113 protein-coding genes (2 of these 113 running past the window's edge) are annotated in these 112013 nt (G+C 69.1%); 61 read left to right on the forward strand and 52 right to left on the reverse strand.

The window, feature by feature from the left end; translation table 11 throughout:
* The 3 genes from EV647_RS31225 to EV647_RS31235 all read right to left on the reverse strand — a co-directional run.
* Window positions 1-2053 carry the 5' portion of a DUF4132 domain-containing protein gene (locus tag EV647_RS31225; RefSeq protein ID WP_134009373.1) on the reverse strand. Its footprint begins 359 nt before the window's first position, so 2053 of the gene's 2412 nt are visible here — the first part of the coding sequence; its start codon is at window positions 2051-2053; the stop codon falls past the left edge of the window.
* Window positions 2054-2055: 2 nt separating this feature from the next.
* Window positions 2056-2385, reverse strand: a complete 330-nt coding sequence (locus EV647_RS31230) for a hypothetical protein (protein WP_202876369.1) — start codon at window positions 2383-2385, stop codon at window positions 2056-2058.
* 184 nt (window positions 2386-2569) lie between these two features.
* A complete protein-coding gene (locus tag EV647_RS31235) occupies window positions 2570-3070 on the reverse strand; it encodes a DUF402 domain-containing protein (RefSeq protein WP_134009375.1) in 501 nt (166 codons plus the stop codon).
* A 119-nt stretch (window positions 3071-3189) separates the two neighbouring features.
* Here EV647_RS31235 and dxs point away from each other — a divergent pair, with 119 nt between their 5' ends.
* From dxs to EV647_RS31260, 5 genes are all read left to right on the forward strand, one after another.
* Window positions 3190-5076 (forward strand): 1-deoxy-D-xylulose-5-phosphate synthase, encoded by a 1887-nt coding sequence (gene dxs / locus EV647_RS31240; protein ID WP_134009377.1) that lies wholly within the window; start codon window positions 3190-3192, stop codon window positions 5074-5076.
* Window positions 5077-5085: 9 nt separating this feature from the next.
* Window positions 5086-6420 carry a hypothetical protein gene (locus tag EV647_RS31245; RefSeq protein ID WP_134009379.1) on the forward strand — a complete coding sequence of 445 codons (1335 nt, stop codon included), beginning with the start codon at window positions 5086-5088 and terminating at the stop codon, window positions 6418-6420.
* A gap of 66 nt (window positions 6421-6486) precedes the next feature.
* The gene (locus tag EV647_RS31250) at window positions 6487-7842 is read left to right on the forward strand and encodes a hypothetical protein (protein ID WP_238177485.1); all 1356 of its coding nucleotides are present in this window, start codon (window positions 6487-6489) and stop codon (window positions 7840-7842) included.
* A gap of 70 nt (window positions 7843-7912) precedes the next feature.
* Window positions 7913-9394, forward strand: coding sequence for an amino acid permease (locus tag EV647_RS31255; RefSeq protein WP_134009381.1), 1482 nt, complete (start codon window positions 7913-7915; stop codon window positions 9392-9394).
* 61 nt (window positions 9395-9455) lie between these two features.
* Window positions 9456-10757 (forward strand): hypothetical protein, encoded by a 1302-nt coding sequence (locus tag EV647_RS31260; RefSeq protein WP_134009383.1) that lies wholly within the window; start codon window positions 9456-9458, stop codon window positions 10755-10757.
* Window positions 10758-10811: 54 nt separating this feature from the next.
* Here the strand turns inward: EV647_RS31260 and EV647_RS31265 are convergent, their stop codons facing one another.
* Window positions 10812-12923 (reverse strand): 3-hydroxyacyl-CoA dehydrogenase NAD-binding domain-containing protein, encoded by a 2112-nt coding sequence (locus EV647_RS31265; protein WP_134009385.1) that lies wholly within the window; start codon window positions 12921-12923, stop codon window positions 10812-10814.
* Window positions 12920-14119, reverse strand: a complete 1200-nt coding sequence (locus EV647_RS31270; protein WP_134009387.1) for an acetyl-CoA C-acyltransferase — start codon at window positions 14117-14119, stop codon at window positions 12920-12922. Before EV647_RS31270 ends, EV647_RS31265 begins: the two co-directional genes overlap by 4 nt.
* Before the next feature lie 168 nt (window positions 14120-14287).
* Here EV647_RS31270 and EV647_RS31275 point away from each other — a divergent pair, with 168 nt between their 5' ends.
* The 5 genes from EV647_RS31275 (at window position 14288) to EV647_RS31295 (ending at window position 18038) form a co-directional block, all read left to right on the forward strand.
* A complete protein-coding gene (locus tag EV647_RS31275; protein ID WP_134009389.1) occupies window positions 14288-14962 on the forward strand; it encodes a hypothetical protein in 675 nt (224 codons plus the stop codon).
* Window positions 14959-15645 carry a dienelactone hydrolase family protein gene (locus EV647_RS31280; protein ID WP_134009391.1) on the forward strand — a complete coding sequence of 229 codons (687 nt, stop codon included), beginning with the start codon at window positions 14959-14961 and terminating at the stop codon, window positions 15643-15645. Before EV647_RS31275 ends, EV647_RS31280 begins: the two co-directional genes overlap by 4 nt.
* Window positions 15642-16130 (forward strand): glutathione peroxidase, encoded by a 489-nt coding sequence (locus EV647_RS31285; protein ID WP_134009393.1) that lies wholly within the window; start codon window positions 15642-15644, stop codon window positions 16128-16130. The genes EV647_RS31280 and EV647_RS31285 overlap by 4 nt, the downstream gene beginning before the upstream one ends.
* A 97-nt stretch (window positions 16131-16227) precedes the next feature.
* Entirely contained in the window at window positions 16228-16818 is a 591-nt protein-coding gene (locus tag EV647_RS31290) for a helix-turn-helix domain-containing protein (protein WP_134009395.1), read from the forward strand.
* Window positions 16815-18038: an MFS transporter gene (locus EV647_RS31295; protein WP_166680472.1), complete on the forward strand. Its 1224-nt coding sequence runs from the start codon at window positions 16815-16817 to the stop codon at window positions 18036-18038. The genes EV647_RS31290 and EV647_RS31295 overlap by 4 nt, the downstream gene beginning before the upstream one ends.
* On the opposite strand, the gene EV647_RS31300 is transcribed toward EV647_RS31295, so the two are convergent.
* Both EV647_RS31300 and EV647_RS31305 read right to left on the reverse strand, forming a co-directional pair.
* Entirely contained in the window at window positions 17995-19254 is a 1260-nt protein-coding gene (locus EV647_RS31300; RefSeq protein ID WP_134009399.1) for an HRDC domain-containing protein, read from the reverse strand. The genes EV647_RS31295 and EV647_RS31300 overlap by 44 nt on opposite strands.
* Window positions 19251-19853, reverse strand: coding sequence for a DUF3000 domain-containing protein (locus tag EV647_RS31305; protein WP_134009401.1), 603 nt, complete (start codon window positions 19851-19853; stop codon window positions 19251-19253). The genes EV647_RS31300 and EV647_RS31305 overlap by 4 nt, the downstream gene beginning before the upstream one ends.
* 122 nt (window positions 19854-19975) lie before the next feature.
* On the opposite strand from EV647_RS31305, the gene hemE reads away from it, so the two are divergent.
* The 5 genes from hemE to EV647_RS31330 are packed head-to-tail and all read left to right on the forward strand — an operon-like array spanning window position 19976 to window position 24017.
* Window positions 19976-21040: a uroporphyrinogen decarboxylase gene (hemE, locus tag EV647_RS31310; RefSeq protein ID WP_202876395.1), complete on the forward strand. Its 1065-nt coding sequence runs from the start codon at window positions 19976-19978 to the stop codon at window positions 21038-21040.
* Window positions 21027-21533: a GNAT family N-acetyltransferase gene (locus EV647_RS31315; protein ID WP_134009406.1), complete on the forward strand. Its 507-nt coding sequence runs from the start codon at window positions 21027-21029 to the stop codon at window positions 21531-21533. Before hemE ends, EV647_RS31315 begins: the two co-directional genes overlap by 14 nt.
* Complete coding sequence (gene hemG, locus EV647_RS31320; RefSeq protein WP_238177486.1) at window positions 21530-22948, forward strand: protoporphyrinogen oxidase; 1419 nt, start codon at window positions 21530-21532, stop codon at window positions 22946-22948. Before EV647_RS31315 ends, hemG begins: the two co-directional genes overlap by 4 nt.
* Window positions 22945-23640 carry a hydrogen peroxide-dependent heme synthase gene (hemQ, locus tag EV647_RS31325; protein ID WP_238177487.1) on the forward strand — a complete coding sequence of 232 codons (696 nt, stop codon included), beginning with the start codon at window positions 22945-22947 and terminating at the stop codon, window positions 23638-23640. Before hemG ends, hemQ begins: the two co-directional genes overlap by 4 nt.
* Complete coding sequence (locus EV647_RS31330; protein WP_134009408.1) at window positions 23640-24017, forward strand: glyoxalase/bleomycin resistance/extradiol dioxygenase family protein; 378 nt, start codon at window positions 23640-23642, stop codon at window positions 24015-24017. The genes hemQ and EV647_RS31330 overlap by 1 nt, the downstream gene beginning before the upstream one ends.
* Here EV647_RS31330 and EV647_RS31335 read toward each other — a convergent pair.
* The 6 genes from EV647_RS31335 to EV647_RS31360 form a co-directional block, all read right to left on the reverse strand.
* A complete protein-coding gene (locus tag EV647_RS31335; RefSeq protein ID WP_134009411.1) occupies window positions 24014-26050 on the reverse strand; it encodes an AAA family ATPase in 2037 nt (678 codons plus the stop codon). The genes EV647_RS31330 and EV647_RS31335 overlap by 4 nt on opposite strands.
* A 73-nt stretch (window positions 26051-26123) precedes the next feature.
* Window positions 26124-26540, reverse strand: coding sequence for a peptide-methionine (R)-S-oxide reductase MsrB (gene msrB / locus EV647_RS31340; protein WP_134009413.1), 417 nt, complete (start codon window positions 26538-26540; stop codon window positions 26124-26126).
* A gap of 75 nt (window positions 26541-26615) precedes the next feature.
* Window positions 26616-29003, reverse strand: coding sequence for a lamin tail domain-containing protein (locus tag EV647_RS31345; RefSeq protein WP_134009415.1), 2388 nt, complete (start codon window positions 29001-29003; stop codon window positions 26616-26618).
* A gap of 72 nt (window positions 29004-29075) precedes the next feature.
* A complete protein-coding gene (locus EV647_RS31350) occupies window positions 29076-30437 on the reverse strand; it encodes an adenylate/guanylate cyclase domain-containing protein (RefSeq protein ID WP_134009417.1) in 1362 nt (453 codons plus the stop codon).
* Window positions 30430-32157: an FAD-dependent oxidoreductase gene (locus EV647_RS31355; protein WP_134009418.1), complete on the reverse strand. Its 1728-nt coding sequence runs from the start codon at window positions 32155-32157 to the stop codon at window positions 30430-30432. The genes EV647_RS31350 and EV647_RS31355 overlap by 8 nt, the downstream gene beginning before the upstream one ends.
* Before the next feature lie 103 nt (window positions 32158-32260).
* Complete coding sequence (locus tag EV647_RS31360) at window positions 32261-33868, reverse strand: M4 family metallopeptidase (protein ID WP_134009420.1); 1608 nt, start codon at window positions 33866-33868, stop codon at window positions 32261-32263.
* A 168-nt stretch (window positions 33869-34036) separates the two neighbouring features.
* Between EV647_RS31360 and EV647_RS31365 the strand changes: the two genes are divergently transcribed.
* Together EV647_RS31365 and EV647_RS31370 are read left to right on the forward strand one after the other, a co-directional pair.
* The gene (locus tag EV647_RS31365) at window positions 34037-35128 is read left to right on the forward strand and encodes a DNA polymerase domain-containing protein (protein ID WP_134009422.1); all 1092 of its coding nucleotides are present in this window, start codon (window positions 34037-34039) and stop codon (window positions 35126-35128) included.
* Between the two features lie 64 nt (window positions 35129-35192).
* Window positions 35193-35666: a carboxymuconolactone decarboxylase family protein gene (locus EV647_RS31370; protein ID WP_134009424.1), complete on the forward strand. Its 474-nt coding sequence runs from the start codon at window positions 35193-35195 to the stop codon at window positions 35664-35666.
* 72 nt (window positions 35667-35738) lie between these two features.
* On the opposite strand, the gene EV647_RS31375 is transcribed toward EV647_RS31370, so the two are convergent.
* Both EV647_RS31375 and EV647_RS31380 read right to left on the reverse strand, forming a co-directional pair.
* Complete coding sequence (locus tag EV647_RS31375) at window positions 35739-36512, reverse strand: SDR family oxidoreductase (protein ID WP_134009426.1); 774 nt, start codon at window positions 36510-36512, stop codon at window positions 35739-35741.
* 92 nt (window positions 36513-36604) lie between these two features.
* Window positions 36605-37390 (reverse strand): SURF1 family protein, encoded by a 786-nt coding sequence (locus tag EV647_RS31380; protein ID WP_238177488.1) that lies wholly within the window; start codon window positions 37388-37390, stop codon window positions 36605-36607.
* Window positions 37391-37468: 78 nt separating this feature from the next.
* Here EV647_RS31380 and moaA point away from each other — a divergent pair, with 78 nt between their 5' ends.
* The gene (gene moaA / locus EV647_RS31385; protein WP_134010324.1) at window positions 37469-38482 is read left to right on the forward strand and encodes a GTP 3',8-cyclase MoaA; all 1014 of its coding nucleotides are present in this window, start codon (window positions 37469-37471) and stop codon (window positions 38480-38482) included.
* Between the two features lie 71 nt (window positions 38483-38553).
* On the opposite strand, the gene EV647_RS31390 is transcribed toward moaA, so the two are convergent.
* A complete protein-coding gene (locus tag EV647_RS31390) occupies window positions 38554-38775 on the reverse strand; it encodes a hypothetical protein (RefSeq protein ID WP_134009428.1) in 222 nt (73 codons plus the stop codon).
* A gap of 190 nt (window positions 38776-38965) precedes the next feature.
* Entirely contained in the window at window positions 38966-39337 is a 372-nt protein-coding gene (locus EV647_RS31395; RefSeq protein WP_134009430.1) for a DUF3099 domain-containing protein, read from the reverse strand.
* A 73-nt stretch (window positions 39338-39410) separates the two neighbouring features.
* On the opposite strand from EV647_RS31395, the gene EV647_RS31400 reads away from it, so the two are divergent.
* Genes EV647_RS31400 through EV647_RS31420 form a run of 5 tightly spaced genes read left to right on the forward strand, consistent with a single transcriptional unit; the run spans window position 39411 to window position 43791 of the window.
* A complete protein-coding gene (locus EV647_RS31400) occupies window positions 39411-39623 on the forward strand; it encodes a dodecin (RefSeq protein ID WP_133788218.1) in 213 nt (70 codons plus the stop codon).
* Between the two features lie 59 nt (window positions 39624-39682).
* Complete coding sequence (fabG, locus tag EV647_RS31405; protein ID WP_134009433.1) at window positions 39683-40387, forward strand: 3-oxoacyl-[acyl-carrier-protein] reductase; 705 nt, start codon at window positions 39683-39685, stop codon at window positions 40385-40387.
* A gap of 24 nt (window positions 40388-40411) precedes the next feature.
* The gene (fabI, locus tag EV647_RS31410; RefSeq protein ID WP_134009435.1) at window positions 40412-41188 is read left to right on the forward strand and encodes an enoyl-ACP reductase FabI; all 777 of its coding nucleotides are present in this window, start codon (window positions 40412-40414) and stop codon (window positions 41186-41188) included.
* Entirely contained in the window at window positions 41188-42882 is a 1695-nt protein-coding gene (locus EV647_RS31415) for a Mur ligase family protein (RefSeq protein ID WP_134009437.1), read from the forward strand. Before fabI ends, EV647_RS31415 begins: the two co-directional genes overlap by 1 nt.
* Window positions 42883-42933: 51 nt before the next feature.
* Window positions 42934-43791 carry a hypothetical protein gene (locus EV647_RS31420; protein WP_134009439.1) on the forward strand — a complete coding sequence of 286 codons (858 nt, stop codon included), beginning with the start codon at window positions 42934-42936 and terminating at the stop codon, window positions 43789-43791.
* On the opposite strand, the gene EV647_RS31425 is transcribed toward EV647_RS31420, so the two are convergent.
* The 4 genes from EV647_RS31425 to EV647_RS31440 all read right to left on the reverse strand — a co-directional run bounded on the left by EV647_RS31425 (window position 43777) and on the right by EV647_RS31440 (window position 49346).
* Window positions 43777-44943, reverse strand: a complete 1167-nt coding sequence (locus tag EV647_RS31425; RefSeq protein ID WP_134009441.1) for a Dyp-type peroxidase — start codon at window positions 44941-44943, stop codon at window positions 43777-43779. The genes EV647_RS31420 and EV647_RS31425 overlap by 15 nt on opposite strands.
* Window positions 44940-45362, reverse strand: coding sequence for a copper chaperone PCu(A)C (locus EV647_RS31430; RefSeq protein WP_238177489.1), 423 nt, complete (start codon window positions 45360-45362; stop codon window positions 44940-44942). The genes EV647_RS31425 and EV647_RS31430 overlap by 4 nt, the downstream gene beginning before the upstream one ends.
* A gap of 115 nt (window positions 45363-45477) precedes the next feature.
* The gene (cphA, locus tag EV647_RS31435) at window positions 45478-48282 is read right to left on the reverse strand and encodes a cyanophycin synthetase (RefSeq protein WP_134009443.1); all 2805 of its coding nucleotides are present in this window, start codon (window positions 48280-48282) and stop codon (window positions 45478-45480) included.
* Complete coding sequence (locus tag EV647_RS31440; RefSeq protein WP_134009445.1) at window positions 48279-49346, reverse strand: cyanophycinase; 1068 nt, start codon at window positions 49344-49346, stop codon at window positions 48279-48281. Before EV647_RS31440 ends, cphA begins: the two co-directional genes overlap by 4 nt.
* Window positions 49347-49627: 281 nt before the next feature.
* On the opposite strand from EV647_RS31440, the gene EV647_RS31445 reads away from it, so the two are divergent.
* Window positions 49628-50569 (forward strand): hypothetical protein, encoded by a 942-nt coding sequence (locus EV647_RS31445; RefSeq protein WP_134009446.1) that lies wholly within the window; start codon window positions 49628-49630, stop codon window positions 50567-50569.
* Window positions 50570-50695: 126 nt separating this feature from the next.
* On the opposite strand, the gene EV647_RS43540 is transcribed toward EV647_RS31445, so the two are convergent.
* The 4 genes from EV647_RS43540 to EV647_RS31465 form a co-directional block, all read right to left on the reverse strand.
* Entirely contained in the window at window positions 50696-52084 is a 1389-nt protein-coding gene (locus EV647_RS43540; RefSeq protein WP_134009448.1) for a glycoside hydrolase family 16 protein, read from the reverse strand.
* A 66-nt stretch (window positions 52085-52150) separates the two neighbouring features.
* Window positions 52151-53029 (reverse strand): GNAT family N-acetyltransferase, encoded by an 879-nt coding sequence (locus EV647_RS31455; protein WP_134009450.1) that lies wholly within the window; start codon window positions 53027-53029, stop codon window positions 52151-52153.
* A 26-nt stretch (window positions 53030-53055) separates the two neighbouring features.
* The gene (gene serB, locus EV647_RS31460; RefSeq protein WP_134009452.1) at window positions 53056-54273 is read right to left on the reverse strand and encodes a phosphoserine phosphatase SerB; all 1218 of its coding nucleotides are present in this window, start codon (window positions 54271-54273) and stop codon (window positions 53056-53058) included.
* 53 nt (window positions 54274-54326) lie between these two features.
* The gene (locus tag EV647_RS31465; RefSeq protein ID WP_238175083.1) at window positions 54327-55061 is read right to left on the reverse strand and encodes a hypothetical protein; all 735 of its coding nucleotides are present in this window, start codon (window positions 55059-55061) and stop codon (window positions 54327-54329) included.
* A 61-nt stretch (window positions 55062-55122) separates the two neighbouring features.
* On the opposite strand from EV647_RS31465, the gene EV647_RS31470 reads away from it, so the two are divergent.
* The 4 genes from EV647_RS31470 to EV647_RS31485 all read left to right on the forward strand — a co-directional run bounded on the left by EV647_RS31470 (window position 55123) and on the right by EV647_RS31485 (window position 58646).
* Entirely contained in the window at window positions 55123-55905 is a 783-nt protein-coding gene (locus EV647_RS31470; protein WP_134009454.1) for an ABC transporter ATP-binding protein, read from the forward strand.
* A gap of 71 nt (window positions 55906-55976) precedes the next feature.
* On the forward strand, window positions 55977-56495 hold the full coding sequence (locus EV647_RS31475; RefSeq protein WP_134009456.1) for an NfeD family protein: 519 nt from the start codon (window positions 55977-55979) through the stop codon (window positions 56493-56495).
* Window positions 56496-56635: 140 nt separating this feature from the next.
* The gene (locus EV647_RS31480; protein ID WP_134009458.1) at window positions 56636-57784 is read left to right on the forward strand and encodes an SPFH domain-containing protein; all 1149 of its coding nucleotides are present in this window, start codon (window positions 56636-56638) and stop codon (window positions 57782-57784) included.
* Window positions 57785-57899: 115 nt separating this feature from the next.
* Window positions 57900-58646 (forward strand): sulfite exporter TauE/SafE family protein, encoded by a 747-nt coding sequence (locus tag EV647_RS31485; RefSeq protein ID WP_134009460.1) that lies wholly within the window; start codon window positions 57900-57902, stop codon window positions 58644-58646.
* On the opposite strand, the gene EV647_RS31490 is transcribed toward EV647_RS31485, so the two are convergent.
* Window positions 58630-59280 carry a TetR/AcrR family transcriptional regulator gene (locus EV647_RS31490; protein WP_238175082.1) on the reverse strand — a complete coding sequence of 217 codons (651 nt, stop codon included), beginning with the start codon at window positions 59278-59280 and terminating at the stop codon, window positions 58630-58632. The genes EV647_RS31485 and EV647_RS31490 overlap by 17 nt on opposite strands.
* A 65-nt stretch (window positions 59281-59345) precedes the next feature.
* Here EV647_RS31490 and EV647_RS31495 point away from each other — a divergent pair, with 65 nt between their 5' ends.
* Complete coding sequence (locus tag EV647_RS31495; RefSeq protein WP_134009462.1) at window positions 59346-60299, forward strand: zinc-binding dehydrogenase; 954 nt, start codon at window positions 59346-59348, stop codon at window positions 60297-60299.
* A gap of 22 nt (window positions 60300-60321) precedes the next feature.
* Window positions 60322-60762, forward strand: a complete 441-nt coding sequence (locus tag EV647_RS31500; RefSeq protein WP_134009464.1) for an organic hydroperoxide resistance protein — start codon at window positions 60322-60324, stop codon at window positions 60760-60762.
* Between the two features lies 1 nt (window position 60763).
* On the opposite strand, the gene EV647_RS31505 is transcribed toward EV647_RS31500, so the two are convergent.
* The 5 genes from EV647_RS31505 to EV647_RS31525 form a co-directional block, all read right to left on the reverse strand.
* Window positions 60764-61585, reverse strand: coding sequence for a helix-turn-helix transcriptional regulator (locus tag EV647_RS31505; RefSeq protein WP_134010333.1), 822 nt, complete (start codon window positions 61583-61585; stop codon window positions 60764-60766).
* A 99-nt stretch (window positions 61586-61684) separates the two neighbouring features.
* Window positions 61685-62773: an NAD(P)/FAD-dependent oxidoreductase gene (locus EV647_RS31510; protein ID WP_134009466.1), complete on the reverse strand. Its 1089-nt coding sequence runs from the start codon at window positions 62771-62773 to the stop codon at window positions 61685-61687.
* A gap of 76 nt (window positions 62774-62849) precedes the next feature.
* A complete protein-coding gene (locus EV647_RS31515) occupies window positions 62850-64403 on the reverse strand; it encodes a response regulator transcription factor (RefSeq protein ID WP_134009468.1) in 1554 nt (517 codons plus the stop codon).
* A gap of 15 nt (window positions 64404-64418) precedes the next feature.
* Complete coding sequence (locus tag EV647_RS31520) at window positions 64419-64949, reverse strand: YbaK/EbsC family protein (protein ID WP_134009470.1); 531 nt, start codon at window positions 64947-64949, stop codon at window positions 64419-64421.
* A gap of 115 nt (window positions 64950-65064) precedes the next feature.
* On the reverse strand, window positions 65065-65364 hold the full coding sequence (locus tag EV647_RS31525; RefSeq protein ID WP_134009472.1) for a GNAT family N-acetyltransferase: 300 nt from the start codon (window positions 65362-65364) through the stop codon (window positions 65065-65067).
* A gap of 111 nt (window positions 65365-65475) precedes the next feature.
* Between EV647_RS31525 and EV647_RS31530 the strand changes: the two genes are divergently transcribed.
* Genes EV647_RS31530 through EV647_RS31565 form a run of 8 tightly spaced genes read left to right on the forward strand, consistent with a single transcriptional unit; the run spans window position 65476 to window position 73432 of the window.
* Window positions 65476-67035: an MFS transporter gene (locus EV647_RS31530; protein ID WP_166679777.1), complete on the forward strand. Its 1560-nt coding sequence runs from the start codon at window positions 65476-65478 to the stop codon at window positions 67033-67035.
* Window positions 67036-67063: 28 nt separating this feature from the next.
* Window positions 67064-68515, forward strand: a complete 1452-nt coding sequence (locus EV647_RS31535; protein ID WP_134009474.1) for a cobyric acid synthase — start codon at window positions 67064-67066, stop codon at window positions 68513-68515.
* Window positions 68512-69075, forward strand: coding sequence for a DinB family protein (locus EV647_RS31540; protein WP_238177490.1), 564 nt, complete (start codon window positions 68512-68514; stop codon window positions 69073-69075). The genes EV647_RS31535 and EV647_RS31540 overlap by 4 nt, the downstream gene beginning before the upstream one ends.
* Entirely contained in the window at window positions 69068-69976 is a 909-nt protein-coding gene (gene sigJ, locus EV647_RS31545; protein ID WP_134009476.1) for an RNA polymerase sigma factor SigJ, read from the forward strand. Before EV647_RS31540 ends, sigJ begins: the two co-directional genes overlap by 8 nt.
* A gap of 18 nt (window positions 69977-69994) precedes the next feature.
* On the forward strand, window positions 69995-70720 hold the full coding sequence (locus EV647_RS31550) for an SDR family oxidoreductase (RefSeq protein ID WP_134009478.1): 726 nt from the start codon (window positions 69995-69997) through the stop codon (window positions 70718-70720).
* Window positions 70717-71106 carry a hypothetical protein gene (locus tag EV647_RS31555; RefSeq protein ID WP_134009480.1) on the forward strand — a complete coding sequence of 130 codons (390 nt, stop codon included), beginning with the start codon at window positions 70717-70719 and terminating at the stop codon, window positions 71104-71106. The genes EV647_RS31550 and EV647_RS31555 overlap by 4 nt, the downstream gene beginning before the upstream one ends.
* A 34-nt stretch (window positions 71107-71140) precedes the next feature.
* Entirely contained in the window at window positions 71141-72277 is a 1137-nt protein-coding gene (locus EV647_RS31560) for a CaiB/BaiF CoA-transferase family protein (RefSeq protein WP_134009482.1), read from the forward strand.
* 12 nt (window positions 72278-72289) lie between these two features.
* Window positions 72290-73432 carry an acyl-CoA dehydrogenase family protein gene (locus EV647_RS31565; protein WP_134009485.1) on the forward strand — a complete coding sequence of 381 codons (1143 nt, stop codon included), beginning with the start codon at window positions 72290-72292 and terminating at the stop codon, window positions 73430-73432.
* A gap of 227 nt (window positions 73433-73659) precedes the next feature.
* On the opposite strand, the gene EV647_RS31570 is transcribed toward EV647_RS31565, so the two are convergent.
* Window positions 73660-74388, reverse strand: a complete 729-nt coding sequence (locus EV647_RS31570; RefSeq protein WP_134009487.1) for a GAF and ANTAR domain-containing protein — start codon at window positions 74386-74388, stop codon at window positions 73660-73662.
* On the reverse strand, window positions 74388-75173 hold the full coding sequence (locus EV647_RS31575; protein WP_134009489.1) for an ANTAR domain-containing protein: 786 nt from the start codon (window positions 75171-75173) through the stop codon (window positions 74388-74390). The genes EV647_RS31570 and EV647_RS31575 overlap by 1 nt, the downstream gene beginning before the upstream one ends.
* A 264-nt stretch (window positions 75174-75437) precedes the next feature.
* On the opposite strand from EV647_RS31575, the gene EV647_RS31580 reads away from it, so the two are divergent.
* Genes EV647_RS31580 through EV647_RS31590 form a run of 3 tightly spaced genes read left to right on the forward strand, consistent with a single transcriptional unit; the run spans window position 75438 to window position 77031 of the window.
* Window positions 75438-76034 carry a sulfite oxidase-like oxidoreductase gene (locus EV647_RS31580; RefSeq protein WP_134009491.1) on the forward strand — a complete coding sequence of 199 codons (597 nt, stop codon included), beginning with the start codon at window positions 75438-75440 and terminating at the stop codon, window positions 76032-76034.
* A gap of 8 nt (window positions 76035-76042) precedes the next feature.
* Window positions 76043-76774, forward strand: a complete 732-nt coding sequence (locus EV647_RS31585) for a ferredoxin reductase (protein ID WP_238177491.1) — start codon at window positions 76043-76045, stop codon at window positions 76772-76774.
* Window positions 76771-77031: a DUF6510 family protein gene (locus tag EV647_RS31590; RefSeq protein WP_134009495.1), complete on the forward strand. Its 261-nt coding sequence runs from the start codon at window positions 76771-76773 to the stop codon at window positions 77029-77031. The genes EV647_RS31585 and EV647_RS31590 overlap by 4 nt, the downstream gene beginning before the upstream one ends.
* 24 nt (window positions 77032-77055) lie before the next feature.
* Here EV647_RS31590 and EV647_RS31595 read toward each other — a convergent pair whose 3' ends face one another.
* Window positions 77056-77787: a MerR family transcriptional regulator gene (locus EV647_RS31595; protein WP_166679776.1), complete on the reverse strand. Its 732-nt coding sequence runs from the start codon at window positions 77785-77787 to the stop codon at window positions 77056-77058.
* 62 nt (window positions 77788-77849) lie between these two features.
* Here EV647_RS31595 and EV647_RS31600 point away from each other — a divergent pair, with 62 nt between their 5' ends.
* The 5 genes from EV647_RS31600 to EV647_RS31620 all read left to right on the forward strand — a co-directional run bounded on the left by EV647_RS31600 (window position 77850) and on the right by EV647_RS31620 (window position 84547).
* A complete protein-coding gene (locus EV647_RS31600) occupies window positions 77850-79070 on the forward strand; it encodes an acetyl-CoA C-acetyltransferase (RefSeq protein ID WP_134009497.1) in 1221 nt (406 codons plus the stop codon).
* Between the two features lie 5 nt (window positions 79071-79075).
* Window positions 79076-81211: a 3-hydroxyacyl-CoA dehydrogenase NAD-binding domain-containing protein gene (locus EV647_RS31605; RefSeq protein ID WP_134009499.1), complete on the forward strand. Its 2136-nt coding sequence runs from the start codon at window positions 79076-79078 to the stop codon at window positions 81209-81211.
* A 215-nt stretch (window positions 81212-81426) separates the two neighbouring features.
* Window positions 81427-82710: an ABC transporter substrate-binding protein gene (locus EV647_RS31610; RefSeq protein ID WP_134009501.1), complete on the forward strand. Its 1284-nt coding sequence runs from the start codon at window positions 81427-81429 to the stop codon at window positions 82708-82710.
* Window positions 82707-83663, forward strand: a complete 957-nt coding sequence (locus tag EV647_RS31615; RefSeq protein ID WP_134009503.1) for a carbohydrate ABC transporter permease — start codon at window positions 82707-82709, stop codon at window positions 83661-83663. Before EV647_RS31610 ends, EV647_RS31615 begins: the two co-directional genes overlap by 4 nt.
* Complete coding sequence (locus EV647_RS31620) at window positions 83663-84547, forward strand: carbohydrate ABC transporter permease (RefSeq protein WP_134009505.1); 885 nt, start codon at window positions 83663-83665, stop codon at window positions 84545-84547. The genes EV647_RS31615 and EV647_RS31620 overlap by 1 nt, the downstream gene beginning before the upstream one ends.
* Window positions 84548-84681: 134 nt before the next feature.
* On the opposite strand, the gene EV647_RS31625 is transcribed toward EV647_RS31620, so the two are convergent.
* Both EV647_RS31625 and EV647_RS31630 read right to left on the reverse strand, forming a co-directional pair.
* Entirely contained in the window at window positions 84682-85041 is a 360-nt protein-coding gene (locus EV647_RS31625; RefSeq protein ID WP_134009507.1) for a multidrug efflux SMR transporter, read from the reverse strand.
* A 4-nt stretch (window positions 85042-85045) separates the two neighbouring features.
* Window positions 85046-85366, reverse strand: a complete 321-nt coding sequence (locus tag EV647_RS31630; RefSeq protein ID WP_134009509.1) for a multidrug efflux SMR transporter — start codon at window positions 85364-85366, stop codon at window positions 85046-85048.
* 73 nt (window positions 85367-85439) lie between these two features.
* Here EV647_RS31630 and EV647_RS31635 point away from each other — a divergent pair, with 73 nt between their 5' ends.
* Window positions 85440-85790 (forward strand): MerR family transcriptional regulator, encoded by a 351-nt coding sequence (locus tag EV647_RS31635; RefSeq protein ID WP_134009511.1) that lies wholly within the window; start codon window positions 85440-85442, stop codon window positions 85788-85790.
* Window positions 85791-85811: 21 nt separating this feature from the next.
* Here EV647_RS31635 and EV647_RS31640 read toward each other — a convergent pair whose 3' ends face one another.
* A complete protein-coding gene (locus tag EV647_RS31640; RefSeq protein WP_134009513.1) occupies window positions 85812-86189 on the reverse strand; it encodes a MerR family transcriptional regulator in 378 nt (125 codons plus the stop codon).
* 75 nt (window positions 86190-86264) lie between these two features.
* On the opposite strand from EV647_RS31640, the gene EV647_RS31645 reads away from it, so the two are divergent.
* Complete coding sequence (locus EV647_RS31645) at window positions 86265-86993, forward strand: SDR family oxidoreductase (RefSeq protein ID WP_134009515.1); 729 nt, start codon at window positions 86265-86267, stop codon at window positions 86991-86993.
* A 21-nt stretch (window positions 86994-87014) separates the two neighbouring features.
* Here the strand turns inward: EV647_RS31645 and EV647_RS31650 are convergent, their stop codons facing one another.
* Both EV647_RS31650 and def (EV647_RS43190) read right to left on the reverse strand, forming a co-directional pair.
* Window positions 87015-87638 carry a class I SAM-dependent methyltransferase gene (locus EV647_RS31650; protein ID WP_166680469.1) on the reverse strand — a complete coding sequence of 208 codons (624 nt, stop codon included), beginning with the start codon at window positions 87636-87638 and terminating at the stop codon, window positions 87015-87017.
* 10 nt (window positions 87639-87648) lie between these two features.
* Window positions 87649-88287: a peptide deformylase gene (def, locus tag EV647_RS43190; protein ID WP_134009519.1), complete on the reverse strand. Its 639-nt coding sequence runs from the start codon at window positions 88285-88287 to the stop codon at window positions 87649-87651.
* Between the two features lie 49 nt (window positions 88288-88336).
* Between def (EV647_RS43190) and EV647_RS31660 the strand changes: the two genes are divergently transcribed.
* The 3 genes from EV647_RS31660 to EV647_RS31670 all read left to right on the forward strand — a co-directional run bounded on the left by EV647_RS31660 (window position 88337) and on the right by EV647_RS31670 (window position 90689).
* Window positions 88337-88816 (forward strand): winged helix-turn-helix domain-containing protein, encoded by a 480-nt coding sequence (locus tag EV647_RS31660; protein WP_166680473.1) that lies wholly within the window; start codon window positions 88337-88339, stop codon window positions 88814-88816.
* Between the two features lie 104 nt (window positions 88817-88920).
* Window positions 88921-89427: a hypothetical protein gene (locus tag EV647_RS31665; protein ID WP_134009523.1), complete on the forward strand. Its 507-nt coding sequence runs from the start codon at window positions 88921-88923 to the stop codon at window positions 89425-89427.
* A gap of 314 nt (window positions 89428-89741) precedes the next feature.
* Window positions 89742-90689 (forward strand): DNA glycosylase AlkZ-like family protein, encoded by a 948-nt coding sequence (locus EV647_RS31670; RefSeq protein ID WP_166680474.1) that lies wholly within the window; start codon window positions 89742-89744, stop codon window positions 90687-90689.
* On the opposite strand, the gene EV647_RS31675 is transcribed toward EV647_RS31670, so the two are convergent.
* On the reverse strand, window positions 90678-91541 hold the full coding sequence (locus EV647_RS31675; protein ID WP_134009527.1) for a nucleotidyltransferase domain-containing protein: 864 nt from the start codon (window positions 91539-91541) through the stop codon (window positions 90678-90680). The genes EV647_RS31670 and EV647_RS31675 overlap by 12 nt on opposite strands.
* A 49-nt stretch (window positions 91542-91590) precedes the next feature.
* On the opposite strand from EV647_RS31675, the gene EV647_RS31680 reads away from it, so the two are divergent.
* Together EV647_RS31680 and EV647_RS31685 are read left to right on the forward strand one after the other, a co-directional pair.
* On the forward strand, window positions 91591-91968 hold the full coding sequence (locus EV647_RS31680; protein WP_134009529.1) for a YchJ family protein: 378 nt from the start codon (window positions 91591-91593) through the stop codon (window positions 91966-91968).
* 361 nt (window positions 91969-92329) lie between these two features.
* Window positions 92330-92749 carry a hypothetical protein gene (locus EV647_RS31685; protein ID WP_134009531.1) on the forward strand — a complete coding sequence of 140 codons (420 nt, stop codon included), beginning with the start codon at window positions 92330-92332 and terminating at the stop codon, window positions 92747-92749.
* A 43-nt stretch (window positions 92750-92792) separates the two neighbouring features.
* Here the strand turns inward: EV647_RS31685 and EV647_RS31690 are convergent, their stop codons facing one another.
* Window positions 92793-93323 carry a YbhB/YbcL family Raf kinase inhibitor-like protein gene (locus EV647_RS31690; RefSeq protein ID WP_134009533.1) on the reverse strand — a complete coding sequence of 177 codons (531 nt, stop codon included), beginning with the start codon at window positions 93321-93323 and terminating at the stop codon, window positions 92793-92795.
* An 89-nt stretch (window positions 93324-93412) separates the two neighbouring features.
* Between EV647_RS31690 and cobT the strand changes: the two genes are divergently transcribed.
* The 7 genes from cobT (at window position 93413) to EV647_RS31725 (ending at window position 99413) form a co-directional block, all read left to right on the forward strand.
* Window positions 93413-94528, forward strand: a complete 1116-nt coding sequence (cobT, locus tag EV647_RS31695; protein ID WP_238177492.1) for a nicotinate-nucleotide--dimethylbenzimidazole phosphoribosyltransferase — start codon at window positions 93413-93415, stop codon at window positions 94526-94528.
* Complete coding sequence (cobA, locus tag EV647_RS31700) at window positions 94525-95793, forward strand: uroporphyrinogen-III C-methyltransferase (RefSeq protein ID WP_134009535.1); 1269 nt, start codon at window positions 94525-94527, stop codon at window positions 95791-95793. Before cobT ends, cobA begins: the two co-directional genes overlap by 4 nt.
* Window positions 95790-96593: an RNA methyltransferase gene (locus tag EV647_RS31705; RefSeq protein WP_134009537.1), complete on the forward strand. Its 804-nt coding sequence runs from the start codon at window positions 95790-95792 to the stop codon at window positions 96591-96593. Before cobA ends, EV647_RS31705 begins: the two co-directional genes overlap by 4 nt.
* Window positions 96594-96602: 9 nt before the next feature.
* Window positions 96603-97127 carry a GNAT family N-acetyltransferase gene (locus EV647_RS31710; protein WP_134009539.1) on the forward strand — a complete coding sequence of 175 codons (525 nt, stop codon included), beginning with the start codon at window positions 96603-96605 and terminating at the stop codon, window positions 97125-97127.
* Window positions 97128-97132: 5 nt separating this feature from the next.
* Window positions 97133-97936 (forward strand): helix-turn-helix transcriptional regulator, encoded by an 804-nt coding sequence (locus EV647_RS31715; RefSeq protein ID WP_134009541.1) that lies wholly within the window; start codon window positions 97133-97135, stop codon window positions 97934-97936.
* Between the two features lie 70 nt (window positions 97937-98006).
* Entirely contained in the window at window positions 98007-98861 is an 855-nt protein-coding gene (locus EV647_RS31720; RefSeq protein WP_134009543.1) for an MBL fold metallo-hydrolase, read from the forward strand.
* 12 nt (window positions 98862-98873) lie between these two features.
* Window positions 98874-99413, forward strand: a complete 540-nt coding sequence (locus tag EV647_RS31725) for a hypothetical protein (RefSeq protein WP_134009545.1) — start codon at window positions 98874-98876, stop codon at window positions 99411-99413.
* Between the two features lies 1 nt (window position 99414).
* On the opposite strand, the gene def (EV647_RS31730) is transcribed toward EV647_RS31725, so the two are convergent.
* The 11 genes from def (EV647_RS31730) to tkt form a co-directional block, all read right to left on the reverse strand.
* On the reverse strand, window positions 99415-100020 hold the full coding sequence (gene def / locus EV647_RS31730) for a peptide deformylase (protein ID WP_133788274.1): 606 nt from the start codon (window positions 100018-100020) through the stop codon (window positions 99415-99417).
* A 101-nt stretch (window positions 100021-100121) separates the two neighbouring features.
* Window positions 100122-100937, reverse strand: coding sequence for an LLM class F420-dependent oxidoreductase (locus EV647_RS31735; RefSeq protein ID WP_134009547.1), 816 nt, complete (start codon window positions 100935-100937; stop codon window positions 100122-100124).
* A gap of 43 nt (window positions 100938-100980) precedes the next feature.
* Window positions 100981-101388: an SRPBCC domain-containing protein gene (locus EV647_RS31740; protein ID WP_166680475.1), complete on the reverse strand. Its 408-nt coding sequence runs from the start codon at window positions 101386-101388 to the stop codon at window positions 100981-100983.
* 197 nt (window positions 101389-101585) lie between these two features.
* Window positions 101586-102164 carry a hypothetical protein gene (locus EV647_RS31745; protein WP_134009551.1) on the reverse strand — a complete coding sequence of 193 codons (579 nt, stop codon included), beginning with the start codon at window positions 102162-102164 and terminating at the stop codon, window positions 101586-101588.
* On the reverse strand, window positions 102154-102969 hold the full coding sequence (locus tag EV647_RS31750; RefSeq protein ID WP_134009553.1) for an isocitrate lyase/phosphoenolpyruvate mutase family protein: 816 nt from the start codon (window positions 102967-102969) through the stop codon (window positions 102154-102156). Before EV647_RS31750 ends, EV647_RS31745 begins: the two co-directional genes overlap by 11 nt.
* 40 nt (window positions 102970-103009) lie before the next feature.
* On the reverse strand, window positions 103010-103786 hold the full coding sequence (gene pgl, locus EV647_RS31755; protein ID WP_238175078.1) for a 6-phosphogluconolactonase: 777 nt from the start codon (window positions 103784-103786) through the stop codon (window positions 103010-103012).
* Entirely contained in the window at window positions 103783-104892 is a 1110-nt protein-coding gene (locus EV647_RS31760) for a glucose-6-phosphate dehydrogenase assembly protein OpcA (RefSeq protein ID WP_134009555.1), read from the reverse strand. Before EV647_RS31760 ends, pgl begins: the two co-directional genes overlap by 4 nt.
* Window positions 104889-106439, reverse strand: coding sequence for a glucose-6-phosphate dehydrogenase (gene zwf / locus EV647_RS31765; protein WP_134009557.1), 1551 nt, complete (start codon window positions 106437-106439; stop codon window positions 104889-104891). Before zwf ends, EV647_RS31760 begins: the two co-directional genes overlap by 4 nt.
* Before the next feature lie 25 nt (window positions 106440-106464).
* Window positions 106465-108045, reverse strand: coding sequence for a glucose-6-phosphate isomerase (locus EV647_RS31770; protein ID WP_134009559.1), 1581 nt, complete (start codon window positions 108043-108045; stop codon window positions 106465-106467).
* Complete coding sequence (gene tal, locus EV647_RS31775; RefSeq protein WP_134009561.1) at window positions 108042-109151, reverse strand: transaldolase; 1110 nt, start codon at window positions 109149-109151, stop codon at window positions 108042-108044. The genes EV647_RS31770 and tal overlap by 4 nt, the downstream gene beginning before the upstream one ends.
* A gap of 42 nt (window positions 109152-109193) precedes the next feature.
* Complete coding sequence (tkt, locus tag EV647_RS31780) at window positions 109194-111380, reverse strand: transketolase (RefSeq protein ID WP_134009563.1); 2187 nt, start codon at window positions 111378-111380, stop codon at window positions 109194-109196.
* Window positions 111381-111622: 242 nt separating this feature from the next.
* Between tkt and EV647_RS31785 the strand changes: the two genes are divergently transcribed.
* A protein-coding gene (locus tag EV647_RS31785; RefSeq protein ID WP_370344342.1) for a heme o synthase crosses the window boundary here: on the forward strand, window positions 111623-112013 show its start. 593 nt of this gene lie beyond the right edge of the window; only the first 391 of its 984 coding nucleotides appear in the window; the start codon lies at window positions 111623-111625; its stop codon lies beyond the right edge, outside the window.

Raw genomic sequence — 112013 nt, forward strand, 5'->3', positions numbered from 1 at the left:
ACGTCTCGAAGCGGCGCTCGGTCCCGCGGTCGAGCCATTCCGGATCGGCGCCGATCGACGTGACCGCGACGAACAGGTCGACGTCGCGCAGCGCCTCGGTCAGGACGAGCGGCGGCACCTCGGCGAGCTCGATCGTCTCATCGGTCCGTACGTCGACGAACCGCACCTGATCGCTGGTGCAGTACGGGTAGAGGTCGGTCGCGGCCGGCTCCTGGTCGTGGATCGGGTCGAAGTAGAACTCGGCGCGGATCCCGGCTGCGTCGAAGGTACGCCGGGCGACGCCGTGGTCGATACCGTCGTCCCACCACGCGACCGCGACCGGCGCCCAGCCACGCCCTTTCATCAGCGCGCGGGCCTGGACCTGCCCGAAGACGTGACCGGCGAATCGGTTCGAGTACACGCGGGTCTGTTCCTCGGCGGGCGTGAGCACGTAGAGCTCGCGGAACGCCTGCTTGAACGGCTGAACGACCTGCTGCTCGAGCAAGTACCGTCGCCAGGCGCGTACGTCGTCCGCGGTCGCGTGGATCGGGTGCCAGAGCCGCACCTCCGCATCCGGCGGGATCGCGGCCTGCTGACCCGAACTCGTGACCACCGTCGCGGCATCGAGTGGGACTCCGACGACGTCCGGCCCGTCCGGGGTGCTGAAGACCCAGACCAGCGTGCGTGTCATCCGGCCGGTGATCGGATGGTCCAGGTACCAGGTGCGCCAGTTGTCGAGTGGCCAGCGGCGGTCCGCTGCCATCAGGCCGTCCAGCCGCACGCGCTCGCCGGCGATCGTCTTCCGGATCGCCTTGAGCTCGTTGCGGAGCGCGGCGAGCGTTTCAGCCTCGGTCTGTTTCACGTCAGGCGGCACCGATTTCCGGGGCGTCTGCTTCTCGTCGACGTACAGAAGGGTTGCCGTTCTTCCGTCCACCACGAGCTCGGCCGATCCCCGCGTCAGCGGTTGTCGGCGCTTGCCGTCGGCGTCGAGGTCATGGGTTTCGACGGCGCGTTCGAGCAACTGGTCGCGGGTCAGTCCCTGCGCGGATGCCAGCGCGTCGATGGCCTTGCGGACCTGCCTCAGCAGCGTCCCGTGGCGAACGGAACGCTCGAGCGCGAGCAGCTCGGTGATCGACGACGCACCGCCGATATCGGCCATCGCCTGCGCCGACGAGTTGGCGAGCCGGAGGCTTCGGGGATTGCCGAACTGGCCTCCGATCACGGTCACGGTCTTGACCGCGAGCCGCCGAAGCTGCGGCAGGAGCGTCGGGTCCCGCAGTACGCCGGCGATCGCGACAACTCCACACAGGAAGGCCTCATTGCCCGCGGTGACGTAGCGAGTGACGGCGGTGGTGCGCCGCGGCTCGATATCGGCTGCGTCGAGAGCCGCGTCGAGGAGGGCGCCGATGAGAGCCGCGGGCTTGGACAACAGGCCGGTCACGCGCTCGGCCTCGGTGAGCCACTTCTTCGCGGGCTTGCCCTGGGTGGGAAACGCCGCGAGGAGATCGAGCACCGCCGCGCGCGCCTCGGCCGGTTCGTCAGCTGTCTCGAGCGCGCAGCGCAGGCGAGGGCCGATGTCGTCCCCCTCGTCGATCAGGTCGACGCGGAGCCCCTCTTCAGGGCCCACGAGTTTCCGCAGCCTCGTCGCCGTCGCCGCGTCCTGAACTTGCTCGGCCGCACGCGCGAGCAGTGGTTTCAAGAGTTCCTGCTCCGCGCCCGGGAGTGCGGCGTACGCGTGCTCGATCTGGCGGCTCACCGCGCGGAGAGCCTCGCTGCTCCGCCAACCCTGGGACTGCTCGAACTGGCCGATGCGCGGGGTCAGTAACCGCTCGATGTGCGCCGCCGACAGCTGGAGGCGCTTCCGCGCGATCACCAACAACAGTTGGGCGCAGTGATAGCTGTTGACCCGATCCGAGACGGTGAGAATGCACTCCAGCCGCAGGGCGTCCGGGGCCTGCAGGATCACCTGGATCTCGGGCATAGCCCGAGCATCGGCGTCAGCTGTCCACGACCGGCCCCGCAGGGCCTGCAGCGCCGCGGCCACCAGCGTGGCGGCCTCACTATCGCCTGCCACGCTCAGCCACCGACCAGCTGGACCAGGCGCACGAAGCGGATGTCGGAGTCCGCGGTCAGCTCGAGTTCCTCGTCGAGCTCGGTCACCTGCCGGTCGTCGACCAGCACGAAGAACCCGTTCCGCCCGAACGCCTCGATCGCCCGATCGGCCTGCTGCTCCCAGTCGAGGTGCCGCTGCTGGTCCGGCTCGGCGTTCAAGCGCGCGACTTCCTCCCGGACGCGCGTCCGGACGAGGTCGCGCAGCGTGATCCTGCTCGACACCAGCTCCAGCAGAGTCGTCGTACCGACCCGCCCTGCCCCCGACACCTCGACGATCTTCACCGTGATCCCCACCGCCGCAGCATAGTCAGCCCTCCGCCCATCTCTGGGCCCAATGCTCCTGCAACTTGATGCAACTTTGCTGTGGGGAGTGGACCGATCGCGGAATGCGACGGAGGATGGTGGCGTGCCGGCCCAGAGGTCGTCATCGTGACCGGCTCTCGTTGGTTCAGGGGGGCTCCTAGCCGACGGGAGCCGGTTACCGTGCGAGCGCGCGGATCTGTTCGAGGTACGGCTTGTACGCCGTGACGAACGGTTCTGCCGTGGTGATGACGGTGGCGAGGTGGTCGCAGGTCGCTCGAGCGGTGGCGATCACCTGGGGAGGGTAGTTGTAGCGGACCTGGTGCTCGTGGAACTCGTCCTCGTCCATCACGCGCACGGTGCCGTCGCGGAGCAGGCGGATGTCGAGGTCGAGGTCGACGGCGGTGACCGAGTCGACGCCGAACTCGGCCGGCATCGTGATGTCGCAGTAGATCGCGGTCTGGTGCGGTTCGTCGTTGAACAGAGCGCTCCACCACTGGCCGTGCGGGAACAGCCGGACCCGGTGGTGGTCGATCGTGGTCCAGCTGCCGTCGGCGCGCTGCCCGCGGGTACCCGGGGCGGAACCGACCCAGAGGCCGTGCTCGTCCTCGCCGAGCCGGACCGCCTCGACCAGGCGATGCGGCTGCCCGTCGTACTTCCGGAACAGGGTCCTCACCATCTCCACACGATCACCCTAAGTGAGACCCAGCACACCTCCGAACCAGGCACACCCGGCGGGCGTCTTGGAGTCTGAGATATAGACTCAAGCATTCGAGGACGACCCGCAGGAGGAGCTCGATGCGCGTGCTGGAGACGGTAGAGGGTCCGGCGGACCTCAAGAAGCTGACCGATGAACAGCTGACCGATCTGGCGACCGAGATCCGGGACGTGCTGGTCGAGACGGTGACCCGCACCGGGGGCCACCTCGGCCCGAACCTCGGCATGGTCGAGGTCACCCTGGCGATGCACCGGGTGTTCGACTCCCCGCGGGACCGGCTCCTGTTCGACATCGGCCACCAGGCGTACGTGCACAAGCTCGTCACCGGCCGGGCGGGGGACTTCGGCACGCTCCGTCAGCAGGGCGGCCTGTCCGGATACCCGAGCCAGGCCGAGTCCGAGCACGACGTGATCGAGAACTGCCACGCCTCGACCGCCTTGTCGTACGCCGACGGCCTGGCCAAGGCGTACCGGGTGCGCGGCGAGGACCGGCACGTGGTCGCGGTGATCGGCGACGGCGCGCTGACCGGCGGTATGGCCTGGGAGGCGCTGAACAACATCGCCGCCGCCAAGGACCTCAACCTCGTCATCATCGTCAACGACAACGGCCGGTCGTACAGCCCGACCGTCGGCGGCCTCGCGACCCACCTCACCAGCCTGCGGACCAACCCGCGGTACGAGAAGGTCCTCGACCTGATCAAGAAGAACCTCGGCCGGACGCCGTACGTCGGCCCGCCGATGTACGAGGTGCTGCACGGCGTCAAGAAGGGCCTGAAGGACATGCTCGCCCCGCAGGGCATGTTCGAGGACCTCGGCCTCAAGTACGTCGGTCCCGTCGACGGTCACGACCGGCAGGCGCTCGAGGACGCGCTCCGCAACGCCAAGGCGTTCGGCGGCCCGGTGATCGTGCACGCGGTGACCAAGAAGGGCTTCGGGTACGCCGCCGCCGAGCAGGACGAGGAGGACAACCTCCACCAGATCCGCCCGGTGAACAAGCCGCGCGGCTGGACGGACGTGTTCTCCGACGAGCTGATCAAGATCGGCCACCGGCGGCCGGACGTGGTGGCGATCACCGCGGCGATGCTGCACCCGACCGGACTCGCGCCGTTCGCGGAGGAGTTCCCGGACCGGATCTTCGACGTCGGTATCGCCGAGCAGCACGCGGTGACCAGCGCCGCCGGCCTCGCGCTGGGCGGCCTGCACCCGGTCGTCGGCCTCTACTCGACGTTCCTCAACCGCGCCTTCGACCAGCTGCTGCTGGACGTCGCACTGCACAGGTGCGGCGTGACCTTCGTCCTCGACCGTGCGGGCGTCACTGGTGATGACGGCCCGACCCACAACGGCATCTACGACATGTCCCTGGCCAACCTCGTCCCCGAGCTGCGCCTCGCCGCTCCGCGGGACGGCAAGCGGGTCCAGGAGCTCCTGAACGAGGCCGTCGCGGTCGACGACGCCCCGACGGTGCTGCGCTACGCGAAGGGCGAGGTGTTCCCGGACATCGAGGCGATCGACCACGTCGGGGAGATGGATGTACTCCATCGATCAGGCAAGGACGTGCTGCTGGTCGGTATCGGCGCGATGGCGGCGACCGCGATGGAGGTCGCGCAGCGCCTGGAGGCGCACGGCTTCGGTGTCACCGTGGTCGACCCGCGCTGGGTGAAGCCGGTGAACCCGCAGCTGGTCGAGCTGGCCAAGGAATTCGAGCTGGTCGCCACGATCGAGGACAACGGCCGCGCCGGCGGCTGCGGCACGATGATCGCCCAAGCGCTGCGCGATGCAGGAGTCGCGACTCCCTTCCGCGACTTCGGCGTACCGCAGGAGTTCCTCGAGCACGCCAAGCGCGCCGTCGTACTGCAGGCGATCGGGCTCACCGGCCAAGAGGTGGCCCGGGAAATCACCGAGCAGCTCACGCAGCAGGCAGAAGCTCTGAGCGAGCCGGACACCGCCGGCGACCGCCCGGGTACGTAGCAGGGGACCGTGGCCGAGGCAGGGCGACACAGCCGCCACGCGGCCACGCGCCGGCGTTCGCGCGTCTGGCCGGTCCTGCTGTCGATCGCCCTGGTTGCGGTCGCGGTGGCCGGCGGTCTCGCCCTGCATCGCTCCAGCCAGACCGACGGCCGCGCCGCCGACGCCACCACCAACACGCCGACGGTCGACCAGGCCGCGCGATCGGCGGCCGTCGACCAGGTACTGCGGCGCCGCTCGGAAGCGGTCCTCGCCGGCAACGAGCAGGCGTTTCTCGCCGACGTCGACCCCGGCAACAAGCGGCTCGTCGCGAGCCAGCGGACCCTGTTCACGAACCTGCGCCAGTTCGGATTCGCGAAGCTCACCTACCAGCAACTGGCCCAGCAGTACGACGACACGATCGCCCAGAAGTACGGCCCGTCGACGTACCTCGTGGCCGTCGCGATGACCTACCAGATCCGCGGCATCGACCTGGTCCCGGTCCGCGCGATGCTCGGCTACACCTTCACTTCCCGGCCCAACGGCACCTGGATGCTGGTCTCCGACTCCGACCTGGACCAGCGCCTGCCGCGCGGCTCGCATCAGGAAGCGTGGGACATGGACGCGGTCCTCGTGAAGCGCGCTGCCCGCGTTCTCGTGGTTGTCGAGAAGGGCCAGGACGCCCTTGCGGACAAGCTGGTCAAGATGTCGCTCAGCGCGGTGCAGGCGGTCTCGAAGCGCTGGCCCGGCGGCTGGAACGGATCGGGTGTGGTGATCGCGCTCGACGACAAGTTGGTCCGCGGCGCCGACTACACACAGCCGAAGAACGCCGAGGACGCGCTCGCGATGGCGACCTGGGTGTACCGCACGCTGCCCGGCGAGGTCACTGGCGAGGGACAGCGGGCCGACTCGTACGTCGTCGTGAATCCCCACAACCGGAACAAGGTCGACGCCCGCACGCTGGCCCACGAGTTCACCCACGTCGCCACCGCGCCGTACGGTCCGTACGGCCCACGCTGGCTGGTCGAAGGTGCCGCGACGTACGTCGAGTTCCTGCCGATGGACGGGCAGAAGGACCTGGCGATCAAGGAGTACCGGCTGGACGTGCGGACGAAGTACCTGGCGAAGGCGAAGAGCCTGCCCGCCGACGACACGTTCTTCGACCAGGCCGACAGTTCGTACCCGTTGTCCTGGCTCGCGCTCGACTACCTGTTCACGCGGTTCGGCGGGGTCGAGGTCGGCACGCTGTACCGGGAGCTGGCCGCGCTCGGCTCGACGCAGAAGGAACGCGACCGGATCATGCTCGAGCATCTCGGGATGACCGAGGCGGGACTTTTCGCCGCCCTCAAGGCGGCAGCCGCAGCGTAAAGCGGCGAGCGTCGAGTAGGGTAGCCCGGCTGCAACGATCGGGTACTCGGAGGAGAACGACCCGAAGTGAGTGCGACGACGCCCAATGAAGGGCTGCCTGCTGGGCCCCGCCGCTGGCTCGGCCTGGTGCTGGCGGTTGCCCTGGTGTCGGGCGGCGTCGTCTACACCGTTGAACAACGAGAGCAGGACGCCCACGAGCGCGCCGCCGCCACGCAGACCGCGACACCGGCGCCGCCGAAGGCCACCAAGCCGTCCCGGATCGCCGCCACGGTCGCCGCCCGGCGGGTCGCGATCGACACCATCCTGATCCGCCGCGCCCAGGCCGTGCAGACCGGCAACGAGGCGCTGTTCCTGGCCGACGTCGATCCGGCGAACAAGAAACTCCGCGCCGCGCAGAAGATCCTGTTCGCGAACCTGGTCGAGATCGGCTTCACCGAGCTCGGCTACAGCCAGGCCGAGGAGCGCTTCAACCCGGCCGTCCTCAGGGCCCACGGCAGTACGACGTACCTGGTCCGGATCCTGATGCGGTACCAGATCCCGAAGGTCGACTTCACGCCGGTGACGACCGAGCTCGGCTACACGTTCGTCGCCCGCGGCGGCCACTGGCTGCTCACCGCCGACGACGAACTGGACAACGACCTCGGGCCGGGCGCGCACCGCGAGGCCTGGGACCTCGGCCGGATCGAGGTGCAGCGCGGTCCACGGGTCCTCGTCGTCGTGGAGAAGGGCGACACGAGCCGCGGCCGGGCGATCGCCACCGAAGCGGCCGAGGGGCTGCACGAGGTCGCGACGTACTGGCCGCTGCACTGGACCGGCTCGGTGTTCGTGATCGCGCTCGACGAGACCGAGGTCCGCGACGCCAGGTTCGCCGACGAGGACATCGAGTCCGCGGCGAGCACCGGTACGACGTTCTCCTCGCTGCCCGGTCAGGACACCGCCGACGGTGCGGTCGCCGGCGGGTACGTCGTGATCAACCCGAACGAGCGCGACCGCGTCGACGAGATCCTGCTGTCGCACGAGATCACCCACGTCGCGACCGCGGACCTCGGCGGGTACGAACCGTTGTGGCTGGCCGAAGGCGCCGCGGAGTACGTGTCCTGGCGCGGGATCGAGGCCGTCAGCGGACCGGGCGAGGTCGGCAAGTGGGAGCAGGAGGTCATCGACGACGCCGTACCGCAGCTGAGCGCGCTGCCGAGCGACGCGGGCTTCTACCAGAACTCCGCCGACGTGTACGGCGTCAGCTGGCTGGCGGTGCGCTTTCTCGTGCAGCGGATCGGGCTCGGCAAGGTCGAGGAGCTGTACGAGGACATGGCGCGCAACGGCACCGATCAGGCGTCCCGCGATCGCATCCTGCTGAGTCGCACCGGGCTCACCGAAGCGACCCTCTGGACGTCACTGACAACATACCGGCCACAACGCTGAGTGCCGGTTTGACCTCGCGCTGTCAGAGGAGCAACCTCGAAGAGGTTCCGTCCACCTTGAGGAGGCGCAGATGAGTCTTGTGCGGAAGAAGACGATCGAACAGTCGATCGCCGACACCGACGAGCCGGAGTACCAGCTGAAGAAACGCCTCACCGCGGTCGATCTGACCGTCTTCGGCATCGGCGTCATCATCGGTGCCGGGATCTTCACCCTCACCGGCCGCGCCGCCAAGCTGTACGCCGGTCCGGGGATCGCACTGTCCTTCGTGCTGGCCGCCGTCTGCTGCGCGCTGGCCGCACTGTGCTACGCCGAGTTCTCGTCCACCGTGCCGGTGTCGGGTTCGGCGTACACGTTCTCGTACTTCGCGCTCGGTGAGATCTTCGCCTGGATCATCGGCTGGGACCTGCTGCTCGAGTTGATGCTCGGGGCAAGCGTCGTGGCCCAGGGCTGGTCGACGTACGCCGCCTTGTTCCTCGACCAGATCGGGTTGGGCTGGCCGTCGTCGATCGGACCGGACAGCAACGTCAACGTGCTGGCGATGCTGCTCGTCCTGGTGCTGGCGACCCTCGCGACGATCGGCATCAAGGAGTCCCTGCGGGTCAACCTGGTGCTCGTCGCGATCAAGCTGTTCGTGGTGCTGTTCGTGATCGTCGCCGGCCTGTTCTACATCAAGGGCTCGAACCTGACGCCGTTCATCCCGCCGAGTGTCGAGACCCCTGATGCGGGAGTCACCATCACGACGCCGTTGTTCCAGGCGCTGTTCGGGTTCACGCCGTCGACGTTCGGCGTGATGGGCCTGGTGTCCGGCGCGTCGCTGGTGTTCTTCGCGTTCATCGGGTTCGACGTGGTCGCGACCACGGCCGAGGAAGCGAAGAACCCGCAGCGCGACCTGCCGCGCGGCATCATCGGCTCACTGGCCATCTGCACCGTCCTCTACGTGCTGGTCTGCATCGTCATCACTGGCATGGTGAAGTACTCCGACATCAGCGGTGAGGCCGCGCTCGCGGAAGCGTTCCGGTCCGTCGGCCGCGGTGGATTCGCGACGCTGATCTCCGCGGGTGCGGTCGCCGGTCTGACCACCGTCGTACTGACCCTGATGATCGGCGCCGCGCGCGTCGTGTTCGCGATGAGCCGCGACCACCTGATGCCGCGGGAGCTCGGCAAGACGCACCCGAAGTGGGGTACGCCGTACCGCCTGACGATCGGCATCGGCGTGCTCGTCGCGATCGTGGCCGGGGTGACCCCGATCGGCAAGCTCGAGGAGATGGTGAACATCGGCACGCTGGCCGCCTTTACCCTGGTGTCGATCGCGGTGCCTCTGCTGCGCCGGAGCCGTCCCGACATCCAGCGCTCGTTCCGGGTGCCGGGCAACCCGGTGATCCCGATCCTGGCGGCGCTGATCTGCCTCTACCTGATGCTGAACCTGTCGCTGGAGACCTGGCTGCGGTTCGCGATCTGGATGGTGCTCGGCTTCGTCCTCTACGCCGTGTACGGCTACCGGCGGAGCCGCGTCGGGCTGGAGGAGCGCACCGGCGAGGTCCAGAAGGCCTGATCCGGTCCCCGGGGACGGTCGGCTGCGGTTAGGATCAGCCGACCGTCCGAGGGGGACACCGATGAACCACCCGAAACGCCTGTTCGCAGGCGTTGCCGCGCTGGCGCTGGTCGCGTCCGGCGGGGTTGTCGCTGTCAGGGCCTGGCACGGTGACGCTGCGTCCGGGACCACCGTGCTCGCCGTGCGGGCATCGCCCAGTACGCCGCCTGGACAGCTCACCGCTTCGCAGAAGGCCGCCCGCAAGAAGGCGCTGGACGTGATCCTGGCCCGACGATCGGCCGCCGTGCTCAAGGGCGATCTGAAGGCGTTCCTGGCCCCGGTCGACCCGAAGCAGACCGAGCTGGTCGCGCGGCAGCGGACGCTGTTCACGAACCTGCGGAAGTTCGGGTTCAGCACGCTGCGGTACTTCACCGCCGACGGGTTCGACGGGGCGCCGGCCCTGGTCGAGAAGTTCGGGACGCGGGCGTTCTCGACGCGGGTGATGATGCGGTACCAGATTGCCGGGCTGGATCCGCGGCCCGTGCAGACCGACCTCGGGTACACCTTCGTGCCGCGGGCCGGGGCCTGGGTGCTCGTCGACGACACCGCGATCGACGAGCTGCTGACCGAGGCCGGCCATCGCCAGCCGTGGGACTTCGACGAGGTCCAGCTGGTCCGGCGGGGCAAGGTCGTGGTGGTCGTCGACAAGCGCGAGGCGAGTCTCGGCACGAAGGTCGCGAAGGTCGCGGACAACGCCGTGACGTCGGTCCGCAAGCACTGGAAGCGGCCGTGGAACGGGGCGGTGCTGGTCGTGGCGATGCCGCTGCCGGGGGTGATGTCGACGCTCTGGACGGCCGGCAGCGGCGGCGGCTGGACGATCGCGGCGAAGGCCGTGACGCTGTTCGAGGGGGAGCAGCTGGGGAAGCCGATCGGGCGCCCGATCGGCAGCCGGATCGTCGTGAACCCCGCACTCCGCAAGAAGCTCGACAAGGACCTCCTGGTCCACGAGATGACCCACGTGGCGACCTCGACGCTGGGGGTCAACGCGCCCATCTGGGCCGTCGAAGGTCTTGCCGAATACGTCCGCTGCCGCTCGATCGAGGACGATCCGCACTGGTCCGTCGACCCGTACCGCAAGCGCGTCCGAGCGAAGTACCTGTCGAAGCTGACAGCGCTGCCCAACGAGAAGGTCTTCGCCGACGACGCCGACCGGGCCTACGGAACCAGCTGGTGGATCCTCGAGTACCTGGCCGACAAGCTCGGCGAGAAGAAACTCGCCACCCTGTACGTCGACCTCTCGCAGCACGGCGAAGCGGTCCTGACCAAGGACACCGGCCTGACCGCGGCCCAACTCGTCGCCGCAGCCAAGAAGTTCAAGGGCTGAAGGTGCTGGGGGACGGAGCGGGCTTCCGGCTCCGTACCGCCCCCCAGCGGTCTGTCAGGCGAGACTCGCCACACCCTTCGGCAGGAAGCGACTCCCGTTGACCTTCTCCGCGATGCCGGAGCGGTCCAGGTACGGCGTGATGCCGCCGAGGTGGAACGGCCAGCCGGCGCCCAGAAGCAGGCACAGGTCGATGTCCTGGGCCTCCGCGACCACGCCCTCGTCGAGCATGATCCGGATCTCCTCGGCGAGCGCGGTCAGCACCTGGGTGCGCAGCTCGTCGGCGGTGGACGGCTTGTCGCCGACCGTCACCAGCGCCTCGACCTCCGGGTCCACGACCGGCTTGCCCTCCGGCCAGATGTAGAACGAGCTCTTGCCCGCCGCGACGACCTTCGCCAGGTTCTCCGACACCGCGAACCGCTCCGGGTACGCCCGGTTCATCGTCTCCGCGACGTGCAGCGCGACCGGCAGCCCGACCAGCTGCAGCAGGACGAACGGCGGCATCGGCAGACCGAGCGCCGACAGCGCCTTGTCCGCCTCGAGGATCGGCGTACCTTCGTCCACCGCCGCGCTGACCTCGCCGAGGAAGCGGGTCAGCAGCCGGTTGACCACGAACGCCGGCGCGTCCTTCACGAGCACGCAGGACTTCTTGAGCGTCTTGCCGACCGCGAACGCCGTAGCGAGCGACGCGTCGTCGGTACGGTCCGCGCGGATGATCTCCAGCAGCGGCAGCACCGCGACCGGGTTGAAGAAGTGGAACCCGACAACCCGCTCCGGGTGCTCCAGGTCCGCGGCCATCTCCGTCACCGACAACGACGAGGTGTTGGTGGCCAGGATCGCGTCCGGCCGGACGATCTTCTCCAGGTCGGCGAAGATCGTCTTCTTCAGTTGCAGCTCCTCGAACACGGCCTCGATCACGAAGTCGGCGTCCGCGAACGCGCCCTTGTCCACAGAACCGGTGACGAGCGCCTTCAGCTGGTTCGCCTTGTCCGCACGGATCCTGCCCTTGCCGAGCAGCTTGTCGATCTCACCGTGCACATACCCGACGCCGCGGTCCACACGCTCCTGGTCGAGGTCCGTCAGTACGACGGGAACCTCGAGCCGCCGCGCGAACAGCAGCGCCAGCTGACCCGCCATCAGACCCGCACCGACGACACCGACCTTCGAGACCGGCCGCGCCAGCGACTTGTCCGGCGCGCCGGCCGGGCGCTTGGCGCGCTTGTTCACCAGGTCGAAGGCGTAGAGGCCGCTACGCAGCTCCTCGCTCATGATCAGGTCGGCGAGCGCCTCGTCCTCGGCCGCGAACCCACGGTCCCGGTCGTTGTCGCGAGCGGCCGCGATCAGGTCCAGCGCCCGGTACGGCGCCGGCGCCGCGCCGCTCACCTTGACGTCGGCGAAACTCTTGCCCCGGGCAACAGCCGCGTCCCACGCGTCGCCGCGGTCGATCTCTGCCCGCCGGACCGTGACCTCGCCCGTGAGAACCTTCGACGCCCAGATCAGCGACTGCTCGAGGAAGTCCGCCGACTCCAGCAGTACGTCGCCGATGCCCAGCTTCACCGCCTCCGGCCCGCTGAGCATCTTGTTCTGGTTGAGGGCGTTCTCGACGACGACCTTCACCGCGTTGTCCGCGCCGATCAGGTTCGGCAGCAGGAAGTTGCCGCCCCAGCCCGGGATCAGGCCGAGGAAGACCTCCGGCGTCGACAGCATGCCCGCGGCCACCGACACGGTCCGGTAGGTGGCATGCAGCGCGACCTCGAGCCCGCCGCCGAGCGCGACGCCGTTCACGAACGCGAACGACGGCTTGCCGCCGTCGACCAGTTTCCGCAGGACACCGTGCCCGATCCTGCCGAGCGCCAGCGCCTGCTCCCGGTCGGTCAGCTTCGGTACGCCGGTCAGGTCGGCGCCCGCGGCCAGGATGAACGGCTTGCCGGTGACACCGATCGCGACGATCTCGTCGCGGGCGAGTGCCGCGTCGATGGCTTCGTTCAGCGAGCCGAGGCCCTTGGGACCGAAGGTGTTCGGCTTGGTGTGGTCGTGCCCGTTGTCCAGCGTGATGAGCGCCATCGTGCCGGCCTTGTTCGGCAGTACGACGTCCCGCGAGTGGGCGAGCGTGACAACCTCGTCGGTCGACAGCGCCGACGCGCTGTCGATCAGATCCTGCAGACTCATGCGGCTGCACCTTCCCAGTTCGGGTTCTCCCAGATGACCGTGCCGCCCATGCCGAGGCCGACGCACATGGTGGTGAGGCCGTAGCGGACCTCGGGGCGCTGCTCGAACTGCTTGGCCAGCTGGTTCATCAGCCGGACGCCGGACGAAGCCAGCGGGTGGCCGAAGGCGATCGCGCCGCCGTACGGGTTGACCCGCGGGTCGTCGTCGGCGATGCCGTAGTGCTCCAGGAACGCCAGCACCTGGACCGCGAACGCCTCGTTGACCTCGAAGGCCTGGATGTCGTCGATGGTCAGGCCGGCCAGCTTCAGTGCCTTCTCGGTCGCGGGCACCGGCCCGAAACCCATCACCTCGGGCTCGACGCCGACGAAGCCGTAGGACACCAGCTTCATCTTCGGCTTCAGGCCGAGCTCCTCGGCGGCTTCGGCCGACGTGATCAGCGCGGCGGTCGCACCGTCGTTGATACCCGCGGAGTTGCCTGCCGTGACCCGGCCGTGCGGACGGAACGGGGTCTTCAGCTTGGCCAGGTCCTCCATCGTGGTGCCCGGGCGCATCGGCTCGTCGGTGGTGGCGTAGCCCCAGCCCAGCTCGGCCGACCGCGTGGCGATCGGCACCAGGTCGGGCTGGATCAGATCGTTCGCGTAGGCCTTCGCGGCGCGCTCCTGGGAGGCGACCGCGAACGCGTCGGCGCGCTCCTTGGTGATCGAGGGGAACCGGTCGTGCAGGTTCTCCGCGGTCGACCCCATCACCAGGGCCGAGGTGTCGACCAGTTTCTCGGAGATGATCCGCGGGTTCGGGTCGACGCCCTCGCCCATCGGGTGCCGCCCCATGTGCTCGACGCCGCCGGCAACGACCACGTCGTACGCGCCGAAGGCGATCCCGGCAGCGGTGGTGGTGACGGCGGTCATCGCGCCGGCGCACATCCGGTCGATCGAGTAGCCGGGCGTGGTGTTCGGCAGGCCGGCCAGCAGCGCGGCGGTCCGGCCGATGGTCAGGCCCTGGTCGCCGATCTGGGTGGTGGCCGCGATCGCGACCTCGTCCACCCGTTGCGGGGGCAGACCCGGGTTCCGCCGCAGCAGCTCCCGGATGCATTTGATCACCAGGTCGTCGGCGCGCGTCTCGGCGTACTGGCCCTTGGCCTTGCCGAACGGGGTGCGAACGCCGTCGACGAACACGACATCGCGGATCTCACGGGGCACGAGGGCCCTCCTCTGGGGGTCGGGAAAGCTACCCCGATGCTACCCGTCGGTAACAGAACCGCCAAAGTTCCCACGCCTGTGCGACGGCTCACAAATCAGTCAGCCGTGGCAAAGCGGCGCGAATGGGCGCATGCTGGAGTTCAAGGTCCGCGTTTCTGGAGTTGTTCCATGAACAATCTTGATCTGTCCGTGCCGGTCCTGAGCCGGGGGAAGCACCGCAGTCCGCGCAAAGGCGCCTGCTTCATGGAGTTCGCGTCCTACCTGGCCGGTGAGCCGTGGTCGGACCACCCGTCCTGCACGCACCCGCTGCTGGCCGGCGTCGCGCGTGACGTGAACGACTGCACGACGGATTCCGGCCGGTCGCGGCTGGCTCCGTTGATCCCGTCGGTGATCGGCCTGACCCCGGACGACCCGCACGTCGTACCGCGGGTGACCGCGCGCTGCATCCAGCACGCGCTGCCTGTCGTCTCGCAGGAGCGCCAGTACATCCTGGCCGTCGCCCTGCTGGTGGGGGAGAAGCAACTCGCCCTGCTCGACGGCCGGGCGCCTGACGACATCGAGCCGGCGTCGCTCGCGGTGCTGGAGGCGGTCCCGTCGGCGACCAAGTGGGCGCGGTCCTTCACCGCCCGTTCGCGTCGCGCGACCCCGGACTTCGCCCGCCGTACGGCGCCCCGCGCGATCTCCTGCGCGGTCGAGGGGATCTCGCAGGCCTGCGTACCGGATCCGGACGACCGGCTGTACCACCTGCTCCTCGACGCCATCGCGGAGACCAAGGCGTGGGTGCCCGCACCGGCACCCGCACCCGAGCCGGTCACGCGCGAGGTCGTACGCTTCACTGTGTGACGTCGGAGATCGATACCGGATCAGGTCTGCTGCCGGTCCACGAGTGGGGATCCGCTGACACCGAGACACCGGGAGTCCTGCTACTGCAGGAGATCTTCGGAGTCTCCGACTACATCAAGCAGCGCGCGGCGGACCTGCACGCCCTCGGGTACTACGTGGTCGCGCCTGAGATCTACTGGCGGCTGGACGACACCGAGCTCGACGAGTCCTCGCCGGAGCTCCTACCGCGCGCGATGAGCATCGTCGGACGTCTCGACTGGGACCAGGCCGTGACCGACGCTGTCGTAGCACTGGAGTACCTGAAGGCGCGGGGGAAGGGCACCGGGGTAATCGGCTTCTGCTTCGGTGGCGGGCTCGGCTACAACGTGGCCGCTGTGTCGTCGCCGGACGTTCTGGTGAGCTACTACGGCTCCGCGTTGCCCGATCTGCTCGAGCTCGCGCCGAAGGTGACCGCCACCAGCCTGCACCACTTCGGCAACGCCGACGCGTACCTGGACGTCGACGCGATCGTGCCCGCACTCGGCGGTGACGATCGGGTCGAGATCCACCGGTACGACGGCGCGGGTCACGCGTTCGACAACCCGCTGCCGATGTTCCACCATGCAGAGGCGTCCGCGCTGGCGTGGCGGCGTACCGAAGACTTTCTCGCCCAAAACCTCCCAACCTCCCAAGGACAAGCATGAGCCTGTACGACATCCCGTTGACCACCCTGTCCGGTGCCGCGACCTCGCTCGGTGATTACAAGGGCAAGGCCGTCCTGGTCGTGAACGTGGCGTCGAAGTGTGGTCTGACACCGCAGTACGAGGGCCTGGAGAACCTGCAGAAGAAGTACGCGTCCCGCGGCTTCACCGTGCTGGGCGCCCCGTGCAACCAGTTCGGCGGCCAGGAGCCCGGCACCGCCGAGGAGATCGACACCTTCTGCTCCACGACGTACGGCGTGACGTTCCCGATGCTCGACAAGCTCGAGGTCAACGGCGAGGGCCGCCACCCGCTGTACGCCGAACTCACCCTCACCCCGGACGCCGACGGCGAGGCCGGCGACATCCAGTGGAACTTCGAGAAGTTCCTGATCAGCCCTGAGGGCACCGTCGCCGCCCGCTTCCGCCCCCGCACCGAGCCGGAATCGGACGAGGTAGTCGCCGCCATCGAGGCCCAGCTCCCGGCCTAGAACTACCCGGCCAGATCGCCCGTCGCTTCCGCGGCGGGCGATTTCTTCTGCGCTCCGACGCATTGCAACGACTCTTTCGAAAGAGTACTTTCGATGCATGCCGACGCCGCATCGCCGCCTCAGTGACCCGCGGGAGCTCAACGCGCTGGCCCATCCGGTCCGGATGGCCCTCGTCGAGCTGTTGTCGGTCAGCGGCCCGTTGACCGCGACCGAGCTTGCCGATCGGCTGGACGAGACGCCCGCCAACTGCTCGTGGCACCTGCGGAAGCTCGCCCAGCACGGGTTCGTGGTCGAGGCCGAGGGTGGGAAGGGGCGGCAGCGGCCCTGGACGGTGCCCGGTCTCGGATTCCGATGGGACGAGGAGCATGCGTCGCCATCTGTCGAGGAGCGGCGGGCCGCGCAGGCGCTGTCCGAGGTAGTCATGGGGCGGGCCATCGACCGGCTGCGGGAGTCGCAGGAGCGCGCGCCGGAGGACGCCGAGGAGTGGCGTGCCGCACGGAGCAACACGGAGATGATCGCCTGGCTGACTGCGGACGAGCTCAAGGAGATGAACGACGCGATCAACGCCGTCCTCGACCGGCACGTGGAGCGGCTGACCGACCCGGCGCAGCGGCCGGCCGGCGCGCGGCTCTGCGAGTTCGTCTCCTGGGGCGTACCGACGTACTTCCCAGGGGTCGAGCCGGCATGAGGAAGCTGTTCGCGCAGCCCGGGTTCCCGCGCCTCTTCGGTGGGCTGAGTACGTCGATGCTCGGCGACTCGGTGATGCTGCTGGTGCTGAGCATGTGGGTGAAGACCCTCACCGGCTCCAACGCGCTCGCCGGCCTGACGTTCTTCTTCATGGTGCTTCCCGCGCTCGGTGCCCCACTGCTCGGCGTCTGGGTGGACCGGCTGCCCCGCAAGGCGATCCTCGTCTGGGGCAACTTCGCCAGTGCGGTCGCGGTGCTGCCCCTCGTGCTCGTGCGGGACGAGAGCGACGTGTGGCTGATCTGGCTGGTCGCCTTCCTGTACGGCGTTTCGTTCGTCGTACTGCCCGCCGCGGTCAACGGGCTCCTCAAAGAGCTGCTGCCGGACGACCTGCTGGTCGACGCCAATTCCAGCCTCGCGACGCTCAAGGAGGGCTACCGGTTGTTCGGCCCACTGGTCGGCGCCGCGATCTTCGCGACCGCGGGCGGCTGGCTGGTGGCGGTCGTCGACGCGACCACGTTCGCCGTGGCCGGCGTGCTGATCGCGACCCTCAAGGTCACCGAGACGCCTGCTCCGGAAAGGCACAGCTTCCGGGAGGATGTCCTGGCCGGCGTTCGCTTCCTGGCCGGCGACCGGGTGCTCCGCCACGTCCTCGCCGGACTGGCGATCTCGATTCTCGTCATCGGCTTCTTCGAGTCGTCGATCTACGCGCTGATGGACGCGTTCGGCAAGCCGCCGACCTTCTCGGGCGTCTTCGTGACGTGCCAGGGCGTCGGAGCGATCATCGGCGGTCTCACCGCCGGCCGCGCCGTACGCCGTCTCGGTGAGATCCTCTGCTGTGCTCTGGGTCTGACTGTGCTGGCTGTCGCGACCGTCGTCTGCATCGCCGCGCCCACCATCGCCGTGGTGCTGGTCGGCGCGGCCATCTGCGGTCTCGGGCTGCCGTGGACCTTCGTCGCGTTCACGACGCTCATGCAGCGACGCTCGCCGACGCACCTCATCGGCCGGGTGTCGACCGCGGTCGACGTCCTCGTCTCCACCCCGCAGGCGATCTCGCTGGCTCTCGGCAGTCTGCTGGTCAGCCTGCTCAGCTATCGCCAGATCTTCGCCATCATCTCAGGAGTGATCCTGCTCGGCGCACTCCAGATCGTCCTCACCCTCCGGGACGAGATCCGGCAGGTCAGTCGAGGGGCTTCTTCGCCTCGGAGGTCATTGCTGCCGTGAGGACTTCGGCGGTGAGGGCGATCTGCCACTCGCGGGCGTGATGGTCGCGGAGGAACGTTTCGACGACTTCGCGGCTCATGTCCGGTGGTGGGGACCAGGCCAGGCGGCGGATCGTGTCCGGGGCGAGGAGGTTCTCGGTGGGGAGGCGGTGGGCCTCGGCGATCTCGGCGACGGCGGCGCGGGCGGCCGACAGGCGGGCCGCGGCGTCCGGGTCGCGGTCGGCCCAGGCGCGGGCCGGCGGCGGGCCGTCGTACCTCGGGCCTTGCTTGGGGAGTTCGGAGTCGGGGAGCCTGCGGGCGTGGTCGATGGCCTCCCACCAGGTCCGCATGTGGCGGTGGGCGCCGCGGCCTTTGAAGGCGGTCAGCTTCTGCAGCGTGTCGCGGTCGGTCGGCATCGCGGACGCCGCCTCGACGATTGCGGCGTCCGGCAGCACGCGGCCGGGGGAGATGTCGGCCGACGCGGCGATCTGGTCGCGGGCCTCCCAGAGCGCCCGGACGACGGCCAGGCTGCGGCGGTTCCGGACCCGGTGCATACCCGACGTACGGCGCCATGGGTCCGGTTTCGGCTCCCGCGGGGGAGCGTCCAGGATCGCGGCGAACTCCTGCTCCGCCCAGTCCCACTTGCCTTCGCGGCGCAGCTCCTGCTCGATCGCGTTCCGCAGCTCGATCAGCATCTCGACGTCCAGGGCTGCGTACACCAGCCAGGGCGCCGGGAGCGGCCGGGTCGACCAGTCGGCCGCGGAGTGCTCCTTGCGCATCCGGTAGCCGAGTACTTCGCTCACGAGCGAGGCGAGCCCGACCTTCGGGTACCCGAGCAGGCGGCCGGCGAGTTCGGTGTCGAACACCTGCCGCGGCACCATCCCGACCTCGGCCAGGCAGGCCAGGTCCTGGTTCGCGGCGTGGATGATCCACTCGGTGTCGACGATCGCGTCGCCGAGCACGGACAGGTCGCCGAACGGGATCGGGTCGACGAGCGCGGACCCGGAGCCCTCACGGCGCAGCTGGACGAGGTACGCGCGGTGCGAGTAGCGGTAGCCGGAGGCGCGCTCGGCGTCGACAGCCACCGGACCCGTGCCGGAGCGGAACGCCTCGACGGTGTCGTTGAGCGCGGAATCGGAGTCGATCACCTCCGACAACCCGTCCCTGAGTTCCAGCAGGGGCAGGTTCGCGATCGGGTCGTCCGGAGCGGACGACGGCTGGGTGTTGGCTGGGCTCATCGGCCCCGCTGTCCACGCCGGGTCGGCATCGCGACCACCCCCGGCGGCACCGGCGGCAGTCCGGCCGCCGTACACAGCACCTCACCCCACGCCTCGGCGTGCCGGGTCACGTCGACCGTCCCGCCGGGGCCGGGCACGGGACTCCAGGACGCGCGGATCTCGATCTCCGCGGTCGCGTCGTCGTCGGCCATGCCGCCGAAGCTCTCCGATACCACCCTGGTGACGGTACCGCTCGGGGCCAGGAAGTCGGCACCGCGGTCCCCGAGAGCCTCCATCAGCCAGGTCCAGCCCACGCCGCCGAGCAGCGCGTCGGTCACCATCTCCGGTTCGACGGCGGCGCGCACGTATGCGACACAGCGGAAGGTCGACTGCCAGGCGTCGTTCCCGTCCGGGTCGTAGAGGACGACCAGGCGGCCGGTGGCGACATCGTCGCCGTCGACCGTCACGTCGGCGCTGACCGCCGCCGCATGCGGTGCGATCCGCTGCGGTGCGGGCATCTCCTCGACGAAAACCTCGGGTCGGAACCGGGCACCTCGTAACTGCGAGACTGCCTCGGCGAACTCCGCGGGTGGCGCGTCGACCTGCTTGCGGGCACCCATGTCGGCAGCCTACGACTGATTACTCACCGCCGCCTGCTAAGACGCGCCGGTAGCTGTGTGTATGCCAGGCGCGACCGGGTCGCTGTGCCGTGATCACAGCGTGGGATCATCGCTGTGTGCCAGTGACGCCACCCTCCACTCCGGACCGTTCCGCCTATCTGCTCGCCGCTCGGGGTGAGCCGGTGCCGCACACTCCGGTGTGGTTCATGCGGCAGGCCGGGCGGGCGCTGCCCGAGTACCGTGCCGTCCGCGAGGGCATCACGATGCTCGAGTCCTGTATGCGGCCCGACCTCGTCGTGGAGATAACGCTGCAGCCGGTCCGCCGTTACGGCGTCGACGCGGCGATCTACTACTCCGACATCGTGCTTCCGCTGAAAGCGGCCGGTTTCGGCGTCGAGATCAAGCCGGGTGTCGGTCCGGTCGTCGCAGACCCGATCCGGGACGCCGCAGGCGTTGCCACGGTGCGTCCGGTCACTCCGAGCGACGTTTCGTTCACCACGGAGTCCGTGCAGCAGTTGGTCACCGAGCTCGGCGGTACGCCGTTGATCGGGTTCGCCGGTGCCCCGTTCACGGTCGCGTCGTACCTGGTCGAGGGCGGGCCCAGCAAGGACTTCGCCAAGACCAAGGCGATGATGCACGGCAAACCCGACCTGTGGCACGCGCTGGCCGACCGGCTGGCGGACGTCGCCATCGCGTACCTGGCCGTGCAGGTCGAGGCCGGCGCGTCGGCGATCCAGTTGTTCGACTCGTGGGCCGGTGGGTTGTCGCCGCGGGACTACGAGCGGTTCGTGCTGCCGCACTCCGCGAAGGTGTTCGAGGCGCTCAAGGAGTACGGCGTACCGCGGGTGCACTTCGGTGTGAACACGGGCGAGCTGCTCGGTCTGATGAGCGCGGCCGGGGCCGATGTCGTCGGCGTCGACTGGCGCGTCCCGCTGGACGAGGCCGTACGCCGGGTTACTGCCGCCGAGGGCGCCCCGAAGCCGGTCCAGGGCAACCTCGACCCGGCCCTGCTGTTCACCGGGTGGGAGACCATCGAGCCGGAGATCGACCGGATCCTCGCCGAGGGCAAGGCGGCTCCCGGTCACATCTTCAACCTCGGCCACGGCGTCCCGCCGAACGCCGATCCCGAGGTGTTGCACCGGGTCGCGCAGTACGTCCAGACGAAGTCGGCCCATGTACCTGCCTGATTACGACGTCACCCTGGAGCCGCTGGGAGCGGACCACGCGGACGCGGTGCTCGCGTTCGAGCAGGAGAACCGGCAGTACTTCGCCTCGTGGATCTGGGACCGCGGCGAGGAGTTCTTCACGGACTACGCGACCCGGCACGCCGCGCTGCTCGCCGAGCAGGAGGCCGGCGTCTGCCGCTTCCACGTGCTGGTCGACAACACCGGAGCCGTGGTCGGCCGGGTGAACCTGATGGACCTCGAGAACGGGTCGGCCGAGCTGGGCTACCGGATCGCCGAGAAGTGGGCCGGGAAGGGCCTCGCGACAGCGGCCGTGCGGGCGCTCATCGAGGTCGCACGGACGGAGTACGGACTGAAGGCGCTCACGGCCGGGGCCTCGAACCACAACGGCGCCTCGCAGGCGGTGCTGACGCGCACCGGATTCCGGCCGGTCGGGAGCTCCAGCACCGACCTCGGGCCGGGAACGAAGTACGAGTTGAGCTTGGAGTCCGAGTGAACGGCGTGAACCGGGTGGTTGTGGTCGGCGGCGGGATCAGCGGGCTGGCGGCGGCGCATGCGCTCGCGACCGGGCCGAACCCGCCGCGGATCACGGTCCTCGAAGGGTCGCCGCGGCTCGGCGGGAAGCTGGCCGGGGACGCGATCGAGGGGGTGCCGGTCGATCTGGGCGCCGAGTCGGTGCTGGCGCGGCGGCCGGAGGCGGTGGAGCTGATCCGGGCCGTCGGGCTCGGGGACGACCTGGTGCATCCGGCAACCACCTCGGCCGGGCTGTGGATCGGCGACCGGATCCGCGCGATCCCGCCGACCGTGATGGGTGTCCCGATCGATCCGGCCGCGACCGCCGACGTACTCGGGGACGCGGCCGCCGAGCAGGTCGCGCACGAGGCCGACCTGCCCGCGCCCGCGCTGACGGAGGATGTGGCGATCGGGCGGTTCGTCGCCGACCGCATGGGGTCCGCGGTGACCGACAAGCTGATCGACCCGCTGCTCGGCGGGGTGTACGCCGGGAAGGCCGAGGAGATTTCGCTCGCCGCCGCCGTACCCGACCTGTACGCGAAGCTGCGGACCGCGCCGAGCCTGCTCGCCGCCACGGCCGAGCTGCGCGAACTGGGCCAGAAGCGCGCCGGCCAACCGGTCTTCGCCGGCATCGTCGGCGGCATCAACCGCCTGATCGGAGCCCTCGAGCAGGAGCTGACCGCTCGCGGCGTCGAGATCCGCACCAAGCTCGCCGTACGCCGGATCTCGCGGACCGCCGACGGGTTCGAGCTGGAGGGGGGACCCGTGCCCGCGCCGACGTACCTCTCGGCGGACGCGGTCGTGGTCGCCGTACCGGCTGCTCCGGCCGGACGGATGCTGGGGGAGTTGGTGCCCGCGGCATCGACCGAGCTGGCGGGTATCGAGTACGCGAGCATGGCGATCGTCACGCTCGCCGTCCGGAAGCGGGACTGGCCGTCGGGGGCCGCCGGGTCGGGGTTCCTGGTGCCGTCCGTGGAGGGCCGGACGATCAAGGCGTCAACGTACTCGCACGCCAAGTGGGCGTGGTCCGCGGAGGCCGGTGGTGACCTCGCGGTACTGCGCGCCTCGGTCGGGCGGCTCGGTGAGGAGTACGTGCTGCAGCGGTCCGACGAGGAGCTGGTTCGGCTCGCGGTGGCAGATCTGCGCACGGCGATCGGACTGCAGGCCGAGGTGGTCGGGTCGCTGGTGACGCGGTGGGGCGGTGGTCTTCCGCAGTACGCCGTCGGGCACCTGGATCGCGTCGACCGGGTGGAGGCCGCGGTGTCCGGCGTACCCGGGCTGGCGGTGTGCGGAGCGGCGTACCGGGGTGTCGGGATCGCCGCGTGTGTGGCCTCGGGTGGCAAGGCGGCCACCCGGGTGCGGGAACACCTGAACGCATTGGAGACAATGAAGTCGTGACTGGTAAGCCGAAGGCCCGTGAGCTCAACGATGTCATCCGCTACACCCTGTGGTCGGTGTTCAAGGTCGAGACGCCGCTCGGTGACGTCGACCGGGACGAGCTGACCGCCGAGCTCAACGATCTGGTCGGGAAGCTGGCCGCCGCCGACGTGGTGATCCGCGGGTTCTACGACGTCGAGGGCTTCCGGGCGGACGCCGACTTCATGATCTGGTGGCACGCGCCGACCTCGGACGCGCTGCAGGAGGCGTACCACCAGTTGCGCCGCTCACGGCTCGGGCGGCACCTGGTGCCGGTCTGGTCGCAGTTCGCGCTGCACCGGCCGGCCGAGTTCAACAAGAGCCACATTCCGGCGTTCCTGGCCGACGAGGAGCCGCGCGGCTACATCTGCGTGTACCCGTTCGTCCGGTCCTACGAGTGGTACCTGCTGCCGGACGAGGAGCGCCGGTTCATGCTCGCCGAGCACGGCAAGATGGCGCGCACCTACCCGGACGTGCGGGCGAACACCGTGGCGTCGTTCGCGCTCGGTGACTACGAGTGGATCCTCGCGTTCGAGGCCGACGAGCTGCACCGGATGGTCGACCTGATGCGCGACCTGCGCGCGTCGACGGCCCGCCGGCACGTCCGCGAGGAGATCCCGTTCTACACCGGCAAGCGGACCGAGCCCGGCGATCTGATCGCCAACCTGGTCTGATGCACCGCAAGGCGTTCCCGGTGCTGTACGTGTCCGACGTACGCCGGTCCGTCGACTTCTACGCGCTCCTCGGCTACGAACCGACGTACCAGTTCCCGCTGGAGGGCGACCCGCACTACGTCGGCCTGGAGCGCGGCGAGTCGTCCCTCGGCCTGTCCGACGCCAACTGGCCCGAGGCACAGCTCGGCATCACGGTCGGTACGGCGCCGCGCTTCGAGCTGTTCGTGTACGTCGACGACGTCGAGGCCGAAGTGGAACGCTTCCGCGCGGCCGGCCACCCGGTCCTGCAGGAGCCGGCCACGATGCCCTGGGGCGAGCGCCAGGCGTACCTCGCCGACCCGGAGGGCAACCCGGTCGCGCTCGCCACCCCGGTTTAGGTGCCGGGCTTCTGCAGCAGGTAGTCCTCGGCGCGCATCGAGGTCGGGGGCCGGACGTCGGACGGGATCAGCTCGCGCAGGTCCCGCTCGGTGAGCTTGTCCGGGTCGCTGGCGGACAGCCGGGTGGCCTGGTTGGAGACGGCCTCCTCGAGCACGTTCCGGATGAAACGGCCGTTACCGAAGCTGTGGCCACGCGGCGCGGGCGGGATGACGGCGCGGACCTTGTCCAGCACTTCCTCGCCGTAGATCATGCCCTTCTGCCGGGCCTGCAGCTCGAAGATCGCGACCAGCTGGTCGGTGTCGTACTCGCTGAACGACAGCAGCTTCGGGAACCGGGACTGCAGGCCGGTGTTGGACTCCATGAACCGCTGCATCTCGCGGTGGTACCCGGCGACGATCACGATGCAGTCGTTGCGGTGGTCCTCCATCAGCTTCAGGATCGTCGCGACCGCTTCCAGGCCGTAGTCGCCCGGAGTGTTCTCCGGCGTCAGGCTGTACGCCTCGTCGATGAACAGCACACCGCCGAGCGCCTCGCGGAACTTGGCCGCGGTCATCGGCGCGGTCGAACCGACCCCGGCTCCGACCAGGTCGGAGCGGTCGACCTCGACCACGTGGCCCTTCTCCAGGACGCCGAGCTGGTGGTAGATCCGGCTGAGCAGACGGGCGATCGTGGTCTTCGCCGTACCGGGCTTGCCGACGAACACCATGTGCCGCGCGCGCTCGTGACTCGGGAGCCCGAGCTCGGCCCGGCGGAGGTTCGTCTTCACCTCGGCGACCATTTTGCGGACCGCGTCCTTGACCGACTCCAGGCCGATCAGCGAGTCGAGTTCGGCCAGCGGGTTGTCGCTGTAGTCGACCGGCTTCGGCAGCGGATCGTCGAGCGTGCCGCCTTCTGCGTCGCCCGCCCTCTCCTCTTCGTCCTTCTTGACGTCCTTCCAGGCGGCCGAGAGCGAGGCCTCCTGGTTGGCCGCTGCCTGGTTCTCGAGGGCGCTCCACCGCTCCCGGTCGAGCATCCGGAACAGCGTGGTCAGGTCCGGCACCTCCGGCTCCGGCCACGGCGCCCGGTTGAGCACACCGGCCAGGTGTACGCCGACGCGTGCGGCGGCGGCGCCCCAGGACCGGGCGAGCGGCGCCTGGCCGTTGCGGATCGCGCGGGACATCCACTGGTTGACATGGCCGTGCCAGGTCTGCAGCGAGAACGTCGGGTCGATCTCCTGGAGGGCCTTGTGCACGTCAATTGCGGAGTTGCCGAGGACGGTCGCGACGGACTTCGGGATTCCGCGCAGTCCGGTCGCCAGGATCAGCTCGGCCAGAACCTGGGCGAAGTCGCCGGCGTACTCGTCCGGGCTCAGCATCAGCATCCGGGCGTGCGTGTCCCGGACCGAGTTCAGCGAGTACCGCAGGGCGGCGGTGGGGCCGGCGAGTTCAGGGAGTACGGCGCGCTCGGAGTCCTTGAGCGCCTCGGTACGCCAGTACTTCGCGATGTCGTCGTACTCGCCGGCGACGTGCAGTTCGGTGAGCTCACGGTCGGCCAGGACGCGGTCGAACGCGGCGGTCAGGGCCGTGGCGCGCGCCGCCATCGGGGGAGCGTCGACGAACATCGCGGCGACGTTGCGGGAAAGCTGCAGAGCGTGCCTGCGGCCGTTCTCGCGGAAGCCGCGCGCGCCGGCGATCGCCTGCAGATGCCAGTCGGTCTGCGCGGCGTAGATCACGTGGCCGCTGCCGCCGAGGCGGGAGGACGGCCGGTAGAACTCGTGGGTCAGCTCGGTCCCCAGGTCGGCGTACTCACCGTGCAGGACCGGGATCCACCCGGTCAGCAGCGGAGCTACCTGGTGGGTGTACCAGACCGCGGCGGGTGTGCCCTTGACGAAGTCCGGGAACGCCTCGGGGCGCAACGGCCGCAGCGCCTCGGGATCGTCGGCCCAGGCCTTGAGTTGCGCCCGGATGCGGGCCAGCCACGCGCCCGGCACCTCCCACGGCTCCTCCGCCGCCAGCACATCGAGAACCCGCGGACCACGGACGTCGTCAGCCACCAATTTCCTTCCCCAGACTCCACCAGCCGCCCCAGTCTAGGACCCCACCGGGCTAGCGTCGGTCAGGCTCGGCTCAGGCAGGCGCGAGGGTGAGGCTGATGCTGTTGATGCAGTAGCGGAGGTCCGTGGGGGTGCCGTAGCCCTCGCCCTCGAAGACGTGGCCGAGGTGGGAGCCGCAGTTGGCGCAGCGGACCTCGACGCGCTTCATGCCGAGGGCGTGGTCCTCGATGTACTCGACCCGGTCCTCGGCGAGCGGCGCGAAGAACGACGGCCAGCCGCAGTGCGAGTCGAACTTGGTCTCGCTCCGGAACAGCTCCGCGTCGCACGCCCGGCACTTGTACACGCCGACCGTCTTGGTGTCGGTGTACTCACCGACGAACGGCCGCTCCGTGCCGGCCTGGCGCAGCACATGGAACTCGGCGGGGGAGAGCTCGGCCTTCCACTCCGCCTCGGACTTCTGTACGGCGTACTGCTTGGTGGAATCAGTCACGACTCAAGTATCGGGTCCCGGGCAAGGAAAATCCCGCCCGGGCGCCCCACGTAAGACTGCCGCAACACTCAGGGGTTACCGCACCCAGGACGGCAGCGGGACCAGTTTCACCACCTGCGGGTCGTGGTCGGAGATCTGGTCCGGGAACTCCGCGTTCATGTGGACGACGTCGTACGCCGACGCCGGCCGCAGGTTCTGCGAGATCAGGATCTGGTCCAGGATCTGGCTGTTGCCCTCGAACACGTAGCTGTACCGCTCCGGCAGCGGCAGTGTCCGCGGCAGGTCGATCAGCGCGGTCTTGCCCGAGCCGACCAGGATGTCCGCAGTCTGCGACCAGTCGAAGTCGTTCAGGTCACCGAGGACGACGACGTTCGCGCCCTTGTCCTTGGCCAGGATCTGGTCCACGAACCCGCGCACCACGGTCGCCTGCTGGTGCCGCTTCTCCGCGGTCACCTGCACCGGCGGCTGGAAGCGGCCCCACAGCGGGTTGTCGCCGCCCTTCGAGCTGAAGTGGTTCACGACCACGAACACGGTCTGCCCGTGCCACTTGAACTCGCCCGCGAGCGGCACCCGGGTGGCGGCCCAGGCCGGGTTGGCCGGGTCGATCCGGCCCGGCGACGCGCTCAGGTGCGGCCGGCCGGCGTTGTCCGTGACGATCGTGGTCGGCGTCGTCGAGGTCCCGCCGGGTGTGTCGACGAACTTCACCGCCTTGTCCGTCCGGTACAGGAACGCGACCCGGATGTTGCCGCCCGGCTCGCCGCCTTCGGCGTTGTTCACCGGGTCGATCTGCTTCCAGGTGTACTGCGGCCCGCCCGCCTTCACGATCGCCGCCGCCAGCAGGCCGAGCGTCTTGTCCGCGCTCGTCGTACCGGAGTTGACCGCGCCGTCGTCGTCCTGGACCTCCTCGAGACCGAGGATGTCCGGCGACGCGAGGTTGTGCACGACCGCCTGGGCCAGCCCGTCGAACTTGGCGTCGCCGTCGGACGGGTCCAGGTTCTCCACGTTGAACGTCGCCACCGACAGCTGCACCGGCGACGAGGCCTTGGTCGTCTCGCGCTTGACCCCGCCGTCGATCACGGTCGGCGTGGTGGTCGGCAACAGCTTGAAGTTGCCGAACGAGTAGTCGAGGACGCCTGTCACCACACCGGCCAGCTTGTCGCCCGTCTTCGCGTCCGGGATCGCGGTCAGTACGTCGTCCAGCAGCACCCGCTCCGGGTTGCTGTCGGTCTTCTGCAGCAGGATCCCGCCGCGGACCGTGCGCACACCCGCACCAGCCGGTACGACGGACAGTTCGCGGAACGAACTCGTCGGACCGGTGACCTCAGGCTGGTTGATCCCCAGCCACATCCCCTCCAGCGACTCCCAGAAGTCGAGACCGTCGGTAGCCGGGTCGAACGCCGTGCTGGTCGTTTCCACGTCACCGGACGCGTCGTCCTCGATCACGGTCGACGGCGGCACGCGCCCGCCCGCTCCGACGATGGTCGGCGCAGGTACGGCGGCAGTCCCGGTCACGGTGACCTTCGGGTTGGTCAGCTCGGTGGTCGTCAGGTTCGTCGTACCGCCGGAGCCGCCCGGGCGGAACTCGGCGACCGAACCCTCGACCGTCACGGCGTCGCCCACGGAGACCGTCGGCGCGGAGCTGGTGAACACGAACAGGCCCTCGCTGGTGGCCGGGTCCGCGTCCGGTTGCGGGTCCTGGAACCAGAACCCGTTGCTGCCCTTCACCGTCACCACACCGGTGACGTTCGCGACCTGCTTGCCCTCCAGCGGCGACCGGTGCGCGGCGCCCTGGATGTCGTGGATCTTCGCGTCCACCGGCGGCTCGGCCGGACCACCGGTGAGTGTGCCCGGCGACGGGTTGCCCGCGGCGAAGTCGGCACTGTTGTTGTCGGTGTCCTTCGCCGGGTCGATCCGCGCGGCCGAGGTCGTGTTCGACAGGCCCGGCGCGGGTGCGGTCTCGGAGTCCGTCGCGCTGCCGTAGCCGACGTAGTCCTTGACGCCCGCGTCCGCGTGGCAGGTAGCGCCGCAGGCGAGCGCGGTCTGATTCGTGACCAGCGCGACCTTGCCGGTGGCCGCGGACATCAGGATGGTCCCGGTCGCGTTGGCCGTCGGAAGGGGCTGGCCGTTCCCGGCGCCGGCGCCCTCCTGGACCAGGTAGGCGGCTCCGGGCGCGATGGTTCCGGTCAGCTTCGTCACCTGCCACGACGATCCGGTGGACGAGGCGTACTGGATCGACCAGCCGCTCACGTCGACCGGGGCCGAGCTGTTGTTGGTCAGCTCCACGAAGTCGTTCTGGTACGGCGCGCCGCTGTTGCCGCCACCGCCGTACACCTCGGTGATGAGCACATCGGCGGACGCGGCGTCGGCGGGTCGAGCGATCAGTGCGGCAGCGCCGGCTAAGACGAGACTCGAAGTGACCACGAGAGCGCCCAGGCGGCGCCGTGATCGGTACAGGGCAGACATTCCCGGATTCTCACACCGGTATGCGGTCCTTCCAAGGTCCAACACGTGAACACGTGCCGAAGGCAGGGGTGATCATTCGCCGCGCAACGCCAGTAGGCGGTAGACCTCGACCGGCTCGGCCTTTCCCTTCAAACTGACCAGCCCGAGGGACTCGGTGCGCGCCTCCGGCAGCAGCGCCTTCGTCGCCGGCCCGATCGCGACCGTCCCACCCGGGGCCTTCCCCTCGATCCGCGACGCGACGTTCACGGTGTCCCCGATGACGGTATGCGTTCTCCCGCCTTCCGTCCCGAGCAGCGTCACGGACGCGATCCCGCTGTTGATCCCGACCCGGAACCGCGGCCAGTTCGTATGCGCTGCCTGTACGACGGCCGCCGCCTCCTGCAGCGCCAGGCCGGCCTCGGCCGCTCGTCGCGCATGGTCCGGCTGGTCGCCGCGCTTGTTGAACGTGACCATCAAGGCGTCCCCGATGATCCGGTCGACGTCGCCGCCGTGCCGTTGGACGACCTGGGGTACGACGACCTGGAAGTACGTGTTGAGCATCGCCGTGACCTCGGACGGGTCGTGCTGCTCCGAGAACGACGTGAACCCTTGCAGGTCCGCGAACAGCACGCTCAGCTCGCGCCGTCCCGACACCGTGTCCTCTTGGTACAGGTCAGCGAACCGTTCCTCGTACCACTGGATCCGGACCCCGGCGACGACCAGCACGAACGCGCTGAGCATGAGCACGTGCCACTCCCACCACGACAACGCCCAGTTCCGCGCGAACACCAGCGCGACCATCGCCTCGCCGAGCAGCACGAACGCCGCGATCATCGACAGCAGCATCAGCGACGGCCGCGTCCACCACGTCCGCAAGTACCTCGCGGCGGCAACGCCGTACAGGACAACCGTGGGTACGGCGAGGGTGGTGAGGATGCCGTCGGCAACTTCCGGTACGGACGTCGCGTGCAGCGGCCAGATCCGCAGTACCGAAGCAGCCGCCCACAAGGCCATCAGCACGAGCAGACCGACCCGCAGCCTTCGTCCCCACGCGACACCGGAGACGGTCAGGCTCGACAGGAACGCGAACGCCGACGCCAAGGCGACCCCGATCGGCGTCGCGAGCGTGAAGCCGGCGTTCGGCGTGTCCAGCAGCACCTTCGGCGTCGCCAGCGCGTGCAGGCCGAGAAAGCCTGCCGCGGACAGGAACGCCAGCGACACGAACAGCACCCGCGCATCACCTCGCCGCAGTGCCGCGGCGCCGGTCGTGTAGGCGAGTACGGCGCTCAGCGCGGCAGTCAGCAGCACCAGCCAGAAGTGTGCGGGATGATGCTCCCAGTGCACGTCGAGCCGTGGCTCCCGCAGCACCATCGCGAGGCCCACGAGCGGCAGGAGCAGCACCAGGGCAGTCAGGCCGACCATGGCCGGCGTGTAGACGAACTTCCGCTCAGGCATCCGACCGGACCTTGAGGTGCGTGTGGATCTGCGAAACCACCACCGATCCCTCACCGACGGCCGACGCCACCCGCTTGACCGACGCGCACCGTACGTCGCCGACCGCGAACAGACCCGGCACCGTCGTCTCGTACGGCTGTGGCGGCCGATCCTCGTGCCACTGCGGATCCGCGGCGGCGTCCGATCCGGTCAGCACGAAACCGTGCGCATCCCGCCCCACCTCGGCCGGCAGCCAATCGGTCCCCGGCACCGCCCCGATCATCACGAAGAGTCCGTCGGCCTGGACCGTCTCCTCGTCACCGGTCCGCCGATCCCGCAGTACGACGTACTCCAGCCGACCGTCGCCGCCGCCGCCGGTCACCTCGCTCGACGCCCGCACGACGACGTTGTCGGCGGCAACGATCGCGTCGATGAGGTACTGCGACATGCTCGCCGCCAGATCCTCACCACGGATCACCAGCAGCACCCGGCGGCAGTACCGCGCGAGGTGCAGGACCGCCTGCCCTGCCGAGTTCCCACCACCGACCACGCACGCATCCCGATCCTGCAGACCATGCGCCTCGGACACGCTCGCGCCGTAGTACACGCCGGCGCCCACGAGCTTCTCCAACGAAGGTACGTCGAGGCGCCGGTAGGACACGCCGCTGGCCAACACGACGGCTCGGGCTGTCACCTCGCCCACCGCACCGATCGCGGCGACGAACTGATCGCCCCGCTTCTCCAGCCGCTCCACTGTCCGCATGAGCACGAAATGCGCCCCGAACACCCACGCCTGCTGGTATCCGCGCTGGGCCAGCTCCGACCCGCGAATGCCGCGCGAGAACCCGAGATAGTTGCGGATCAGCGAACTCGTCCCGGCCTGCCCACCGATCGACTCACGCTCCACGACCAGCGTCCGCAATCCCTCGGACGACCCGTACACGGCCGCGGCCAGCCCGCCCGGTCCGGCCCCGACGACCAGCAGGTCGAACGACCGGTCCGCGTCGGGCGCCAACGTGGTCGGGACGCCCCACGCCTCGGCGATCTCCACGTCGGTCGGATCGTGCAGGACCGCACCGCCGACGGCCGGCATCCACACCAGCACGCCGTCGCCGGGATCCGGCTCGCCGATGAACTCGAGTACGTCGTTCGCGAGCGCCGAACCGCTGTCCCGGAACGCGCTCGGGATCCCGTTGCGGGCCAGCAGACTGCGCACGGCCTGCCCGCGCACCGACGTACTGGCCGCGATCACGACCACTTCACGCAGGTTGGCGACCTCGAAGCGCGACCACTCCTGGACGAACTCCGCCACCGTGCGGTGGAACAGTTCGTCGTGCGCGATCCACGGCTTCAGCACGTAGTAGTTGATGTCGCCGACCGACATCGCGGTCAGGATCGCCGATGCCGTCGTACGTCGCGCCCAGGCACCCCACTCGATCAGCAGCGCCCGTCGCGCGTCGGGGTGCAGCGTCCGCGACGCCGCGAGAATCTCGGCCCGTTCGTCATCGGGGAGCGCATGGTCGACCATCACCACGGCGACCCGCTGCTCCCACTCGTGCGCGCGCCGTAGACAGTCGAGCGCGGCCGCCGCCGTCACCTCGCCGCGGACCCGGAAGTCCGCGCCGAAGCCGCGGTCCAACTCGGTCTCGCACCGCTCCAGACGCTCCGGGTCAGCGTCGACGACGAGCAGTACCGGCCGCGCTGTACGAAGCCGCGGCCCACCCCCGGGCACCCCACCCATGTCTGTGACGGTAGGTCCGCGCAAACACGGTGGCAATGGTCAAAACGTTTGTTCACCGGTCCTGTCCGCCCCAGTGGGACAGGACCGGTGAACTCTCAGGTTGTCAGTTCACGCTGACAGCCGACCAGGTGGCGGCGACGGCGGCCCGCTCCGGGCTGCTGGCGCCGTACAGGTCGGTGGCCGCGTTCAGCGTGGCGGTCCGGGCCTGCGCGTACGTCGTACCGCTCGTCATGTACGTCGTCAACGCGCGGAACCAGATCTTGCCGAGCTTGTCGTGCCCGATCCCGGCCAGCGTCGAGCCGTTGCAGGTCGACCCGTTGTGCGGCAGGCCGCCGATCGTCTTCGCGCCGGTGCCCTCGGCAAGCAGGTAGGCGAAGTGGTTCGCCACGCCGGAGGAGTAGTGCACGTCGAGGTTGCCGACACCGGAGGACCAGCAGTCGGCGGAGTTGCCGTCCTTGCTCGGCTTGTCCATGTACCGGAGCGCCGGGCGGTCCTTCATGATCTCCTCGCCGATGTAGTAGTCACCGGGGTCGGAGGAGTTGCTGGAGTAGAACTCGACGAGCGTGCCGAAGATGTCGCTGGTCGCCTCGTTCAGGCCGCCGGACTCGCCGGAGTACGTGAGGTTCGCGGTGTGCTCGGTGACGCCGTGGGACATCTCGTGGCCGGCCACGTCGATCGACACCAGCGGACCCGCCACGACGTTGTCGCCGTCGCCGTACGTCATCTGCTTGCCGTCCCAGAACGCGTTCACGTAGTTGGAGCCGTAGTGCACGCGGCTCGGGACGCCCTTGCCGTCGCCGAAGATCCCGTTCCGGCCGTGGACGTTCTTGTAGTAGTCGTACGTCGTCGCGGCGCCGTAGTGCGCGTCGACGGCGGCCGTGGCGCGGTCGGAGTTCGCGCCGGTGCCCCAGTGGTTGTCCGCGTCGGTGAACCGGGTGGGTGCCGTGCAGCCGAAGCCGAACAGCTGGCACAGGAGCGAGTCGGTCTTGTTGTTCGCGTCGGCTGTGTAGCCTCCGCCGCGGGTCGCATCGGTCAGCGTGAAGCCACCGGTCGCCGTGGAGGTCTGGAGCGGCACCGTCCCGCTGTACAGGCTCTTGCCGTCACCGGTCGCGGTCTCGATGTGCTGCTCGCTGACCAGCTTCGCGCCCGTCAGGGCGTCCACCGTCGTCGTGATGCGGCTCGGCGTACCGTCGGCCTGGGTGCCGACCGCTGTGACCAGGTAGGCCAGCCGCGGCGCGCCCTTGCGGGCATCGATCACCAGACTCGGCTTGCCGTCGGCCTTCAGGCCCTTGGCGAGCGCCTTCGTGGCAGCGGTCGCACTGCTGACCTTCGGCGTACGGGCGACGTTCGCGCTCCTGCCCAGCGACAGGCTGGCGCCCTTGAAGGCGCCGTCTTTCGACTGGTGCACGACCACGTCGCCGCCGAGGACCGGCAGGCCCCCGATCGTGCGGTCCATCCGGACGTGGCTGGAGCCGTCCTTGTCGACGATCACGTCCTTGACCACGAACGCGTCGGCCGTCGTGGCCCGCAGCGCGGTCAGGTTGCTGCTGATCGCTTCCTTGGCCTTGGCGACGGCCGCGGCGGGGGTGGGGACAGGGGACGCCGTCGGCGCACCGGTCGCTGTGCCTGTTGCTGTGGTGGCGCTGGTCAGTCCGAGGGCGGTGGTGGTCGCCACTGCAGTCGCAGCGGCGAACAGGGCGGATCTGTTCATCCTCGCGCTCCTTGTCAGGTGTCCCGGGGGCCTCACGCCCCAGGAACGAGGTGCAGGAACGTTACCGCCCGGTCACCTACCGTGGCCAGAGGTCGAGAAAAGTTGCCTTTCCCGTGCGCCCAACGGAAATCCTGCGGATTTGTCCGGCCGGGGCGATACGGTCACGGCATGGCGAAGAGCACAGCGGTGATGCTCACCGTGGGGGACCGGGAGGTCCGGGTGTCCAGCCCCGATCGGGTGGCCTACGAGGCGACCGACTGGGCTCCGGAGGTCACCAAACTGCAGGTCTGCGAGTACTTCGTCGCGGTGGCTCCCGCGTTCATGCGAGCGTCGGGCGACCGCCCGGTCGCTCTGGAACGCTGGCCCGGCGGATGGCGTGAAGGGATGACGCTGTCGGTGGACGCGACCGGTCGTCAGACGGGGGACGGCTTCTACTCGAAGCGGCTCCCGAAGGGCGCGCCCGACTGGCTCGAGACCTGCCGCGTGCTGACGCCGAACGGGCGCCCGATCGACGAGTTGTGCCTGAGCGAGCCCGCCGCCGCGGTGTGGGCGGCGCAGATGGGCACGCTGACCTTCCACCCGTGGGCTGTTCGCAAGGGCGATCTGGATCGTCCCGACGAGCTGCGCATCGACCTCGACCCGCAGCCCGGCGCGACCTTCGCAGATGCCCGGCGGGTGGCCGGCGTCGCCCGCGAACTCCTCGAGGAGCTCGGCCTGCGCGGATATCCGAAGACCAGCGGCAACCGGGGCATCCACATCTACGTGCGGATCCGGCCGGAGTGGAGCTTCGACGAGGTCCGGCACGCCGCCATCGGCCTCGGCCGCGAGCTCGAACGCCGCGACGACGGTGTGACCACCGCCTGGTGGAAGGAGCAACGCGGCGAGGCCTCGATCTTCCTGGACTTCAACCAGAACCTCAGAGACCGCACGGTCGCGGGCGCCTGGTCGCTCCGGCCGCGACCCGGGGCGCCGGTGAGTACACCGATGACGTGGGAGCGGCTCGCCGAGATCGACGATCCGCGGGCGTTCAACCTGCACACGGTTCCGGAGTACCTCTCCGACGGCGACCCGTGGGCGGACATGGACGACACGGCGTACCCGCTGGAGCCGTTGCTGCGGCTGTGGGAGGAGCTTCCCGGCGGCGAACTGAACTTCCCGCCGGACTACCCGAAGATGCCGGGGGAGCCGCCGCGGGTCCAGCCCAGCAAGAAGGTCGCCGAGCACTGGGACGAGCAGGGCAACCGCATCATCCCGGACTGACACTTTGCAGGGCCGTCTCGTCGGATGGGTGTCAAACGCTCATTCGCAAGGAGAGACACCTGTTATGGACGCTCGTCTGGACCTGTTCACCAACCCCGTCCTCACCAAGTTCATCAAGCACCTGAACAGCGCGGCCCGGGTCGCGACCACCGTCGGGGTCCCATTGACCACGCTCGAGTTGGTCGAGCTACGGGTCAGCCAGATCAACGGCTGCGCCTATTGCGTCGACATGCACTCGAAGGATCTCGCGCACCACGGCGAGACCCCGGTCCGGATCAACCTCGTCGCGACGTGGCGCGAGGCCACCGTCTACACCGAGGCCGAACGCGCCGCGCTCGCGCTGGCGGAGGCCGGCACCCGGATCGCCGACGCCGCCGGCGGAGTCTCCGACGACGTGTGGCTGAACGCCACCAAGCACTACAACGAGGAGCAGTTGGGCGCCCTGGTCGCGGTAATCGCCGGCATCAACACCTGGAACCGCCTGAACGTCATCACCCAGCAGCCCGCAGGCGACTACGTCCCCGGCCAGTGGGGCTGACCTGCCCACTGAACTGGAGGGTTGCCCCCCGAAAATCTCAGGGGGCAACCCTCCAATCGCGGGGGCAACGGGTCAGAACGTGCGGAGGGCGCCGCCGTCGATCGGGATGATGGCGCCGGTGACGTACGACGCAGCAGGGGAGAGGACGAACGCGGCGACCCGGCCGAACTCGTCGGGCGAGCCGTAACGGCGCAGCGGGATGGTTTTCTCGGACGCACGCCGGGCGGCTTCGGGATCCCCCGACTTGCCGTCGAGCTCCTTGAGGCGGTCGGTCGCGATCCGGCCCGGCATCAGGCCGTTCACCCGCATCCCGTTCGGGCCGAGCTCGTCGGCGAGCGTCTTCGCCACCATCGCGAGGCCGGGCCGGAGACCGTTCGAGATCGCCAGTCCGGCGATCGGGGACTTCACCGACGAGGAGAGCACGAACGCGATCGAGGTGTCCTCGGCGCCGGCCCGGGCGACCGCGCGCGCGATCCGCAACCCGCCGAGGAACACGCTGTCGAACGCCGACCGCCAGTCCTCCTCGTCGGTGTCCAGCGCGGTCCCGGCCCGCGGTCCGCCGACGCTGATCAGCGCGCCGTGCAGCTCGCCCCACTTGGCGATCGCGGTCGCGGCCAGCCGCTCCGCGCTGTCCGGGTCGGCGTTGTCGACGGAAATCCCGACGACGTTCCCGCCGGGCCCTGGCAACGCGTTCAGTTCGGCCGCGGCGCGCGCGATCGACTCCTCGTTGCGGCTCGAGATCACCAGCCGGGCGCCTTCGGCGGCCAGCGCCTTGGCAGTGGCGAAGCCGAGTCCGGCACTCGCGCCGGTGACGATGTAGGTGCGATCACGCAGTCCGAGGTCCACAACACCATCCTGCCCCACCGCACTGCGCGGCGCATCTCGTGCCCACGGCAAGAACCGTCGTTGCGCAAGGCAACGAGCAGTACCGGCAGTCCTCAGTCCGGCGCTCCGGCGCGGGCCTCCGGTCGTTCGACGGCTTCGGCCTGCTGTTCCGCGGGCTTGCCGGTCGCCTGCTGCCGGGAGAAGTAGACGAGCCCACCGAGGGCGAGCAGCGCGAAGAAGAACCACTGCAACGCGTAGAAGAAGTGCGGCCCGTCGTCGATCTCCGGACCGGGGAACGAGCCGAACGCCGGGTCGTTCGCCGGCTCCTGCTTGTCCACGGTGACGTAGCCGTCGTACAGGTCGAGCCCGAGCACCTTCGCGTAGTCCGGGCCGTTGATGAGTCGCGCCGTACCGTCGTCCGGCGTACCGCCGTTGGTGTGGCCGCCGCGTTCGCTGCGCTGCAGGCGGCCAGTGACGGTCACCTCGCCGGCCGGGACGGCGGGAACGTGCAGCGGCATCAGCTCCGAGCTCTGCCGGGCCAGGAACCCGCGGTCGACCAGCAACGCCTTCCCGTCTGCGAGGACGAGCGGCGTGACGATCTCGAAGCCGGGCTTGTCCTGGACGTTGCGGTACTTCAGGACGACCTGCTTCGAGGCGTCGTACCGGCCCTTGACGACGACTGTGCGCCAGGCGTGCTGGTCGCCGACGACGCCCGGCGGACCGAGGATCTGGTCGATCGGGGCCGCCGGGGCGGCCAGGTTGGTCCGGGTCACCTCGTTGCGGGCCTTACGTTCATCGAGGCGGTGCAGCTGCCAGCGACCGAGCTGCACGCAGACGCCGGCGAGCACCAGTACACCCAGCGCGGCGACGATCCAACGGAGGTTCAGGAGACGACCCACGTCTCGAACTTAAGCCATCCCCTGAAACCGCCGACGCGCGGCACGTACGCTGGGGGCGTGACGACGATCCAGGCGGCGATGATCCAGGACGGGACGCGAACCGGTCTGGCGGACCGCTACGGCCGGACCGCGACCGACCTGCGGGTGTCGCTCACGGACCGTTGCAACCTGCGCTGCACGTACTGCATGCCGGAAGAGGGCCTGGACTGGCTCGCGAAGCCCGAACTGCTCACCGACGACGAGGTCGTCCGCCTGGTGTCGGTCGCGGTCACGCACCTGGGCGTGCACGAGATCCGCTTCACCGGCGGCGAACCACTGCTCCGGCGCGGCCTGGTCGACATCGTCCGCCGTACGACGGAACTCGCGCCGCGCCCCGAGGTGTCGCTGACGACCAACGGGCTCGGCCTCGCGCGGCAGGCTGTCGCGCTGAAGGACGCCGGCCTGGACCGGGTGAATGTGAGCCTCGACACGGTCGACCAGGAAACGTTCAAGAAACTGACCCGGCGGGACCGTCTGCAGGACGTGATTGCCGGGCTGGAGGCCGCGCACGACGCCGGTCTGACGCCGGTGAAGGTCAATGCGGTCCTCATGCGCGGCGTGAATGACTCGGGTGCGCCGCAATTGCTGGAGTTCTGCCTCGAGCGCGGCTACGAACTGCGGTTCATCGAGCAGATGCCGCTGGACGCGCAGCACGGCTGGGACCGGTCGACGATGATCACCGCGGACGAGATTCTCGGCATGCTCACCGAGCGGTTCCACCTGACGCCGGACGACGCGTCGAAGCGGGGGAGTGCACCGGCCGAGTCGTTCCTGGTCGACGGCGGACCGCAGACCGTCGGCATCATCGCGTCCGTCACGCGCCCGTTCTGCGGCGACTGCGACCGCGTCCGGCTGACCGCCGACGGACAGGTCCGGGACTGCTTGTTCGCGCGCACCGAGTCCGATCTGCGGACCGCGCTGCGGGCCGGGGCCGACGACGCCGAACTGGCCGACCGCTGGCGTCGTGCGATGCTCAACAAACTTCCGGGTCACGGCATCAACGACCCGAGCTTCCTGCAACCGTCCCGCCCGATGTCCGCGATCGGCGGTTGAGCGCATACCGGCCCAATCCGGAAATGCAGTTTTTCGCTAGCCACTCGGGCGAGCTCGTCGTCAAAACAACGTCATGCGCTGAATGGCTCGACCTCGCGCAGGAATGACCTCCGGTCGAGGAAGTCGGACAAGCTGTCCTTGTGTTCGTCACAGGCCAGCCAGGTCTTACGCCGGTCGGGAGTGTGGATCTTCGGGTTGTTCCACAGCAGCGCCCAGGTAGCAGGGTTCCCGCAGCCCCTGGCGGAGCAGGTGGTCGGCAGGGCCGGTGCGGTCGGTGCGGCTTCTTCGGTCATCCGCGGGTGTCATTCCTCTGCATTCCTGATGCCTCAATAATCAATAGCCTGGGCAAAATGAAGCGACGTCGGACAGCCACGGGGGGAGCCGTCCGACGCCGCATCAAGTCCCTGAATTCCACTCATGAACTTCAAGGCACGCGGGAGATTCTGACACGGATCAGTCCAAGTTTTCCAGTCCCGGCCAAGATCACTTTTCGGTGTCGGCCGGACGGTCCTGAGAAGTGTCCCGAGGGGTGTCGCTGTCGGCCGGTACGACGACCGTCGGACGGTCCCCGATCGCGGGCCTCGCGGGCGCCACGTACGGCTCCGCGGCGGGCGTCGTCGCGGACCGATGGGCGTTCGCCAGCACCACCGCGAAGTACGGCAGGGCGATCGCTGCGACCACGAAAAGCCAGCGCCACGGGGACGGGGTGACGACGGCGAGGACGAAACAGACGATCCGGATCGACATCATCCAGGCGTAGCGCACGATCCGGCTGTCCAGATCCTCGGACCGGCCCGGCTGCGCACTCGTCACCGAGACGACCGTCGCGTCGCTCCGCTCATGGCGTTTCGACATCTATCCTCCTCACCAATAGCAACGGTACGCCGCGCCGCGCGTTCGGGCGCAGCCGGATGGAGAGAGGTTCGTCATGACCGATCGCACCTACCGGGTCACGGAGATCGTGGGCACCTCGAAAGAGGGCCTGAACCAGGCGATCACCAACGGCATCGCCAGGGCCGGCGAGACCCTGCGGCACCTCGACTGGTTCGAGGTCAGCGAGATCCGCGGCCACATCGAGGACAACCAGATCGACCACTACCAGGTGACCATGAAGGTCGGCTTCCGCCTCGAAGACTCCTAAGTCGGAACGCCCCGCGGCAGTGGGATAGCGTTCCTCCGTCGACGATGTGAGGAGCGCTTGTGGGTAGGTCTGTGTTGGTGACCGGCGGTAGCCGGGGGATCGGGCTGGCGATCGCGACCGCGTTCAAGGAGGCGGGCGACCAGGTCGCTGTCACGTACAACACCAGCCCGCCGCCGGAGGGCTTCCTCGGCGTGAAGTGCGACATCACCGACCAGGTACAGGTCGACGCCGCCTTCGACACGATCGCGGAGCAGCACGGGCCGGTCGAGGTGCTGGTGGCGAACGCCGGCATCACCCGCGACACGCTGCTGCTGCGGATGTCCGACGACGACTGGGACTCGGTGATCGAGACCAACCTCACCGGCTCGTTCCGGGTTGCCCGGCGGGCCGCGAAGGGCATGCTGCGGCTGCGCAAGGGCCGGATCGTGTTCATCTCCTCGGTGGTCGGCCTGCTGGGTTCGCCGGGCCAGGTGAACTACGCGGCGAGCAAGTCCGGCCTGATCGGCATGGCGCGCTCGATCGCCCGCGAGCTGGGCAGCCGCGGCATCACCGCGAACGTGGTCGCGCCAGGCTTCGTGGAGACCGACATGACCGCGGTCCTGCCGGAGGAGACGCAGAAGCAGTACCTGAGCCAGATCCCGCTCGGCCGCTTCGGCCTGACCGAGGAGATCGCGAACGCGGTCCGGTGGCTGTCGTCGGAGGAGGCCGGCTACATCACCGGCGCGGTGATCCCGGTCGACGGCGGCATCGGCATGGGCAACTGAAAACACAGTCACTCTAGAAAGGGAATGCCGGTGGGCATCCTCGACGGCAAGCGGATCCTGGTCGCCGGAGTCACCCTCGACTCGTCGATCGGCTTCGCCACGGCCAAGGTGGCGCAGGAACAAGGCGCCACCGTGCTGATCTCGAACTTCGGCCGCGCGCTGAGCATCACCAAGCGGATCGCGAAACGGCTGCCGACCGAGCCTCCGGTGCTGGAGCTCGACGTCACGAACGCGGAGCACCTGGCCGCGCTGCCGGACGCCGTCCGTGAGCACGTCGACGGGCTGGACGGGGTGGTGCACTCGATCGCCTACGGCAACCCGGAGACGATCCTCGGCGGCAAATTCCTCGAAGGGCCGTGGGACGACGTGGCGCAGGCCGTCCACGTGTCGGCGTACAGCCTGAAGGCGCTTGCCGTGACCTGCGCGCCGCTGATGAGCCGTGGTGGCAGCGTCGTCGGGATGACCTTCGACGCGACCGTGGCGTGGCCCGGGTACGACTGGATGGGGGTGGCGAAGGCCGCTCTCGAGTCCACGAACCGGTACCTGGCGCGCGACCTCGGTGCGCAGGGCATTCGCTGCAACCTGGTGTCGGCCGGCCCGCTGAAGACCCTGGCCGCGAAGGCGATCCCGGGCTTCGAGAAGTTCGAGGAGCCGTGGCTGGACCGTGCCCCGCTGGGCTGGGACCCGTCCGACCTGGAGCCGACCGGGCGCACCATCGTCGCCCTGCTCAGTGACTTCTTTCCCGCGACCACCGGCGAGATCGTGCATGTCGACGGCGGCTACCACGCGATGGGAGCGTAGTGGCAACTTCTCTGGTGGAGCTCCGCGTTCTCGACGGCGCCAATCTCTACTTCAGCCGGGCCGCGATCAAGCTGACGCTGGACGTGTCGGCGATCGCCGACGCGCCCGCTCCGGCGGCGAAGGCGTATGCACAGGCGATCGGGCTGGGTGCCACCCGGCCGGGGCGGATCGGGTCGGGGTTCCGGCAGCGGTTCGCGATCCGGGTCGTCGGTCACGTCGTACGGCGGATCGCCCGGGAGGCCGGCATCGGGCGGATCGGCGTCCGGGTTCGCCCGGAGTCCGACGTACGGCGGCTCGTGGTGGCCTTCCCGTGGGCTCACGAGGGACGGGCGCGGGCACTCGGGGCGGCGATCGTCGAGGTGCTGGACGCCTTCGGCCCTGATCACTCTGATGATTTGAGCGAACTGATCCACAGCGTCGGGGACCGGGTGCGGGACGAGCCGCCGGGTAACCCGCCGCCGACGCTGCGGCCGAAGGTGCCGGTGGTCGCGGTGACCGGGACGAACGGCAAGACCACGACGTCGCGGATGATCGCGCACATCGGCCGCGCCGCCGGGCTGCACGTCGGCTGGTCGAGCACCGACGGCGTGTATTTCGACGGCGAGCTCGTGAAGTACGGCGACTTCTCCGGTCCGAGCGGCGCCGGGCAGGTGCTGTCGCAGCCGGGCATCCAGCTCGCGGTGACCGAGACTGCCCGCGGCGGGATCCTGCGCCGCGGGATCGGCGTCGCGTACAACGACGTCTCGGTGGTCACCAATGTGTCCGCCGATCATCTCGGGCTGGGCGGGATCGACACGGTGGACCAGCTCGCCGAGGTGAAGGCGGTCATCACGCAGATCACCCGCCCGCGCGGCTGGTGCGTGGTGAACGGCGACGACCCGCGGACGTTCGCGATGCGGCTCGGCTCGCCCGCCAAGTGCTGGGTGTTCTCCCGCGACCCCGACTCGCCGTCGATCCGGACCGTGCTCGACGAGGGCGGCCGGGCGACGACCGTGCTGGACGGGTTCGTGACCGTGCTCGACACGTCCCGTGACCCGGAGCCGTTGCTCAAGGTCGCCGACGTACCGATGACGCTGTCCGGCCTGTCGCACTACAACGTCGAGAACACGCTGGCCGCGGCGTCGGCGGCGCTCGGGCTCGGGCTGCCGCGGGCGGCCGTGATCGAGGGTCTGAGCTCGTTCGCGCCGAACGAGAACAACCCCGGCCGGATGAACATGTACTCGCTGCGCGACTTCACCGTCGTCATCGACCTCGCGCACAACGAGGCCGGACTGGAGGCGCTGCTCGAGATCATGAACGGCGTCCGGCCGGCCGGCGGACGGCTGATGCTGGCGCTCGGATCGCCGGGGGACCGGGCCGACGACATGGTCGCGACGCTCGGTGCGATGGGCGCGCGGGCGACCGACCGGATCGCGATCGGCCACAAGAGCGACTACCTGCGAGGGCGGCCGCCGGAGGAGCTCGAGGCGGTGTTCCGCGAGGGTGCGGCGTCGGTCGGCGTGGACGACGTACCGGCGTTCCCGACCGAGTTGGCGGCGGCGCAGGCGCTGGTCGCCGAGGCGCGGGCGGGCGATGTGGTGGCGGTCATGTCTCTGCAGGATCGGGCGAGTCTTGACGGCTGGTTGCGGTCCGAGGGAGCTACTGTCGACACACCGGAGACCTTGAAGAGCAAGGTCGAGAGAGCCCAGCACTAGCCCTGCCGCCGCCGTTCCGTGGCACAGCCAGGGTGGGAACGGGGTTGTGTGATGCGCTACCTGTGGTCGGTTCCGGCCGCGGTGGTCGCCTGGTTCGTGGGCGGCTTCTCCGCAACGTATCTGAAGGGGCTGCCGGAGGGTACGACGTACTTCGTGCCGCCGCGGATCGATCTGGTGGTGCTCGGTGGGTTCGCCGGCGGCGTGCTGGCCGGGCTGCTGATCGGGCGGATCCGGATCGCCGTACCCGTCGTGCTGATCGTTGCCGCGGGCATGTGGTGGTTGACCGGGAGCTCATTCGGAGATCTGCTGGTTACGTTGCTGGTGGCAAGCGCTCTCGGCGGGTTCTTCGGTGCTCTGGGCGCCAGGAGTTCGGTGGTCGCGGCGTTCGCGCTGGCGCTGCCGGTGGCCTGGACGGCGCTGCGGCCGGCTGAGCAACTGGCCGACTGGCGGTGGCTGTGGCAGCTGAACGGTCTGCTCGTCGGCGCCGGGCTCGCGATCCTGCTCTACGTCGCCTGCTGGAAGCGCGGCTGGCGGTCGGTGGGGTCCTGGATCCCGTTGACCGGGTTCTACCTGGTGTGCTTCGGCATCGTCGCGTCCGTCCGGCTGGTCAGCCAGTCGACCGGGAAGCCGATGGACGCGGTCGGTGACGCGTCGACCGAGGCGTTCTTCCAGTCGTTCGAGCCGCTGCTGCGCGAGTACTGGCCGTGGATGGCGGTCGGCATCCTGCTCGCGATCCCGATGGTGGCGCTCAAGCTGCGCGCCCTCCCGCCGCCACCGCCGCCGATCGATCCGTACGCCGACAAGTCGAACGACGCCGTACTGTCCGACGATCTCGACTGGATCGACCAGGAGGAACCCCGCCGCCGCCTCCTGCCGCGGCGTCCCAGCGTGCCGTCAGCTCAGGAGTGACTGCCCGAGCCACCCGCCGGGCTGGAAGCCGGGCGGGAGGGCGAAGACGGCCGAGCCGATGGTGGTCGTCCACTCGTTGAGGGCGTCGACCGCGTCCAGGCGGGCGAGCAGCGGGAGGAACTGTCCCGCGACGTCGGCCTGGTGGCTGAGGAAGATGAGGCCGGACTCGCGGGTCGCGCCGGTGTCGTGGACGTAGTTCAGGCCTTTGCGGAAGATTCGGCGGCCGTCGTTCTCGCTGTGGTGCGAGAGGCGGGCGTGCGCGTTCTGCGCGATGACGAGCCGGCCGTCGGCGTCGCGGGCCTCGAGGTCGAGTTCGTCGTGCTCGGCGGTGCCGGTGAGCGGCGCGCCGGTGGAGAGTTTGCGGCCGATGGCGCGTTCTTGCTCGGAGCGGGTGAGTTCGTCCCAGGTGTCGACGTTCAGCCGGATCCGCCGTACGACGAGCGTCGTACCGCCGCGGAACCAGTCGGGGCCGTCGGCGGACCACACGGTCCGGTCGAAGTCCGGCGTACCGAAGACGGGATTGCCGGTGCCGTCGACCTGCCCGAACAGGTTGCGGCCGGTGACCGGTTCGCCGTCTGGGCCGGTGCTGTCCCAGAAGCCCGTCTGGCGCCAGAGCGGGGTCGCGAACGGTTTCGCGTCCGCGATCAATCGCCGTACTGCGTGCACCACGCTGACCGCGTCGTCCGCGCCGACCATCACCAGCAGGTCACCGCCTGACCAGGCAGGCTGCAACCTGTCGTGCTTCATCACCGGCAGGTCGTCGAGCCCGGGCGGCCGCTGCCCGGTCACCTCGAACACCCGCGGCCCGAACCCGACCGTCACCGTCACGCTCTTGTTGGCCACCGCCAACTCGGGCGCGGTGTCCCCAGGTGCCGCCCGCCCATCGGCCAGCGCGACGAGATCACTCGTCCAGAGCCGCATCAGCCGTCCGAGCCCGGCCCGATCGGTCCCGAGCTTGAAGCTGACCAACTCGGCCACCGCCGGCGCGCTGCGGGCGATCCCGGCTTGATGGTCGCCGTACGGCGAAATGGTCCGGGCGACGGGCGTCCCGGTGTCGCTGTTGTTGTCGAGAGCAACGACAGCGCCACCGGTGGCCGCGGCGCCTGCGGCGGCCGCACCGGCGTACCCGAAGAACTGACGTCTGGTGGTCACTTGGTGCTGGGCGTCGGGTGGTAGTGCTCTTCTTCCTCGGTGAACGCCTTGACCGGGACCTTGAGGTCGTGGGTGGTGTTGTCGGAGAACTTGAGCGTGAGCGGGACCTCGTCGCCGGGATTCAGCGGCTGCTTCAGCGACATCAGCATGATGTGGTCACCGCCGGGGGAGAGATGGGCGTGGGAGGCGGCGGGGACGGTGATGCCGCCGGCCTTCTCGCGCATCACCATCTTGCCGTCCTGCATCGCCATCTCGTGCAGTTGCACCACTCCGGCGACCGGTGAAGTTGCCGAGGTCAACTTCACGTCGGTGTCGCCGGGATTGGTCAGGGACAGGAACGCGGCCGTCATCGTGGTGTCCTTCGCGCCGGTCGTCGCCCGCACCCACGCGTCCTCGACCAGCACGCCTGGAGATGTCACTGCCGCCTCCTGAGTGGCCGGCTTTTCCGTCGAACCACACGACGACACCAGAAACGTGACCACCGCCGCAGCCATCAGCAACTTCGTCTTCACGCAACGGCCAACGAGACTTGCCCTAGGCAAGTTCCCGCGGCGTCTCCTCTGTGATCTCTTCGTCGGGTTGCACGAAGTCGGGGTCACCACCCTCGTCACCGGACCGCGCCCCGGCCTGCGCCAGGTGCGACACCGATTCGAGCTCCGCGAGTACCGACTGATGCTGATCGACACACAGCACCACGAGATCGCCCGGGTTCGACCGCTCCAACGCGAACCGGACCGCCTCGAGCTCGTCGAGTACGACGTCCACCCGCCGGCATCGCGCGCCGCCCTCCATCGCGGCCCGTACGCCGGCTTGCACCAGTCCCGCGGACTCGCCCCGCTTGCGCCCGCGCAGCCGGGCGTCCTCGCGGACGATGACCACGTCGAAGTGCTGCGCCGCGACCTCGCCGAGTTCGCGGATGTCGTCGTCGCGCCGGTCGCCCGCGGTCGCGATCACGCCGATCCGCGACGGCCGGCCGACCTCGGACGACGCGCTCAGGCTCTCCCCGAGCCGGTCGACGAAGTCGCCGAGCATCCGCATCGCCGGCGCGTTGTGGCAGTAGTCGACGATCACGCTGCGCCCGTCGACGTCGATCTCGTTCAGCCGGCCCGGCGACAGGTAGTACGACGTGTTGAACGTCCGCAGTCCCTGCCGGATGTCGTGCAACGGTGCACCCGCCGCGAACGCCGCCGCGACCGCCGCCATCGCGTTCTGCACGTTCATCATCGCCCGCCCGCCGAACGTTGCCGGCAGCAAATGCGTCCACGCGAGCTGCATCGAGCGGCGCCCGTGCTTCACCACGATCATGTCGCCCAGGTCCGAGCGCTCCAGCACCACGGCCCGCCCGCCGCGACGGCAGTGCCCCTCGATGTAGTCGCGGACCTCGCTGCCCGGCTCGGCCATGCTGAACCACACGACCTGCCCCGAGCACTTGCGGCGCATCTTCCGCACCAACGGATCGTCGGCGTTCAGTACGGCGTACCCGGTCCGCGGCACCGCCTCGACGAGGACGGCCTTCACATCGGCCAACTGCTCGAGCGTGTCGATCCCGCGCAGACCGAGGTGATCAGGCTGGACGTTCAGTACGACGGCCACGTCGTTGCGCTCGTACCCGAGACCCTCGCGCAGGATCCCGCCGCGTGCCACCTCGAACACCGCGAAGTCGACGCGCGGGTTCTGCAGCACCATCCGGGCGGACTTCGGGCCGGACGCGTCCTGCCGGATCACGAGCCGCTCGTCGATCACGATGCCGTCGGTCGACGTCATACCGACCTTGCGGCCCATGCCCTTGAAGACGTGGCTGATCATCCGGGATGTGGTCGTCTTGCCGTTCGTTCCGGTGACCGCGACGATCGGGATCCGGCTGACCGCGCCGGGCGGGAACAGCATGTCCACCACCGGTTTCGCGATGTACTGCGGTTCGCCGATCGTCGGGTTGGTGTGCATCCGGAACCCGGGCGCCGCGTTCACCTCGCAGATCGCGCCGCCGGTCTCCCGTACCGGCTGGGTGATGTCCGGGCAGATGAAGTCGATACCGGCGATGTCGAGCCCGATCATCCGGGCCGCCTCCTCGGCGATCTCGACGTTCTCCGGGTGCGCCTCCCAGGTCCGGTCGATCGAGATCCCGCCGGTGGACATGTTGCCGGTGAGCGTGAGCTTCACCATCACGTCCTCCGGCGGTACGTCGTCCAGCTCGTAACCCTGGTCGCGAACCAGCTGCCGGGCCGCGTTGTTGATCGTGATCCGGGTGAGGATCTTCTCGTGCCCGACACCGCGCCGCGGGTCGGCGTTGGTGATGTCGACGAGCTCGGCCACGGTGTGGATGCCGTCGCCGACCACGTGCGCGGGCACGCGTTCGGCGATCGCCTCCATCCGGCCGTTGATGATCAGGCACCGGTAGTCCTTGCCGGTGACGAAGTTCTCCACGATCACGGAGCCGCGCCGGGACTGCTCGGCCGCGATCGGAAACGCCTCCCGGACCGCGTCCGCGTCCTGCAGGTTCAGGCAGACACCGCGGCCGTGGTTGCCGTCGAGCGGCTTGCAGACGACCGGGTAGCCGATCTTGTTGGCGATCGAGACGGCGTCCTCGACCGTGCGAACCGACTCCGACCGCGGCACCGGCAAGCCGGCCGAGGCGAGCAGCCGCGTGGTCAGGTCCTTGTCGCTGGCCACGTCGACCGCGATCGACCCGGTCTCGGACGTCATGGTGGCCCGGATCCGCTTCGCGTGCACGCCCTGACCGAGCTGGACCAGGCTGGCCTTGTTCAGCCGGATCCACGGGATGTCCCGGGACACCGCCTCGTCGACGATCGCCTGCGTGGACGGGCCGAACGCGGTTCGCTCGGCCTGCTTGATGAACTTCTCGAGCTCGGTGGTGAAGTCGAACGCCGGATCCGGCTGGACGAGGTTGTTCACGAACCGTACGGCGAGTTCACCCGCCGCGAGCCCGACAGGTTCGTCGGCGTACGCGTAGATGATGTTGTAGACGCCCGGCGAGCCCTTGACCTGGCGCGTCTTGCCGCGGCGCATGTCATGGCCGGCCTCCTGCTGGAGCTGCAGCGAGACGTGCTCGGTGATGTGGCCGAGCCAGGTGCCTTCGTGCAGGCGCTCGATGAACCCGCCCTTGCGGCCGCGCGAGCAATGGTGCTGGTCGAGCCTGGGGAGGTCGGCGAGCAGTCGCTCGGTGAAGCCGGGGATGGTGTTCGACGGGAAGTTCTCGAGCGAGCCGAGGTCGACCACCAGGTGGATCGCGGGGTCGTAGCTCCAGATGTTCGGGCCGCGGTAGACGCGGGTCTCGATGATCTTCAGGTCGGGGGCCGGGGTGCCGTGCGTTTCGGTCATGGGGTTCCGTTGTCTGCTCGCGTCGGGTCGGGGGAGTCGGGTTCGGCGCCGGCCGTGATCGGCTCGGTCGCCCCCGGTCTGGACTCCCCGGCCCCGATCGCGGACCTGGCGGACTTCGCCGTACGGCGTCCTGCCCGCCGCTTGCGCTCCTCGTAGTACCGCGGCGACACGCCCTCGGCGGCGATCTCCTTGGCGAGTTTGCGCAGGTCGGCCTCGGCGGCCGCCATCTCGGCGATCTCCTCTGCCGGCGGCTGCGGGCCGTACGACAGCAGCACGCGGTTCTGCAGGTCGAACGTCGCGGTCGCCGGAAGGACGTGCAGTACGACGCCGGACGCGAGGATCGGCTCGGACCGCTTGGCGTTGTGGGCGTTCGACGTGATCCGGGTGCCGTCGAAGATCGTCACCGCGCCCCGGCCGACGACCTCCAGGTGGGTGCCGCGGACGACCGCCGCGGTGTCCTCGTCGACGCCGATCCCGAGCAGGCCGGGGGACTGGGCGACGAGCGACAGCAGCCGGCCGTACCGGTTCCGCTGGGCGAAGTGCTGGTCGACGATCGCGCCCTGGACCAGGCCGAGTCCGCTGGACAGCTGGCTCATCCGCTGGCGTGGGGTGGCGCCGGAGCGGCCGAACGCGATCATGTGTTCGGCGAGGATGCTCGCGCCGGCCGACGTACCGCCGACGGCCGCGCCGCGCGCATGAGCGGCGGTCACCGCGCGGCCGAACGCCGTACCGGTGACGACGCCCGCGAGCTTCAGCTGGTTGCCGCCGGTCATGAAGATGCCGGTCGCGTCGTGCAGCGGGGCGATGAAGGCCGGGTCGTCGGCGTCCTCCCGGTTCTCCGGGCGGACGCCGACCACACTCTCGGCGCCGAGGGCCGCGAACAGCGCGCGGTACACGTCGACGACGTCGGGCCCGAGCGCGGACGCGGTGGGCACCACCACGATCCGCGCCTTGGACCCACCCGCCGCGTCGACGAACTCCTGCAGCACCGTCCGCTTCTTCAGCTTGTCCTCGGCACCACCAATAGCAAACAGGGCTCCAGCCCCACCCTGCACATCAGACATACGCGAAGAATAGGTGCTCACACCGCCCCGCACCGCATCCCGCCCCAACCACCCGACTTTGAGAAGCCACCAACCATTCTCAGCCTCGATCCGTGGTTGGTGGCTTCTCAAAGTTGGTTCGGCGAGGTTCGGCGAGAGGAGTTATCCACAGCGGGAGGGGAAGTGCGACGCGCGGGGGAGGGGTTGTGGCGCATGCTGGCCGGATGGATCGGCTGGCTGAGGATGTTCGTCAACGAGTGCTGCAGCTCGTTCGGACGCCGCGAGACCGGCAGGTTCTTCTCATGGCCGGACTGCGAGACGCCGACCTGCGACGCCTCCTGAGGAAGCAGATTCTGCAACACCACCACGGGCACTACATCGACGCTCGCTTGGACGAGGGGGTGGCACGGACAGCTTGCGCGCAGGCACTGCACCCAGGCTCGGTTGTCAGTCACTTCAGCGCGGCCGGACTCATGGGGCTGCGCACCTGGACGGACAGCCGGCGTCGGTCGGCGCCTCCCGCCGCCGCGGTCTGGTTGACGCGGCCGGCCACGACGAAGCGGAACCAGCGCCGCCAGGACATCGTCGTACGACGTGCAACCCTGGACCCGGCCGATGTGTCTCGGCACCTGTGGCTGCCGGTCACCTCCGCGGCGAGGACCGTGGTGGATCTCGCTCGCGCCCTGCCGTTCCGCGAGGCGATCGTGACCGTCGACGACGCACTGCGCAGCGGCATCTCCATCGGTGATCTCGAAAGCGTGCTGGAGCGGCAGTTCCAGTGGCCGGGAATCCGTCGGGCGCGGAACACGGTCGGCTTCGGCGATCCGAGGTCGGAGTCGGTGCTCGAGTCGATAGCCCGAGCAGTCTTCGCACTCGCGGGCCTGCCCATGCCGATCCTCCAGGCCCAGTTCTGGGACGGCTTTGCGTGGATGCCCGAGCGTGTGGACTTCTGGTGGCCACAGTTCCGGACGATCGGTGAGGCCGACGGTCTCGCGAAGTACGACAGCGAGAGCCCCGAGGAACGGCGCCGGCAGTTGCGCCGCAGCTACCGGCGCGATCAGCGACTGAGCGATCGGGCTGTAGAGCTCGTGCACTTCGGCTGGGAGGACGTCCTCGATCCGCGATCGGACCTGATCGCCCGCCTCCGCGCGGCCTTCGCAAGAGGCAGCTCCCGCCCCGGCGACCCGCCGATCTGGCGCGCCCCAGCCCCCCACGACCCCGCCCAATGGCTCCACGCCGCCTAACCCCGACCCCTACCACCGCCGCACCGCTCCGGGACGGCGACTTTGAGAAGCCACCGACCATTCTCGGCGGCGATTCATGGTCGGTGGCTTCTCAAACTTGGGATGAGGGCGTTCGGTACGGCGGAGTTAGTGGGTGAACGTGAACCAGTTGAGGTTGACGTAGTCGGCGGGTTGGCCGCTGGTGAAGGTGACGTAGACGTCGTGGGTGCCGGTCACGGACGACATGTTGGCGGGGACTGTTCGCCAGGACTGCCAGCCGCCGGTGCTTGCGATCGCGAAGCTGCCGATGGGAGGGTTGCTGCGGCTGTCGAGGCGTACCTCGACGAGTCCGCTGACGCCGCCGGCCGCACCGGACGCCACTCGGGCGACGAACTGTGTTGCCGCGGTGCCGCCGAAGTCGATGCCGCGGTACAGGGCCCAGTCGCCGTTGCCGATCTGCATCAGGTTCTGGCCGCCGCCGGCGTCGGTCGTGGTCTCCAGGCCCATGCCCGACTGCTGGCCGTACGACTCCGCCTGCAAGGTGCTGTACGCCGAGGAGCCGCCCGGCGGGGGAGTCGTCGGCGGAGTCGTCGGTGGGGTCGTCGGTGGGGTCGTCGTACCGCCCTTCGCCGTCACCGCGACGTAGTCGACGACCATCGGCTTGTCGGGGACCGTGGAGGCGCGCGGCGTCGGGCCGTTGAGTGCATCCGGGAACGCTCCGCCGATGGCGACGTTGAGCAGGATGAAGTAGCCGGCGTGCGAGGTCATGTTCGTCCACGTGTCGGCCGGCAGTTGACCTTGACTGATCGAGTGCCACTGCTGCCCGTCGACGTACCAGCGCAACTGGTTCGGCGAGATGCTGGTGTCCCACTCGAAGCGGTACGTGTGGAACGCGGACTGGCAGGTCGAGCCTGGGCAGGCGCGGCTGGCGCCGATGCCGGTCGTCTCGTTGCACGGGCCGCCGGGGTTCACGCCGCAGTGCAGCACGCCCCAGACGGAGTTGATCCCGTTGACGTTCTCCATGATGTCGAACTCGCCGATGCCCGGCCAGTTCCAGTAGTTCCCGCGGTACGGCGCACCGAGCGCCCAGAACGCCGGCCAGTACCCGAGCGCGGCGTCACCCGTGACGTTCGGCATCTGGATCCGGCTCTCGATCGCCAGAACCCCACCGGCGGGCGGTTTGAAGTCGCTCCGTTGCGTCTCGACCCGGGCGGACGTCCAGTTGCCGGCGCCATCGCGCCGTGGCGTGATGCGCAGGTTTCCGGTGCCGTCGAGGGACAGGTTGTTGGGGCTGTTCGTGTAGTTCTGGATCTCGCCGGTACCCCAGTTCCCGGGACCGCCCGGGTAGCCGTGGCCGGTGTCGATGATCCAGTTGGAACCCGACGGCAGGCTGCCGTTGGGCCCGTCGAAGTCGTCGCTCCACACAGTCGTCCAGCCGGCGGGTGGAGTTGGAACACTCGCGTCGGCCGCGACGCTCAGGGACACGGCGGCCAGTAACGGTGCGAGTAAGGCGAGTGCGATGGGGCGGATACGCATGTCGACCTCCAGGGGCGGTGGATGAGGTCAATGGGAGCGCTCTCACGGAAGCATGTCAACAGCTCGTCACAGCTGGGTGCGATACACCGTCGTACTGCGGCGGACCGTCATGCCGAGGCGCTCGTACATCGCCAGGGCGCCGGTGCCGGAGTGGGTCCAGAGGGTCAAGGATTGCTTGCCTCGGCGTCCGGCTCCGTCGGCCGCGACCGCCAGTAGCGCGCGGGCCAGTCCGCGGCCGCGGAAGTCGCTGCGCACGGCCACCTGCTGGACGTACCCATCGGGTGAGTCGGGGAGATGCAGGCTGAGCGCCACGCCGACCACCTCGTCGCCGACGACCGCGACCGGCGACAGTTCGGGATCGAAGCTGGGGCGCTCGATGGTCGTCTTGGCCCACTCTTCGTACTCGTGCCGCCGCGGCTGCCACTCGTCGAAAGCGTCCTGCACCACCTGATGCACAACCCGCTCGTCACCCGGCGCGAACGACCGCACCGTGACACCTTCAGGCACCGCGGGCGCGGCACCATCGACCGGTCGCTCGAGCAACCAGTTCGTCGCGAGTACGTCGTACCCGCGCGACCGGAGCAACGCCGTACCGGCCTCGTCCGCGTCGTCGACTGTCTGCGCGAGCCAGTCGGTGCCGTGCTCGCGGGCACGGGCCTCCGCCCAGTCGAGCAGCTGGGTCCCGAGGCCCAGGCCGACGTACGACGGATGTACGTCGATCTGCGCGCGCCGCCCGCCGTGCACCCAGGCCCAGGCGACGAGCTGGTCGTCGGATTCGATCACCCGGGTGTCGAGGTCGAGGGTGATGAGAGGGCGTTGCAGATCGGCGGCCACCGCGTCGGGGGCCGATTCCGCCTGCCCGTGCCAGAGCTGCTCCGCCGCGGCGATCAGGCGGTGGATCGCGGGCGCGTCGTCAAGGGTGGCGGGCCGAGCCGAGAAGTCCATGGGCCCGATCGTGCCGCATTTCGGGCTCAGGCCGGGGTGTCGGCGTCCGCGGCCTCGACTTCCTCGCGGGTGATGCCGAGGAGGTAGAGGATCGTGTCCAGGTACGGAACGCTCAGATGGGTGTCGGCGGCCGCGCGGACGACCGGCTTGGCGTTGAACGCGACGCCGAGGCCGGCGGCGGCCAGCATGTCGAGGTCGTTGGCCCCGTCGCCGATCGCGACCGTCTGGGACAACGGCGTACCGGACCGCTGGGCGAACTCTCGCAGCGCGGCCGCCTTGCCGGCGCGGTCGACGATCTCGCCGACGACGCGGCCGGTGAGAACTCCGTCGACGATCTCCAGCTCGTTGGCCTTCGCGTAGTCGATGCCGAGCTCGGCGGCCAGCTTGTCGGTGATCTGGCTGAACCCGCCGCTGACGATCGCGAACTGGTACCCGAGCCGCTTGAGCGTGCGGACCAGCGTGCGCGCACCGGGCGCCAGTTCGATCGCGGCGTACACCTCGTCGAGGGCCGTCGCGTGCAGTCCTTCGAGGGCCGCGACCCGGTTGCGCAGGGAGTCGGCGAAGTCCAGTTCGCCGCGCATCGCCTGCTCGGTGACGGCGGCGACCTCGTCGAGCCGGCCGGCGTGGTCGGCGAGCATCTCGATGACCTCGCCCTGGATGAGCGTCGAGTCGACGTCCATCACGATCAGGCGCTTGGCCCGCCGGTACAGGCCGCCGTCCTGGACGGCGATGTCGAGGCCCTGCCGGACGCCTTCCTGGGCGAGTACGGTCCGCAGCGCTTCGGGGTCGGCGCCGGAGACGGCGAACTCCATCGCGGTCACCGGGTACCGCGCCATCCGGCTGATCCGGTCGATGTTGGCGCCGGTGTCGGCGATCCGTCCGGCGACCGCGGCGAGACCGGCCGCGGACAGCGGGTGGCCGATCACGGTCACCTGGCTGCGGCCCTTGCGCCGTGGCTCGTTGTCGCCGACACCTTTCTTCACCGAGATCTCGACGTCGAGGACGGTGGCCAGCGCCTTCAGCTCTTCCTTCAGGCTCTTGTGGTCCCGCGGCGCGGACAGCAGTACGCCGAGCACCAGACGTCCCCGGAGCACGACCTGCTCGGCGTCGATCACGTCGAGCCCGCGGGTCGCGAGCGTCGACAGTACGGCGGACGTCAGCCCCGGCCGGTCGCTGCCCGTCAACGTCACCAGCAACGTGGGCCGGTCGGCCGACGCGCTCTCAACCTCACTGAGCTCAGTCATCGCACCACGAACGCTACCTAAGTGAGATGACCGTCCAGTGTCCGGTCCAAATCTCAGGCGTGAACGGGCGGCGCGCAGGCCGCTACCAGCGCCCGCCGCGCCGCGGCGGCCAGCTCGAGCAGCGTCCGCCGCCGAGCATCGGCCTCAGCTCCGGTGACGGCTGCGCCGTCGTCGTCGAGAGCGGCGTCCGCAATCGCGAGACAACGCCTGGCCGTCGCCGCGGCCTTCACCGCGCGCGGCTCGTACCCGGGCGCCAGATCGTCCCCGCGCCCCTGGCCGATCCGCCGAATGTCGATCAGCGCGTCCGCGACCTCCGGCTTCCAGCGTGCGACATCCAGCGCGGCCAGCGACTCGGCCGCGTCGATCAGCGCCATCCGCAACCCGCGGTCCGCCTCACCGAGGTCGGCCGGCAGCGGCGAAGCGGCCGGTAGCGCGGTCCACTGCACCGCAGGACCGACGTACGCCGGAACGAGTCCGAGCTCCGGTCCCGTGAGTACGACGGCCTCGCCGGTCTCGAGTGCGGCCTCGTTGAACGTCGGCGGTCCGGCCAGGCCGATCGGGTCACCCGGCACCGGGAGCGCGAGATGCGCCTGCGTCGTACCCGCGGCACGCAGCAGATTCAGTGCGACCGGCAGCGTGGCCGGCTCGGGATGCCCGGCGAGGCCCGCGACGTGGTGACCGACGTCGTCGCCGAGGATCTTCTGCGCGGCGGTGTCGGGGTCGCAGGCACCGGCCAGCATCGCGTTGGTCCACACGGTGAACCGAACCGAGGCGGAGGTCGTCAGCACGCCCGCAAGTCTCTCACCACCCGACGACCGCCCGCCGACGGCGACCCCTTAGGTTTTGAGCATGACTGCAGTGGTGGAGCTGGCCGGGGTGACGATCGTCCGCGGTGACGCGCGGCTGCTCGACGGGATCGACTGGACGATCGACGAGGCCGACCGGTGGGTGGTGATCGGGCCGAACGGCGCCGGCAAGACGACGCTGCTGCAGATCCTCGCCGCCCAGCTGCACCCGACGGCCGGGGTCGCCGGACTGCTCGGTGAGGTGCTCGGCGCGGTCGACGTCTTCGAGCTGCGGCCGCGGATCGGGCTGACCAGCGCCGCGCTCGCCGACCGGTTGCCGAAGAGCGAACGGGTGTCCGACGTCGTCATGTCGGCGTCGTACGCCGTCCTCGGCCGCTGGATCGAGGAGTACGACGAACTGGACCACGCACGCGCCACCGCGTTGCTGGCCGAACTCGGCATCGCACACCTGGCCGGCCGTACGTTCGGCACCCTGTCCGAGGGGGAGCGCAAGCGCGTCCAGATCGCCCGCGCGCTGATGACCGACCCCGAACTCATGCTGATGGACGAGCCCGCGGCCGGTCTCGATCTGACCGGACGCGAGCAGCTCGTCCGCTCGCTCAGCTCGATCGCGACCGCGGTCGGAGCGCCCGCGATGGTGCTGGTCACACATCACGTCGAAGAGATCCCGCCCGGCTTCACCCACGCCCTGCTCCTCAAGCAGGGCCGCATCGTCGCCGCCGGCCCGATGGACGAGGCCCTGACCGCGGAGACCCTCAGCGAGACCTTCGACCTGGCCCTCACCCTCAAACAGGAGGACGGCCGCTACACCGCCCGCGCCCTCTGATCCGGATCCCGCGAGCCGAGAGGTGCGTCCAAACATCTACTTGAAGCCCCCGACGTGGATAGGCTTGGGAAATGATGGATTGGCTGCGGGACAACATGTGGGCGGCGTGGCTGACGATCGCTGCCGTCCTCGGCCTGGCTGAACTGGCCTCGCTGGACTTCACGTTGCTGATGCTGGCCGCCGGTGCGCTCACCGCGGCCGGCGTGGCGGCCATCTTCCCGGGGCTGCTGTGGCTGCAGATCGTCGTCGGTCTGGTCACCGCGGCGGCGATGCTCGCCGCGATCCGGCCGATGATCGTCCGGAAGATCCATCACGGCCAGGAGTTGAAGACCGGCTCCGCCCACGTGATCGGCAAGTCCGGCCTCGTGGTCAAGGAGATCCATCCCGACGGCGGCGGCTCGATCCGGCTCGGCGGCGAGCTGTGGACGGCCCGCCCGTACGACGAGGTGTCGACGATCCCCCCGGGCACGCGCGTCGAGGTGATGTCGATCGACGGCGCTACCGCGGTCGTCTACCCGGTCAGCGACCCGCTGCACCACCAGCTCGGCAACACCGAGCCCCCGAAACCGAGCGATCCGCCCCAGACCTGACCGTTGGGTGGTCCTGTCTTCGCAGTACTGTCGGAGACAAGGCGGCAGCACGTAGCCGACGCGCCGGGAACCGGTACGCCGGATGGCCCGTCAATAGAGGAGACTGTCCGTCCTGAGCGTTCTGTCGAGTGGAGGGTCGAGTGACCGCGTTCCTCGTAGTGCTGGCATTGGTCGCCTTACTGGTGATCGTCACACTGATCAAGTCCGTCCGGGTGGTGCAGCAGCAGACCGTCGGCATCGTCGAACGGTTCGGTAAGTTCAAGACTGGCCTGCAGCCGGGCCTGAACCTGCTGACCCCGTTCGTCGACAAGGTCCGCTACACCATCGACATGCGCGAGCAGGTGGTCGCGTTCCCGCCGCAAGGTGTCATCACCGAGGACAACCTGATGGTGTCGATCGACTCCGTCATCTACTTCCAGGTGAACGACCCGGTGCGCGCGACGTACGAGATCTCCAACTACATCCAGGCCATCGAGCAGCTGACCATGACCACGCTGCGCAACATCATCGGCGGCATGGACCTGGAGCAGACCCTGACCTCGCGTGAGGAGATCAACGAGAAGCTCCGGTACGTGCTGGACGAGGCCACCGGCAAGTGGGGCATCCGCGTGAACCGCGTCGAGCTGCGCTCGATCGACCCGCCGCCGTCGATCCAGGACTCGATGGAGAAGCAGATGCGCGCCGACCGTGACAAGCGCGCCGCGATCCTCACCGCGGAAGGTATGCGGCAGTCGGCCGTTCTGTCCGCCGAGGGTCAGAAGCAGTCCGCGATCCTCACCGCCGAGGGTGACAAGCAGTCCCGCATCCTCCGCGCCGAGGCCGAGCGGCAGGCCCGGATCCTGAAGGCGCAGGGTGAGGCGCAGGCCATCACCACGGTCTTCAACGCGATCCACGCCGGCAAGCCGGACCAGGGTCTGCTCGCGTACCAGTACCTGCAGATGCTGCCGTCGATCGCCCAGGGCGACGCGAACAAGCTGTGGATCGTGCCGAGCGAGATCGGCGACGCGCTCAAGGGTCTGGGCAGCGCGGTCGGCCAGGTGGCCGGTATCGCGCAGAAAGCCGAGGGCAACTGGGAGGCGCCGGAGCTGTCCAACGGCGAGGTGGCGGAGCTCGACACCGCCGCGGCACCGGCAGCGGTGGCCGAGGCCGACAACGCGGTCCGCGAAGCGATCGCCGCGGCCGAGTCCGCGGCCGTGAGCAGCCGCAGCCAGGCCGCGCCGAGCACCCCGTCGATGCCGCCGCCGGCCCCGTCCCAGGAGCCGCCGGCCCAGGAACCGCCGCAACGCTGACAACTGCACGAGAGCCCTCCCGGACCGTTTCTTCGAAGGTCCGGGAGGGCTCTTGCGTGTTCAATCGTCGGACAGATCTGCGAGGGCCTGGTCAGGTGCGTAGAGTTCTGCAGCGATGACATGGTTCGAGGCGGTGTTCGTCCTGCTGGCGGGGATGGGCGCGGGAACGATCAACGCCGTGGTGGGGTCGGGCACGCTGCTCACCTTCCCCGCGTTGCTTGCCGTCGGCATCCCTCCGGTGCTGGCGAACGTCAGCAACACGGTCGGCCTTGCCCCCGGTACGGCGGCCGGCGCGATCGGCTACCGTCGCGAGCTCGAAGGGCAGCGCGGCCGGCTGATCAGTCTGGTGCCGGCGTCGCTGGCCGGCGGCATCGTCGGGGGAGTGCTGCTGCTCACGCTTCCCGACTCCGCCTTCCATGCCGTCGTACCGGTCCTGATCCTGCTCGGCTGTCTGCTGGTTGCCTTCCAGCCGTGGCTGTCGAAGTGGATCAGTGCGCCGTCGCACCTGCACCGCGGGGCGTGGTGGGTGATTCCGGCCGTCTTCGCGACCGGTGTGTACGGCGGGTACTTCGGAGCCGCGCAAGGCGTGCTGCTGATGGCGATCCTCGGCCTCGGCCTGGACTCGAACCTGCAGCGGATGAACGGCCTGAAGAACGTCCTCGCGACGGTCGTGAACACCGCGTCCGCGATCCTGTTCATCATCGTGCACGACATCGACTGGCTCGCGGCCGGTCTGATCGCGGTCGGCTCGACCATCGGCGGTTTCATCGGCGCCCGCTACGGCCGGAAGCTCCCGCCGATCGCACTCCGGGCCTTGATCGTCTGCATCGGCATCCTCGCCATCGTCACGATGGTGTTCTGAGCTGCAGCCCCGCCAGCAGTAGGTCCAGGCCGTAGTCGAACTGTTCGTCGCCGCCCGTGGTCCGGGCCAGTTCCGGCGCGAGTTCGACGACGGACGGGAAGTCCCGCGCCGACAGCGACTCCATCGAGGTGCGCAGCCGCCGCCACGCCTCGGGGTCGCGGCGTTCGGCCGCCATCTGGATCTCCCACGACGTCGAGCCGAGCACATACGTGAACAAGGTCGTGTGCGTCCGCGCGGCGGTCTCCGCGTCGAACCCGGCGGCCCGCAGTACGCCGAGCAGACCTTCGGCGACCCGCGCGGTCTCGTGCCCGCTCAGCGGCCGTCCGGCAAGTAGTTGCGCAAGGCAAGGGTGCTGGAGCATCAACAATCGCAGCGACCGGCAGACCGCCCGCACCTGGTCCGGCCACGGCGCGTCCGACGGTACTGCGGGGAGCAGCCCCATCAGATGGTCGCGTACGGCGTCGTACAGATCGTCCTTGTTCCGGAAGTACGTGTAGAGCGCCATCGGGCCGACGCCGAGCTCGCCGGCGACCCCGCGCAGGCTGAACGCGTCGGTGCCCTTGGCTTCCATCAGTTCGAGCGCGGTCCGCACGATCAGGTCGGCGCTCAGGGTGTTCCGCGGTGTCCTAGCCATCAGACCCAGCCATGTGTGACCCATCTCCCTTCGATGCTCCTAACGTACAGTGTATAGTACGATGTATGCGAGCCATTCAGATCACCGAGTTCGGCGGACCCGAGGTCCTGAAGGTCAGCGACGTCCCGGAGCCGGTCGCCGGCGACGGGCAGGTCCTGATCAAGGTCGACCGCGCGGGGATCAACTACGCCGACACCCACCAGGTCGAGAACAGCTACCTCTCCAAGACCGAGCTCCCGCTGATCCCCGGCGGCGAGGTCGTGGGGCACACCGGGGACGGCCGCCGCGTGGTCGCGCTGGTGGGTTCCGGTGGGTACGCCGAGCAGGCCGTGGCGCACGCGCCGTACGCGTGGGATGTTCCCGAAGGTGTCACCGACGGCCAGGCGCTCGCGCTCGTCCTGCAGGGCACCACCGCGTGGCACCTGCTCAAGACGTCGACGCACCTGCAGCCAGGGGAGTCCGTCCTGGTACACGCCGGTGCCGGCGGGGTCGGTTCGCTCGCCGTTCAGCTCGCCAAGCTCTGGGGCGCGGGCCGCGTGATCGCGACTGCCTCCACCGAGGAGAAGCGCAAGCAGGTCCTCGACCTGGGTGCGGATGCCGCGATCGACGGTACGCCGGAAGGCCTGAAGGATCGCATCCTCGAGGCGAACGGCGGCAAGCCCGTCGACATCGTGCTCGAGATGGTCGGCGGTCGGACGTTCGACGAGTCGTTCGCCGCCCTGGGCCGGTTCGGTCGTCTGGTCACGTTCGGTGCGGCGTCCCGGCAGTCGGCCGCGCCGATCGACTCGAGCCGGTTGATGAAGGGTTCGAAGACGATCGCCGGCTTCTGGCTGGCCGACTGCTTCGCCAACCCGCAGTTGCTCGGCGGTCCGCTGACCGAGCTGTTCGACCTGACCGCGGGCGGCAAGCTCCGCCCGATCGTCGGTGGCGAGTACGCGCTGTCCGACGTCGCCTCCGCCCACGAAGACCTGCGAGCTCGCCGGACCGTCGGCAAGCTCCTGCTCGACCCCACCCGCTGAATCGAATATGGAGAAACCGGATATGACCATCGCTGTTGAGAAGGTTCTGTACACCGCCCGCGCCACCGCTAATGGCGGCCGGGACGGCAAGGTCGCCACCGACGACGGCAAGCTCGACGTCTTGGTCGTGCCGCCGGCCGAGATGGGTGGGTCCGGCAACGGAACCAACCCGGAGCAGCTGTTCGCGGCCGGTTACGCGGCCTGCTTCCACAGTGCGCTGAAGGTCGTCGCCCGCAAGGCGCGCCTGGACCAAGATGTGATGGACGGCTCGACCGTCACCGCCGAGGTCGGCATCGGCCCGATCAACGGCGGCTCCGGCTACGGCCTCGAGGTCGCGCTGGTCGTCAGTCTGCCCGGCCTGGACGGCCCGGTAGCGGAGGACCTCGTCGCCAAGGCGCACCAGGTCTGCCCGTACTCCAACGCCACCCGCGGCAACATCAAGGTGGACCTGAAAGTAGCGTGAGCTACATCCGCGCGAGGGCCTCTTCCAGGAGGCCCTCGGTGGCGGACACCGGGGCCGCGGAGATCGTCAGCCCTTCCATGATCGCGACGTACTCGTCGACCTCTTCGAGCTTGTCCAGGTAGACCGCGCTCGCCGCGTGCTCGATGTAGACGATGTCCGGCAGATCGCCGTCCGGGAACCGCAGCAGACTGAACGCGCCGCCGGCGCCGGGATACCCGACGCTGCTGAACGGCATCACCTGCAACGTGATGTTCGGCTGCTGCGACCACTTGAGCAGGTGCTCGATCTGCGCCCGCATCACCTCCTGGCCGCCGACCGGCCGGTGCAGCACCGACTCGTCGATGACGACCCACAGCCGGGCCGGGTTCGGCCGGGTGAGGATCTGCTGCCGGGTCACCCGCAGCTCCACCCGCTGGTCGACCTCCTGATGCGGCAGGAAGGACTTGCCCATCTGTACGACGGCCCGCGCGTACTCCTCGGTCTGTAACAGGCCCGGGACGAACATCACCTCGTACGTCCGGATCAGCGCCGCGGCGACCTCGAGCCCGACGTAGTTCGCGAACCAGCTCGGCATCACGTCGCCGTACCGGGACCACCAGCCCGGGTTGTTCGCGGCCCGGGACAGTTCCATCAACCGGTAGCGCTCGTCGTCGTCGGCCATCCCGTACAACTCGAGCAGGTCGCTGACGTCGCGTTCCTTGAACCCGACCCGGCCGAGCTCCATCCGGCTGACCTTCGACTCCGACGCCCGGATCTGCCAGCCCGCGTCGGCGCGACTGATCCCGGCGGATTCACGCATCCGCCGCAACTGCCCGCCGAGCATGATACGAAGAGCGGTCGGCCCCTCTTGACCGCCGCTCACCGTTGTCTGCTCACTCAACCTGATCCACGCCCAGCCACGCACCCATTTCAGCGGGTGATGCTACCGCCTGTCCACCGGTACGGCCCGGTGAGTACTCCGGCCGGCGAGATGCTTGACGAGGAAACGGGCATCGCGGTCCACGCCTTGGATGCTCGCGGACGCGATCGCGTACTGGAAGTCGAGGCCGAGGAAGTACAGCCCCGGTACGTCGTCCGACACGCCCCGCGTGTGCCGCGGCCGGCCGTCGTCGTCGAACACGGGCAGATCGATCCAGCTGTGGTCGGGGTCCGACCCGGTCGACCACACCACGGTCCGGACGTCGTCGAGTACGTCGCCGTCCGCGGTCACCGGCTTGCCGGCACGGACCTCGACGATGCGCCCGATCCGTGCGATCCCGGCCGCGTCGAGGTGCTCGAGCTTGTTGCGGGTCAGCGGCAACCCGCTCTTCACCGCGTTCGCGATCGCCTTGCGGCCCATCGGCGTACGGCGAGTGAGCACATACTTGAACAGGAACATCACGATCGGTGTGAAGATCTGTCCAACGGTCGAGTCGATGTCGATCGGGACCTGCCCCGGGTGCCGTCCGGCGAGCAGTGTGCGATGCGTCTTCACGGCCTCCAGCGCGATGTCGGTGCCAGAGTTGGCCGCGCCAACGACCAGTACGGTCCCGTCCGCGAGCTGCTCCGGATTCCGGTACTCCAGCGAATGCAGCTGCCGGATCGACGGATCGAGCTCGCCCGCGAACGCCGGCCACCGCGGCACACTGTGCATCCCGGCCGCCACCACGACCTGGTCCGCTCGCCAGTCGCCGCCGGTCGTCTCCACCAGGAACCCGTCGTCGTCCCGCGACAACCGAGTCACCCGTACGCCGGTACGCACCGGCAGCTCGTGATGTACGGCGTACTGCTCGAGGTAATCGGCCATCTCGTCACGGCTCGGGCAGTCCCGCGTGCCGATCCGCAACCCGGGGAGGCTCGCGTACCGCGGCCGGCTGAACAGCCGCAGTGAGTCGTACCGCTCCCGCCAGCAGTCACCGACCCGCTCGTGCCCGTCGAGGACGACGAAGTCCTCACCTGCTTGCCGCAGGTAGTAGCCGATCGCCAGACCAGCCTGGCCCGCCCCGATCACCACGGTCCCGATCCTGTCCATGACCTCAAGTTAGGGCGGTGCGGCACAGCAGCACATCAACCGACCATGCCAACCTCCGAACGGCGGCTGGTCATTTCTACCCAGTCAGCCCGTGCTCGTACGCGTACGCCGTCGCCGCGGCCCGGCTGGACACGCCGAGCTTCCCGAAGATGTTGCTGACATGGCGCGCGACCGTTCGCTCGCTCAGGAACAACTGCTCGGCGACAGCACGATTCGTCGCGCCCGTCGCCAGCAGACGCAGGACCTCCAGCTCGCGAGGACTGAGCCCGGTGCTCCGATCGGACTGCTCCAACGCGGCCAGCTCGACGACCGCACCCAGCCGCTCGAACACGGCTCGCGCGCCGTCGATCTCCATCTGTTCGGCGTCGACGTCCCCGAGTGCTCGGCAAGCCTGGCCGACCAGCAGGCGAGTTCGCGCGCCTTCGTACGGCATCTCGAGCTGCTGCCACAGCGTCCACGCCCGTCGCAGGCACGGGATCGCTCCCTGCGGATCGCCGCACGCGATCCGCACCGCGCCTTCGGAGTACGTCGCCAGAGCCTGCAGGTACGGCGAATCCGCGCGCGCCAGCTCGTTCAGTTCGGCAGCGGCCTTGCGTGCGGTCTCCCGGTCGCCGCACTCGATCGCCAGCTCGACCCGTGCGGCGAGCAGCATCGGGCGGTTCGGTGTGAACGTTTCCTCGGCCAGCGCCCGTTCCAGGCCGGCGACGGCGACATCGAGCCGGCCTTGGGCGGCCCGCAGCCGGGCGAGACCGGGCTGTACGTCCATCCCGTCGGCCGCCGCCGCGAGGTAGGCACGTTCGGCGGCCTCGTAGCGTCCGCGTTGGCGTTCGACCTCCGCGAGCCGGTACCACGCGTTCCCGACCATGCCCGCCGACAGCCGGTGACACGCGTCCTCGGCAGCACCGGCCGCGTCGGCCCAGGCGCCGCGGAGCTGCAGGATCTGTGCACGGTGCACCAGGCACGCCCCGCGGTACGGGACGAGGCCGGGCTGCTCGTCGCACCAGCCCGTCAGCGTCTGCGTCCACTCCTGTGCGCGGCGGATGTCGTACTGGTCCATACAGAGCGCGATCACCGAGCAGTACGCCATACCGGCGACCTCAGGACCGACGCGGCTCGCGGTCACGTGCACCATCGCCTCGTCCAGCGCCTTGAGGGCCTCGGCACCGCGACCGAGCATCGCGAGGCAGTTACCGCGGCCGAGCGCCCCGAGCACGATCGCGTCCGGCTCGGTGGCCAACCCCATGTTCTGCTCGAACAGGGGGAGCGCCTCGGCGGCGTTGCCGGAGTTCATCAGCAACGCCGCGTCGGCCATCGCGACCAGCCCGGCGAGCTGCGGTACGCCGTCGGGCACGAGTCGCCCGATCCGCGCCTGCCAGCCCGCGGCCCGCCCGAGCTCGCCCCGCTGCTGCAGGTGGAACCCGAGCCAGAAGCCGGTCCGGATCGCGGCCATCACATCGCCGCGCGCGAGGTGTTCCTCGTAGGCCCGCTCGCGGTACGCGGCGACCTCGTCGTCGTGACCGAGGACGAACGCGGCGACCGCGAGCCGGTCGAGGTCCGCGGGCGGCAGTGGGGCACGCCGGTCGGCCGCCGTCAGTTCGGCGTACTCAGCAGGCCAGTCGTGCTGCTCCATCAGCCGCCGCCCGTGTCAGTGCTGGGCGAGGTCCAGCACGGTCGCGGTCGGCAACTTCGCCAGCTCGGTGCCTTCGATGAGGATCTTCGAGCCGCGGATCCCGCTGCCGATCACCACGGTCCCGGCCCGAACGACCGCTTCGTCGACCAGCACCGGCCAGTCGGCGGGCAGCCCGATCGGCGTGATCCCGCCGTACTCCATGCCGGTCGAGCCGACCGCGTCGTCCTGCGCGGCGAACGAGATCTTCCGGACGCCGAGGTGCTTGCGGATCACGCCGTTCACGTCGGCGCGGTCGGTGGCCAGCACCAGCACCGCGGCGTACGACGCCTCGCCGCCGCGCTTGCCGAGCACGACCACACAGTTCGCCGAGGCGGCCATCGGTACGTCGTACTCCGCACAGAAGGCCGCGGTGTCGGCGAGCTCCGCGTCGATCGCGGCCGCGTACGCCGGCAGCTCTCCGAGAGCGTCCCGCACCGGCGCCGCGAGCAACTCAGGCACCTCGGCCGCCGGCTTCCACTCGAGCTTCCCCATGACAGGCCCGGTCATGGGGCCTCCCGTCCTGGACTGAGGAGCGGAGGGAGCGAAGCGACCGGAGCGACGAGGGAAGGGCGGGAGTTCCAGCCCCATGACCCGCCGCGCCGGAGGCGTGGCATCAATACCGTCACTGCTGCGGCTCCTTCACGAGGTCGGCGTACTCGGTGTGCTCCTCGAGGAACGACTGGTAGAACGAGCAGGCCGGCTTCACCCGGAGCCCGAGCGCCCGGGCGTCGTCGAGGGATTTGGTGGCGATCGTTCCGGCCACGCCGCGGCCGCGGAACTCCGGCAGCGTCTCGGCGTGCAGGAAGCTGATCACGCCCGGATGCAGGCGGTAGTCGACGAAGCCCATCAGGTTGCCCTCGGCGTCGTGCGCCTCGTACCGGCTGCGGTCCTTGGCGTCGACGACCTCGATCTCGTTCTCCATGTCCGCAACTTTAGGCCCTGTCCGGTGATCGTCACCCAGGGTTTGCGGATCGTCACTCCCGGGGTACCGGCCCAAGGGCTTTCGAACAACCACGGGCCGGGAGGAGCAAGGATGAGCAGCGAGCACGCGTTGGAGCACGGCAAGGCGATACCGAGTCTCGTGCCGGCCCGGATGGACCGGCTGCCCTGGACCAAGTTCCATTGGATGATCGTCGTCGGTCTGGGCGTCTCCTGGATCCTGGACGGTCTGGAGATCCAGCTGGTCTCCCTGGTCGGGAACGTGCTGAAGGAACCAGAGACCCTGCACCTGACCACCTCCGAGGTCGGTCTGATGGCGTCGATCTATCTGGCCGGTGAGGTGGTCGGCGCGCTGCTGTTCGGCCGGCTGACCGACCGGCTCGGCCGGCGCAGCCTGTTCATCGTCACGCTACTTGTCTACCTGATCGCGTCCGGCGCGGCCGGCCTGTCCTGGGACCTCGGCTCGCTGCTGGTCTTCCGGTTCATCGCCGGGATGGGCATCGGCGGTGAGTACGCCGCGATCAACTCCGCGATCGACGAACTGATCCCGTCGAGGTACCGCGGCCGCGTCGACATCGGCGTCAACGGCACCTACTGGGGCGGCGCGCTGATCGGCTCCGCGGTCGGCCTGGTCTTCCTGAACACCGACATCATCCCGGTCGAGTGGGGCTGGCGGCTGTGCTTCCTGATCGGCCCGGTGATGGGCCTGATCATCATCTACCTGCGCCGGCACATCCCGGAGAGCCCGCGCTGGCTGATGACCCATGGGCGGGTCGAGGAGGCCGAGCGGACCGTCGACGACATCGAGGCGACGGTACGGCGGCAGGGTGGCGAACTGCGCGAGGTCCGCGACGACGAGGCGATCGAGGTGGTCGACTACCCGCCGGTGACGTACCGCGAGATCGCCCGCGTGATGCTCCGCGACTACCGCAGCCGCTCGTTCCTCGGCTTCTCGATGATGGTCACCCAGGCGTTCCTCTACAACGCGATCTTCTTCACCTACGCGCTGGTGCTGAAGTCGTACTTCGGTCTGAACGACTCCAGCGTCGCGCTGTACTTCTTCCCGTTCGCGATCGGCAACCTGGCCGGTCCGCTGCTGCTCGGGCACCTGTTCGACACCGTCGGCCGCCGGAAGATGATTCTCGGCACGTACACGCTGTCGGCCGTGGTGCTGTTCGTCACCGCGTTGCTGTTCAACGCCGGCGCACTGAACGCCGCGTCGCTGACCGGGCTGTGGTGCGTGGTGTTCTTCTTCGCGTCGGCCGGCGCGTCGTCGGCGTACCTGACGGTGAGCGAGATCTTCCCGATCGAGCTCCGCGGGCAGGCCATCTCGTTCTTCTTCGCGATCTCGCAGCTGACCGGCGGCGTGATCGCGCCGTACCTGTTCGCCTCGCTGATCGGCGAGGGCGACCACCCGGCACGCGGACCGCTCACGGTCGGCTACATCATCGGCGCGGCCGTGATGCTGGCCGGCGGTCTCATCGCCTGGTTCTTCGGTGTCAACGCGGAAGGCCGGTCACTGGAGAACATCGCCAAGCCGCTGTCGGCACGCGAAACCGCCGGCGCGACCAGGTTCCAGGGAGCGACACCGCGCATCCCGAGCCGGACGCGCGACCAGCGCACCGACCAGAGCACCGACCGGCCACCCGAGTAGTCCGGATGCGCGCATTAAGGTAAGCCGGGTGGGCTCTCTCCTGGTCGCCGGTACGACGTCCGACGCGGGCAAGACGACGGTCGTGACCGGGTTGTGCCGGTGGCTGGCGCGGCAGGGTGTTCGGGTGGCGCCGTACAAGGCGCAGAACATGTCGAACAACTCGATGGTCTGCGCGGACGGCACCGAGATCGGCCGCGCGCAGTGGATCCAGGCCGTCGCCGCCGGCGCCGAGCCCGAGGCCGCGATGAACCCGGTGTTGCTCAAACCGGGCAGCGACCGGCGCAGCCACGTCGTCCTGATGGGCGAGCCGTGGGGTGAGCTGTCCGCCCGCGGCTTCCTCACCGAGCGCGCGGAGCTGGCGAAGGCGGCGTTCGCGGCGTACGACGATCTCGCGTCGAGGTACGACGTGGTGATCAGCGAGGGCGCGGGCAGTCCGACCGAGATCAACCTGCGGCAGTCGGACTACGTGAACCTGGGGCTCGCGCAGCACACCAAGGCTCCGGTCGTCGTGGTCGGCGACATCGACCGCGGGGGAGTGTTCGCGTCGATGTTCGGGACCGTCGCGCTGCTGGACGCCGCCGACCAGACGCTGATCAGCGGGTTCCTGGTGAACAAGTTCCGCGGCGACGTCTCACTGCTGCAGCCGGGGATCGACATGCTCGCCTCGGTCACCGGCCGCCCGACGTACGGCGTACTGCCGTGGCTGCCCGAGCTGTGGCTGGACTCCGAGGACGCGCTGGACATCCCGGTACGGCGTACTTCGCCGGGCGACCTGTTGACGATCGCGGTGGTGCGGTTCCCGCGGATCAGCAACTTCACCGACCTGGACGCGCTCGCGGTGGAGCCGACGAACAGCGTGTTCTTCACCACGAGCCCGGGGGAGATCCGCGACGCCGACCTGGTCGTCCTGCCGGGCTCGCGCGCGACCAGTGCCGACCTGGAATGGTTGCGGTCCCTCGGTCTGGCCGACGCCGTGGCGGCACGGATCGCGGCGGGCCGTCCGGTGCTCGGCATCTGCGGCGGCTACCAGATGCTCGGCGCGACGATCTCCGACCCGTACGAGGTCGAGTCGGGTGGCTCGGAGACCGGTCTCGGGCTGTTGCCGGTAGCAACCACCTTTGCCCGGGAGAAGACGCTGGCCCGGCCGGCGCGAACGGCGTACGAGATCCATCATGGAGTCGTCGACGTGATCGGGGACGCGTCGGAGTTCCCGGGTGGCTGCCGCAGCGGCAACACGTGGGGCACGATCTGGCACGGTTTGCTCGACGACGACGCGGCGCGGCACGCGTTCCTCACCGAGGTCGCCGCGCTCACCGGCAAGCCCGCGCCGGACGGCTCGGTCTCGTTCGCAGGGCTGCGCGAGGAGCGGCTGGACCGCCTCGCCGACATGATCGACGAGTATGCCGACACCGCCGCGCTCCTGCACCTGATCGAGCACGGCGCACCATCCGTCCCGTTCATCCCCCCAGGAGCGCCGTGAAGTCTCACCTCCAGCAGTATCTCCAGGACACCCGGGCGCTGATGTTGGCCAAGCTCGACGGGCTGAGCGAGTACGACCGGCGTCGTCCGCTCGTGCCGTCCGGGACCAACCTGCTCGGGCTGGTCAAGCACCTGATCGGGATCGAGCAGGTGTACCTCGGCACGAGTGTCGGTCGCCCACCGGAGAAGCCGTTGCCCTGGAACGAGGACGGTTCGGTCTGGGGTGGTGCCGACATGTGGGCACTGCCGTCAGAGTCGACGGAGTACATCACTGGCCTCTACCGCGAGGCCTGCGCGCACAGCGACCTCTCCATCGCCGAGCTCGACCTGGACCATCCGGCCGAGGTGCCGCACTGGGTCGAAGGCCAACGCAGTACGACGTTCGGCGCGCTGCTGGTCCGCGTCGTCGACGAGACCGCACACCACGCCGGCCACGCGGACATCGTCCGCGAACTGATCGACGGCCAGGGCGGCAAGGACGCCGACCAGCTCGACGAGGCCGCCTGGACGAACTTCTACGCCAAGATCCAGCGAGCCGCGGACACGTTCCGGGATGGATGATTTCGAACGGCTGCGGGGTCGGTTGTTCGGGATTGCGTACCGGATGACCGGTACGGCGACGGATGCCGAGGAGATTCTGCAGGACGCGTGGCTGCGTTGGCAGGATGCCGACCGCGCGACCGTGCGTGATCCGGACGCGTACCTGGCGAAGATCGTCACGAACCTGTCCATCAAGCAGCTGACGTCGGCCCGGGCGCGGCGGGAGCTGTACGTCGGGCAGTGGCTGCCGGAACCTGTACTGACAGGGCGGGCCGAGTTCGACGCGCTCGGTCCGTTGGAGGTTGTGGCGGAGCGGGAATCGGTGTCGTTCGCGCTGTTGCTCCTGCTCGAACGGCTGACGCCTGCCGAGCGAGCGGCGTACGTGCTGCACGAGGCGTTCGCGTACGGGTACCGCGAGGTTGCCGAGCTGATCGGCACGTCGGAGGCGAACGCGCGGCAGTTGGCGTCACGGGCGGGGAAGAAGCTCAGCGCCGAGGGACCGAGCCAGCAGCCGGTCGACCGGGCAGGCTGGCGGAAGCTGGTCGAGCGGTTCATCGCGGCCGCGCGGCTGGGGGAGATCGAGGAGCTCGAGAAGCTGCTGGCCGAGGACGTGGAGTCGCGCGCCGACAGCGGTGGCAAGGTGTCCGCCGCGCGCAACGTGCTGGTCGGCCGCGACCGGGTCGCGCGCTACCTGTCCGGGGCGCTGCAGCGTTTCGGCGCCGGTATCGAGGCCCACCTGGCGGAGGCGAACGGCGGCCCCGCGCTGCTGGCCGTCGGGCCCAGCGGGACCATGGCGATCTGCTTCATCGGCATCGGACCGGACGGCATCACCGACGTGCAGTTCGTGATGAACCCGGAAAAGCTGGCCTTCGCCGTCGCCCAGTTGTCACAAATCGAAGGGCTACCCGATCTCAGCTGGTGACGGAGAGGACACCAGCAAATGAATTCCATCCTTGTCACCGGTGGAACCGGCACCCTGGGCCGGCCGACCGTGGCTCGACTGTGCGCCGCTGATCATCAGGTCCGGGTGTTGAGCCGGAAGCCCGGACCTGACCGGGTCGTCGGCGACCTGACGGCCGGCGAGGGACTGGCCGCCGCGATCGACGGGTCGGAGGTGGTTGTGCATCTGGCCACGAGCCAGGGCCGCCGGGACATCGAGCAGACTCGCAACCTGCTCAAAGCCGCCGCGGGTGTGCAGCACCTCGTGGTGATGTCGATCGCCGGCATCGACCGCATTCCGCTCGCGTACTACCGGCACAAGCTCGAGGTCGAGCGCCTGGTCGCCGAGTCCGGCGTGCCGTACACGATCCTGCGGGCTACCCAGTTCCACAACCTCGTCGATCGAGTCCTGAGCGCCCAGCGTTTCGTGCCGATGGTGCTCGCCCCCGCGATCCCGCTGCAGCCGATCGCGGTCGAGGACGTCGCGGTCCGGCTCGCCGAACTCGTCGACGAGCCTCCGGTGAACGGTCGCGTCGCGGACATCGGCGGTCCGGAGCGGCGGCCTGTTCTCGAACTGGCCCGGATGTGGAAGCAGGCGCGGTCCTCGTGCCGGCCGGTGCTGCCGTTGCGGCTGGGCGGCAAGATCTTCCGGGCGTACGCCGACGGCGCGGCGATGGTGGACGGTCCGGCGTACGGGCGGATCACCTTCGCGGACTACCTCCGATGAAGGGCTACGTCCGCGCGGTGCTGATCGTCTTCGCCGCGTTCGAGCTGGTTCTCGGTGGGTGGCTGACGTTCACTCCGAAGACCTTCTACGACCACGTGCCGACGGTCGACTGGACACCGCCGTACAGCGACCATCTCTTCCACGACTTCGGCGGTGCTTCGCTCGGGCTGGGGATCGTCCTGACCGCCGCCGCGATTCGCCTGGACCGCTACTTGGCGGCCGTGGCGCTGCTGGCGTATCTCGCGTTCTCGCTGCCGCACATGATCTTCCACCTCGCCCATCTCGAGGAAGGCGAGCCGGGATGGTCGGTCGTACTCGCCGCCGTCGTGATCCTGATGGTGGTCCTGCCGCTGACCGCTCTGGTGGGGACGCGCAAGTTGACTTGACGACTGTGACAGTAGAACTGTCACAATAGCGCCCATGGGTCCACTCGAGGGCGTGAAGGTGGTCGAGCTGGCCGGCCTCGGTCCGGCGCCGTTCGCGTGCATGATGCTCGCCGAGCTCGGCGCTGACGTGCTGCGGATCGATCGCCCCGGTGGCAGCGTGTCGATGGGCCCGCCGGAGCTGGATCTCGTCAACCGCGGCCGTCGGAGCGCTGCCTTGGATCTCAAGCAGCCCGCCGCCGTGGACGTCGTACGGCGGCTGGTCGCGCAGGCCGACGTACTGGTCGAAGGATTCCGGCCCGGGGTGGCCGAGCGGCTCGGGCTCGGGCCGGCGGACTGTCACGCGATCAATCCACGGCTCGTGTACGGGCGGATGACCGGGTGGGGGCAGGACGGTCCGCTCGCGCAAGCGGCCGGGCACGACATCGACTACCTCGCGCTGTCCGGCGCTCTGCATCTGATCGGGCGGGCCGACGGACCGCCGCAGGTGCCGGCGAACCTGCTCGGTGACTTCGCGGGCGGCTCGCTGTACCTGGTGATCGGCGTCCTCGCGGCGCTGAACGAGGCGCAGCGCAGCGGGCGGGGACAGGTCGTGGACGCGGCGATCGTGGACGGATCGGCGCACCTGACCACGATGCTGCTCGGGGCCCTCGCGGCCGGGTCGTGGCGGCAGGAGCGCGGGACGAACCTGCTGGACACCGGTGCGCCGTTCTACGACGTGTACGAGACCGCCGACGGGAAGCATGTCGCGGTCGGGGCGCTGGAACCGCAGTTCTACGCCGAGCTGATCGGCAAACTCGGTCTGGACGCGCCGGACCGCAACGATCCGTCGCAGTGGCCGGAGCTGCGGAAGGTTCTGGCCGAGGCGTTCCGGCAGCGGACTCAGGCGGAGTGGACCGAGCTGTTCGACGGCTCGGACGCCTGCGTCGCGCCAGTGCTGCCACTCGCCGGCGACCACCCGCACCTCGTTGCCCGAGGCACGTTCGTGGACCACCACGGCGTCCGGCAGGCGGCACCGGCGCCGCGCTTCGACCGTACGCCGACCCGCCTGGACCGACCGCCCGCGCGACCGGGGGAGCACACCCGGGAAGCGCTGGCCGACTGGGGAATCACCGACATCGACGGGCTGCTGGAGTCCGGCGCAGCCGTCCAGAACCAGCACCGCCCGAACTGAGAGGAACCGCCCGTGGAACGTCAGCTGTTCGACGCCGATCACGACGCCTTCCGGGAGACCGTCCGGTCGTTCTGCGACAAGGAGATCGTCCCGCACCACGACAGCTGGGAGGACGCCGGGATCGTCCCGCGGGAGCTCTGGACCGCGGCCGGTGCGGCGGGCCTGCTCGGCTTCATGATGCCGGAGCAGTACGGCGGGGGCGGCGTTCGTGACTTCCGGTTCAACACCGTGCTGATCGAGGAGCTGACCCGGGTTCGCGCCAGCGGGGTCGGCTTCACCATCCACACCGACATCAATTCGGCGTACCTGCTGGACTACGCGACCGACGAGCAGATGGCGCGCTGGCTGCCGGCGTTCTGTTCCGGGGAGACGATCACCGCGATCGCGATGACCGAGCCCGGGGCCGGCAGCGATCTGCAGGGCATCCAGACCACCGCTCGGCGCGACGGCGACCACTACGTGCTGAACGGGCAGAAAACCTTCATTTCCAACGGGATTCTCGCCGATCTGGTGATCGTCGTGGCCAAGACCGACCCGGACGCCGGGGCGCAGGGGATCTCGCTGATCGTGGTCGAGCGTGGAATGCCGGGGTTCGAGCGCGGGCGGAACCTGGACAAGATCGGGCTGAAGGCGCAGGACACCGCGGAGCTGTTCTTCGACGACGTCCGGGTTCCCGTGGACAACCTGCTCGGCGAGGAGGGCAAGGGTTTCGGCTACCTGATGGAGAAGCTGCCGCAGGAGCGATTGACGATCGCGGTGGTCGCGGCCGCCGCCTGCGAGAACATGCTCGAGGACACGCTGCGGTACGTGAAGGACCGCAAGGCGTTCGGCCGTCCGATCGGATCGTTCCAGAACAGTCGTTTCGTACTCGCGGAGCTCGCCACCGAGACCCAGATCGCCCGGGTGTTCGTCGACCGCTGCATCCAGGAACTCAACGCCGGAACGCTGACCGTGGCCGAGGCCGCGATGGCCAAGTGGTGGACCACCGAGCTGCAGAAGAAGGTCGTCGACCGGTGCCTGCAGTTGCACGGCGGATACGGCTTCATGACCGAGTACCCGATCGCGAAGGCCTACTTGGACACCCGCATCCAGACCATCTACGGCGGCACCACGGAGATCATGAAAGAGATCATCGGGCGAACGATGGGAGTCTAGACGCAGGGGAACCGTCGCACGGTGCGCACGTGGGGTGGCGCCGTCGCGACGGGTCCTGCGCCTGATCACCAGCCAGACGGTGTGAGCGTCCTGTGGTGGGTCTCACCGTGTGTCGTGCGCAACCCCTCCGGCGGCGCGACACACCTGGCGCCGAGGTCTTGGGCATGCCCGAACAGGCTCCGATCACCCTAACCCGTAAGTCAGCAAGGCGCCACGGCTTGTGACAACTACTCCGGCGACGGGGATGGGGTGAGATCCAGCCTGGCCTGGACGACGTCGTCGGCGACATCGGTCAGGCGACGGTTGTTGGTCCGAGCGTACGAACGCATCAAGGCGAAGGCCTCGTCGACATCCATGTCGAGGCTGTGGCTGAGGAATCCCTTCGCCTGCTCGATCAGGATCCGGCTGTTCAGAGCGGTCTGGAGCTGCTCGGTGACGATCTCCTGGCGGGCGAGAGCGCGTTGGTGCACGATGCCGATCGTGGCCGCGTCGGCCAGCGCCTGCCCCAGGGTGATGGTGTCGGCATCCAGTTCCCCGGTGGTCCTGCTGAACAGATTCACCGCCCCGAGGACTGTGTCGCGCAATCGCATCGGCAGCGCCTGCACCGAGAGATACCCGCCGCTGACAGCGGCTGCGGTGAAGCGGGGCCAGCGCCCTCGAGCAGTCCGCAGGTCCGGATGCTGCACCGAGCGGCCGGTGCTGAACGCGTCGAAACACGGGCCCTCGAGGTTCTGCAGCTGGTTCAGCTCGACCAGCCGGGCCTGTTCGGTGGAGGCCGCGACCAGGTTCAGCGCACCGTGATGATCGGCGAGGAGAATGCCACAGGCCGATACCCCCAGCAGTTCGCTGCAGCGCGCGGCGAGCCGGTCCAAGAACTCGATGACGTCGAAGTCGTCGACAAGCGTGTCCGACAGTTCGATGAACACCTCGCGCACTCTGCGGTCGGACGCACTCATCAGTTCTCCTCCTCTTCCTTCTCGGCCGTTCCGGGGTCATTCAGCTGCGGCTTCGGCGGTGGACCGCCCCCCGGGGGGTGATCACCGTCGAGGTGCAGGCGATCGGCCATCACGTCGATGGCGATCTTGTACAACGGCAAACCACTGCTGTACGCGTAGGCGCGCAGCCGGGCCAGCGCGTCGGTGACACTGATGCGCTGCTGGGAGGCGAGCCTGCCCGCGGCCTGGTGGACCTCGGCCCGGCGAGCGGTGAACGCAGCCTCGATCACCTGGTCCAGATCCGCGCTGACACCGTGACGGTTGTCCAGGGCGAGCACGAAGAGCGCATCGGCGAAGACCAGCGCCTGCTCCACTTGCTCGCGCTGCAATGGTCCCGGCTCCCGCCGGTAAACGGTCAGTACGCCGACCCTCGCGGCTCCGGCGGCGACCGGGAACGCGAAGACGCCGCACATACCCCGTTGGACACCAGCCGCGGCGAACGCCGGCCACCGCCGGCCGGCCGCGACCCCGCCGAGGTTCGCCTCGAGCACCGGCGCAGTGATGGCGGACGCGTCACCACTCGGCCCCTCGCCGAGCTCGAACTGGAGCTCGTCCAGTTCACCGATCTCCGGACCCGTGGCCAGCACCGGCTCGAGCAGTCCGCCATCGCGCGTCATCGCGAGCCCCGCGCCGGCCGCGGACAGCGCCTGTGAGCAGGCCGACACGGCGTGCGCGAGCGACGGGGCCGCGCCGTCGGCAACGGCTCTGATCGCTCCCCACACCTTCGCGCTACGGTCGTGATCCACCCAATCCGCCCATAATCGAACCGCCAGTGGGCGGAACTTCCACCCTAGCGGGATCGTCGAGATGTTGTTCATAGCGCGCCACCGAGAGACTCTGTGCGGCCACGCCCATGTCCACTCCGCCGGTCCAGCCGCCTGATCATGACCGGTACCCGATGCGGCGCTACTCATCCGTCGTTCGGAGTCTAGCCGCGTGTTCGGCCCGCTGCTCTCCCCGCGCGCGGGGAGAGCGTGATTGACTGCGTCCAGGAGCCGAGGGAGGTCGTTATGGGCATCGTGTCGCCAGGATTCACCGGTCGGCGCGGGGGTGGGAAGGATCTGCCGCCGGGGCAGTACCTGACGCACGAGTTCCCGGTGCTGTCGGCGGGGCCGACCCCGCACATCCTGACCGATCACTGGGAGTTCACGGTCACCACGGAGACCGGCGAGAAGTACAAGTGGGACTGGGCGGCCCTGATGGCGCTGCCGGCCGAGGAGATCACCAAGGACATCCACTGTGTGACACGGTGGTCCAAACTGCAGACAACCTGGAAAGGCGTCTCGCTCGACACGCTGCTCGCGGACGTCGAGACCGGCGCAGACTTCGCGATGGCGCACAGCTACGGCGGCTACACCACGAACCTGCCGCTCGACGACCTGCTCGACGGGCAGTCCTGGATCGCCTACGAGTACGACGGTGAGCCCCTGGACCCCGAGCACGGCGGGCCCGCGCGACTGCTCGTTCCGCACCTGTACTTCTGGAAGAGCGCCAAATGGGTCCGGGGCCTGGTGCTGTCCGACACCGAGGACCTCGGCTTCTGGGAGACCGCCGGCTATCACGAGTACGGAGACCCATGGAAAGAACAGCGATACGCCGGCGACTGACCGCGCGCATGTCTTGGCAGATCGCCACGGTGACCGACGTACGGCGGGAGACCGGGACGGCTCGCACGATCGTGCTCGACGTACCGGACTGGCCGGGGCATCTCGCGGGGCAGCATCTCGACGTACGGCTGACCGCGGAGGACGGGTACCGCGCATCGCGGTCGTATTCGGTCGCGTCGGCCTGGGACGGTTCGCACGGCTCGACGATCGAGCTGACCGTCGAGCAGGTGCCTGGCGGCGAGGTGTCGCCGTACCTCGTCGACGTGCTGAAGGTCGGGGATCCGTTGGAGATCCGGGGACCGGTCGGCGGGTGGTTCGTGTGGACGCCCGAGCAGGAAGGGCCGGTGCAGCTGATCGGCGGGGGATCGGGCGTCGTGCCGTTGCGGGCGATGCTGCAGGCTCATGCGGTCGCTGGTACGACGCCGGCGCGGTTGCTGTACTCCGTGCGGCGGCCGGAGTCGGTGATCTACGTGAGCGATCTGAAGGACCTGGCCGCCTCGGACAATGTCGACGTACGGCTCGTGTACACGCGGGAGGCGCCGGCCGGGGAGCCTCGGGTGGGGCGGATCGACGCGGAGCTGATCGAGCAGTACGCGTTCAAGCCCGAGGACGGCGCGACGACGTACGTGTGCGGGCCGACGCCGTTCGTGGAAACGGTGGCGAACCTGCTGGTTGCGGCCGGACACGATCCGGCCCGCGTCAGAACTGAACGCTTCGGCCCGACAGGAGGACCTCGATGAGCAACTACTTGGACGGCAACGCCGCCGCGGGGGCCCTCAGTGAATTGTTCGCGGTCGACCTCACCGCAGCCATTGCCCAGTGCAACGGCTGCGGCAACACCACCGTCTTCGCCGAGTCCCGCGTGTACGTCGACGCCCCCGGCACAGTCGCCCGCTGCGCCGGCTGCGACACGGTCCTGCTCCGCGTAGTAACGACCCCCACCAACACCTACCTGGACCTCCGAGGCCTCACCTACCTCCGAGTCCCCAACTCGTAGGACACCCGGGGGCATGTTGGGGGGTCAGCGGGGTTTTTGCTGGGTTCGGCGGATGGTGTCTCTTTGGGTTTCGCCTACGGCTCGTTCGTAGGCCAGGACCAGGCCTTGGATGGTGACTGGTTTGAAGCGTTCTACCAGTTGCTGGATGTGCTCCGGGGGGCCGCCGGAGTCGCGGTAGTGGGGCCAGACCTTGGTGCGGAACACCTCGGTCAGTTCCTCGGCGATCGCGCGGCCGTGCTCGGTGAAGATCCGGCCGGCGTCCAGCACCGCCTCGACCGGGAGGTCCAGGTCGAGCAGCTCGACGCCGAGGCTCAGATGCGCGGTCGCGACCTGGAACACGTCCTCGTCCGGTGTCGGTTCGACCACCCCGAGCGCCACCAGCATCTCGATGTCGTCGTCGTTCAGCTCCCGGCCGGTACGCCGTACCAGTGCCGCGCGATCAAGCGTTTCGGGCAGATCGCGCATCCACGGGGTCAGCAGCGTCCGGTGCAGCGCGATGTCCTGCGGTGTCGCGTCGGTGGGGATCCGGTCCAGGTACCCCTCGATCGCCTGCAGCGTGAACCCGTGCGCCTGTAGCTCACGCACCAGGTCGAGCCGCGCGATGTGCTCCGGTCCGTAGTACCCGACCCGCCCGCGCCGGATCGGCGGCGGAATCAGCCCGCGCCCCGCATAGAACCGCAACGTGCGCACCGTCATCCCGACCCGGGTCGACAGCTCATCGACCGTCAGGGTCGCGTCCCCCGCCACTTCCGACATGGCGGAGATCATAACGGCCCCCACTTGACCACCATGACAGCGTTACTGTCACAATCACCCCTATGACCAGCGAAGCCTTTCTGTACGACGCGATTCGGACACCGCGCGGCAAGGGCAAGCCCACCGGTGCGCTGCACGAGGTCAAGCCGATCCAGCTGATCACCGGACTGCTGCAGGAGCTGCGGACCCGGCATCCCGACCTGGATCCGGCTGCCATCGACGACGTGGTGCTCGGGGTCGTGACGCCGATCGGCGACCAGGGCATGGACATCGCGCGGACCGCCGTACTGATGGCCGGCTATCCCGAGACGACCGGTGGCGTGCAGTTGAACCGCTTCTGCGCCTCGGGCCTCGAGGCCGTCAACCAGGCAGCGCAGCGGGTGCGGTCCGGCTGGGAGGACTTCATCCTGGCCGGCGGCGTCGAGTCGATGTCCCGCGTGAAGATGGGCTCCGACGGCGGCGCCTGGGCGATGGACCCGGAGACCGCCCTCGAGACCGGGTTCATCCCGCAGGGCATCAGCGCGGACCTGATCGCGACCATCGACGGCTTCTCCCGGACCGACGTCGACACCTACGCCGCCGAGTCGCACGCGCGGGCCGCGAAGGCGTGGGCGAACGGGTACTTCGCGCGTTCCGTCGTACCGGTCGTCGATCGCAACGGCCTGCGGATCCTGGACCACGACCAGCTCGTCCGGCCCGGGACGTCCGTCGAGACGCTGGCCGGGCTGCCGTTGTCGTTCGCGGCGATCGGGGAGCACGGCGGGTTCGACTCGGTCGCGCTGGAGAAGTACCTGACCGTCGAGCGGATCTCGCATGTGCACCATGCGGGTAACTCGTCGGGCATCGTCGACGGTGCGGCCCTGGTTGCTGTCGGCAACGAGAAGGCCGGCGCGGCGCTCGGTCAGGCGCCGCGCGGCCGGGTGGTCGCGACCGGCGTCAGCGGCGCGGATCCGACGATCATGCTGACCGGCCCGGCGCCGGCCGCCCGCAAGGCGCTGGCCAGGGCCGGGCTCGAGGTCGACGACATCGACCTGTTCGAGATGAACGAGGCGTTCGCGGCCGCGGTCATGCATTTCATGAAGGATCTCGGCGTACCGCACGAGAAGGTGAACGTGAACGGCGGCGCGATCGCCCTCGGCCACCCGCTGGGCGCCACCGGCGCGATGCTGATCGGAACCCTGCTGGACGAGCTGGAGCGCCGCGAACTCCGCTACGGACTGGCCACCCTGTGCGTCGGCGGCGGGATGGGCGTCGCGACGATCATCGAAAGGCTCCCAGCGTGAACAGCATGATCGAGTGGAAGAACGACGCCGGTGTCGTCACGCTGACGATGAACGACCCGGACGCCTCCGCGAACACGATGAACGACGCGTACGTCGAGGCAATGGGCCGGACGGTCGAACGCCTGGTCGCCGAGAAGGCGCTGATCAAGGGCGTGATCGTGACGTCGGCGAAGTCGACGTTCTTTGCCGGCGGCAACTTGCAGCAGCTGTCGCAGATCCAGCCGTCGGACGCCGCGCAGGTGTTCGAGACGATCGAGGAGGTCAAGCGGCAGCTCAGGACCCTGGAGACGTTGGGCGTCCCGGTCGTTGCCGCGATCAACGGGTCCGCGCTCGGCGGCGGGCTCGAGATCGCGCTCGCCTGCCACCACCGGATCGTTGCCGACGACAACCGGATCGAGATCGGCGTACCCGAGGTGACGCTCGGCCTACTGCCCGGCGGCGGGGGAGTGACCCGCACGGTCCGGATGCTCGGACTGCAGGACGCGCTGATGAAGGTGCTGCTGCAGGGCCAGCGGATGAAGCCCGCGCACGCGGCGAGTGTGGGCATCGTGGACGAGGTCGTGCCGGCCGGGGACCTGCTCGACGCGGCCCGCCGGTGGATTTCGACGTACGACGGTGATGCCAAACAGCCCTGGGACCGCGACGGGTACAAGATCCCCGGCGGTACGCCGTCCTCGCCGAAGCTGGCCGCGTTCCTGCCCGCGTTCCCGGCGAACCTGCGCAAGCAGCTCAAAGGCGCGCCGTACCCGGCGCCGCGGGCGATCATGAGCGCCGCGGTCGAGGGCAGCCAGGTCGACTTCGAGACCGCCTCACGGATCGAGTCGCGGTACTTCGTGTCGCTGGCGACCGGACAGATCGCGAAGAACATGATCCAGGCGTTCTTCTTCGACCTGCAGGCGATCAACGCGGGTGGGTCGCGGCCCGCCGGCGTACCGAAGTACGCGGCGCGCAAGGTCGGTGTGCTCGGCGCCGGGATGATGGGCGCGGGAATCGCCTATGTGTGCGCGAAGGCCGGTCTCGAGGTTGTGCTCAAAGATGTTTCTTTGGAGGCGGCTGCGCGCGGAAAGGAATACTCCGAGAAGCTGCTGGCGAAACAGGTCGCGAAAGGCCGGACTTCGGCCGAACAGGTCACGGAGTTCCTGAGCCGGATCACGCCGACCGGGGACCCGAACGACCTGGCCGGGTGCGACCTGGTGATCGAGGCCGTGTTCGAGGACAGCGGGCTCAAGCAGAAGGTGTTCGCGGAGATCGCCGACGTGGTCGAGCCGGACGCGCTGCTCTGCTCGAACACCTCCACGCTGCCGATCACCGCGCTCGCCGACGGCGTCGACCGGCCGGACGACTTCATCGGCATGCACTTCTTCTCGCCGGTCGACCGGATGCCGCTGGTCGAGCTGATCGTGGGGGAGAAGACCTCGGACCGGGCGATCGCGCAGGCGTACGACGTCGTACGGCAGATCAAGAAGACGCCGATCGTGGTCAACGACAGCCGTGGGTTCTTCACGTCGCGCGTGTTCGGCACGCTCGTCATGGAAGGCGCCGCGATGGTCGCCGAGGGGGTCGACCCGGTCATGATCGAGCGCGCCGCGACCCAGGCCGGGTTCCCGGCGCCGCCGCTGGCGATGCTGGACGAGGTGACGCTGACGCTGCCGCAGAAGATCCGGGACGCCGCTCGGGCGGCGGGTGACAGCGCGGGCGCGTTCGACGACCATCCTGGGATGGCGGTGACCGACCGGCTCGTCAACGAGTTCGGCCGGCGCGGCAAGGCGGCCGGTGCGGGGTTCTACGACTACCCGGCCGACGGCCCGAAGCATCTGTGGCCTGGGTTGCGGGAGCACTTCGCTGCCGGCGCCGACGTCCCGCTCATCGATCTGCAGGAGCGGATGCTGTTCGCGATGGCGCTCGAGACGGTGAAATGCCTCGACGAGGGCGTGTTGCGCTCGGTGCCGGACGCCAACATCGGGTCGATCTTCGGCATCGGGTTCCCGCCGCTGCACGGCGGCGCGTTGCAGTACGTGAACGCCTATGGTGTGCAGAAGTTCGCAGAACGTGCACGCGAACTGGCAGCGACGTATGGCGCCCGCTTCGAACCGCCGGCCCTGCTGGACCGGAAGGCGGCGGCGGGCGAGATCTTCGGCTGATCACGGGCCGATACCAACTCAAGCAAATTCCACACATTCGAACAAATAGCAGCGCGCCCGGTCTTGCGCCGGGCGCGCTTTTGAGCCATTGTGCTGCCACTTCTACAACGATTGACCTGCAGTACCGTGTGCCAGAACTCGGAGATGCTTAACACCGTTAAGTACCTCGGAACCGTGCGTCCCCTGCGACGTTCCCTCTCGGGAAGGTGGAATTCATGCCTGCTCATGTTCCGAACGCCGGACTGTCCCGGCGCGACCTGCTCAAGCGAACCGGCGGCCTGGCCGCCCTCGCCGCATTCACCGCGGCCTGTGGTGGCAACACCGGCCGACCGTCGTCCGGAGGGGGAAGCGGCGGCTCGAAGCCGAACCTGTCGCAGTGGTACCACCAGTACGGCGAGACCGGGACCCAGCAGGCGGCGCTGAAGTACGCCAAGGCGTACCCCGACGCGAACGTCGCAGTGCAGTGGACGCCGGGTGACTACGACGCCAAGCTCGCGTCCGGCCTGCTGTCCAGCAAGGGCCCGGACGTCTTCGAGGGCCACTTCAACATCAGCATGGTGAAGAGCAACCAGGTGGTGGCGCTGGACGACATCATGGCCGACGTCAAGGACGACTTCCAGCCCGGCGACCTGGCCACGAACACCCTGGACGGCAAGATCTACGGGATCCGGATGATCATCGACCCGCAGGTCATCTACTACAAGAAGAGCCTGCTGGACAAGGCCGGGATCAAGCCGCCGGAGACGATCGACGACCTGATCTCCGCGGCCAAGGAACTCACCACGAACAAGGTGAAGGGCATCTACGTCGGTAACGACGGCGGCAACGTCATGGGTGGTCCGGCCCTGTACTCGTCCGGCGGGGAGTTCCTGACCAAGGACAACAAGCCCGGCTTCACCGGTGATCGCGCGGCCCAGGCCTTCGGCAAACTGCACGAGCTGTACGCCAGCAAGAGCATCCTGCTCGGTGCCCCCACGGACTGGTGGGACCCGACCGCGATCAACCAGGGTCTGGTCGCGATGCAGTGGATCGGGATGTGGGCGGTGCCGGGCATGCAGAAGGCGCTCGGCGACGACATCGGCGTGATCCCGTTCCCGAAACTCGACGCGCAGGCCAAGCCGGCCGTCTACTCCGGCGGCTGGACGCAGTTCGTGTCGGCCAAGAGCGCCAACGTCGAGGCGGCGAAGAAGTACGTCAAGTGGCTGTGGATCGACAAGTCCGAGTACCAGGAGGACTGGTCGCTGAACTACGGCTTCCACATCCCGCCGCGCAAGAGCCTCGCGGCCAAGGCCGCCAAGCTGCAGAGCGGCGTCGCCGCCGACACGGTCAAGCTGACCCAGGACTACGGCTACACCGACAACCCGGCCTGGACGCCGAAGATGAACACGGCGTTCGGTGACATGCTCACCAACATCATCAAGAAGGGAGCCGACCCCGCTGCCGAGATTGCCAAGACCGAGAAAACCGTCAACAGCGAGCTGTCTCGGCTGTTCGGATGAGCGCTTCGGTCAAAACCGCCACGGATGCCGCCACCACCGGTGAGCGGCGGCGCCCCAAGCGGCACAAGGGGATCGCCGGAAACTCGCTGTCGTTCTGGCTGTTCGTCGGTCCGTTCGTGGTCGGCCTGCTGGTGTTCTCCTACCTGCCGATCATCTGGAGCCTGATCCTCAGCTTCTTCGAGGCGTACAACACGGCTACGCCATCGAAGTTCGTCGGCCTGCAGAACTACGTCGACATGCTCACCGACCACAACTTCCTGTCCAGCCTGGGCACGTTCACGATCTTCGCGGTCTTCATCGTTCCGCTGACGTTCGTGCTGTCGCTGGCGCTGGCGTTGCTGGTCAACCAGGTGAAGATCGCCCGGTCCTTCTTCCGGTCGGTGTTCTTCCTGCCCACGGCCTGCTCGTACGTCGTCGCGTCGCTGATTTGGCGGTTGTCGATCTTCAACGGCGTCCGGTTCGGTCTCGCGAACACGGTGCTCGGCTGGTTCGGGATCGACAACATCGCCTGGCTCTCCACGGTCGATCCGCCGTGGTACTGGCTTCCGCTCGTCACCGTGCGACTGTGGCTGCAACTCGGGTTCTACATGATCCTGTTCATCGCCGGGTTGCAGCGAATCTCGCCGGCGCTCTACGAGGCGGCGTACGTGGACGGGGCGAATCCTGGCTGGCAGGTGTTCCGGTACATCACCTTGCCGCAACTGCGAGCGACGTCGGTCGCCGTACTGATCCTGAACCTGATCGCGGCGTACCAGGCGTTCGACGAGTTCTACAACCTGATCGGGAACGTGAACTACGCACGGCCGCCGCTGGTGTACCTGTACGGCATCTCGCTGGGCTCGATCCAGGACCTCGGTCACGGGTCGGCGGGTGCGCTCATCCTGGCGGTGATCATCATGCTCGTGACGCTGCTGCAGAGCCGGATCTTCGGGTTCGGAAAGGCGGGTGACTGATGGCTGCCTCGGAGCGTACGACGGGAACGCCGCAGCCGATCGGGTTCAGCCGGACCACCATCGGCCGGATCGGGACGGTGCTGCGCTGGATCGCGCTGTTCATCGCGGTCGTGCTGTTCCTGCTGCCGTTCTACCTGATCCTGCGCAACGCGTTGTCCACCGAGGCGGACATCACGGCGCCGGACTGGACGTTGTTCCCGTCGGACCTGCAGTGGGGGAACATCAGCCAGTTGTTCAACGACACCGAGGTGCCGATCGCGCGGGCTCTCTACAACTCCGCTGTGGTCGGGATCCTGGGGACGGCGGGACAGTTGCTGCTGGCATCGATGGCGGGGTACGGGCTGGCCCGCATTCCCTATCGGCACGCGGACAAGATCTTCTACGCGATCGTCGCGACGCTGATGATCCCGGCAGCGGTGACGTTCATCCCCAGCTTCATCGTGGTGTCGTCGCTCGGGTGGGTGTCGTCGCTGCGTGGCCTGATCATTCCCACGCTGTTCAGCGGGTTCGCAGCATTTCTTTTCCGGCAGTATTTCCTCGGATTTCCGAAGGAACTGGAGGAGGCGGCGCGGGTCGACGGCGCCGGGTACTTCGGGGTGTTCTGGCGGATCGTCGTACCGAACTCCCTGCCGTTCTTCGCGGCACTCGCGGCGATCACGTTCATCGGCAACTGGAACTCGTTCCTGTGGCCGCTCGTGATCGGCCAGGACTCGTCGTCGTGGACGATCCAGGTGGCGATGTCGACGTTCGTCACCGCCCAGACCATCAACATCCACGAACTGTTCATGGCGGTGGCCGTCTCGATCCTCCCGCTGGTCCTGATCTTCGCCTTCCTCCAGCGCTACCTGATCCAAGGCGTCACCCAGTCCGGCATCAAGGACTGACTCGGACACCGCTGCGCGGCGACTGTCTTGTTGGCCGCCTCCGGCGGCGCCGCGATCTGTCCCGTCGACCACCGCCTCCGGCGAGGCTTTCCGAACCGGCGGGGAGTCCACCAGGCTCCCCGCCACCTGGAGTGTCAGCTGGGGGTGGGTTGGCGGTCGGCGAGTTTCAGGTAGATGACGCCGGTGATGATGACGGCCAGCCAGAGGGTTTTGGTGGGGGTGAGGGATTCGTCGAAGAAGACCGGGCCCAGGAGGGCGGCGCCGGCTGAGCCGAGGCCTGCCCAGGTGGCGTAGCCGATGCTGACCTCGATGGTGCGTAGGGCCTGGCTGAGGGCCCAGAGGGTGAGCAGGAAGAACACGCCGGCCGCGACGGACCATTGCCACACGGTGAAGGCGTGGCTGCCTCCGACCGAGAGCGCGTACCCGACTTCGAAGGCGCCGGCGAGCAGCAGCGTGAACCACGCGGTGCGGGACGACTGAGGCTTGGCGTTCATGCGATCACGATCCGCTCGAGAGTTGGAGCCCGACGACGCCGCCGATGACCAGGGCGATACCGATGGCCTTGTGCCAGGTCAGTTTCTGGCCGAAGAGGAGCGCGCCGAGCAGGGTGATGCCGACGCCGGCGAGCGAGGTCCACACGGCGTACCCGACGCCGACGTCGAAGGTGAGGAGGGCGCGGCTCAGGAAGTACGTGCCGAGTCCGCCGGTGACGAGGGTCGCGGCGGTCCAGCCGCGGTGTTTGAAGCCTTGCGCCTTGCCGGCCGAGATCGCCACGGCGATCTCGAACACGACGGCGATCGCGAGGTAGAGCCAGTGCATGAAGTCCCTCCAGGGATAGTGCGACCCCTTGAGGGTGGAACTTCACACTGGTGTCAAGTGCAACACTGGGTGCATGAGGATCGGAGAGCTCGCCGAGGCCACCGGCGTCAGCACACGCTCTTTGCGGTACTACGAGGAGCAGGACCTGATCCGCTCGAGTCGCACCCCGGGCGGGTGGCGCGACTTCGACGAGTCGATGGTCGAGCGGGTCGTGATGATCCAGCACCTGTTCGCGGCCGGGCTCGGCAGTGCCATCATCGGTGAGCTGTTGCCGTGCCTCGACGCGCCACCCGAAGAGCGCACCGGCGTACTGGAGGTGCTGCTCGCCCAGGAGGTCCAGCGCCTCGAGACGAAACGCCGCGAGATCGACCGCGAACTCGACGTACTCCAAGCGCTACGCCAAGAAACCCTCGCGCCCCGCTGAGACGCGGCCTGTCCGGAGGTCTTACGGGTGCGTGTCCGTGATCCCGATGACCTCGTCGAGGCGGTCCAGGGCGGCCTGCAGGTCGTCGACCTTGGCCTGGATGCGGTCGCGCTCGGCACGCAGCATGGCTCGCTGCTCGGCGTCGGTGTGCCCGGAGTCCCAGCAGGGCAGGAGCTCCGCGATCCTCTGGCTGGTCAGGCCGGCGGCGTACATCTGCTGGAAGAAGCGCACCAGGGTGACTGCGTCCTGCCGATAGAGGCGCTGGCCCGACGGGCTGCGCTCCGGTGTGAGCAGCCCCTGCTGCTCGTAGTAGCGCACGGCGCGTACCGAGACGCCGGCGCCCCGCGCCACCTCCCCGATGCGGAGCACCGGCTCGGCCGACGTCTCCGTGACGGTCATGGTGACTCCTCTCACATCGGTTCCGGCGGCCAGCACTTGCCCCTGACGTCAACGTCAGGTTTTAGCGTACCGGGCATGGACATCAACAACTCAGTCGCCCTTGTCACCGGAGCCAACCGAGGCCTGGGTCGCGCCTTCGCCCAGCGTCTCCTCGATCGGGGCGCGCGCAAGGTCTACGCCACGGCTCGCCGTCCCGAGAGTGTGGACCTGCCCGGCGTGGAGGTGCTGGCCCTCGACGTCACCGACCGCGCGTCCGTGCGGGCAGCGGCCGCGGCGGCCCCCGACGTCTCGCTGCTTGTCAACAACGCGGGCATCCAGACGGGGACCGACCTCGTGACCGGTTCCTTGGACGCGATCCGGCTCGAGTTGGAGACCAATATGCTCGGCCCCCTGGGTCTGACCCGGGAGCTCGCGCCGGCCCTTGCCAGGAACGGAGGGGGTGCGATCGTGAACGTCCTGTCCGCGATGTCGTGGTTCGGGACCAGCGGCGGCCACGCCTACCATCTGAGCAAGGGCGCCGCGTGGGCCATGACCAACAGCGTCCGCCTGGAGCTCGCCGAGCAGGGCACCATCGTGACGGGCGTTCACCTGGGCCTGGCAGACACCGACATGGCGGCCGGCTGGCCCGTGGACAAAATCGCGCCGTCGGACCTGGCCGACGCTGCGCTCGACGGTGTCGAGGCGGGCGCCGCCGAAGTCCTCGCCGACCAGTGGAGCAGGGACATCAAGTCCCGGCTGTCGCTGTCGCCCGAAGAGTTCAACGCCGCGATGGACCGCGCCCTGGCAACGCTGACGACCGCCTGACGTGCCGTCACCTGGTGGCAGTTATGTTCCGGAAAGCCGGTGAGCCCAGAAGAGCGTGTGCCCGCCGGACCCTTCAGGGACGAAGGATTCGGCGTCGATGGTGAGCCCGGCCGCCGTGAGCCAGCTGCGGTACGTCGCCGTGTCGGTGTGGCTCCACCACATGGGGGCGCCACCGCCCAGCCAGTTGTCCTCGGTGCCGGTCCACGCGGTGTGGCCCGTCGTACAGAGGAAGCAACCACCGGGCCGGAGCCACGTGGCGATCCGCGCGAGGAGTTGCTGCTGCTCGTCCAGCGGCAGGTGGATCAGTGCGTAGAGCGAGACAACAGCATCGAACGACTCGGGTGGGAACTCGAGCGACATCGCGTCGGCGTTGACGAATTCGGCCTGCGGTACGAGTTCGCGTGCGCGGCTGATCTGAACCTCGCTGATGTCCACGCCGACCACGTGGTGCCCGGCGGCCGTGAGTGCGCGAGCCACGGGTACGCCGCTGCCGCATCCCACGTCGAGCACCCGGCCGGTGGTCCCAAGTCGCGCGATCAGCTCGTCGATCCAGGACTCGTACTTCGAGTCGGCGCCGGTGGCGTCGTCGTACCGGCGCGAGAGTACGTCGTACCCACGCCGTACAACCTGCTTCGGACCCTCCACGCCAAGGACGCTAACCCGTTCGGCGAAGCGCGGCGAGTTGATTCTGACGATCGGCGCGATGGTCCAGCACGGACGGGCGTCGGTCGGCTGATTGAGCCAGTGTGTGAGCACGGACGCTGGGGGAGAGGTGGTCGACGTAGACGGTGCCGCCGAGGTGTTGGGTTTCATGGATCAGGCAGCGGGCGAGGTAGCCGGTCGACTCGAGCGTGAACGAGCGGCCGTTGACGTCGTACGCGTGCAGGGTCGCGCGGGCCGGACGCTCCAGTACGGCGTTGGCACCGGGTACGGACAGGCAGCCTTCGGTGCCGCGCTGGGTGCCGACCAGGGCGGGCGCGGTCTCGATCCTCGGGTTGAAGGCGTGCCCGACATGGCGGTCGCCGTACTCGTCGGTGAGGTCGTAGACGAAGAGTTGTGCGTCGACGTCGACCTGGTTCGCGGCCAGGCCACAGCCCTCGGCGATCCACATCGTCGTGAACATGTCGTCGATCAGCCCGCCCCAGCGCGCGGCGCCGTACTCGGTCACCGGCCGGCACGGGCGGTGCAGGATCTCCTCGCCGTACTCCGTGATGCGCAGCGGCGTGCCACGTCGTACCTCGTCCGTCACCTCGGGCAGGCGACGGCTCGGGCTGCCCAGGATGTACGTCGGCATGCAAAGACCGTACTCTGCAAAGTACGAGCTTTGCAAAGGTGTCGATAGGATGCCCGCCATGGAGAGCAGTACGCCGAACCGTCGGGACGTCGTCCGCGCGCACCCGCTGCGGGAAGCGCTCCTGGCGCTGATCGATCGGGACGGTACGACGACCTCTACGATCGCCGCGCGCGAGCTGGGGGAGAGCACCGGCTCGTGCTCGTTCCACCTGCGCCGGCTGGAGGCGCTCGGGGTGATCGAGCCGGAGCCGGGCGCGGCGGGCCGCGTGAAGCCGTGGCGCCGGGTGCGGGCGGAGCAGTCGACGCTCAACCGCGAACTCGAGGACACCTCGTACGCGAGCTGGTTGGCCGCGAGAACCTCCGACGACGAGGACTTCGCGTTCAGCGAGGTCGTCAGCCTCGCGGACGGCGAACTCGCCGAACTCCGCGCCCGTCTCCACCGAGTCCTCCGCGACTTCACCACCACCGAACCAACCTCCGGCACCGCCACCGCTGTCATCATCCGCGCCTTCCCGCTGCGCGAGGAGTAATTGCGTAGGTCGGGGAACCTTCTCGGGAGTTGCCGCGTCAGCGGGGAAGATGCCATTCGCAGCAGGCACAAGTTCGCGCCTGGCCCCCCGAGTGTGGAGCTTCCATGACCGACCGCCCAGCGGAGCCGGATCCCCGTCCCGCCGTACCCCCACCCGCCCCCGGGTATGGGCAGCAGCCCATCTCCGGCTATCCCCAATCAGGTGCCGCCCAGCACCAGTGGCAGACCAGCGCCTATCCGCAACAGCCCCCTCCGCCCGCAGGCCACGGGTACCCGCAGCACCTTTGGCCGGAGCACGCGCAGCAGCATGTTGCCGCCGTGCCGCCCGGAGTCGATCGGCGGATGGGCTCGGCCGTGCTGGGTGTCCTCGCGCTGTTGCTCGGCCTGGCCGGGCTGGTCGCGCCGTTGCTGCCGTTCTCGAACCTCGTCGACCGGTTCCCGATCCGCCAGTACCTGGCCTTCCCGTTCGCCCTACCGGCCCTGGCCCTGGCGATCGCAGGGCTCGCCGGCAACCGCCGCGGAAAGCCAGCGGCAGCTATCGGCCTGATCCTCGCGCTTCTCGCCCTGGGCGTCGGCGCGATCATGGTCTACAACTACGACTTCCGCAGCTGAGTGCACGGCCCCGAGATCGTCAGGCGGTGGCCCTCGGACAGGACCAGGGCGAACGTGCGGCGGGATCACGGTGTGTCCTCGGGCGGCGTCGACCCGACCAGACCGGCGGCGAGCGCGGCGTCGTACAGGGGATCGACGAGTACGCCGACCTCGACGGTGATCGTGACGGCCAAGACGTCACCGGCTGCCCGTCGTACCTCCAGCCCGCTCTGACCGTTCCACTCGGTGAACCCGAGCCGTGCGAAGTCCTCAGCATGCCGGTGCTCCTCGGAATCAGGTCAGGCGGTGGCGTGTTTTCTGGCTACGGTCGGGCTATGCGGAGTGTGAGGCGGGAGCAGGCGATTGCCTACCGGCTGCGGGTCAACAACCTGGTCGAGCGGCTGCCGGTGGGCTTGCATGAGGAGGCGGCGTACGTCGGGTTGCAGGACACTGCGCCGCGGGACGCGTTGCTCGGGTTGCATGCGCGGATGGCGGGGTGTTCGCCGGCGGACTGGGAGCACCCGTCGCTGATCCAGACGTACAGTCCGCGGGCGGCGGTGTACGTGTTGCCGCTGCGGGACTTCGGGGTGTTCACGCTGGGGCGGATGCCGCTGGATTCGCGGCGGATCGACGTACTCGCGGAAAACGTGTGCCGGACGCTGGGTGGGCAGGAGCGGCGCGGGGCCGGGATTCACGGGCTGCGTGAGGCGTGTGCGAGTGGGCGGATCGCGGTGCGGTGGGACACGACGTCGCTGTGGGCGCGTGAGGTGCCGCGCCCGGACATCGACGTGGCCGACGCACGGCTGGAGCTCTGCCGACGGCACGTTCATTGCTTCGGGCCCACAACGCCGAAGGTGTTCACGTGGTGGTCCGGGATGTCGCCGGCCGATGCGCGCGCGGTGTGGGATGCAATCGCCGATGAGTTGGTCGAGGTCGACTTCGACGGCGTACCCGGCTGGGTACTTCGGGACGACGCGGACCATCTGTGGTCGGCGGAGGCGCCGCGTGGATTGCGGTTGCTGGCGGCACCGGATCTGCGGCTGTTCGGTCGCGACCGCGACGGCCGGTTCATCGCGCCCGGTCTGCGGGCCCTGACCGCGGCTGCCGACTCCTTCCATCCCAACGGTTTGCTGATCGACGGGCGGATCGTCGGTGCTTGGGGCCGGAAAGGCGGCCACGTCGACGTGGTGCTGTCGGAGAAGCTCGGTCAGGAGCAGTACGACGACCTGTGCGCGGAGGTCGCGACCCTGCCGGTTCGAGATCCGCGGCTCTCAGTCCACTGACTCGAGCGGCTTGCGGTCGCTGTGGAAGGTGGCACGTAGGAGGTCGACGTCGACTTCGGGGAGGTGGTGTTCGACGAGGTCGAAGGTCTCCTCGATGAGGTCGTGCAGGGTCTGCGCGCCCTCGGGGGCGGGGCGGTCGAAGACGGCGCGGATGCGGGCGGCGAGAGACGGTGGCGCCAAGGGGAGGTCGAGCGCGTCGAGGCGTTTGAAGGCGAGCACGTGACCGCTGTACCGCCCGTTGAGGGCGTAGAGGACGCTGAGAAGCTGGTTGGTCATGCGCACGAACTCGCGCGCGACCAGGAGCGGGTTGTCGCGCTCGAAGAACATCCGCCAGCGCCAGAACTTCTCGATGTTCCCGTTGTGCCGTACGACGGCGACCGCCAAATCACGTGGGTACGTCGCCACGCGCTCCTGCCAGCCCGCGATGAGCTCCGCCCGCGGCCCGATCACCTCGCGGCCGTCGATGATCCCCTGAGCCAACTGCATGACCTGGCCATCGGGTTTGCCCTTGAGCAACTCGTCCAAGGCGCGTTCGACGGTCTGCGTCAGCGTGTGGGCGACTTCGACCATCAGCCCGTCCGGCCGCGGCTCGCCCAGGTACAGCTGGTCGTCCCACGGCGGACCGTCGACGTTCACCAACCGCACCTCAGCTGCTCCCGCGACCGCGAGACGCTCAGCAGGCGTCGGCGGCCGTCGCCAGAACACGCCGATCTCGACATCCGACCAGCGATCCGCGTCGCCACGGGCAGTCGAGCCACCCAGCATCACCGCGTCGACGCCTTCCACAGCGGCGTACCAGTCGAGAACGGGCCGCACCATCTGCCGTCGCCAGCGTGCCGCCTCGGTCACCATCACCGCAGTAGATCACGGGGGCGGCCGACGGATCGGGGACAATCGGCACATGCCAGTTCCCACCTGCCCCTGCGGACAAGACCTGCCGTACGCCGACTGCTGCGGCCGCCTGCACCGCGGCGAAGCGACGGCCACCACGGCGGAGCAGCTGATGCGGTCCAGGTACGCCGCCTTCGTGATGAACGATGCGGCGTACCTGCGCCGGACCTGGTCACTCACCACCCGCCCGGCGACGATCGACTTCACCCCAGGCCAGAAATGGACCGGCCTGGAAATCGTCAGCACCACCGGCGGCAGCCCCTTCCACAGCGAAGGCACGGTCGAGTTCCACGCCCACTACACCAGAAACGGCAACCCAGGCACCCAATCCGAAACCAGCACCTTCACCCGCGAAGCCGGCGAATGGGTTTACGTCGCCGCCCTCTGAGGGTCGAGCCGGAGCGCACCACCCCGATGACAGCCGGGGTATACGTTTGGCGCCGGCGGGTCGATAATGGCCCGGTGCGGTGCTGGGGGCGGTGCCGCGAGGGGGAGCAATGGGGATTGTCCACGCGTGGCGCGGTGCGAAGCTTGTAGCGGTCACCGGCGTGCTCGTCATGTGTGCGGGGTGCGTCATCAACGCGCGTTCCGCGTCGCCGACCAGCGTGTCGCCGCCATCGCCGCCGACAGCACCCGCGGCGACGCGCAGCTCACCAGTGAGTCCGCCGGTCAGCAGCCCACACAGCGCAACATCGACTCCGGCCAGATTGACCGGGCCGGGGACGTACGCGTTCTCGTACCAAGGGGCGGTGGGCACGATTCAAGTGCCTGCGAACATCATGGACCCGCGATTGGAGCGGTACGGCGACTATCGCCGACTGGCGAAGGCGCGACCGATCACGTACCTGATCGCGCAGGTCGACAACAGGTCCGACGACACGATCACCATGTACGAGGTCGTCGTGGTCACGAACGACGGGCAGCAGATCGAGGCGACGTCCGTCAGCGATTACGTCGACATCTGGCGCGATGCGTTCGCGACTGAGGACGGCGATGTGGCGAAGTACAACCAGGGCATCGAGCTGTCGAACTCGAGCAACTTCTACCTGCATCCAGGTGCGAAGGGGACAGCGATCCTCGGTGCCAAGGAGCCGATCAAGACCGTCAAGCGGGTCTTTGTGTACCCCGCGGGCGCCTTCGACCGGGTCGAGGCTCGGAGGACCAGCTAGGGCGGGTGGGGAGCCGGCTCGGTGGAGGCGACTCCCCTCGGAACTACTCCGGGATCTGGTAGGTCGGGGTGAGGATGGCTCGGGCGAGGGTGTGGAAGGCTAGGTTGAAGCCGACTACTGCGGGGGAGGCGTCGGAGTCGACGTCGAGGGCTTCGACGTCGATGGCGTGGACGACGAAGTAGTAGCGGTGGATCTGGTCGCCTGCGGGTGGGGCGGCGCCGCCGAAGGACTTGGTGCCGAAGTCGTTGCGGACGTGGAAGGCGCCGTTGTCGAGGCGTTCGGTGGTGCCGGCGCCGGTGGGGAGCTCGGTGACCGTGGCCGGGAGGTTGACCAGGACCCAGTGCCAGAAGCCGGAGACGATCGGGGCGTCGGGGTCGTAGCAGGTCACGACGAAGGCCTTGGTCTCCGCCGGGAAACCGGACCAGCTGAGCTGCGGCGACGTGTTGCCGCCCGCGAACGCGTGGTCGTCGGACAGCGGCTCGCCGTCGGCGACGTCGGTGCTGGTGACGGTGAACGAACCGACCTCCGGGAGGAGTTCGTACGGGTCCGGTGCGACGGGACGATCAAGCGACATCTGTGAGCCCTCCGGGATCTCGCGGGATGTGGTGATCCCGACATTACTGTCCACATCCCGTCGGTCCGTCCCAGGGGACACACTCGAGGATGCGAAGATCGGAGCGGTACGACGGGACCGTCGGCCGGACCGGTGGACGGGAACGGATGGAGGACGCGATGGACGGCGCGCTGGAGGAGTACCTGGAGCGGATTGTTCCGGCGGATTCCGGAGCGATGCGGGCGGCCGAGGAGCGGCATGCGCAGCTGACGAAGCCGGCCGGGTCGCTCGGTGTGCTCGAGGAGCTGTCCGTGAAGGTGGCCGGGATGACCGGAACGCAGGCAGTGCCGGCCCCGGCCGTGGTGTCGGTGTTCGCGGCCGATCACGGCGTCCATGCGCAGAACGTGTCCCCGTGGCCGCAGGAAGTGACCGCCGCGATGCTGGCGAACTTCGCCGGCGGCGGCGCGGCCGTGAACGCGTTCGCGAAGAACAACGGCGTCGACGTCCGCGTCGTCGACGTCGGTGTCGCCACCCCGGTCGAGCAGCTGGACATCGTGCACGCGAAGGTCCGCCCGGGCACGCGCGACCTCTCGCAGACCGACGCGCTGACCGAGGACGAGGCACGGGCAGCAATCGCGGTCGGATTCGACCTGGCTGACGAGCTGGTCCAGAACGGTTACCGCTGCCTGCTGAGCGGCGACATGGGCATCGCCAACACCACCGCCTCGGCAGCGCTGATCGCGACCTTCACGGGCGCGACCGCAGACGCCGTCACGGGTCGCGGGACGGGCATCGACGACGCGGCGCTCGCCCACAAGACAGGCGTCGTACGGGATGCTCTCGTGCTCCACGCCGTACCGCCGACCGAACCGCTCAAGGCTCTGCAGGCGTACGGCGGTCTGGAGCATGCGGCTCTCGCCGGGTACATCCTCGGCGCCGCGGCCAACAAGGTCCCGGTGATCCTGGACGGCGTGATCGCCGGGGCAGCCGCGCTGGTGGCGCAGGCGTTCCACCCGGCCGTCATCGACTACTGCGTCGCCGGGCACCGGTCCGCCGAGCCTGGGCACGCGGTCGCGCTCAAGCAGCTCGGCCTGCAGCCGCTGGTCGACCTGGACCTGCGGCTCGGTGAGGGGACCGGCGCGGTGCTCGCGTACCCGATCCTGACCTGTGCTGTCCGTGCGCTCGCCGAGATGGCCACGTTCGAGGACGCGGGGATATCTTCGTGACAAACCAGTACCTGTCCGGTCTCGTCCTCGAAGGACGGCGCGTGGTCGTCGTCGGCGGCGGCGGAGTCGCCCAGCGACGGTTGCCGCGGCTGCTCGAGTCCGGGGCGCGGATCGACCTCGTCTCGCCGTCGATCACGCCTACGATCGAGGGGCTGCTCGGCAACCCCTCGCTGACCTGGATCGAGCGTGGGTACGCCGCCGGTGACCTCGACGGAGCCTGGTACGTCGTAGTCGCGACGGACGATGCCGCGGTCAACGATCAGGTGTCGGCGGAGGCGGAGGAACGGCGGATCTTCTGCGTGCGATCGGACGACCGGTCCCGCGCCACCGCGTGGACGCCGGCGTCCGGGCAGCACGACAACGTGACGATCGGCGTTCTCGGCGGTGGCGATCACCGCCGGTCGGCCGCCGTACGGGACGCGATCCTCGAGGGGCTGCGGATCGGTGAGTTGGCGGCGCGGGACGTGGACCGGCGGCCCGGGGTGTACCTGGTCGGTGGGGGACCGGGCGATCCGGATCTGATCACCGTGCGCGGGAGGCGATTGCTGGCCGAGGCGGATGTTGTGGTCGCGGACCGGCTGGCGCCGCAGCAGTTGCTGGACGAGCTGCATCCTGATGTCGAGCTGTTCGACGCGGCGAAGTTGCCACGCGGGCGGGCCGCGCAGCAGGAGGAGATCAACCGGATCCTGGTGGAGCGCGGGCAGCAGGGGAAGGTCGTCGTACGGCTCAAGGGTGGGGATCCGTACGTGTTCGGGCGCGGGTTCGAGGAGGCGCTGGCGTGCGCGGCGGCCGGGGTCCCGTGGACCGTGGTGCCTGGGATCACGAGCTCGATCTCGGTGCCGGCGGTGTCCGGGATCCCGGTGACGCATCGCGGGGTGACGCACGAGTTCACGGTGGTGTCAGGACACATTCCGCCGTCCCATCCGGACTCGCTGGTGAACTGGGATGCGTTGGCGCAGTTGCACGGGACGCTGGTCTTGCTGATGGCGGTGGAGAACCTGCCGGCGATCGCGTCCCGCTTGATCGAGGGTGGTCGCCCGGCGGGGACGCCCGCGGCGGCGATTGCCGACGGCACCCTTCCGGGGCAGCGGATGGTCACGTCGGACCTTGCCGGGATCGCACAGGCGATGGCGGACGAGGGCATCGGCGCACCGGCGATCGTTGTCATCGGCAACGTGGTGGAGGTGGCCGAGCAGGCACGCGTCGGGTCGACCGCGGCCGAAGGCGTGGGAGACGGGTCGGAACCGGGCGTGGAGTCCGCGTGACGCTGGTGCCGGTCGAGGACGCGGGCGACTCGCGGCTTTCCGATTACGTTCGGTTGCGAGAGGTCAGTCTTCGGCGGCTCCTCGAAGAAGAGCATGGGTTGTTCATCGCCGAGGGGGACAAGGTGATTCGCCGGGCGGCGGACGCCGGGTACGAGCCGCGGTCGTTCCTGCTGGCGCCGCGGTGGCTCGACTCGTTGCAGGACGTGCTGGAGAAATGGCCGGACAAGCCGGTGTACGTCGTCTCGGAGGAGCTGGCCGAGCAGGTCACCGGGTTCCACGTGCACCGCGGCGCGCTGGCGTCGTACAAGCGGCAGCCCGCCGTACCGCTGCCGGACCTCCTGACGGACGACGTACGGCGGATCGCGATCTTCGACGAGATCGTTGACCACACCAACGTCGGAGCCGGGTTCCGCGCCGCCGCCGCGCTCGGCGTCGGGCTGGTCCTGGTGACGCCGACGTGCGCCGACCCGCTGTACCGGCGCTCGATCAAGGTGTCGATGGGGACCGTCTTCCAGGTCCCGTGGACCCGCCTGCAGAGCTGGCCCGGCGACCTGCGGCACCTGCAGGACCGCGGGTACGTCGCCGCCGCGATGGCGCTCGCCGACGACTCGATCACGCTCGACGAGCTCGCTGACCGCAAGGACGACAAGCTCGCGCTGATCTTCGGCACCGAAGGCCACGGCCTCAAACCGCATGTGCTCGAACAGGCAGACCTGACCGTACGCATCCCGATGGCCGGCGGCGTCGACTCCCTCAACGTGGCATCCTCAGCAGCAGTAGCGTTCTACGCCACTCGCTGAGGGTGATTCATGCGTACGACGGAACGCCTGGTACTGCGCCCGTTCCGCGAGTCCGACCTGGAACCGTGGGCCGCGCTGAACGCGGATCCCGAGGTCACCCAGTATCTCGGGCCGCCGATGAGTCGTGAGGACTCGGACCGGACCGCCTGGGCGATCAATGCGTTCTACGAAGCACAGGGGTTCGGGTTCCTCGCGGTCGAGCGACGCTCGGACGGTGTGTTCCTCGGCGCCTGCGGACTGAGCAAGGAGCAGTGGTACCCGGACGACCTCGAGATCGGGTGGCGGCTGGCGCGGGAGTACTGGGGCCACGGATACGCGACCGAGGCGGCGGCGTCGTGGCTGGAGCACGGTTTCGCGACCATGGGGCTGCCGCGCATCATCGCCGTCACCGACTCGCCCAACGAGCGCAGCATCGCCGTCATGCGCCGCCTCGGCATGACCTTCGACCACGAGGCGGTGCTCGAGGACGACGGCGTACCGTTCGACGCCACCGTCTACTCGCTCACGGCGGACGTCTGGCGGCGCGTAGTCTGACCGGCATGCGAGCGGTGGACGATCTCGGCGCGTTCCTGCGTGCCGAGCGGGCCCGGGTGGAGCCGGCCGCGGTGGGTCTGCCGGCAGGTCGGGACCGGCGCGTCGCGGGCCTGCGGCGCGAGGAGGTCGCCGTGCTGGCTGTGGTCAGCGCCGACTACTACACGCGGCTCGAGCAAGGCCGCGAGCGGAATCCGTCGGCGCAGGTCCTCAACGGGATCGCCCACGCGTTGCGGCTCGACCCGGACGCCCGCGCGCACCTGTTCCGGCTGGCCGGCCTGGCCCCGGCGCCCGCCCTCGGAGCCGCGCGGGATCAGGTGCATCCGGCGCTGTTGCAGTTGCTCGACAACTTCCCGACCGCGGCGGCCTACGTGCTGAATCCGGCGTACGAGATCCTCGCGACGAACCGCGTGGCGCAGGCGCTGCTGGCACCGTTCGGGATGACGAACATGCTGCGGATGATGTTCGACCATCCGCAGGCGCGGGAAATCTTCGGCGACTGGGAGGCGGTCGTACGACGGGCGGTCCACGCGGTCCGGTTCAACGCGGCGGCGTACCCGGACGACGTCGAGATCGCGGCGCAGGTGGCGGACCTGCTGTCGCGATCGCCCGAGTTCCGGGCACTCTGGGAGGACCGGACGGCGCGCGGGTTCAGCCGGGCGTACAAGATCTTCAACCACCCGCAGGCCGGCCGGATCGAGCTGACCTACCAGACCTTCGACGTCCGGGCCGCACCCGGTCAGCAGCTGCTCATCGGCACGGCGGAACCGGGCAGTGCAAGTGCGGAGGCGTTGGCGCGGTTGACGGACTGACTGACTGGGTGCGGCGCACCTAGGAAGACGCGGCCTTCTCCGCGGTGCCGGCTGGTCCGACGCTGTCTGTATGACAAACCTCAAGTACTCCACATACGTCGCCCCCTCGAAGCCGGCCGTATCCAACGACCTCCCGCCCGGCGAGCTCCGTCGGATGTGGTCGCCGACCGCGGCCACGCTGATCCACGGCGAGCGCGATGCTGTCCTGGTCGATCCATTGATGACCGCGGCCGAGGGCGAGGATCTGGCCGGCTGGATCGCCGCCACCGGCAAGACGCTGACCACCATCTTCGTCACCCACGGTCACGGCGACCACTTCTTCGGCGCCGCGCCGGTGCTCGACCGGTTCCCGGAGGCCCGGATGATCGCGACGCCGGCCGTCGTCGAAGGGATGAAGCTGAATCTCACCCCGGCCTGGCTGGACGGCTTCTGGCGGACGAGATTCCCCGGGCAGCTGCCGGACCGGCTGATCGTCGCCGACCCGCTGCAGAATGACCGCTTCACGCTGGAGGGCGAGGAGTTGATCGCCGTCGAGCTGGGACACACCGACACGGACGGCACCTCCGCGCTGCATGTCCCGTCGATCGGGCTGCTCGTCGCCGGTGACGCCGTGTACGACGACGTCCACCTGTACCTCGCCGAATCGGTTGCTGGAGGCATCGACAACTGGCTGGCGGCCCTCGACGTACTGGAGGGCCTCCGGCCGACCGCGGTCGTGTCGGGGCACCGGCAGGCAGACGCCTCGGACGACCCGCGGTACATCGAGGAGACCCGCCAGTACCTGAAGGTCTTCGCGGAGGCGGATAAGCAAACAGCCAGTGCGGTAGAGCTTTACGAGGCGATCCTTGCCGCGTACCCGGACCGACTGAACCGAGGCGTGCTCTGGAACTCGGTGCACGCCGTGAAAAGCGGTCGACACGGATGATGTGATGTGGGCATGCCGAAGGTAGTTCTCGTCACCGGAATGCAGGCCGCGGGGAAGTCGACGATCGCGCCGCTGCTGGCCGCCCGGATGGGTCCGCCGGCCGCGACGCTCGACGGCGACGTGTTCTACCGCGGCGTCGTTGCGGGCGCCGAGGTCATGACGCCGGACCCGTCGGCGGAGGCGGTGCGGCAACTGGAACTCCGGTACGACGCCAGCGCCTTGGTCGCACAGCACTACGCCGATGCCGGTTTCGACTTCGTCTGCAGCGACATCGTCCTGGGCGACCATGTCGAGCGCTGGTTCTCCCGGCTGCACGACGTCGACCCGTATCTCGTCGTCCTCGTCCCGTCGGTCGAGTCGATCGTCGAGCGGGAGATCGGCCGCGGCGGCGCCAACTCGTACCGCGACTGGGGCCCCTCGCTCGAGGACGGCGTACGCGCCCTGCAGGCCGGCCTCGACGAGATCCCGCGCCGAGGCCTGTGGCTCGACACCACCGGTCGGACCGCGGCCGAAACCGTCGAGGCGATCGACCTGGAGAAGGCCCGCTGGTAGGTCAGGTGGCGGGGGTGTCCTCGTGCTCGTCCTCGTGCTCGACCATCGGGGTGACGGGCCAGTCGGCCGGGTAGTCGGGAGCGAACTCCTCGGCCTCCGCGAACAGGCGCTTCTTGTACTTGCGGGACAGGCGGTCGCCGAACACCATGCCCTGCGTGTGGTCGGTCTCGTGCTGCAGGCAGCGGGCCAGCAGGCCGTCGCCCTCGAAGCTGACCGGCTTCCCGTGCTGGTCGACGCCGGTGACCTTGGCGAAGTCGGGGCGGGCACACTTGGTGAACGCGCCGGGCAGCGACAGGCAGCCCTCGTCGCCCTCGTCCAGGTTGCGGTCCTTGCCCTCCGGAAGCTCCAGCACCGGATTGCAGACGACGCCCTGGACGCGCTTGCCCTCCTTGTCGGGGCAGTCGAACACGAACAGCTGCAGGTCAACGCCGACCTGGTTCGCCGCCAGGCCGACGCCCTCGGCCGCGTTCATCGTCGCGACCATGTCTGCGACGAGCGTCTGCAGTTCGTCCCCGAAGTCGGTGACAGGCTGATTGACCCGGTGCATGACGTCCTCGCCCCACCGCGTGATAGGCCGCACCGAACCGTTCCCAGGCAACGTAGACATGCGGAAAATCCTATCTGCCACCCCTCACAACGTCCTTGAGCACCCACCAACCGTTTCCGGATCGCCCGGATGGTTGGTGGGTGCCCCAGGTTGAGGCGGTGCTACTTGGCGTTGACCTCGTCGCGCCAGGAGACCCAGGCGCGGAGGAGGCCGAGGTCGTAGTCGGGGCCGGAGGAGTGGATCGTGAAGAGGCGGGTGCCGACGTCGAGGAGCGACTTGCCGACCTGGTCGGGGGTCTTGTCGCCGACGGCGACCGAGCGCTCGATCTCGCCGGGGTCGCGGCCGATCGTCTTGCAGTGCTCGTCCAGTACGGCGTGCTTGTGCGCGATCGTCTCGGCGTCGCCGAACCCGTGCCAGATGTTCGCGTGCTTGGCGACGAGCTTCAGCGTCTTCTTCTCACCGCCGCCGCCGATCAGCACCGGGATGTCCCGGGTCGGCTTCGGGTTGAGCTTCTCCCAGCGCTGCTCGATCCGCGGCAGCGCCTCGCCGAGGGCGTCCAGCCGGCCGCCCGCCGTACCGAACTCGTAGCCGTACTCGTCGTAGTCCTTCTCGAACCAGCCGGAGCCGATACCGAAGATCAGCCGGCCGTCGCTGATGTGGTCGACCGTCCGCGCCATGTCGGCGAGCAGGTCGGGGTTGCGGTAGGAGTTGCAGGTGACCAGGGCGCCGAACTCGACCCGCTCGGTCGCCTCGGCCCAGGCGGCCAGCATGGTCCAGCACTCGAAGTGCAGACCCTCGGGCTCACCGCTGAGCGGGTAGAAGTGGTCCCAGTTGAAAACAACGTCGACGCCGATCTCTTCGGCCGCCGCGACGGTCCGCCGGATGTCGGCGTACTGGGCGTGCTGGGGCTGGATCTGCAGACCGATCCGGACGGGGAACGCGCCGTACGGACGGTCGGTGGAATCGGAAGCTGTCATACCCGGAATCCTATCCCGCTTATCGGAGGACCCTCCGGATAGGTCACTGGCTGAAGTACGCCGCCAAGTGGCCGAGCATCGTGCCGACGCCGGGTTCGATCGTGGCCTGCTGCTCGTCGGACAGCCCGACGCTGCGGTAGTCGAGCCGCGTGCGGCCGTCGGCGAGGGCGGTCAGGTCGACGGTGATGTCCTCGGCGGGCTGGTCGAAGTGCAGGACCAGGTGGTGCGGGAGGTCCAGCTCGCCGAAGCGGAGCATGAACGGGACCTCGGTGCCGTCCGCGGCGACGAACACGGCCGAGATCAGGCCGCCGGGGCGGACGTCGATCGTGACCCGGTCGGACGGGGTGCGGAAACCTTCGGCGACGAACCAGGCGGCGAACGGCTCGGGCTCGGTGAACGCCCGGACCACGTCGGTGGGTGGGGCGTCGACGATCTGCTGCAGGCTGAACATGGCTGGGGCCTCCATCGGGATCGGGCTGACTCAAGCACTGTCCCGCGAGGCGTTTACGGTTTGTTTCCGGTCGGAGCCGGTCGGCGGTCGCGATCCGGGGCGAGCCGCGGAGGTCGCGCAGAGGGTGGGTGCTGCGGCCGGGACATTGGAGGAGGCAGCGGCGTACGGCGTGGTCGTGCTCCTGGCTGTGCGCGCCGTTAGCTGCGGCGTTCGGTACGGTCCTGCCCGGCCAGCCGCAGGCTCCAGACGGGGAACAGCAGATAGGTCCCGGCCCAGCTCAGTCCGGCCACGAATGTCCAGGCCGGGGCGTTGTCCATGTCGTCGAGACCCATCACGATCCCTGGTACGCCGACCAGCCCGAGCAGCATCACCAGACCGGCAACCAACGCCGCTCGTGGCAGTCGTGGCAACCCGAGGCGGCTGATCCCGACCAGCCAGACCCCGATCAGAGCGAACCCGAAACTCGACCACAGCCCGGCGAGGTAGAAGCCGGTGATGTCGGCAACCACCAGCACGGTGCCCACGACCGTCAGCACCGCCCCGACCACGGCAACTCCGAAGAGGACGGACCGACGGGTGGGCGAGGAGGTGCCGAGTGATGTGGTGGTGCGGAGGAGCCAGGCGAGGGCGGCGCTGAGGACGCCCAGGAGTGCGTTGCCGATGTCGTTGATGATTCCGAAGGGCTCGCCGGCGGCGTAGAAGGCGATCAGGCAGGCGCAGGTGGTGAGGCCCACGATGCCGTGGGTTCTCGCCACTACCGGGGCTTCAGCCTTCACCCTTGGATGATCGCGCAAACAGCTGGTTCAAGTCAGCCTGTGGGATCTGGTCGGCGGCGAAGGTGATCGTGCCCTGCGTCGCGAGCTCCTCCGCGCCGCGGCGGATGAAGCCGAGCGCGGCCCGGGCAGTGCTGCCGCCGAGGCTGATCCGGACCACGCCGGCCGCCTGCAGGTCGGCGACTGTCAGCGTGGAGGTGCCCAGACCGATGACGACGTTCAGCGGCCCGTCGATCTCGGCGACGAGGGTGCGGATCGTGTCGAGGTCGTTGACGCCCGGGACGTACAGGCAGTCCGCTCCGGCTGCGCGGAAGCGGTTCGCCCGGTCGATCGAGTCGCTCAGCGACGTCGGCGTACGCAGCAACTGCCCATCGGTCCGTGCGGTCAGCACGAACTCGTCCCCGGCCGCCTCGCGCGCGGCCACGATCCGCTCGACCGCGAGCTCGACGTCGTACAGCTCCCGACCGTCGTAGTCCTCGATGTTCCCGCCGGCCAACCCGGCCTCGCGGGCCAGCCCGATCGTCTCCGCGACCTGCGACGGCTCAGCGCCGTACCCGTCCTCGAGGTCGCCGTTCACCGGTACGGCGCTCGCCGCCGCGATCTCCCGCACCCGGTCGAACATCTGCTCCCGCGACACCGCGGGCGCCCCGTCCGGCAGCGTGTGATCGCCCTTCGCCAGCGAGAACGCGATCCCGGCGCTGGTCGTCGCGATCGCCGGGAACCCGGCCGCCGCCAGGATCACCGCACTCCCGGCATCCCAGGCATTCGGCATCACGAACCGACCGGCATGCAACTCACGAAACGTCATGCCCCAACTCTGCCACCGCCAAAGTTCGGCGCCGGCCGCACTACTCGATTTGCGAAGCGGCGGCTTCGTCGAGGAGCCACAGTGTGCGATTGCGGCCCTTGGGGGCCGAGGCAGGGAGGGTGCTGGTTTCCTTCAGGGCCCCGGCCACCGCAGCGGCCTTGTCCTCACCGGAGACGACGAACCAGACCTCGCGCGAGCGGTTCAGGGCCGGGACCGTGAGCGAGATGCGGGTCGGCGGCGGCTTGGGGGAGTCGTGCACCGCGACCGCCGCCACGTCGGTGACGGCGACCTGCGGGTAGCCTGGGAACAACGACGCCACGTGCCCGTCCGGCCCGACACCCAGCATCAGTACGTCGAACGCCGGTACGGCGCGGCGCTTGTCGTCGCTCAACGCCGAGATGGCCGCAGCGAGTTCGCTGGCGTACGCCTCGGCGGCTGCCTCGGGCGACTGCCCGGTATCGGCCGGCATCGGGTGGACGCGAGCCGGGTCGACGTCCATGTGGGCGAGGAGGGCGTCGCGGGCCTGGGTCTCGTTGCGCTCGGGGTCGCCGGGCGGCAGGAACCGCTCGTCGCCCCACCAGAACTCGACCCGCTGCCAGTCGATGCTCGCCCCGGCCGGCGACTCGGCGACGGAGCGGTAGACCGCAGCCGCGACCCGGCCGCCGGTCAGGACCACCTGCGCGACGCGGCCGTTGCTCTGGGCATCGACCAGCGCGGTGATGAAACGTGCCGCCACTGCGTGCGCCAACGCCGTGGCATCGCGGTGGATCAACAGTTCCGGGTCGACCACCCGGCTGGGAGCCGATGCATCGGTCATGAGCGTCCCACCGCCTTCTTACCCGCAGCCTTCTTGGCTGCCGTCTTCTTCGCCGCGGACTTCTTCGCAGCCGCCTTCGTCGCCGGGGCTGCCTTCTTCGCGGCCGGCTTCTCGGCGGCCACGACCTTCTTGCCTGCCGCGGTCACCTTGGCGGCCGTGGACGTGCGCGCCGTCTCCGCGACCTTCTTCGCGTCGGCCGGCATCGCGTCCCGCTCGACCATGCAGGCCAGCGTCTTCGCGTACACGTCGTCCGGATCGAGCCGCCGCAGCTCCTCGCTCAACAGCTCGGACGTCGTACGCCGCTTCAACGCCACCGGCCGATCCGGCTGGCCCGGCACGCTGAACGTCGCCATCGCACCGTCCGGTCGCGTCAACGCGATCGGACCGGACGGCGTGAACAGCCGTACGGCGGTCACACCCGGACCTCGCGAATTCCGCTGCTCCACCGGCACCTTCAGCCGCGACTGCAACCACGCGGCCATCAGATCCGCACTCGGGTTCCCGCGAGCGGCCGCGACCTCGGCCCCGGTCACCTTCGTCGGGTACTGGTCCAGCGCGGCCGCCATCAGCGCACGCCACGGCGTCAACCGTGTCCACGCGAAGTCCGTGTCACCAGGCGCGTACCCCTCGGCCCGCGCGCTGTAGTCGACCGACGCCCGCCGCGTGGCAGCCGCGTCGGTCACCCGGCGCCGACCCAGCCGGCCCAACGGATCCTCGGCGGGCACCCGCGGCCCACCGCCCGGCCACCAGACGATGACGGGGGAGTCGGGCAGCAACAGCGGCGTGATCACGGACTCCGGCACCTTCGCCAGTTCACCGTGCAGCCGCAGCAGCACCGCTTCACCCGGAATGCCCTCGCCGACCCGCACCTCGGCGTCCAGTCCGGACGCACCGCGGCCCGGCCGCAGGATCGCGACCAGGACCCGGGACGGGTGTTCGCGACCGGCCTCGTTCGCGGCCTTCATCGCGTCGTGGTGGGACGCCTCGTCGACGACCACCACGATGGTGCCGACCATGCCCATGGCCGGCGACCCCGCGTTCCGCCGGGCCTTCAGCAGCGCCGACGCGATCTCGCTCGACGTGGTGTCGGTCAGGTCGATGATCATGGCCGCCTCCAGGCACGTCCGTCGCGGGCGAGCATCTCGTGGGCCGAGTCCGGGCCCCAGTCACCGGACGCGTACTGCTCCGGCTTCCCGTGCCGCGCCCAGTAGTCGAGCACCGGGTCGAGGATCTTCCAGCCCAGTTCGACCTCGGTGTGCTGCGGGAACAGCGGCGGATCACCGAGCAGTACGTCGAGGATCAGCCGCTCGTACGCCTCGGGGGAGGACTCCGTGAACGACCCGCCGTACGCGAAGTCCATGTTCACGTCGCGGATCTCCATCGACGTACCGGGCACCTTCGCGCCGAAGCGCACCGTGATGCCCTCGTCCGGCTGGATCCGCAGCACCAGGGCGTTCTGCCCGAGCTCTTCGGTCTCGGTCTTGTTGAACGGCAGGTGCGGCGCGCGCTTGAACATCACCGCGACCTCGGTGACGCGCCGGCCGAGCCGCTTGCCGGTACGCAGGTAGAACGGGACGCCCGCCCAGCGCCGGGTGTCGACGTCGACCCGCAGCGCGGCGAACGTCTCCGTCGCCGACGACGCCGGAATGCCGTCCTCCTGCAGGTAGCCCTTCACCTTCGAGCCACCGGCCCAGCCCGCCGCGTACTGCCCACGCGCACTGTGCAGGTCGAGCCGCTCCGGCAGCTGTACGGCGTTCAGCACCTTCTTCTTCTCCTGGCGCAGCGACCAGGCGTCGAAGCTGACCGGCTCCTCCATCGCGACCAGCGCGAGCAGTTGGAGGAGGTGGTTCTGGATCACGTCGCGCGCGGCGCCGATGCCGTCGTAGTACCCGGCGCGGCCGCCGATGCCGATGTCCTCGGCCATCGTGATCTGTACGTGGTCGACGTAGTTGCTGTTCCAGATCGGCTCGAACATCGCGTTCGCGAATCGCAGCGCGAGGATGTTCTGGACCGTCTCCTTGCCCAGGTAGTGGTCGATCCGGAAGACCGCCTCGGGCGGGAACACGGACTCGACGACCTGGTTCAGCTCGCGGGCGCTCTTCAGGTCGTGACCGAACGGCTTCTCGATCACCACCCGCCGCCACGAGCCGGGGTGCTCGTCGGTCAACCCGTGCTCGGACAGCTGCCGCACGACCTCCGGGAACAGTCCCGGCGGGATCGACAGGTAGAACGCGTGGTTGCCGCCGGTCCCGCGGGTGACGTCCAGCTCGTCGACCGTCTCCCGGAGCCGCTTGAACGCCTCGTCGTCGGTCAGGTCGCCCGGCACGAACCGGAAGCCCTCGGCGAGCTGCTGCCAGACCTCCTCGCGGAACGGTGTCCGCGCGTGCTCTTTCACCGAGTCGTGCACGATCTGGGCGAAGTCCTGGTTGGTGTAGTCACGACGGGCGAACCCGACCAGGGCGAAACCCGGGGGCAGCAGCCCCCGGTTCGCCAGGTCGTAGACCGCCGGCATCAGCTTCTTGCGGGCCAGGTCGCCGGTGACCCCGAAGATCACCAGGCTGCACGGCCCGGCGATCCTCGGCAGCCGCCGATCCTGGGGATCGCGCAGCGGGTTCACCGGACCTGTCGGCTCTTCGCCGAGCTCAGCGGTCATGGGCCGCTTTCCTCCGAGTGTCGTGTTACTTGAACAGGGACAAAAGCTGCTGTACGCCGGACGCCACGTCCGTCAGGTGCAGACGCAGCACCGGACGGCCGCGCTCCGCGATGACGCCCGCATCACCGGCCGCCTGTGCCGAGATCAGCGTCCCGAACGTGAACGGCCGGTCCGGGATCTCCACGTCGGTCGGATGCGCCCCGGTGATCTGCAGGAACACGCCCTCCGGGTGGCCGCCCTTGTGGTACTGGCCGGTCGAGTGCAGGAACCGCGGGCCCCAGCCGAAGGTCACCGGACGGTCCGTCTTGGCCGCCAGCGCCGGCCGGATCGCGATCAGGTCGGCGTCCCGCTCGGAGTCCAGGTACGCCATCACCGCGACGTAGCCCTTCGGATCGAGCTTGCCCAGCAGCGCGTCGACCGCGCCCTGCAGCGAGTCCACACCGTCGAGCAGGCCCTCAGTGGCTCGGACCTCCACGGCGCCGTCGGTGAACGCGGCCGCTTCCGGCTCCGGCTGCGCGTCGAGCAGACCACGCGCCGCCTTCTTCGCGCTCTCCACGTCCGGCTGGTCGAACGGGTTGATGCCGAGCAGGTAGCCCGCTACCGCAGTCGCCACCTCCCACAGCAGGAACTGACCGCCGAGCGAACCGGAGGTCAATGCCGTCGGCACGCCACTGGTCGCCTTCTCCGCCAGCAGAGCATTCGTGAGATCGGCAGCCTCGCTACGCAGCTCCGGAGCGGTCACCTCGACCGCGACCGGGAGTACGCCGGTGCCGTTCTTGCCGGTGCTCTCCGCGATCAGCTGCTCGGCCCAGTCCGGGAAACCGACGATGTCGGAACCGTCGGCCGTGATGATCGCCTTGTCGCGACCTGCGCTGGCGGCGAGCACCGCGCCCAGCCACAGCGCCGGGTTGTCGGTGGAGTCGGCCTGCAACGCCGGCGCCGCCTCGGCTGCCTGGTCGAGCAGCTCGGCGATGTCGGCGCCGGCCAGACCGGACGGCACCAGGCCGAACGCCGTCAGCGCGCTGTACCGTCCGCCGACGTTCGGGTCCGCGAGGAACGTCTTGCGGTAGCCCTCGTCCGCCGACAGCTTCTCGAACGGCGAACCCGGGTCCGTCACGACGACGATCCGCGAGGCCGCGTCGATGCCCGCGTCGGTGAACGCCTTGGCGAAGGTACGGCGGTGGCTGTCGGTCTCGACCGTCCCGCCGGACTTGCTGGACACCACGATCACGGTCTTCGACAGGTCACCGTCCAGGGCGCGCTTGACCACGCTCGGGTCGGTCGAGTCGAGGACGACGAGCTCCACGCCCGCCGTCCGGGTGATGACCTCCGGAGCCAGCGACGAGCCGCCCATGCCGGACAGCACGGTCCGGTCCAGGCCCTCGGACCGCAGGTCGGCCTGCAGCGCCTCGATCTCGGCCAGCAGCGGCCGTGAGGTGTCGTGCAGGTCGACCCAGCCGAGCCGGATCGACGCCTCGGACTCGGCGTCCGGGCCCCAGATCGTCGCGTCCTTCGCGGCGATCCGGGAGGCGATCTTCTCCGCGACCAGCTTGTCGACGACCTCGGCCCAGTCGCCGTTCTGGGTGGTGACCTTCGGAGTGCTCACTTGGCAGCCGCCTTGAGGGCCGACGCGACGGTGTCCTGCAGCTCGGACCAGGAGGCGTCGAACTTCGAGACGCCCTCGTCCTCGAGCAGCTGCACGACCTCGTCGTACGAGATGCCCAGCCTCTCCAGGTCGTCGATCACCTTGCGGTCGGCCGCATAGTCGCCGCGGACCGTGTCGCCGGTGATCTCGCTGTGCTCCTCGACCGCCTTGATGGTTGCCTCCGGCATCGTGTTCACGACGCCGCGGGTGACCAGGTTGTCGACGTACAGGGTGGGGGAGTACGACGGGTCCTTGGTGCCGGTCGACGCCCACAGCGGGCGCTGCGGCTTGGCGCCGGCGGTCTCCAGCTCCCGCCAGCGGTCGGAGGCGAAGATCTCCTCGTACGCCTGGAACGCGAGCCGGGCGTTGGCGATCGCGGCCTTGCCCTTCAGCGCCTTGGCCTCGGCGGTGCCGATCGCCTCCAGCCGCTTGTCGATCTCGGTGTCCACCCGGCTGACGAAGAACGACGCGACGCTGGCCATCTTGGTGACGTCGTGACCGTTCTCGACGGCCTGCTCGAGACCGGTCAGGAACGCGTCCGCAACCGCCTTGTAGCGCTCCAGCGAGAAGATCAGCGTCACGTTCACGCTGATCCCGGCGGCCAGCGTCTGGGTGATCGCCGGCAGGCCTGCCTTGGTGGCCGGGATCTTGATGAACACGTTCTCCCGGCCGACGATGTCCCACAGCTGCTTGGCCTGCTCGACGGTCTTCGCGGTGTCGTGCGCGAGCGTCGGCTCGACCTCGATCGACACCCGGCCGTCCTGGCCCTCGGAGTCGTCGTACGCCGGCTTGAACACGTCGGCGGCGTCACGGACGTCGCTCGTCGTGATCACCCGGATGGCCTCGTCGACGGACACGCCCTCGGCGGCCAGCCGGCCGATCGTCTCGGCGTACGCGTCGGCGTCCGAGATGGCCTTCGCGAAGATGGTCGGGTTCGTGGTCACGCCGACCACATGCTTGTCCTCGATCAGCGCCTGCAGGCTGCCGCTGGTCAGCCGCTCACGGGACAGGTCGTCCAGCCAGATGGAGACACCCGCGTCGGCGAGTGCTTTCAAGCGATCGTTCATGGTTCCGATGCCTTCTTCCGAAATCTTCTGTTGTCAGGTGTCTCAGTTGGCCTGTCCGGTGCCGCCGGCGTCGGCCGGTCCGACCGGCCCGGCGGCGGCGCGGCCGGGCGGGACACCCGGTCCGCTGATCTGCGCGGCGGCGGCGATGCTGTCCTTCGCGGCCTGCACGACCGCCTCGGTGGTGATGCCGAACTCTTCGTACAGCGTCTGGTACGCCGCGGACGCGCCGTAGTGCTCCAGGCTCACCGAGCGGCCGGCGTCGCCGACGATGTCGTGCCAGCTCTGCGCGATCCCGGCCTCGACCGAGACCCGGGCCCGCACGTCCGCCGGGATGACCGACTCGCGGTACGCGTCGTCCTGCTCGTCGAACCACTCGCGGGACACCATCGACACCACGCGGGCGTTGACGCCCTCGTCGGCCAGGACCTTGCGGGCCTCGACCGCGATCTGCAGCTCGGAGCCGGTGCCGATCAGCACCACGTCCGGCGTGCCTTCGGTGTCGAGCAGCACGTAACCGCCCTTGTGCACGTTCTCGGTGGTCGCGAAGCCGTCGGTGCCGCGCGGGAACGTCGGCACGTTCTGCCGGGTCAGTGCCAGGCCGGCCGGGCGGTCGGTGTGCTCGAGGATGGTCGCCCACGCGGCCGCCGTCTCGTTCGCGTCACCGGGCCGTACGACGTCCAGGCCCGGGATCGCCCGCAGCGCCGAGAGGTGCTCGATCGGCTGGTGCGTCGGACCGTCCTCGCCGAGACCGATCGAGTCGTGCGTCCACACGTACGTCACCGGCAGCTGCATCAGCGCGGCCAGCCGGACGGAGGGACGCATGTAGTCGGAGAAGACCAGGAACGTACCGCCGTACGGGCGGGTCAGGCCGTGCAGCGCGATGCCGTTCAGCACCGAGCCCATGGCGTGCTCGCGGATCCCGAAGTGCAGGACCCGGCCGTACTCGTCGCCGGAGAACTCCTTGGTCGAGAACTCCGCCGGGATGAAGGACGGCTGGCCCTTCGGGGTGGTGTTGTTCGAACCGGCCAGGTCGGCCGAGCCGCCCCAGAGCTCGGGGAGCTCCGGTGCGAGTTTGGTCAGCACCTCACCGGAGGCGGCGCGGGTCGCGACCCCCTTGGCGTCGGCGTCCCAGCTCGGCAGGGCGTCCTTCCAGCCGGCCGGCAGTTCCCGCTTGGAGAGCCGGTCGAGCAGCGCGGCCCGCTCCGGGTTCGCGGCCTTCCACTCGTCGAACTTCGCGGTCCACTCGGCCTCCAGGACCTTGCCCCGGTCCAGCGCCTGGCGGGTGTGCGCGATCACGTCGTCGGCGACCTGGAACGACTGCTCCGGATCCCAGCCGAGCACCTTCTTGGTCGCGGCGACCTCGTCGGCGCCGAGCGCCGAGCCGTGGATCTTGCCGGTGTTCTGCTTGTTCGGGGCCGGCCAGCCGATGATGGTGTGCAGCCGGATGAAGCTCGGCTTGTCGGTCACGGCCCGGGCCGCCTCGAGCGCGTCGTACAGCGCCTGGACGTCCTCCTCGTAACCGGTGCCGCCGAGCGTCCAGTCGACGTCCTGGACGTGCCAGCCGTACGCCGCGTAGCGGGCCGCCACGTCCTCGGACAGTGCGACGTCGGTGTTGTCCTCGATCGAGATCTTGTTCGCGTCGTAGATGATCGTCAGGTTGCCGAGCTTCTGGTGCCCGGCCAGCGACGACGCCTCGGAGGCGACGCCTTCCTCGATGTCACCGTCGGACGCGATCACGTAGATCTGGTGGTCGAACAGGCTCTCGCCCTTCGGCGCGTCCGGGTCGAGCAGGCCGCGCTCCCGGCGGGCCGCCATCGCCATGCCGACCGCGTTGCCGATGCCCTGGCCGAGCGGGCCGGTGGTGGTCTCGACGCCGGCGGTGTGCCGGTACTCGGGGTGGCCCGGGGTCTTGCTGCCCCAGGTCCGCAGCGACTTCAGGTCGTCCAGCTCGAGGCCGAAGCCGGCCAGGTAGAGCTGGATGTACAAGGTCAGGCTGGAGTGTCCCGCGGACAGCACGAACCGGTCGCGGCCGGCCCAGTGGGTGTCCGCCGGGTTGTGCCGCATCACCTTCTGGAACAGCAGGTACGCCGCCGGTGCGAGGCTCATCGCCGTACCGGGATGTCCGTTGCCGACCTTCTCGACCGCATCCATCGCGAGCACCCGTACGGTGTCGACCGCGCGCTGGTCCAGTTCGGTCCATTCAAGCTTTGGGCTGGTCTTCTCCGTCACGCCGGCGGCGCTCCTCTCGATGGTGACCTTCTAGGTGTCTCACGCAGAGCCTACTGTGACGCGGCCTGTCGGCTGCACATTGCTCCAAGGCTTGTCAACCAGCTGGTAACTGGTGCTGTTCCCGGACGTCTCCGACATCACACCCGGCCGATCGGAGGGGGGTGCGAGAACCCTCCTACGGGGCGTCGTAGACTGCTGAATCGTCAGCGCCGCTCATCCGGCGTCAACCCACTCTGTTCGAGGTGTTCGTGACGGCCGTCGACCCGCGTTCTGCCGCGACGACGTCGTACCCGACGCCGCTGCCGGACGCTACCGCTGTATCAGCTGCAACGGTGAGTCCGTCGGTGCGCGACGTGGTGAAGGCGTACGTCGGTCTGACCAAGCCGCGCATCATCGAGCTGCTCCTGATCACCACCGTGCCGGTGATGTTCCTGGCAGCCGGTGGCGTGCCCGGTCTCGAGGTGGTCGTGGCCACGCTGATCGGCGGCGTGCTCGCCTCCGGCAGCGCCAACACGATCAACTGCGTCCTCGACCGCGACATCGACGAGCAGATGCGCCGGACCCGGCGCCGCCCGCTGCCGCGGCACGCGGTCAGCCCGCGCTCGGCGACGATCTTCGGCGTCGTGCTCGGTG

Source organism: Kribbella sp. VKM Ac-2566, from assembly GCF_004366005.1.
In the GTDB taxonomy this organism is placed as follows: Bacteria; Actinomycetota; Actinomycetes; order Propionibacteriales; family Kribbellaceae; genus Kribbella; species Kribbella pratensis.

Bases quoted from the DNA above. Each gene is read 5' to 3' on its own strand.
- EV647_RS31235 (WP_134009375.1), bottom strand. From the start codon at position 3,070: ATGGTGAGGACCCTGTTCCGGAAGTACGACGGGCAGCCGCATCGCCTG.
- dxs (WP_134009377.1), top strand. From the start codon at position 3,190: ATGCGCGTGCTGGAGACGGTAGAGGGTCCGGCGGACCTCAAGAAGCTG.
- EV647_RS31255 (WP_134009381.1), top strand. From the start codon at position 7,913: ATGAGTCTTGTGCGGAAGAAGACGATCGAACAGTCGATCGCCGACACC.
- EV647_RS31260 (WP_134009383.1), top strand. From the start codon at position 9,456: ATGAACCACCCGAAACGCCTGTTCGCAGGCGTTGCCGCGCTGGCGCTG.
- EV647_RS31265 (WP_134009385.1), bottom strand. From the start codon at position 12,923: ATGAGTCTGCAGGATCTGATCGACAGCGCGTCGGCGCTGTCGACCGAC.
- EV647_RS31275 (WP_134009389.1), top strand. From the start codon at position 14,288: ATGAACAATCTTGATCTGTCCGTGCCGGTCCTGAGCCGGGGGAAGCAC.
- EV647_RS31285 (WP_134009393.1), top strand. From the start codon at position 15,642: ATGAGCCTGTACGACATCCCGTTGACCACCCTGTCCGGTGCCGCGACC.
- EV647_RS31290 (WP_134009395.1), top strand. From the start codon at position 16,228: ATGCCGACGCCGCATCGCCGCCTCAGTGACCCGCGGGAGCTCAACGCG.
- EV647_RS31295 (WP_166680472.1), top strand. From the start codon at position 16,815: ATGAGGAAGCTGTTCGCGCAGCCCGGGTTCCCGCGCCTCTTCGGTGGG.
- EV647_RS31300 (WP_134009399.1), bottom strand. From the start codon at position 19,254: ATGAGCCCAGCCAACACCCAGCCGTCGTCCGCTCCGGACGACCCGATC.
- EV647_RS31305 (WP_134009401.1), bottom strand. From the start codon at position 19,853: ATGGGTGCCCGCAAGCAGGTCGACGCGCCACCCGCGGAGTTCGCCGAG.
- EV647_RS31315 (WP_134009406.1), top strand. From the start codon at position 21,027: ATGTACCTGCCTGATTACGACGTCACCCTGGAGCCGCTGGGAGCGGAC.
- EV647_RS31330 (WP_134009408.1), top strand. From the start codon at position 23,640: ATGCACCGCAAGGCGTTCCCGGTGCTGTACGTGTCCGACGTACGCCGG.
- EV647_RS31345 (WP_134009415.1), bottom strand. From the start codon at position 29,003: ATGTCTGCCCTGTACCGATCACGGCGCCGCCTGGGCGCTCTCGTGGTC.
- EV647_RS31350 (WP_134009417.1), bottom strand. From the start codon at position 30,437: ATGCCTGAGCGGAAGTTCGTCTACACGCCGGCCATGGTCGGCCTGACT.
- EV647_RS31355 (WP_134009418.1), bottom strand. From the start codon at position 32,157: ATGGGTGGGGTGCCCGGGGGTGGGCCGCGGCTTCGTACAGCGCGGCCG.
- EV647_RS31360 (WP_134009420.1), bottom strand. From the start codon at position 33,868: ATGAACAGATCCGCCCTGTTCGCCGCTGCGACTGCAGTGGCGACCACC.
- EV647_RS31365 (WP_134009422.1), top strand. From the start codon at position 34,037: ATGGCGAAGAGCACAGCGGTGATGCTCACCGTGGGGGACCGGGAGGTC.
- EV647_RS31370 (WP_134009424.1), top strand. From the start codon at position 35,193: ATGGACGCTCGTCTGGACCTGTTCACCAACCCCGTCCTCACCAAGTTC.
- moaA (WP_134010324.1), top strand. From the start codon at position 37,469: ATGATCCAGGACGGGACGCGAACCGGTCTGGCGGACCGCTACGGCCGG.
- EV647_RS31390 (WP_134009428.1), bottom strand. From the start codon at position 38,775: ATGACCGAAGAAGCCGCACCGACCGCACCGGCCCTGCCGACCACCTGC.
- EV647_RS31395 (WP_134009430.1), bottom strand. From the start codon at position 39,337: ATGTCGAAACGCCATGAGCGGAGCGACGCGACGGTCGTCTCGGTGACG.
- EV647_RS31400 (WP_133788218.1), top strand. From the start codon at position 39,411: ATGACCGATCGCACCTACCGGGTCACGGAGATCGTGGGCACCTCGAAA.
- fabI (WP_134009435.1), top strand. From the start codon at position 40,412: ATGCCGGTGGGCATCCTCGACGGCAAGCGGATCCTGGTCGCCGGAGTC.
- EV647_RS31420 (WP_134009439.1), top strand. From the start codon at position 42,934: ATGCGCTACCTGTGGTCGGTTCCGGCCGCGGTGGTCGCCTGGTTCGTG.
- cphA (WP_134009443.1), bottom strand. From the start codon at position 48,282: ATGACCGAAACGCACGGCACCCCGGCCCCCGACCTGAAGATCATCGAG.
- EV647_RS31440 (WP_134009445.1), bottom strand. From the start codon at position 49,346: ATGTCTGATGTGCAGGGTGGGGCTGGAGCCCTGTTTGCTATTGGTGGT.
- EV647_RS31445 (WP_134009446.1), top strand. From the start codon at position 49,628: ATGGCCGGACTGCGAGACGCCGACCTGCGACGCCTCCTGAGGAAGCAG.
- EV647_RS43540 (WP_134009448.1), bottom strand. From the start codon at position 52,084: ATGCGTATCCGCCCCATCGCACTCGCCTTACTCGCACCGTTACTGGCC.
- EV647_RS31455 (WP_134009450.1), bottom strand. From the start codon at position 53,029: ATGGACTTCTCGGCTCGGCCCGCCACCCTTGACGACGCGCCCGCGATC.
- serB (WP_134009452.1), bottom strand. From the start codon at position 54,273: ATGACTGAGCTCAGTGAGGTTGAGAGCGCGTCGGCCGACCGGCCCACG.
- EV647_RS31470 (WP_134009454.1), top strand. From the start codon at position 55,123: ATGACTGCAGTGGTGGAGCTGGCCGGGGTGACGATCGTCCGCGGTGAC.
- EV647_RS31475 (WP_134009456.1), top strand. From the start codon at position 55,977: ATGATGGATTGGCTGCGGGACAACATGTGGGCGGCGTGGCTGACGATC.
- EV647_RS31485 (WP_134009460.1), top strand. From the start codon at position 57,900: ATGACATGGTTCGAGGCGGTGTTCGTCCTGCTGGCGGGGATGGGCGCG.
- EV647_RS31490 (WP_238175082.1), bottom strand. From the start codon at position 59,280: ATGGCTAGGACACCGCGGAACACCCTGAGCGCCGACCTGATCGTGCGG.
- EV647_RS31495 (WP_134009462.1), top strand. From the start codon at position 59,346: ATGCGAGCCATTCAGATCACCGAGTTCGGCGGACCCGAGGTCCTGAAG.
- EV647_RS31500 (WP_134009464.1), top strand. From the start codon at position 60,322: ATGACCATCGCTGTTGAGAAGGTTCTGTACACCGCCCGCGCCACCGCT.
- EV647_RS31505 (WP_134010333.1), bottom strand. From the start codon at position 61,585: ATGCTCGGCGGGCAGTTGCGGCGGATGCGTGAATCCGCCGGGATCAGT.
- EV647_RS31510 (WP_134009466.1), bottom strand. From the start codon at position 62,773: ATGGACAGGATCGGGACCGTGGTGATCGGGGCGGGCCAGGCTGGTCTG.
- EV647_RS31515 (WP_134009468.1), bottom strand. From the start codon at position 64,403: ATGGAGCAGCACGACTGGCCTGCTGAGTACGCCGAACTGACGGCGGCC.
- EV647_RS31520 (WP_134009470.1), bottom strand. From the start codon at position 64,949: ATGACCGGGCCTGTCATGGGGAAGCTCGAGTGGAAGCCGGCGGCCGAG.
- EV647_RS31525 (WP_134009472.1), bottom strand. From the start codon at position 65,364: ATGGAGAACGAGATCGAGGTCGTCGACGCCAAGGACCGCAGCCGGTAC.
- EV647_RS31530 (WP_166679777.1), top strand. From the start codon at position 65,476: ATGAGCAGCGAGCACGCGTTGGAGCACGGCAAGGCGATACCGAGTCTC.
- sigJ (WP_134009476.1), top strand. From the start codon at position 69,068: ATGGATGATTTCGAACGGCTGCGGGGTCGGTTGTTCGGGATTGCGTAC.
- EV647_RS31550 (WP_134009478.1), top strand. From the start codon at position 69,995: ATGAATTCCATCCTTGTCACCGGTGGAACCGGCACCCTGGGCCGGCCG.
- EV647_RS31555 (WP_134009480.1), top strand. From the start codon at position 70,717: ATGAAGGGCTACGTCCGCGCGGTGCTGATCGTCTTCGCCGCGTTCGAG.
- EV647_RS31560 (WP_134009482.1), top strand. From the start codon at position 71,141: ATGGGTCCACTCGAGGGCGTGAAGGTGGTCGAGCTGGCCGGCCTCGGT.
- EV647_RS31570 (WP_134009487.1), bottom strand. From the start codon at position 74,388: ATGAGTGCGTCCGACCGCAGAGTGCGCGAGGTGTTCATCGAACTGTCG.
- EV647_RS31580 (WP_134009491.1), top strand. From the start codon at position 75,438: ATGGGCATCGTGTCGCCAGGATTCACCGGTCGGCGCGGGGGTGGGAAG.
- EV647_RS31585 (WP_238177491.1), top strand. From the start codon at position 76,043: ATGTCTTGGCAGATCGCCACGGTGACCGACGTACGGCGGGAGACCGGG.
- EV647_RS31590 (WP_134009495.1), top strand. From the start codon at position 76,771: ATGAGCAACTACTTGGACGGCAACGCCGCCGCGGGGGCCCTCAGTGAA.
- EV647_RS31595 (WP_166679776.1), bottom strand. From the start codon at position 77,787: ATGTCGGAAGTGGCGGGGGACGCGACCCTGACGGTCGATGAGCTGTCG.
- EV647_RS31600 (WP_134009497.1), top strand. From the start codon at position 77,850: ATGACCAGCGAAGCCTTTCTGTACGACGCGATTCGGACACCGCGCGGC.
- EV647_RS31605 (WP_134009499.1), top strand. From the start codon at position 79,076: ATGATCGAGTGGAAGAACGACGCCGGTGTCGTCACGCTGACGATGAAC.
- EV647_RS31610 (WP_134009501.1), top strand. From the start codon at position 81,427: ATGCCTGCTCATGTTCCGAACGCCGGACTGTCCCGGCGCGACCTGCTC.
- EV647_RS31615 (WP_134009503.1), top strand. From the start codon at position 82,707: ATGAGCGCTTCGGTCAAAACCGCCACGGATGCCGCCACCACCGGTGAG.
- EV647_RS31620 (WP_134009505.1), top strand. From the start codon at position 83,663: ATGGCTGCCTCGGAGCGTACGACGGGAACGCCGCAGCCGATCGGGTTC.
- EV647_RS31625 (WP_134009507.1), bottom strand. From the start codon at position 85,041: ATGAACGCCAAGCCTCAGTCGTCCCGCACCGCGTGGTTCACGCTGCTG.
- EV647_RS31630 (WP_134009509.1), bottom strand. From the start codon at position 85,366: ATGCACTGGCTCTACCTCGCGATCGCCGTCGTGTTCGAGATCGCCGTG.
- EV647_RS31635 (WP_134009511.1), top strand. From the start codon at position 85,440: ATGAGGATCGGAGAGCTCGCCGAGGCCACCGGCGTCAGCACACGCTCT.
- EV647_RS31640 (WP_134009513.1), bottom strand. From the start codon at position 86,189: ATGACCGTCACGGAGACGTCGGCCGAGCCGGTGCTCCGCATCGGGGAG.
- EV647_RS31645 (WP_134009515.1), top strand. From the start codon at position 86,265: ATGGACATCAACAACTCAGTCGCCCTTGTCACCGGAGCCAACCGAGGC.
- def (WP_134009519.1), bottom strand. From the start codon at position 88,287: ATGCCGACGTACATCCTGGGCAGCCCGAGCCGTCGCCTGCCCGAGGTG.
- EV647_RS31660 (WP_166680473.1), top strand. From the start codon at position 88,337: ATGCCCGCCATGGAGAGCAGTACGCCGAACCGTCGGGACGTCGTCCGC.
- EV647_RS31665 (WP_134009523.1), top strand. From the start codon at position 88,921: ATGACCGACCGCCCAGCGGAGCCGGATCCCCGTCCCGCCGTACCCCCA.
- EV647_RS31670 (WP_166680474.1), top strand. From the start codon at position 89,742: ATGCGGAGTGTGAGGCGGGAGCAGGCGATTGCCTACCGGCTGCGGGTC.
- EV647_RS31675 (WP_134009527.1), bottom strand. From the start codon at position 91,541: ATGGTGACCGAGGCGGCACGCTGGCGACGGCAGATGGTGCGGCCCGTT.
- EV647_RS31680 (WP_134009529.1), top strand. From the start codon at position 91,591: ATGCCAGTTCCCACCTGCCCCTGCGGACAAGACCTGCCGTACGCCGAC.
- EV647_RS31690 (WP_134009533.1), bottom strand. From the start codon at position 93,323: ATGTCGCTTGATCGTCCCGTCGCACCGGACCCGTACGAACTCCTCCCG.
- cobT (WP_238177492.1), top strand. From the start codon at position 93,413: ATGCGAAGATCGGAGCGGTACGACGGGACCGTCGGCCGGACCGGTGGA.
- EV647_RS31710 (WP_134009539.1), top strand. From the start codon at position 96,603: ATGCGTACGACGGAACGCCTGGTACTGCGCCCGTTCCGCGAGTCCGAC.
- EV647_RS31715 (WP_134009541.1), top strand. From the start codon at position 97,133: ATGCGAGCGGTGGACGATCTCGGCGCGTTCCTGCGTGCCGAGCGGGCC.
- EV647_RS31720 (WP_134009543.1), top strand. From the start codon at position 98,007: ATGACAAACCTCAAGTACTCCACATACGTCGCCCCCTCGAAGCCGGCC.
- EV647_RS31725 (WP_134009545.1), top strand. From the start codon at position 98,874: ATGCCGAAGGTAGTTCTCGTCACCGGAATGCAGGCCGCGGGGAAGTCG.
- def (WP_133788274.1), bottom strand. From the start codon at position 100,020: ATGTCTACGTTGCCTGGGAACGGTTCGGTGCGGCCTATCACGCGGTGG.
- EV647_RS31735 (WP_134009547.1), bottom strand. From the start codon at position 100,937: ATGACAGCTTCCGATTCCACCGACCGTCCGTACGGCGCGTTCCCCGTC.
- EV647_RS31740 (WP_166680475.1), bottom strand. From the start codon at position 101,388: ATGTTCAGCCTGCAGCAGATCGTCGACGCCCCACCCACCGACGTGGTC.
- EV647_RS31750 (WP_134009553.1), bottom strand. From the start codon at position 102,969: ATGACGTTTCGTGAGTTGCATGCCGGTCGGTTCGTGATGCCGAATGCC.
- pgl (WP_238175078.1), bottom strand. From the start codon at position 103,786: ATGACCGATGCATCGGCTCCCAGCCGGGTGGTCGACCCGGAACTGTTG.
- EV647_RS31760 (WP_134009555.1), bottom strand. From the start codon at position 104,892: ATGATCATCGACCTGACCGACACCACGTCGAGCGAGATCGCGTCGGCG.
- zwf (WP_134009557.1), bottom strand. From the start codon at position 106,439: ATGACCGCTGAGCTCGGCGAAGAGCCGACAGGTCCGGTGAACCCGCTG.
- tal (WP_134009561.1), bottom strand. From the start codon at position 109,151: ATGAACGATCGCTTGAAAGCACTCGCCGACGCGGGTGTCTCCATCTGG.